The following is a 113474-nucleotide window of genomic DNA, read 5'->3' on the forward strand; positions in this document are numbered from 1 at the left end:
CTGGCCGGCAGCTTCATAGCGCCAAGAGCAGCCGGCCAGCGGCCGGCTCTCCGAGGGACGGTTCAATACAGCTCGCAGTGGGTGCGGCCCTCATCGCGCAGGGTATCCCAATGGCCTTCGCCGCCGATCGCGTCGATGGCTTCGCGCACCGCACCTTCCAGGTGGCTCTTGTTGCCACACAGGTAGATGTGGCCGCCACGGGCCAGCACATCCTGCATCTGCGTGGCCTGCTGCTGCAGCACATGCTGCACATAGACCTTCTGCGCAGCATCGCGCGAGAACGCCGTGTGCAGGCTGGCCAGTACGCCACGCGCCTGCCAGTCCTGCAGCTGCTCGCGGTACAGGAAGTCATGCTCGCGGTGCTTCTCGCCGAACACCAGATGGACCTCCCGCGCATCGCCGCTTGCCTGCAGTTCCTGCATCAGGCCCATCAGCGGCGCGATGCCGGTACCGGTGCCGACCAGCAGCAGGGGCGCGTCGCTGCCTTCGGGCAGGTGGAAGCCCGGATTGGAGCGGCAGTACACGCGCGCCGTGTCGCCGCCGTGCAGCAGGCTGCCGGTGGCGGTGCCGAAGCGTTCGCGGCCACGCAGGGTGTAGCGCACTTCGCGCACGCACAGGCTCAGCTGGTCATCGCGCGGATGCGAGGCAATCGAGTAGGCGCGCGGCAGGCAGGGTGAGAGCAGCTCGCGCAATCGCGCCAGCGGAACCGACTGCGGGGTGGCGTGGTCCTGCAGCACGTCCAGCAGGTCCAGGCCATGCAGGTAGGCGTCCAGTTCGCGTTTCTGGCTGATCTTCAGCAGGCTTTTCAGTACGTCGCTACCCCCCAGCCTGGCCAGTTCGCGCAGTACGCCCTTGCTGAGCAGGCGCAGTTCGCGGTCGCGCAGCGCGTCAACGGCGCTGGAATCGCCATACCAGCTGGCCAGGGCCTGCAGCAACGCAGGATCGTTTTCCGGAACCAGATGCAGGGTATCGCCGGCCCGGTAGGCCATGCCGCTGCCCGCGATGTCCAGCTGCAGGTGCCAGGCGGCGGGGGTGCTGTGATTCAGTCGGCGTCGTTCGACAATGCCGGCGGCGAACGCGTTGTCTTCGCCGTAGGCCGTCACCTGCAGGCGCAGATCCTGGCCGGCGGTCGCATCACCGTCCAGTACCTGGCCCAGCACAGGCCGCCACTGCTGGAAGAACTGTTCGTAGCCGAGGTCGGCGTCGACACGGTGCAGTAGTGGCTGCGCCTGACGATCACTCAACGCTGCATCCAGCGCCTTGGTGAAACCGCAGAAGCTGGGGTAGCCGGTATCCCCCAGGCCGAACACCGCGTAGCGCAGTCCTGGCAGGGCGGGCGCCTGTCGCAGCGACTCGAAGAAGCGCTCGCCATTGGCCGGTGGCTCGCCGTCGCCGAACGAGCTGGAGATGGCCAGCAGCACATCGCCGTGGCCCAGGCCGGCCACATCGATGTCATTGAACGGCAGGACCTGCGGTCCATGCGGCTGCAGGCCCGGGTCCGCGCCCAGGCGCTGGGCCAGGGCGCGGGCGTTGCCCGACTCGGAGGCGAAACCGACCAGCAGCCGGCTGATGGGCCTGCGTGTGGGGATTGCGTTCACGCAGCCTCGTAGAAGTCGTCGAACTTTTCCTTGCTGAACTCGACCAGGTCGTAGTTCTGCATCAGGTCGTTCACCACGCGGCGGATGCTGATGTAGGAGGTGATGTTGCCATCGGCGTCGAACAGCGGCTGCACGGTGGTGTCGACCACGTAGAGCACGCCGCCCTTGCCAAGGTTGGGGACGATGCCGGTCCAGGTCTTGCCGGCCTTGATGGTGTCCCACATGTCCTTGTAGACGGCCTTGGGTACGTCCGGATGGCGGACGATGCTGTGCGGCTGGCCGATCAGTTCCTCGCGCGCGAACCCGGTGAGCGTGCAGAACAGGTCGTTGGCATAGGTGATGTTGCCCTGCAGGTCGGTGGTGGAGATCACCATCACGTTCTGCATGGCATTGAGCAGCTGGGCGTTGTCGGGGGTGTAGCTCATCGCAGGTCCTTTGGATGCCGGTGACGCCGGCGTATTGGGTTCCTGCATAGAGATACGCGACCGTGGCGTGGGGCGGATTGATATAGGTCAAGCGTGTACCGGGAGGGGCCTGCGACCGGCTGTCGCAGCAGGGCCTGCATGTGCTGATCGGCCGGGCTGGTGCACCCCGAGGGGCGGCTGGAAGTCGACCTCGCGTACTTTGCTCATGACGTGTTGTCACAAAGAAATCGCCGTGGCTTCACGGTTGATTGATCGCATGCAGGGCTATTGTCCTCCTGAGCCTCTCGCTGACGTCCCCCACGTCCCGCGTCGACTTCCTTCCCAGCATCAGCGCCCACGCGGGCGCCGCTGGCGTCTGCCTGCCTGAATTAACGAGAGATTCCCCATGGCCCGCGCAGCCCAGTCCGCTTCAATCGTTGCGGCACCGCCCACCACTGCAGCACCGTCCACCACATTGGTGCCGATCGGCACCCGCCGCGGCCACTCGCAGCCGCTGCAACTTCCCGGACTGGTGCAGCGTGTGCTGTTCGTGGCCACCGAGATGGCGGACTTCGTCAAAGCTGGCGGGCTGGGCGATGTCGCTGCGGCGCTGCCTCGTGCGGTGCGCGGCGCGTGCGATTCGCGGGTGTTGCTGCCAGGCTACCAGGAGGTGCTGCAGCGCCTGCCCCAGCTGCAGGAGGTGGGGCGTATCGCACCGCGGGCCGGCTTGCCCGCCTGCCGTATCGGAATGGCTGTACAGGCTGACGGGCTGCCGATCTACGTGCTGCTTTCTCCAGCGCTATACGAGCGCGAGGGTTCGCCCTACGTGGATGGGCAGGGTCAGGAGTGGAAGGACAACGCGGTGCGCTTCGCTACGCTGTCACACGCGGCTGCGGAAATCGCGGCCGGGCGTGCCGGTCTGGACTGGTCACCGCAGCTGCTGCACCTGAATGATTGGCCCGTAGCGCTGGCGGCGGCTTACGTGCGCTGGGACCGCACTGCTGTACCGACCCTGCTGACGATCCACAATCTGGCGTACCAGGGCCTGTTCCCGTACGCGCTTGCGCCTGTGCTGGGCATACCGGCCGAGCACCTCGATGAGCTGCACTTCCACGGGCAGATGTCGTTCCTGCAGGGCGGCATCACCAATGCCTCGAGGCTGAATACGGTCAGCCTGCGCTACGCACAGCAGATCACTGCCCCCGACGATGGGTGCGGCCTGCATGACCTGTTGGCCCGTCGTGCAGCCGGCGGTCACCTGAGCGGCATCGTCAACGGCATCGATGCCAGTTGGGACCCGCGACGGGACATCCACCTCAAGGCCCACTTCAGCGTTGGCGAATGGACGGGGCGCGCCACCAATACCCATGCGGTGCGCAAGGCGTTCGGTCTGGCGCCCTCGGCCGGCCCGCTGTTTGCAGTGGTCTCGCGCTTGGTGCACCAGAAGGGCCTGGACATCACCTGCGATGTGGCGCCACAGATCGTGGCCGCCGGTGGGCAGCTTGTCATCATCGGCGGTGGCGAGCCGCAGGTCGAAGCACAGGTGCAGGAGCTGGCGCGGCGCTATCCCGGGCGGGTGGGCGCATTCATCGGCTTTGAGGAGGCACTTGCACGCCAGATGTTTGCCGGTGCCGACTTCCTGCTGATGCCTTCACGATTCGAACCCTGCGGGTTGAGCCAGATGTACGCGCAGCGTTTCGGCTGCCTGCCGATCGCACATGCGACCGGCGGGCTGGTGGATACCGTCGAGGACGGTGTGACCGGCTTCCTGTTCCACGGTGCGAATGCAGATGGCCTGCGTCGTTGCGTGGAACGGGCCATGCGCACGTTCCGCCTGCCGGGCCTGCTGCAGGCGATGCGCCGCGCGGCCATGCTGCGGCCGGGCGGCTGGGACGCAGCGGGTCGTGCGTATCTGGCGTTGTACCAGCAGACCTGCCAGGTGGCCGCATGAATCACGAGAGCCTGCATCTGTCCGCCCTCCAGGATGAAACCCTGGCCGATACCGGACTGGATGACCGCATCGTGCCGGCGCTGGTTGACCTCGTTCATGCGCGCCCGGCCGATGCATTCGCCTGGTTGGGCCCGCATCGCCAGGCCAATGGTGAACGCAGGCTGCGCGTGCTGGCCCCGCATGCACAGAGGGTGGAGGTGATTGGAGACGGCGGGCGACGCTGGGAGCTGCAACCGGGCCCCTTGCCCGGCCTGTTCGAGGGCGCAGCTGGCGAAGCACCGGTGCCGCTGCTGGCCCTGCATTCCGAGCAGGGGGTGGAGCAGATGCATGATGCCTATGCCTTTGGCCCGTTGCTGGAGGAAGCGGTTCTGCAGCGTTTCCATGCCGGTGATGCAGACGCGGCGCGCCAGCTCGGGGCGATACCGATGCAGGTGCAGGGCGTAGCCGGTGTGCGCTTTGCGGTGTGGGCGCCCAATGCCCGGCGCGTCGCCGTAGTGGGCGATTTCAATGGTTGGGATGGCCGTCGCCACCCGATGCGACTGCGCCATGACGCTGGCGTCTGGGAGCTGTTCCTGCCTGGGGTGCAGGCCGGTGCCCGCTACAAGTTCCGCATTGTCGGGGCCGATGGCCGGGTAATGCCCGACAAGTGCGACCCTATGGCGCGCTGGGCCGAGCTGCCCCCGGCCACCGCATCGCGGGTGCCGGAGGCGGACCCGATGCGGTGGCACGATGAGGAGTGGTTGGCGGCCCGGCGCCGGGCCGGAACCTCCACACCACTGTCCATCTACGAGGTGCACGCGGCCTCATGGCAGCGTCGCGACGACGGTGCGCCGCTGGACTGGGACGCACTGGCCGATCGGCTGATTCCGTATGTGGCCAGGCTCGGCTTCACCCATATCGAGCTGTTGCCGGTCAGCGAACATCCGTTCGGCGGTTCCTGGGGCTATCAGCCGCTGGGGATCTACGCGCCGACAGCGCGGCATGGGACGCCGCCCGCGTTCGCCCGCTTCGTGGACCGCTGCCATCAGGCCGGTGTAGGGGTGATCGTGGACTGGGTCAGCGCACACTTCCCGAATGATGCCCATGGCCTGGCGGGCTTTGACGGTACCTCGCTGTACGAACACGCCGATCCCCGCGAAGGGGTTCACGCCGACTGGGACACGTTGATCTACAACTACGGCCGCAACGAGGTGGCCGCCTACCTGATCGGTAGTGCCCTGGAGTGGGTGGAGCGGTTCCATATCGATGGACTGCGCGTAGACGCGGTGGCGTCGATGCTGTACCGGGATTACAGCCGCGCCGAGGGTGAGTGGATTCCCAACGAACAGGGCGGGCGCGAGAACCTGCAGGCAGTGGCTTTCCTGCGGCGCATGAACCAGACGCTGCGTGAGCGTTTGCCGGACGTGCTGGTGATCGCCGAAGAATCCACTGCCTGGCCGGGTGTGACCGCGCCGGTGGAGGAGGGCGGGCTCGGCTTCACCCATAAATGGAACATGGGCTGGATGCATGACACCCTGCAATACCTGGGGCGTGATCCGGTCCATCGCCAGCACCACCACAGCGAGATCAGCTTCGGTCTGGTCTATGCATTCTCCGAACGGTACGTGCTGCCCCTGTCGCATGACGAGGTGGTGCACGGCAAAGGGTCGCTGTTGGCGAAAATGGCGGGCAGCCCAGCACAGCGGGTGGCCCATCTACGCGCGTATTACGGCTTCATGTGGGCACACCCGGGTGGCAAGCTGCTGTTCATGGGCGGCGAGTTCGGCCAGGAACATGAGTGGTCGCACGATGCAGCCTTGGATTGGCAGCAGGCCGCGAGCAATGACGGGCAGGGCCTGTCGCGCCTGCTGGGCGATCTCAACGCAGTGCTTCGTTCCGAGCCTGCCCTGCATCGCGACGAACATGATGAGCGCAGCTTCGACTGGAGCGTCGCCGATGACAGCCGCAACAGCGTCTATGCCTTCATTCGCAGGGACCCTGCCGGCAGCGGGCGAACCCTGCTGGTGGTGAGCAACTTCACTCCGGTGCTGCGTGAAGACTACCGGGTGGGGGTGCCGCACGCCGGGCGCTGGGTCGAGCGTCTCAATACCGACAGCGTTCACTACGGCGGCGGTAATGCCGGCAACCTGGGGGCGGTGCATGCCGAGCCGAATGCAATGCACGGGCACGCGCAGTCCCTTCGGCTGACGGTGCCTCCGCTGTCCACACTGTATCTGCAGGTCGACGCATGACCACAGGGGGCCCGCGCCTGGGCGCATGGCCGGCGGCCGGAGAAGGGGTTGAATTCCGTGTGTGGGCGCCGGACGCAGCCACGGTGGCGCTGTGCCTGCAAGGCGTGCTGCTGCCCATGCAGCGTGACGCAGACGGTTGCCATTGGGTGCGGACACAGGCTTCGCATGGTGACCGTTACAGATTCCGCTTGGCCTCCGGCCAGGACGTGCCCGATCCGGCCTCCCGTTGGCAGCCTGACGGTGTGGACGGCGACAGTGCGGTAGTGCTCGGCATGGCTGCAGGGCATGCCGGATGGCCAGGGCATGCCTGGCAGGACCTGGTGATCTGCGAAGTGCACATCGAGGCCAGTGGCGGATTGGCGGCGCTGACGGCGCAGCTGCCGATGCTTGCTGCGACCGGAATCACCGCCATCGAGCTGATGCCGGTCGCGCAGTTTCCCGGCCAACGCAACTGGGGCTACGACGGTGTCTTTGCATATGCACCGGCCAACGCCTATGGCGGGCCGTCAGCACTGAAGGCCTTCGTCGACGCGGCACATGATGCGGGGCTTTCCGTGCTGCTGGATGTGGTCTACAACCACTTCGGGCCGCAGGGCAACCATCTGCGCGACTACGCGCGCGGATTCTTCCGTGACGATCACAGCACCCCCTGGGGCGAGGCCATCGATTTCCGCCAGCCTTGGGTACGGCGGTTCTTCATCGACAATGCACTGATGTGGTTGCGTGACTACGGCTTCGACGGGCTGCGCCTGGATGCGGTGCACGCCATCGACGATGACCGGTTCCTGCAACAGCTGGCCGACGAGGTGCACGCAGCGGTGCCGCAGGCGCACCTCATACTGGAGAACGAGCGCAACCAGGCCCGGTGGCTGCGCGGTGCCTACCAGGGACAGTGGAACGATGACTTCCACAATGCGCTGCATGTGATGCTGACCGGCGAGCAGGAAGGCTACTACGCCGCCTATGCCGGGCGCGCCGAAACGTTGCTCGCGCGCTGCCTGGCCGAAGGATTCGCCTGGCAGGGCGAGCCGGATCTGCATGGTCAACCCCGCGGCGAGCCGAGCGGCGACCTGTCGCCTGCGCGCTTCGTGGTGTTTGCGCAGAACCACGACCAGGTAGGGAACCGTGCCTTCGGCGAGCGCCTGTCGATGCTGGTGGATCCGGTGTCACTGCGTGCGGCGCTGGCGCTGACGCTGCTGACGCCGATGGTCCCGCTGCTGTTCATGGGCGAACCTTGGCAGGCGCGGTCTCCATTTCTGTTCTTCACCGACTATGCGCCCCCTCTGGACGAGGCAGTGCGCGAAGGACGTCGCCGCGAATTCTCAGGCTTCGCCGCTTTTGCCGACCCGGCGTCACGGGCCCGCATCCCCGACCCGAACGATCCGGCCACGCTGCAGGCCTCGTACGTGCCTCCGCCCCGCGATGATCCCTGGTCGCAGCGATGGCTGCGCTCCACGCGCGAAATTCTGGCGCTGCGCAGCCGCTATCTGCAGCCGGGCCTGCTGCAGGCACGGTCCTTGGGCGCACGCGTGCTCGGCAAGGGAGCGGTGCAGGCCGGCTGGCAACTGCCTGCGGGCCAATGGTGGATTGCGATCAACGTGGGCCCGGCGGCCGTGCCCCACGCCTTGCCGGCCGGCGACGACCTGCTGGGAACAGACACCGGCGAGATGCTGCCGGAAGGTGGCGGCGTGCGTGTGTGCTGGGTGGCGGCATGATTACCGATGCATCAGTGCGGGAGGCGGCACGGCGCGCGGGTCTGCTCGTCCGCTGGACCGACGTGGCCGGTGTCGAGCGTGAGGTTGGGCCGGACGTGCTTCGCGCGGTAGTGGAGGGGCTGCAGTGCGATGGTGCGCCGGTGCATCCGCCCTTGCTCACCGCCTGCTGCGGCCAAGCGCTGGCAATGCCGGAGGCAACGGGCGCGGCGTGCTGGGTGGACGAACAGGGGCGCGAGCAGGCCGCACGAGCCGACGCGCACGGGCAGTGGCGAGTGCCGGATCGGCCGGGCTATTGGCAGTGGCGGCAGGGCGGCCGGCAGCAGGCCGTTGCAGTAGCGCCCCAGCAGGCTTGGTGGCCACGGGACGTGCTGCGTGGTTGGGGCCTGTCGGCGCAGATCTACAGCCTGCGCGCCGGCGGAGATGCGGGTATCGGAGACAGTGCCGGATGCGCGGGATGGGCCGACCTGCTGCGCCGGCACGGTGGCGACGCGCTTGGGTTGAGCCCAATGCACGCAGGCATGCCACCGGGACCGGGGCACAGCCCCTATTCGCCCAGCCACCGGGGCTGGCTCGACCCGCTGCAGGCGTCCCTGCCGCAAGTAATCCCGCAGGCGGCCAACGCCGTACTGCGCCAGGACGACAAGTTGACGACGGCGATTGCTGCGGCCACTGCGCAACGCCGTATCGACTGGCCGCACTCGGCCGCATTGAAGTGGCGCTGGCTGCGGCAGGTACGTCAATGGCTGCGCACGGAGACGCCGTCACAGCACGAGCGGGTCCAAGCCTGGTGCGCTGCACAGGGCGAGCCGCTGCAGCGCTATTGCCAGCATGCTGCCGATGCGTCCACAGGAAGCGCCGAGGACCATGCGTTTGCGCAGTGGCTGGCGCAGCAGGCATGGGCCCAGGTACAGGACAGGCTGTCCAACGATGGCGCAAAGATAGGGTTGATCGCGGATCTGGCCGTGGGTTGTGCGCCGCAGGGAGTGGAAGCCCGCACCGGCGGCGCGCATCTGCTGCAGGGGCTTGAGCTGGGTGCGCCCCCGGACGCGTTCAATCCGCTGGGCCAGGCCTGGGGCATCACTACCTGGTCACCGTTGGCACTGCAGCGCGAGGGCTTCGATCCGTACATTCGTGTGCTTCGCGCGGTGATGGCCGGCCGGGGCGGACTGCGCATCGACCACATTCTTGGCCTGCAGCGCCTGTGGGTACTACCCCGCGACGCGAGCGCCGGACAGGGCGTCTACCTGCGCTATCCGTTCGACGATCTGATCAACCTGCTGGTGCTTGAATCGTGGCGGCACCGCTGCGTGCTGATCGGAGAAGACCTCGGCGTGGTGCCGCCAGGCATCCGCCAGCGGCTGGCGGCTCGCGGCGTCCTGGGGATCGAGGTTCTACCGTTCGCACGCGATGGCGAGCACTTCCAGCCGGCGCCCAGGTGGCGCCGCGATGCGGTGGCCATGCCCTCCACTCATGACCTGCCGCCGCTTGCCGGCTGGCTGCGTGGACGCGACCTTCGCTGGCGCGCCCGTATGGGTGAGCTGACCGAGCTGCCAGCGGCATTGCGCGCGCGTGCCCGCGACGTCCAGGCGCTGTCTGCAGTCGCCGGTGGCGAGGAAACGACACTGGAAGCGCGCGCGCTGTCACTGGTCGCGCAAACACCTTCACGGCTGGCGCTGCTCCCGCTGGAAGATGCGCTGGGGAGCCGTGCGCAGGTGAACCTGCCGGGCACGGTCAACGGCCATCCGAACTGGCGCCGCCGGTTGCCGCTGGTGTGGGACCGCGGTACCACCGACGCGCGTGTTGCCCGATTCAGCGCCACCCGGCGCAAGGCGATGCGATGAGCCGATTACGTGCCACCGCGCGCCTGCAGTTGCATGCGGGCTTCAACCTCCAGGCCGCTGCGGCGCAAGTGCCTTACTACGCCGCCCTGGGTATCAGCCACCTTTACCTGTCGCCGATCGCTGCTGCGGTGCCCGGATCCACGCACGGCTACGACGGCACCGATCCGGCCAGCATCAACCCGGAACTGGGCGGCGAAGCGGCCTTCCGGCAACTGGCGACAGAAGCGCGCTCGCACGGCATGGGCCTGATCCTGGACATCGTGCCCAATCACCTGGCGGCATCCCCGCACAGCCATTGGTGGCGCGATGTGCTGATGCATGGGCGTCGAAGCCCCCACGCCGGGTGGTTCGACATTGACTGGGAGGCGCCGGGCTGCGAAGGCCGGCTCTGGCTGCCTGTGCTGGACCGGCCACTGCACGACGCCGTGCGCGACGGCGTCGTGCGTGTGGTGGTGGACGATGCGCGACCCGGGCTGCGCCATCATGGACTTGTACTGCCGTTGTCGCCACGCAGCCATCCGGCGGCTGCGGCGCACTGGCCGGACTGGGCCGAACGCTGCAACCGGAGCGTCGAACGGTTGCAGGCACTGCTGCAGCGGCAGCACTTCCGGCTGGCGTGGTGGCGCAGCGCAGGCGACCAGGTGAATTATCGGCGCTTCTTCGACATCAACGAGCTGGCCGCATTGCGGGTGGAGCGCGATGACGTGTTCGAGGCGGTCCATGCGCTGCCGCTGCGACTGGTGCGCGAGGGATGGGTGGATGGACTGCGTATCGACCACATCGATGGCCTGTCGTCGCCGGGGACATATCTATCGCGCCTGCGCAAGTCGATCGATGCTGCGTGCGTGTCCGGCGGCCGGGAGCCGGATTCGGTCAGCCTGCATGTGGAGAAGATACTGGCCGAGGGCGAACACCTGCCCGATGGGTGGGCCTGCGACGGCACGACCGGCTATGACTTCATGGACCAGGTTGGCGCGTGGCTGCATGATCCGGCAGCTGCACCGGCGCTCTCCCGCGCGTGGCAAGCGGCCAGCGGCGACGCACGTGACTTTGACGCAGTACAGCGGGATGCCCGCAGCACCGTGCTGCGCCAGTCCCTCAACACCGATTTCCAGCGGCTGCTGCGGACCGCGCAGAGGGTATTGCAGCAACGGCTGGCCGAGGCCGACCTCGGTATGGCTGCATTGGCGCGCGCGCTGGCCGCACTGCTGCAGCGGTACCGCACCTATCGGCCCTATTCGCTGCGTGGCGCGGATGAACGGAGGGCACTGGCGGAGGCCGTTGCCGCAGCGCGCAGCGCGCTGGACGGTACCGGACGTGCCGCGCTGGACCTGCTGCTGCAGGCACTTCCCGGCCATGCGCAGGCCGAAAGCGAGCTGCGCGCGCGGTTCGGGCAGCTGGCGGCGCCGTTGAACGCCAAGTCGGTGGAGGATACCGCCTTCTATCGTTACTTCAGGCTGCTGTCACGCAACGAAGTCGGCAGTGACCCGCAGCGGCTGGGCATGACGGGGCGAGAGCTGCTGCAGCATGCAGCCCGGCGCCTGCAGCATCATCCTGACGCGTTGCTTGCGCTGGCCACTCACGATCACAAGCGTGGCGCCGACAGCCGGGCGCGGCTGGCGGTGCTCAGTACCTGCACGCTGGAGTGGCGGGGCGCGGTAGAGCGCTGGAGCCGGATGGCGACCCAAGCCGGCATGCCGCTGCCGTTGCCGGGCGCCGAGGCGTACGCGCTGTGGCAGGCGCTCGTGGCCGCGTGGCCGATGCAGGGCGTGCCCGGTGCTGATTTTGCATCGAGGATGGCGGAATGGATGACCAAAGCGTTGCGCGAGGGCAAACGGCTCAGCAACTGGTCTGATCCAGACCTGGCGATGGAGGGCGCGGCCGCCCATTGGCTGCACGCACTGCTGGACGGCACGCCATTGCAGCCGTTGCGGGAGGCGCTGGGGACCTTCGTAGCGCGCATCGCGCCGGCAGGCGCCTGCAATGGACTGGCCCAGGTCTGCCTGCAGCTTTGCCTGCCCGGCGTGCCCGATCTCTACCAGGGCGGCGACGGTTGGGACCTGAGCATGGTGGACCCGGACAACCGGCGTCCGGTGGACTACCCGACGCGGCAGCGATGGCTTGCTGACACGCGTTCCTGGTCCGTACTGCTGGAAGACTGGCGCGACGGTGACGTCAAGGCGTTTCTGGTGCATAAGCTGCTGGACCTCCGGCGAAGGTATCCGGACCTGTTCCGGCATGGCCAGTTGCAACCGCTGTCCGCGCCTGCCCGCTCACCTTGGCTGGCCTTCATGCGCAGGCATCAGCGGCAGGCGCTGCTGGTGGTGGTGCGGCGGGGATCGCCCGCCACTTCCCCGGGCCCCAGCCTGCGCGTTGCGCCACACCTTGCCTCCAGTCTGGCGCTGCGGGGCCTGCCGGCCGGGCCCATGCGCAACCTCCTGGATGGGCGCATCGAACATTTCAACGGAACCGCTGACGCGGCGCTGCTTCTGGCTGGCGCCCCCTTGGCGGTATGGATCAATGAGGAGACGGAAAGGGATGGACAGCAGGGAACAACGGCAGCGGATTGAGGCATTGGCCCACCAGATCTGGGAGGCGGAAGGGCGCCCGGACGACCAGCAGCAGCGGCACTGGCACATGGCCGAGCGGCTGGTGGAAGCCGAGATTGCTGCGGCGCGCGGCGAGGAGGGAACCGATGGCCAGCCGTAAGTGGACGCAGACCTCGCGCGTGCGCGAAGGACGGCCTTTCCCGCTGGGAGCGACCTGGGATGGATTGGGCGTGAACTTCGCACTGTACTCGCGGCACGCCACCCGGGTGGAGTTGTGCCTGTTCGACACGCGTAACCGCGAGGTGGAGCGCATCGCGCTGCCGGAGTACACCAACGAGATCTGGCACGGCTACCTGCCGGATGTGCGGCCCGGGCAGCGTTATGGCTATCGGGTGCATGGTCCGTATGCGCCGGAGGAAGGCCATCGCTTCAATCCCAACAAACTGCTGCTGGACCCGTATGCCAAGCAGATCGTCGGCGAGCTGAAGTGGGCGCCGCACCTGTTCGGCTACACCCTGGGCCACCGCGATGGCGATCTCAGCTTCGACCGCCGCGACAGCGCCAGCTACATGCCGCGCTGCGCCGTGATCGATCCCGCCTTCAGCTGGGGTGTCGAACGTGCACCGGCAACGCCCTGGGACCGTACCGTGATCTACGAAGCGCACGTGCGTGGGCTGACCATGCAGCACCCCGACGTGCCGCAGGCCGAGCGTGGCACCTTCTCTGCGTTGCGGCACGATGCGGTGGTCGATCACCTCAGCCATCTGGGCGTGACCGCCATCGAGCTGCTTCCCGTGCATGCCTACGTGGACGATCAGCAGTTGCTTGAGCGCGGACTGCGCAACTACTGGGGGTACAACACCATCGGCTTCTTCGCGCCGCAGCCGCGCTACCTGTCGCTGGGTATAGTGGCCGAGTTCAAGCAGATGGTCGCGCGGCTGCACAATGCCGGCATCGAAGTCATCCTGGACGTGGTCTACAACCACACCGCAGAAGGCAACGAGCTGGGTCCCACGCTGTCGTTCAAGGGCATCGACAATGCCAGTTACTACCGGCTGGCCGATGATCGTCGCTATTACATCAACGACACCGGTACCGGCAATACGTTCGACCTGACCAACGCCGGCGCGCTGCGCATGGTGATGGACTCTCTGCGCTACTGGGTGACCGAGATGCGGGTGGACGGGTTCCGCTTCGATCTGGCAACCATCCTCGGCCGTGAACGGCATGGCTTCGACGCCTCCGGCAGCTTTCTCGATGCGGTGCGCCAGGATCCGATCCTGAGCCAGGTGAAGCTGATTGCCGAGCCTTGGGATATCGGTCCGGGAGGCTACCAGCTTGGCCAGTTCCCGCCGGGATGGGCGGAGTGGAACGACCGCTTCCGCGATACGGTGCGCGCGCTGTGGCGCGGCGACGGGGGGCAGCTGCCGGAATTTGCCACCCGTTTCACCGGGTCGGCCGACCTGTTCGAACACCACGGCAGGCGGCCGTCGGCCAGCATCAACCTGGTGACGGCACACGATGGATTCACCCTGCACGATCTGGTCAGCTACAACGATCGCCACAACGAGTCCAACGGCGAAGACAACCGGGACGGCCATTCGCACAACCTTTCCAGCAATCACGGCGTCGAGGGTGACACCGACGACCCGGCGATCCTTTCGCTGCGCGGGCGCCAGATGCGCAACCTGCTGGCCACGCTGCTGCTGGCACAGGGCACACCGATGCTGCTGGCCGGCGACGAGTTCGGTCATTCGCAGCAGGGCAACAACAATGCCTACTGCCAGGACAACCCGTTGAGCTGGATTGACTGGGAGCGTGCCGCACAGCCGGCGGCGCAGGCGCAGGTTGCATTCGTGCGGCGCGCACTATCGTTGCGCCGGCGCTATGGCTTGCTGCGCCGGAACCGGTTCCTGCGCGGCGAATACAATGAAGCGCTGGGCCTGCGCGATATTGACTGGCGGCATCCTGATGGCCGCTCCATGGAGGAGGCGGACTGGCACGATGTGGCGCTGCGTGCGCTGCTGATCGTGCTGGACGGTCGTAGCCCTGACAGCGGCCTGCCTGAGCCCGGACGGCATGTCAGCCTCGCTCTGCTGTTGAATGCCGGAGACGAGCCGCAGCAGTTCCGCGTATCGGATGACGCGCTGTCATTCCGGCGCGTACTGCTGCAGACCGACGAAACGCCGTTGGAACCGGACGAATCGGGAGTCTGGACCTTGCCCGCCCGCAGCCTGTGCTTGCTCGCGGCGAGCAGCAGCGCCTGATTGCAGGGCCCGTCAATGCAGCGTGGGGGCTGATGGAACGCCAGGGTTGCCTGGCGTTTCGAGGGTCATCGGTCAACCTGCGCCTGCCCGGGGTGCTGTGACGCGGCCCGACGCCTGCAACCATCCACGCTCGCCGCCGAGCATGGGCTCGGCTCTGCAGTCGATCCACGCCATGCGTGGATGCGCTTATGCTGCTGCCCCGCGCTCGCTGGTGATCCGTGCGCCTTCGCGCATCACCAGCGTCACCGGGGTCTTTTCCACCACCTCCAGCAACCGCTGCCACTGCGCATCGCTCAGCTCGGCGGTGGCATGCAGCACGCGGTGCACATGGAAGCGTCCATCCGCATCACGTTCGGAACGCAGCTCGGCGTGGAACTCGCCCAGCTCCCAGCCCTTGCGCTGCGCGTACATGCGCAGGGTGATGGCGGTACACGCGGCCAGCGAGGCCAGGTACAGGTCGAACGGGGCGAAGCCCTTGCCCTGGCCACCGAGCGAAGCGGGTTCATCGGCCGCGACATCGAAATGGCCGTTGCTGATGTGGTGCAGGTAGTTGTCGGCGGTCGAAACAATGCGTGCGTAGGCCATGGAAATCCCCGGTGGTAGGGCCGAGCCATGCTCGGTTGCAGTAAGAGGCGGCGCCAGCCGGAGGCGGAGCCGCCAAGGAATCACTCTGTGCGATCGTACGAGAACTGGATGCCGGCCGTACCATCGGTTTCGATGAAGAGATTGATGGTGCCGATCCTGCCGCAGTGGCAGCCCAGACACGGCATCGTGCATGCCGTGTTCCCGCCGCGGCGCGGTCTGCTGCCGGCGGTGCGCGCGTTGATCGACCATCTGGCCGAGCGTTTCGAGGCGCTGGACGAGCCGTAGATCCAGGCCGGTGGAGGGCAGGCAGCCCAAGAGGGTCCATTAATCCCCAATTTGGCCAAATTGGGTATAGTGGCCGCATATCCTTCCGCTGGAGCCGTGCCATGACTCTCCCGCTCGACCTGCCCGGCCTCGACAAGGCCCCGGCATCCTCGGTCAAGACCCGTGGCTGGCCCAGCCTGATGCGCACCGTGCGCGAGAAGCAGGCGCTGGTCATCACCAACCACAATCACCCCGAGGCGGTGATCGTGGACATCAAGACCTACCAGGAGCTGTTGGCCAAGGCCAGCGGCAGCGACACTGAAGAGCGCAGCGACGTGCTGTCGCGCCTGCGCAGCGAGTTCGACCAGGCGCTGGCCGGGCTGCAGCAGGGTGAGGGGCTGGGCAAGGTAATGGGCAAGCCGATCCGCCGCGGCCACAAGGTCGCGCTCGGCCGTCCGCTCTGAATCATGGGGCGGATCCTGGCGTTGGCCGGCGTCAATGGCGCCGGCAAGAGTTCGCTGCTCGGCACCTGGCTGGAGGCCGACGGCCTGGGCTGGTACAACCCGGACAGCTTCACCCGGCGCCTGGTGGAGGCGGGCTGGCCGTTGGCCGACGCCAACGCTGAAGCGTGGCAGGAGGGTGCACGACGGCTGCGCCAGGCGATCGCCGACGGCAGTGACTTCGCCTTTGAAACCACCCTGGGTGGCAACACCATTCCGCGCCTGTTGCGCGAGGCCTGCAGCCAGCATGACGTGGCGATCTGGTTCTGCGGGTTGGCCACCGTCGAACTGCATGTTGCTCGCGTGGCGGCCCGCGTTGCTGGCGGTGGCCACGACATCCCGCAGGACAAGATCCGCGCACGCTTCGATTCCGCACGCGAGAACCTGTTGGCATTGATGCCGCACTTGGCCGAACTGCATGTGTATGACAACAGCGCGCCGGCCGATCGCTATGGGCGTGTTGCCCCCTTGCCGGTGCTGGCGCTGGATCGCCATGGCCTGCAGTATCCGGTGTCGGTGGTGGAGCTGCTGCACACCCCGGACTGGGCAAAGCCCATCGTCATGCGCGCGATGGAACTGCATGCCGACAGTACGCCGCTTGCCGGCCCGCCTGTGCGATGATCCGAGCCCGCAGATTCATTGATCGAGGAACACGGATGTACGAGCGGAAGCACTGGCAGGCCACTGGCCTGCGCGCGCTGGTGGCGGCCATGGCATTGACGGTGGCGGCACCGCTGCTGGCCCAGGATGCAACGCCGGCCGATGCCAAGGTCGAGGCGCCGAACGAGCCGATGAGCTACGACAAGGCACGCCGCACCGCCGAGGCATCGCTGCGCCTGCACCCGGGCACCGACAGCCAGTACGACTACCGCCCGCTGTGGGCCGGCAATGCCGACCTCGATGGCGACGGCCGCCCGGAGATCATCTATCTCTATACCGCGACCCAGACCGGCAGCGCGATGCAGCTCAACGAGCTGGTGGTGATGACCCCGCTGGCCGAAGGTGATGTGCGGGGCCAGGCTACGTCACCCGGCAAATCCGCCTATGACGACGAAACCTACGCGTTGATCCGCGCCTCGGGCTACGCCGATGACGCCAGCGTGCATATCCCCGGCGAAATGGAAACGATCACCATGGACGGTGACCGCATCCGCGTGACCTTCAACAGCACCCGCAGTTCAAAGCTGTGCGTGCGTGGCAAGGTGGCCTGCCCGCCGGAAGGTCAGCATGTCTGGGTGTACCGCTGGAGCCCGGGCAAGCTGACCCGCGCCGACTAGTCCGCATCAACGGCAGCGCCAGGCCATGCCATGCCAGGTGTATGCACGCAACGAATCACCAAGGAGAACACCATGCACGGACCTGCATTTTTTCATCCCGTCCTGCTGCCTTCCGCATTGGCGCTTTGCGCGATGGTGGGCGGTGGCCCGGCATCTGCGGCATCTGCGGCATCGCAGACATCGCCGCCGAGCCTGGTACAGGCGTTCCACGCAGCCGAAGCTTCGCTGCGGCGTATCCCAGGCGATGACATCGAGAGTGATTTCCGTCCCGTGTGGACCGCCGTTGCCGATCTGGACGGTGATGGCCGCGCAGAGGTCATCCATCTCTACACATCGACCTATACCGGTGGCTCGTTCGCGCAGAGCAATGTCGTGGCGGTGATGACCGCGTTGAGCAGGAACGACCCGCGTGGCCAGGAGAACCCGAAGAGTCTGTCGCCGGTGGAGGCAGAGGATTTCGCCGCCATCCGCGCTTCAGGCTACGGCGATGACGCGGGTGAGCAGATTCCTGGTGCGGTGCACTCCATCAGGATCGAAGGTGACCGCATCATCGTCGCGTTCAAGGTCGCTGCCGGTGCACGCACGTGCGATGTCGTGGATTACAAGCATGTCTGCCCGCCGGATGGCGACTATGTCTGGACCCTGCGCTGGACCCCGGGCAAGCTGGCCCGCGTCGACTAGCGCTGGGCACCCGGCAGCGCCAGGCAATGCCTGGCGCCACCCCGGCCAGTCAGGCCGGGGTCACCTGTTCCGGTTCGGCCACGTCCGGCAACGACGGCAGGGCGCGGTCCACCGTGACCGGTGCATCGCTCTTCAACAGCGCGGCCGCCTCCTTGTCGCAGCCCACGGCCGGCGGCGAACCACGCAGCGGCAGGCCGGCGGTTTCCTTCACGAAAATCATCGTGATCAGGCCGATTACTGCTGCGGCCATCAGGTAGTAGGCCGGTACCAGCGGATCGCCGGTGCGCTCCACCAGCCAGGCGGTCACCAGCGGCGTAGTGCCACCAAACAGCGACACCGATACGTTGAACGCAATGGACAGCGCGCTGTAGCGCACCGGCGTATAGAACAGTGCCGGCAGCGTGGATGGCATCGAACTGGTGAAGCACACCAGCGCCAGGCCCAGCAGCATCAGGCCGAGAAAGATCAGCCAGTCGTTGCCGCTGCCCACCAGCAGCAGGCTCGGCACAGCCAGCACCAGCAGCGCGATGCAGGCGCCGATGATCATCGGCCGCCGGCCCAGCTTGTCGCTGAAAAGGCCACCCACGATGTTCAACGGCATCATGACCAGCATCACGATGATGATCAGCAGCAGGCCCTTGCTCTCCGCATATCCCATGGTCACGCTCAGATAGCTGGGCATGTAGGTCAGCAGCATGTAGTCGGTTACGTTGAACACCAGCACCAGCCCCATGCAGACGATCAGCTGGCGGCCGTGCACGCGGAACAGGTCGACCAGGCCGGGGCGCTCATGGTCGCGCTTCTCGGCCTCTTCGGCGAACGCGCGGAACGCTGGCGTTTCCTCCAGCCGCATGCGCATGTACAGGCCCAGCAGGCCGAGTGGGCCGGCCACCAGGAACGGAATGCGCCAGCCCCAGTCCAGCATCTGCCCGCTGCTCAACAGCATGTGCAGCGCAGTCACCGTACCGGCACCGGCGATGTAGCCGCCCAGCGTGCCGAACTCCAGCCAGCTGCCCATCAGGCCGCGGTTGCGGTCGGTGGAGTACTCGGCAATGAACGTTGCCGCGCCGCCGTACTCGCCGCCGGTGGAAAAGCCCTGCACCACGCGCGCGAGCAGCAACAGCACCGGCGCCCAGATGCCGATGCGTTCATAGGAGGGAATCAGGCCGATGGCGAACGTACCCAGTGCCATCATGATCATGGTGAAGGCCAGTACCTTCTGGCGCCCGTAGCGGTCGCCCAGGGGCCCGAAGACCATGCCGCCCAGCGGGCGGACCAGGAAGGCCACCGTGAACGTGGCGAACGCGGCGATCACCTGCGCGGTGGGATTGCTGGAGGGGAAGAACACCTGGCCGATGGTGACGGCAAGATAGCCATAGACACCGAAGTCGAACCATTCCATCGCATTGCCCAGTGCAGCGGCGCCGACGGCGCGCTTGAGCATGGGTTTGTCGACAACGGTGATCTCGTCGACCTTCAGATGGCGGCGGCGTTTGAACCAGCCGAAATGGGCATGGGCATCGGAGTTGTCCTGCATGGGGACTCCCTTGGAAGAATGGAAATGGCGTTGGAATGGGCGGTACGAATGTCCCGGAATTCGGAAACGGCGATGCTGGCGCAGCAGGCGCAGGGGCATCGGATGGAAGGCCCGGAAGGGGGCGAAAGGTGTGTGCGATGAAACGCCGCGCACGCAACACGCATTGCCCGCTGCCAGAACGCAGAGCGACATGCAGGACGAACGGATGGGTCCGATTACGTGTCAGCGCACGCGCGGGTCGGGCAGGCGCAGGAACAGGCGGGGCAGGGCCCGCAGGCGTCATCCGCCGGGATCCAGCGCGAGGCGATGGAAAGGCGAGGGAGAGGCAATGATGGAAAGCGAAGCGCCGGTCGGCAGTGCTTCCCGCAGGCCAGCAACAGGTGCTGGCATGCAGTGGGTCGTGTCGATCATGCGTTCATGATAACGATTACAGTGTGAGCGTGCCGAGAATCGCGCCAGTACGAACGCAGCGTTCCATGATGCCTGTTCATGCACATGACCCACGCACATCGAATGAACATGTTGTGCTCGCCTCGCTCACGCCACGGCTTTTACGGTGGTCACGAACCAACGCAAGGAGTAACGCATGACCCGTCGCATTCCCGAAGGCACCCTGGTTATCGTCGCCGATGGTGGCTCGGCCCGCGTGTTCACCAACGTCGGCAACGAGCACAAGCTCACCCTGAAACAGGAAGGCGAGCTGCGCCTGCAGGACATCAGCGAACAGGGTGTGTCCGGTCAGGGGCCATCCGGTGCGGTGCCCAAGGACATGTCGATCTCGCAGCTCAACGAGGCGACCTTCGCCAAGCAGGTGGCCGAGCAGCTCAATGAAGACGCGCTGAACAACCGTTATGCGCATCTGGTGCTGATTGCCGATCCCACCACGCTGGGCCGCATCCGTCCGTTGCTGCACAAGGAGACGCAGTCTCGCTTGCTGGCCGACATCGCCAAGGATCTTACCAACGCGCCGCTGGAGGACATCCAGCGCACGCTGCAGGCGTAACCGGCATGCCCTTCATGCGTGACCATGTGGCAGCCGAGCCGGCCCGCGCGGAGGTGGATGCGCAGGCCGGTTGGCTGTTGCTGGAATTCGGTGCACCGTGGTGTGGCCACTGCCAGGCTGCGCAACCGGCACTGCAGGCTTTCGTCGAGGCACATGATCTGCCGCACTGGAAGGTCGAAGACGGCAAGGGCAAGCCACTGGGCCGCTCGTTCCAGGTGAAGCTGTGGCCGACCGTGATCCTGTTGCGTGATGGCACGGAAGTGGCGCGCGTGGTGCGGCCGGTGGATGCGGCAGATCTCTCCACACTGCAGAGCGCGCTGCCTGATTGAGTGGCCTCTTCAGTGGCCTTCATGGAGCCGAGCCACGCTCGGCTTATTTCCCCGGCGATGTCCGCTTCAATGCAGCGTCACCCGCACATGCTGCTCGCGCAGTTCATGCAGCAATCGCCGGCCATGCTGGCTCAACGCCATCATCGCAACAGTGATCTTCTGCAGGCTGTAGCCCGGGCGCAGATGCGCCTGCGGGTCGGCCGGTTCGTTCTCGCCGATCATCATCGCCATGCCTCGGCGGTGTTCAGGGCGTGTTCGATGCGGAAGAACAGGGATTCCATTTCCGGGGTCAGGATGGGCGGTTCATGCGACATGCGATGGCTCCTTGAGGGGACGTGGCCACCGCAAGGGTGGCGGGCGGTGCGGGGTTGGAACTTCGGCTGAGCTACGAGAAAAGCCGGAGGGCCATGCGGCCGCCGCGCACCGCCCGCCGCAGTCACGGCAAGCAGCTCTCGTAGCTCATTCCGGGGTTCCACACCCGGCAGCGGTGTTCGCGCTGCGCGGATATCCTGCACACGCATTGGCGGTCTGTTCCACCAAGCATTGCATCTGAAAGTCTCCAATTACGGGCTGATTTTTTCTCGGTAGTGCCCATTCCGACAACCGCTTGCGCGTTCGCATCGAAATGGGCCTGCCAGCCTTGGCAGCATCCCTTCAATTCCAGTGTCGATCCATCCAATCGGTTGCAGACGCATGCGTTGAAGGCGGCATCCGCACTGCAGCATGCGACACCGTCACCCCGGTGCTAGGATCTGACCACCACCTAAATCGATCCAAATGCCGATGCCCACGCTGGACCGTCGTCTCCTGATCGCTGTCGCCGCCGCGGCGATGTTCGCCTCCGGCCTGGCTACGGCCGCCCCGGCCAAGACCGCCGCCGACAAGGCCTATGCCTCGGTCGATCCCTTCATTGGCACCGGCGGTGAGGGGCATACCTACCCCGGCGCAACGGTGCCGTTCGGCATGGTCCAGCTCAGCCCGGACACGCGCATCCAGCCGCGCGAGAAGGCCTACGGCTGGGCGGCGGGCTACCGTTACGACGACAGCAGCATCGTCGGTTTCTCGCACACGCACTTTTCCGGCACCGGTCATTCCGACCTGGGCGATATCCTGCTGATGCCGTTCACCGGCAACCCTGGCCTGGAGCGCGGCGACCCCGAAAAGCCACGCAGCGGTTACGCCTCGCGCTTCCGCCACGACGACGAGAAGGCCGAGCCGGGCTACTACGCGGTCACCCTGGACGACTACAAAGTGCGCGCCGAGCTGACCACCAGCGCACGCGTGGGCGTGCATCGCTATGCGTTCCCGAAGGGCACCGAGGCCAAGGTGCTGCTGGACATGCGCACCAGCATGTACGACTACCCGGGCAAGATCCTGTGGTCGCGGGTGCGCGTGCGCGGCGATGGCACTATCACCGGTTTCCGCGAGACCCGCGGTTGGGCCGCCGGTCGCCAGCTGTACTTCGCGATGCGCTTCTCGCGGCCGCTGGCCAGTCACGCGCTGCACAACACCGAACAGGACATCGTCTACAAGGGCTTTGCGCCCCCGGGCGAGAAGGACCCGGCGCAGCGCGCGCAGATCGAGGGGCGGCAGCTGGTGGGCACCTTCGACTTCGGCAAGCTGGATGCACCGCTGGTGGTGAAGGTGGCCATTTCGCCGGTCAGCGAGGCGGGCGCCATCGCCAATCTCGATGCCGAAGTGGCCGACTTCGATTTCGACCGTGTGCGCGCGCAGGCGCGGCAGGAATGGACGCAGGCGCTGTCGGTGCTGGATATCGATGCACCCGAACACGCGCGTCGCAGCGCGTACACCGCGCTGTACCACACGCTGCTGGGGCCGACGCTGTTCATGGATACCGACGGCCAGTACCGCGGCTCCGACAATGCCGTGCACCAGGCCAAGGGCTATACGAATTATTCGACGTTCTCGCTGTGGGATACCTACCGTGCGCTGCATCCGCTGCTGACCCTGGTGCAGCCGGAGAAGCGCAACAGCGATTTCGTCAATTCGATGCTGGCCCATCATGAGCACAGCCCTTACGGCATGCTGCCGGTGTGGTCGTTCCACGGTCTGGAAGACTGGTGCATGATCGGCTACCACGCGGTGCCGGTGATCGCCGATGCCTACGTGAAGGGCATCCGTGGCTTCGATGCCGACAAGGCGCTGAAGGCGATGGTGCAGACCGCCAACTACGGCCCGTACGATGGCATCGCGCAGTACCGTGAGCTGGGCTACGTGCCGATCGACGAAGAAGGTGAAGCGGCCAGCAAGACGCTGGAATACGCATTCGATGACTGGACCATCGCGCGCATGGCGCAGGCGATGGGCAAGACCGATGTGGCCGCAACCTTCGACAAACGCGCGGGCAACTGGCGCAACGCCTTCGACAAGGACACCGGCTTCATGCGGGCGCGCAAGCGCGATGGCAGCTTCCGTACGCCGTTCGACCCCAGCGCCAGTGGCTACGGCACCGACTACACCGAAGGCAACGCGTGGCAGTACTCATGGTACGTGCCGCAGGATGTGGCCGGCCTTGCCGCAGCGCATGGTGGCAGTGACAAGCTGCTGGCGCGCCTGGATGAAGTGTTCAACGCGAAGGTCGATCCGGCCGTCTTCGAGCACATGGAAGACATCACCGGCCTGATCGGCTGGTATGCGCATGGCAACGAGCCCAGCCACCATGTGGCCTACCTGTACGCGCATGCCGGCCAGCCGTGGCGCACCCAGGCACGCCTGAAGCAGATCATGGACACACAGTATGCCGATCGGCCCGATGGCCTGGCCGGCAACGATGACGTGGGCCAGATGTCGGCGTGGTACGTGTTCACCGCGCTGGGTTTCTACCCGGTAGCGCCGGGCTCGGGCGAGTACATCCTCGGCCGCCCGTTCCTGCCGAAGACCGCAATGCGGCTGCCCAACGGCAAGACCTTCACCATCGTGGCCGAAGGACTGGACGACAAGCACACCTATGTCGGCAGCGTGACCCTCAACGGCACGCCGTTGCAGCGCACGTTCCTGCGCCATGATGAGATCCTGGCCGGTGGCGAGCTGCACTTCACCATGCAGGCCGAACCGAACAAGGACTGGCCGGGGCAGGGCGCGCAGGCACCGTATTCGATGACCCGGTAACACCCACGGTAGCGCCGGGCCATGCCCGGCGGTTGAGGGGCGGCGCCAACCAAGGTTGGCGTCTACCGGAACCGCGCACACCGCATTGCAGCGCCCTTGGTAGATGCCAACCTTGGTTGGCACGCTGCTACACCATCCCACCATTGGCACGCAGCACCTGGCCATTGATCCAGCCGCCATCGGCACCGGCCAGGAACGCCACCGCGCCGGCGATGTCTTCCGGCGTACCCAGCCGCTCCAACGGATTCATCTTCGCCAGCCGATCGATCAGTTCCGGCGACTTCCCGTCCAGGAACAGATCGGTGGCGGTCGGCCCGGGCGCCACTGCGTTCACGGTGATGCCGCGCCCACGCAGTTCCTTGCTGAGAATCGCGCCCATGGTCTCCACCGCGGCCTTGCTGGCGGCATACACGCTGTAGTTTTCCAGCTTGATGCCAACCACGCTGGTGGACAGGGTGACGATGCGGCCACCGTCGCGCACGCGCCGCGCGGCCTCGCGCAGCACGTTGAATGCACCCTTGAGGTTGATGCCGATCACGCGGTCGAACAGGGCATCATCGCTGTCGGCCAGGGCGGCCAGCTGCAGCACGCCTGCACTGTTGACCACCACATCGAGGCCACCGAAGCTTGCCTCGATGGCGTCGAACAGCGCGTGCACCGCCTGCGGGTCGGCGACATCGGCCTGCAGGGCGATGGCATGCCCTCCGCTGGCGGTCAATTCGGCAGCCAGTGCTTCGGCCTCAGCACGGCGGCCGGCGTAGTTGATCACCACGGCATGGCCGTCGGCGGCCAGACGGCGCGAGATGGCAGCGCCGATGCCACGGGAGCCCCCGGTGACCAGGGCGACAGAGCGGGAAGCAGAGGAAGTCATGGCGGATTCCAGAAGGGCGCGCCGGCACGGCGCACGGCCATCTTCGTCTCTCCGCCGTCGCGGATAATCATGGATAATCCGGAAATATCATCCGGCTGCCCGAACAATGGACAGATTCACCGCCCTGCGTGCGTTCGTGCGGATCGTCGAGCGCCGCAGCTTCAGCCGTGCCGCCGAAGACCTGGGGCTGCCGCGGGCTACGGTGACCGACGCGATCAAAGCACTGGAGCAGCGTCTGGGCGTGCGCCTGCTGCACCGGACCACGCGCGTGGTGGTGCCGACGCTGGAAGGCGAGGCCTTCTACGGCCGCTGTCTGCGCCTGATCGCGGACATGGACGATGCCGAAGCTGCATTCCGTGACGTGCCGCCACGCGGGCCGCTGCGCATCGAGGTGCACGGTACGCTGGGGCGCCACCTGTTGTTTCCGCATCTGCCGGATTTCCTGCAGCGATACCCGGACATCGAATTGGAGGTCAGCGAGGGCGACCGCTATGTCGACCTGCTGCGCGAGGGGGTGGATGGGGCCATCCGCGTGGGCGCCCTGGCCGACAGCGATCTGGCCGCACGGCGCCTGGCGTTGCTGCGCGAGGTCACGGTGGCGTCGCCCGCTTACGTACAGGCACACGGGCGGCCGGAGAACATCGCATCGCTGGCGGCGGGACACCAGATGGTCGGCTACCGTTCCAGCGCCACCGGCCAGCTCATTCCGCTGGAGTTTCAGCAGGGTGGGCAGGTTCGCCAAGTGCCACTGCCGGCACGCGTGCGGGTGTCCGGTGCCGACGCCTTCCTCGGTGCCGCGTTGGCCGGGTTGGGCATCATCCAGGCACCGCGTTACCGGATGGACCCTTACATCGCGTGCGGGCAGTTGCTGGAGCTGTTGCCCGGGATGCCACCCACACCGAGCCCGGTCAGCCTGGTCTATCTGCGCAACCGCACGCCATCGCCGCGGCTGCGGGTGTTCATCGACTGGGTGGCGGCTGTGTTCGAGCAGAGCGGCTAGTCCCCAGCGCCCGCCGGTTGCGCAGATGTGCGGTGGCCAGCATCCCCCCGCAGGCGGTGGCAGCGCCGTGCCAGAGCAGCGATTGCTTCAATGGCAGGTACAGCGAAGCGGACAGCAGCAGGATCGCGCCCGCCAGGGCCACGCACAGCGGCAGGGCGCGTCGATGGCGGCGCTGAACGCTGAGGGCACCATCAAGCAGGCGGATGCCCGTGCAGGCCATCCCCCTGCAGCCGCTCCGGGTGGGTATACACGTTGAATCCCCCTTCGCGGGCGAAGCCTACCAGGCACAGGCCGGCACTGCGGGCCAGGTCGATTGCCAGCGCAGTGGGGGCCGAGACGGCGGCCAGTACGCTGGCACCGGCGCGCGCCGCCTTGCTGACCATTTCGTAGCTGGCACGGCTGGACACCACCAGCAGGCCGCCAGCGATGCTGTGTTCGTTGTGGTGCAGTGCACCGATCAGCTTGTCCAGCGCATTGTGGCGGCCGACGTCTTCGCGCACCCAGCCGATGCGGCCGCTGGCATCGGCCCAGGCCGCTGCATGGGTCGAACCACTGGCAGCATTCATCGGCTGGCGCAGGGCCAGCCCAGCCAATGCCCGCTGCAGTGCGGCCGTCTGATAGGAGCGGCGGTCTTTTACCGGAGGCAGCAAACGCAGCACGTCCTCCAGCTGGCGTGCACCGCACAACCCGCAGCCGCCGCGACCCGGCAGCAGGCGTCCGTTGTCCGGATCCAGTGCAGCGCCGGGTGCGTCGGCAGAAACGCTCATATTCAGTTCGATGCCCTCCAGTTGTGGCTGCAGCTGGATGGACAGCAACTGATCAGGACGCTCGATCAACCCTTCGCTGAGCGAGAAGCCCAGCGCGAAATCCTCCAGGTCGCACGGCGTGGCCATCATCACCGCAAAGGCCGCGCCGTTGTAACGCATCGCCACCGGCACTTCTTCAGCGATCGTATCCACCCGTTGCTCCTGCCCCGTACTGCGCCAGCGCTGCAGCGTGCGCAGGGCCGTGCCGGCGGGCGGGGGCGAAGGCAACGTCGATCCGGGCATGCGGCACATCCTGGGCAAAGCAGAAGGGCAGGCTACGCCCGGAGGATAGCGCAGCCATCCAGTGAAGACGCGGCGGTAACCGTTGCCATGGCAGGCTGCTGTACCCGAGCCGGGCTATGGCGCCGAGGTGGCCGGCGTGCTTGACTGGCCACGGCAGCCGGGCGTGGTCCCGGCACTGCAGGCAGGCACTCCACCAACGCAGGTTCCCGACCATGTCCGAACAGAAGCCGCCGCGTTACAAGCCCTACAACCAACCGGCAGGCGGCTGGGGGGCCGCCGGTGCGACCGCCAAGGTGCTGCTGCAGCAGAGCGTGATCGGCAAAGGATCCAAGGCGCTGCTGGCGATGAACCAGCCGGGCGGATTCAAGTGCCCCAGCTGCGCGTTCCCCGATGCCGACCACCGCAAAAAGCTGGAATTCTGCGAGGACGGTGCCAAGGCCCTGGCCTGGGAAGCGACCCAGCACCGGGTGACCCGTGAGCTGTTCGCTCAGTACACCGTCACCGAGCTGATGGCGCAGACCGACTACTGGTTGGAGCAGCAGGGCCGGCTGACCGAGCCGATGCGCTACGACGCCGCCACCGATCACTACGTGCCGTGCGAATGGGACGAGGCGTTCGCGCTGATCGGCCGTCATCTGCAGGCGCTGGACAACCCCGACCAGGCCGAGTTCTACACCTCCGGCCGCACGCCCAACGAGGCGGCGTTCCTGTATTCGATCTTCGTGCGCGAGTTCGGCACCAACAATTTCCCGGACTGCTCGAACATGTGCCACGAGCCGACCAGCCGTGGCCTGCCACCGGCGATAGGCGTGGGCAAGGGCACCATCGTGCTGGACGACTTCGAACACGCCGAGGCGATCTTCGTGATGGGCCAGAACACCGGCACCAACTCGCCGCGGATGATGAGCAACCTGGTGGAAGCGCGCAAGCGCGGCGTGCCGATCGTGGCGGTCAACCCGATGCCGGAGCGTGCCCTGATCCGCTTCACCGAACCGCAGGACGTGGTGCAGATGGCCACGTTTGGTTCCACCGAGATCACCAGCGAGTTCGTGCACGTCCGCATCGGCGGCGACCTGGCGCTGATCAAGGGCATGATGAAGGTGATGTTCGAGCGCGAGGCACAGGGTGAGTCAGTACTGGATCATGCCTTCCTGGCTGAACACACCGTTGGCCTGGAGGCGCTGCGCGAGGACGTGCTGGCGCAGGACTGGGATGAGATCGTGCGGGTGTCGGGCATCGCGCAGGAACAGATCCGGCGCTGCGCGGAGATCTACATCCGTTCGCAGGCGACGGTCATCTGCTATGGCATGGGCCTGACCCAGCACCAGCAGGGGTCGCGGCTGCTGCAGCAGGTGGCCAACCTGTTGTTGCTGCGCGGTAATTTCGGCAAGCCGGGCGCGGGTATCGGTCCGATCCGTGGCCATTCCAACGTGCAGGGCGACCGCACCGTCGGCATCGACGAGAAGCCCACGGCGCGCTACCTGGATCGCGTGCAGCAGGTGTTTGGTTTCGATCCGCCGCGCGAGCACGGCCACCATGTGGTCGAGTCGATCGCGGCGATGCTCGATGGCAGTGCCAAGGTGTTCATCGGCATGGGCGGCAACTTCATCCATGCCGTGCCCGATACCGAGCGCGCCTACCAGGCCATGCGCAGACTGGAACTGACCGTGGGCATCGCCACCAAGCTCAACCGGGGGCATCTTGTGCACGGTCGCGACGCGCTGATCCTGCCGGTGGTGGCGCGCTCGGAGTGGATCCGCACGCCGAAGGGCGAGCAGTTCGTCACCATCGAAGATGCGATGTCCAACGTGACGGCGTCGCGCGGCGTGCTGGAGCCGGCCAGCGACCACGTGCTGCCGGAGGTGGAGATCGTCTGCCGGATGGCGATGGCAACGTTGCCGGACAGCAAGGTGGACTGGGCCGCGTACATGCACGACTACGGCCCGATCCGTGACCTGATCGCCGCCGTCTATCCGGACATCTATGCCGGCTTCAACGAGCGCATCCAGGCACTGCATGGCTTCCATCTGGATATTCCACCGCGCCGACGCGTGTGGCCGACCCCGAACGGCAAGGCGAACATCCTCGTCATGCCGGGCCTGGAAGTGAACACGGTAGTCGATGACCCGGAGATGCTGCGGCTGGCCACGGTGCGTTCGCACGATCAGTACAACACCACCATCTACAGCTACAACGACCGCTACCGGGGCGTGTACAACGACCGCATGGTGGTGTTCATGAACATCGAAGACCGTCTGGCGCGCGGGCTCGGCAAGGAAGCCCTGGTGAGCCTGGAAACGATCAGCGACGATGGCGTGACGCGGCGCATCGAAGGCCTGACCGTGCTTGACTATCCGATGCCGCGCGGTGCTTTGGCGGGCTACTACCCGGAGTTGAACCCGCTACTGCCGCTGGACTACCACGATCGGATCAGCGGCACGCCCGCGGCGAAATCCATTCCGGTACGGATGCGCGCGCAGGTCGAGGTGCCCGCGTAGGCGCCGATCCTACAATTGCTCGTTGTCGCTCAGCACGATGCTGCCATCCAGCAGCACCGGCACCATCCGGGTCCAGCCCTTGGCGTTGTAGGGTGGCCATCCGAGGAACTGCATCCGGTCAAGCAGCGCCTCGGCGTACCGGCCGGCAAGGCGTCCTGCCATACCGCCGAGATCGGTGGCTATGTGGTGGAAGGCCATATTCCGGCCAACGGCGGGTCAACGCCGCGCCTGGTCAACGCTGCTTTTCGCGTTGCTTCTTCAACTGCGCGTCGAAATTGCGTTCGGCCGTGTCGGCGTAGTCCTGGCAGGTCATTGCCTTGGCTCCTGCCGATGTGCCCGCTGCGTAGTTCCAGCCGCTGGCGCCGGGATGCGGAGTCAGCAGGACGTCGCAGGGCAGGGCGCGCACCGTGGTGAAGCTGCGGCGATAGTCCTCGATCAGGTGCGGGTAGCGCGGGTTGGCCTGCAGCTGATAGCCCGGCGCACTCAGGCTGTCGGCATAGACCATGCGCACTGGTTTGCCGCCCCGGGTGTCGGTCCAGGTCCAGGCGGTGCTGCCCGGGGTATGGCCGGGCACGAAGTGCGCGGTGAAGTCGACGCCACCGAGCGAGACCACCTCGCCGTCCATGATGATCCTGTCCGCCGTTGCCGGCGGATAGGTGATGTCGTCGCCGAAGTGCAGGTCGTTGCTGCCGCCACGTGCCAGCAGCACCGCAGATTCGGCATTTGCGACGATCTGCGCACCGGTACTGCGCTTTAGCGCAGCAACCGGGCCGGCGTGATCGGCGTGGGCATGGCTGAGCAGGATCAGGCGCAGATCCTGCGGCGCAACGCCGCGCGCTTTCATGTTGCGCAGCAAGTGGTCGGCCATCTGCGGCATGCCGCCGTCGAGCAGTACCGCGCCCTGCGGCGTCTGCACCAGCAGCGCGGTCAGGTCTTCGGTGCCGATCTGCCAGGTGTGGTCGGCAATCTGCAGCGGCGCCATCGGCTGCAGCCAGGAGGCATCCACGGTGTAGGCACGCAGCTGTGGAAGCGTCGGCTCGGCGGCAGAAGCCGCAGCGGGAAGCAGGGCAGCGAGCGTGATGGCGAGGGTCTGCAAGCGCATGGGAGGACACCGATGAAGGAGGCCCAGAAACTAGCATGGGCCTTCTTCGTCGCGTCACGCATAGAATTCATGGCACCCATAAGGCGCCATGTCTCAGTAGCGGTACTGCTATCCCAGCGTAGGCGCCCGCCGGCTCCCGGCGGCGGTCAATGGCATTGTTCGCCGCCCCGGGAAGGTGATTCCATGATCACCCTCTGCAGCGCATACTCCGCCGCAGATAGGATGCACTGCACAATCGGGGAGAGTGACCATGCACGTGCTTCTGGTGATCGTCGCTGGGTTCCTGCTGCTGGCCGTCTTCGCGCTGTTCGGCAGGCTCTGGAGCACAGGTGGTTCGCAGCTGCCAACGGCGCTGTTGGCCTTCATCGGCACCTGGCTGCTGGTATCGGTGGCCAACATGTGGGTGGGGGTCGGCCTTCATCGGCACCTGGCTGCTGGTATCGGTGGCCAACATGTGGGTGGGGGTCCCGGGCGGGTTATACGGTGCGTGAGGAGTTGCCGATCCTGCTGCTGGTGTTTGCCGTGCCGGCGCTGGTGGCCGGTGTCATCTTCTGGCGGCTGGGCCGCTGAACCGAGGATCCGTGATGCCGGCAACGCCCCGTCTTCCTGCCCTGCGTCGTCGCGACGGCCATCATGCACGGGTGACCTACGAAGAACTGTTCTTCGACCTGGTCTATGTGTTCGCCGTCACCCAGCTCAGCCACCACCTGCTGCACCACCTGGGCCTGCTGGACGTGCTGCAGACGCTGGTGCTGTGGTTTGCGGTCTGGCTTGGCTGGCAGTACGCGTGCTGGGTCAGCAACTGGTTCGACCCGGAGGCGCCGCGTATCCGTGGCCTGTTGTTCGTCACGATGCTGCTGGCGCTGCTGATGTCTTCGTCCATCCCGGAAGCCTTTGCCGGTCGCGCCTGGATATTCGCCGGTGCCTACGCCACGATGCAGGTGGGGCGGACGCTGTTCGTGCTGCTGGAAGTGGGGCGCGCGCACCCGCTGGCCGCCAACTTCAGGCGCATGCTGGCCTGGGTCAGCGTTTCGGCCTGCTTCTGGCTGGCCGGTGCAGCGGTCGAGGGCAATGCGCGGCTGGTACTGTGGGCGGTGGCGGTCGCCTGCGAGTACATCTCGCCGATGTTCGGCTTCGCGTTTCCGGGCCTCGGCCGTTCGCGTACCCGCGAGTGGACCATCGAAGGTGGGCACCTGGCCGAGCGCTGCCAGTTGTTCGTGATCGTCGCGTTGGGTGAGACGTTGCTGGCAACCGGCGGCGTGCTGAGCGAGGTGGAGCACTGGAGTGGCGAGGTGGTGTCGGCGGTGCTGGCGACCTTCGCCGGCACGATCGCGATGTGGTGGCTGTACTTCGGCATCTCCAGCCGCGACGCCACCGACACCATCACCCGTTCCGACGACCCGGGCCGCATCGGCGCCTACTTCCACTACGTGCACGCGCTGCTGATCGCCGGCATCATCGCCACCGCCGTCGGCAACGACCTGGTGATGGACGAACCGGAGGCGAGGGTGACCCTGCCGTATGCCGCGATGCTGGCAGCGGGGCCGTTGATCTACCTGCTGGGCAGCGCACTGTACAAGCGGGCGGTCTACGGCCGCGTGCCGCGCTCGCACCTGGTGGGGGCAGGGGCTCTGGTCGTGCTCGGCTTCGTGCTGCCATGGATGCACCTGCTGGCCGCTGGGTGGCTGACCAGCATCGTGCTGCTGGCGGTGGGGCTGGCCGATACACGGTTGAAACGCAAGCACCTGGAGTGATCAGCCACAGAACTCAGCCCGGTCCTATGGGGAGGATCCCAGGGCGCCGATAGCCTCGTGATCCCATCACAGGCCGTTACCCAGGAGGCCGCCGGCGTCGTTCTGAGCCGGTGTCGCTGCCTGCCCCCCACATGCACTGGTTCCCCTTCCTCCCACTTACGTTGCGTGGACGCAAGCCCCCTGGCGACGAGGACTGCGACGTCAGCGCGCTGCGGCTCTATCAGCACCGCGTGCTGCTGTGGGGTGGCTGCCTGCTCAGTCTTGCCATTCTTGCCGGGATGGTCGCGCTGGTCCTGCTGCAGGCCAGCGGCTTCCAGACCCGTCGACTGGAAGCCCTGCAGCGCACCCATGCCGCAGTGGAGGCGCATCTGGTCGCGGCCGACGCTGCCCACCAGCGCATGCTGAACATGGCCGAGTACGCCTGGCGGCATCGTCCGGACAGCGATGCCGCGACTCGGTTGGCAGAACGGCAGCGCTACCTTGCCGGCGGCCAGCGGATGATCGTCAACGCTGGGCCGGAGAGCGCGCCACAGATGGTACTGGGTGTAGGCACCGACCATTGGCCTTTGGCGCGCCTGGATCGCTATCTCACGTTGGCCCATTCGTTGTCGGTGATACGCCGGCTGAGCGCCTCGGACACGGAAGCGGAAACGGCCGCCAGTGGCTTCTTCTTCGACCCCAGCCATCAGTTTCTTGTGCTGGGCGACGGGCTGACCGAACAACGCCTGCTGGCTGCGACCAACGCGGGGCATCGCGCGCAGTTGTTCCGGCATCTGCAGCAGCTGTCGGAGCCGGCGGTGCGGAGCGGGCACGCCCCGCACGCGCTGCAGACGCTTGAAAGCCCGATGCAGATCGCCCTTGTACGCCATCCAGTGACTGGGGCAGCCGCCATTGCGGTGCGGCTCCTGGCCCATGACAGAAAGGGCGCGATCGGGACGTTCGTGACCTTGGAGCCAACCCACCGCTTGGCGCGGGTGATGGCCGTAGCGGACAGAGGTGCCTCGTTCGTGGTAACCGCCGATGGTGGCGTGGTTGCCGGAACGGCCGATGCCGAGGACTTGCCTCTGGCATCCGTCGCGCGCGCACTGCGCAGTAGCCAGCAGCGCGGCGATTCGGTGATGGCGGTGCGACAGGGCCCGCGCTTCTACCAAGCGCTGCCCATTGCCGGTACCGATTGGTTGCTCATCAATACGTACTGCCTGATGGACATCGCCCGCGATGGCTGGCGCCTCTACCTGGCGGCTGCGCTGTCAGGTGGCGGGTTGATGCTCGGCCTGTGGGTGCTGCTTGCGTGGCTGCACTGGCGCATATTCGGCCCGGCGCTGGCACGTGCGGCGCGCGTCTACCAGGGTGAGCAGCTCAGCCGCTCGCTTATCCAGTTGTCGCCCGTCGGGCTGTGCCTGATCGACCGCCGGGAGGCCAGCGCCGTCCTGCAGAACGAGTTGATGCGCCACTATGCAGCGGCGGCAGAGCGCAGCGGCATACCGCTGTATCTGCAGCTGGTACAGATGGCCACCGAGTGCGAATCCGCCGCCGCAGCGTCCCTCGAACCAGTGGAGTTCGAACTGCCGATCCCAGCAAACAACAAGACATCTGCCCGGCAGTTGCTGGTCGGCGCCGTGGGCGCTACCTACCAGGGTCGCGATGTATTACTGTGCGCGTTGCGTGACCTGAGCGCGCGGGTGGAACTGGAGCAGCAGCAGGCCCAGGCGCGCGAAGCTGCCGAAGCGGCAAGCCGCGCCAAGGGGACATTCCTGGCGACGATGAGCCACGAGATCCGCACGCCCCTGCATGGCATCCTCGGGCACCTCGAACTGCTTGGGCGATCCTCGCTTGACGAGGACCAGCGGGCCCGCCTTCGCCGCATCAACCAGTCGGCCGACTCGCTGCTGCAGATCATCAACGACGTGCTCGACTTCTCCCGTGCCGAATCGGGGCAGCTTGAACTGCAGGCAGAAGTGTTCGAGCCGATCGTGCTGCTGGAGCGTGTCGCCGTGCTGTTCTCGCCGCTGGCCGAGGCCAAGGGGCTGGTGCTCGATCTGTCGGTGGATGGGGCCGTTCCGGGGCAGGTAAAGGGTCCGCAGGCCCGCGTCGAGCAGGTACTGCGCAATCTGGTCAGCAACGCGGTCAAGTTCACGCTGTCCGGTCGTATCGACCTGCGGGTACGGGTGAATGGCGAGGGAGAGGCGCTTTCGCTGCAGGTGGAGGTGGCCGATTCGGGCATCGGCTTGAGTCCGACACAGCTGGAGCGGCTGTTCCAGCCCTACGTCCAGGCCGATGCCAGCATCATCACCCGTTTCGGAGGCTCCGGGCTTGGCCTGTCCCTGTGCCGGGAGCTGTGCCAGCGGATGGGGGGTGAGATCCACGCGCGCAGCACGCCGGCGGTCGGCAGTGTGTTCGCGTTTTCCGTGCCGGTGGAACGCATTGCCGGGGTTTCGCCGCTGCCCTTGACCGGGCGCAGCGTGATCCTCGCATCGGCCGCACCGGGGTGGCGCGACGAGTTGAGCCGACGCCTGCGGGCCTGGGGTGCGCAGGTACAGGTGATCGCCGATGTTGCCCAGCTTGCCTACGACGACTGCGACATGGATGCCGCGCTGGTGGTATTCGAACGTGGGCCCACGCCCGGACTGCAGCGCTGGTGTGAAGGACGGTGCCTGGTGCGGGTGAGCGCCGATGGACCACTGCGTGCCCAGCGACGGGGAGGCACCTGGCGCGTATCCTGCTACTCCGGGGAGTCCCTGCTGCAGGCGCTGCTGGCGCCAGTCCACGCCACGCCGCGAATGCTGGCGGGCGGGCAGGGCTTGGACTAGATTCATGCACGGGCGCCAGCGCACGACATCACCAGGGGAACATGCCATGCAACCGGTCGCACCTGCCGCACCCGCCAACCAGATCCAGGCCCTGCGCAGGCTGCAGCGACGGCTGCTGTTCGGTGGAGGTGGACTGATCAGCATCTTGATCGTGCTGACCGCCGTGGCGAGTCTGGTCGGTGGCATCGGTGCGTTCCACTCGCGCGAGCGGCAGACCTTCCAGGAAGCGCAGTCCGCGCTGGACTACTTCCTGTTCCAGCGTGACCGCGCCTATGCCAGCAGCATCAACGCCAACGACGCGCTGTGGACCGATCAACAGGATGAACTGCGGCGATTGGGTGCTCCGCTGCTGGGAGCTTTCCAGAGCGGAGGGCAGCAGTTGCTGGTACGCGCCGAAGGTCGTGCTTCGGTGCCGTGGCTGGTGCTGGGCAATCCGTCGCAGCCGTTGCCGCGGGCCGAACTCGAGGCCTACCTTGGCATGCTGCACGAATATTCGGCGTATACCGCCGCAACCGTCACCGCCCTGCAGAGCCAGAGGCCGGTCACGATGTTCGCGTATGAGCCCAAGGGGCGGCTGCTGGCGGTGGCCGGCGTGGTCGACGAAGCACAGCTGCTGCAGACGCTGCAGGTGCCGACCCGCGCACAGGCGTTCGAACGACTGATGCGGACCGAGTCGGCCGTGCGCGGGCAGGTGCCGACGCCCGGACCGGTGGTGAGCGCGGCGCAGGGGCGCCGCCTGGTGTCCTTCCTTGGTGACAATCCGCTCAACGGGCAGACCTCGTTGATCGGTGTGATGACCATGGCCCGTTCAGATGCGCCGTACTTCCGTCGCGTTGTATTCGAATCGATCGACAATATCAAGAGCCGGCTGGAAGCGGCCGATCCTGGCAGCTACGTGGTGAGCACCGGTGAAGGGCGCGTGGTGCTGGCCGGCGGGCCACTTGCGCAGTTGCCTGGCTCACTGGCTTCCGTGCTGGTGAACGTGCGTGCCGATGCTGGACAGCGTCAGTACCATGACGGCCGTTTCCTGGTCAGTGGTTCGCTGCGAGGCGTCGACTGGCGGCTGACCCATCTTTACAGCTGGTCAGATCTCTGGCGCGAGCAGCACGTGGCCATTCTGCTGCGGATATTTACCGCTGTGCTGATCCTGGCGGCGCTGTGGATGCTGTTGTGGCGCATGGATCGCCGCGTCTTCGCGCCAGCATTGGCGGATGCCTCGCGGGTGTACGAGAGCGAAGCGCTGAGCCAGGCGATCATAGGCACCGCGCCGGTGGGCCTGGCCCTGCTGCGCCGGGGCGACGGCGCGCCATTGCTGCAGAATCAGGTGGCACGGGCGTTGGCTGGCGGTGACGCTGACGACGACGGAGACGTTCCCGAGCTCTACGCCCAGCTCATCGCCAACGCGCGTGGCCTTCCCGCCCGCGGGGGAGAGTTCGACTGGGCGCTGGACGCAGGTACCGAGCATGCCCGCCAGCTGCAGATTGCCTTGGCCGCCGCGCAGTACCACGATCAGGCGGTCTGGGTATGTGCGCTGCGCGATGCAACCGCGCAGGTGGAACTCCAGCATACGCTGCAGCAGGCACGCCAGGATTCAGAGCGTGCGCGCGAGGCGGCTGAGGCCGCCAGTCGTGCCAAGACCGCATTCGTGGCGACGATGAGCCATGAAATCCGCACGCCGCTCAATGGCGTGCTGGGCCACCTTGAGCTGCTGGCACGCTCACCGCTGCAGCCTGACCAGCACGAGCGGCTGCAGCGGATCCGGATGTCGGCTGATTCGCTGATGGCCATCATCAGCGACGTACTGGATTTTTCGAAGATCGAAGCCGGGCAGCTGGACATCGATCCACTGCCATTCGCGCTGAGGCCGCTGATCGAGCAGGCGGCATTGCTGTATGCCCCGGAAGCCCAGCGCAAGGATGTGAAGCTCTACTACGCCATCGATCCGGCGTTGGAAGAAACCTTCATCGGTGATGTTCATCGCATCCGCCAGATCCTCAACAACCTGCTGAGCAACGCGGTGAAGTTCACGGCCTCTGGCCGCATTACCGTGCGCGCCGACGTTGGCGGCGGGACTGCGCAACAGCGGCTTCTGCGCCTGCAGGTCGTTGATTCGGGCATTGGAATGTCCGAAGACCACGTGGCCACCCTGTTCCGGCCCTTCCAGCAGGGCGATGCCAGCGTGTCGCGGCGCTACGGGGGCAGTGGACTTGGCCTTGCGCTGTGCCAGCAGCTGGCGCAGCTGCTGGGTGGCCGGATCCAGGTACAGAGCACGCTGGGCGTTGGCAGCGTGTTCACCCTCGAGGTGCCAGTGAGGCCAGGTGAGGCCGCGCCAACGCTGGACAAGCCGTTGTCCGGTCACCGGATCACGTTGCTTTCTTCGGCGCAGGAGTGGCGGCAGGAGATCGGTCAGCTGCTGCAGCGCTGGGGGGCAGAAGCAACGGTGATCGAACGGCCCGCGGCCGGTCCGGTCTGCGAAGCCGGGTCCACACTGGTGATCTTCGGCGAGCGCCGTGCGTGGACTGAAAACGAGGAGCAGGAAATGCTCCAGGGGCACGCGTGCGTGGTGCGTGCCTATCCGAGGGGGCCGCTGTCCCCCGAGCAGCGTGAGGATGCGGTGCATGTCTCCTGTTATGTCAGTCCGGCGCTGCTGCAGGCCCTGCGCGGAGACCGCCTGCCTGTGCCGCAGATGCAGGATGTTCCGCCGAAGGCCCATCTCCGCCAGACCCGCGGGCGGGTCCTGCTCGTCGAGGACAATCCGGTCAATCGCGAGCTGATCCAACAGCAGCTGGAAGAACTGGATTGCCTGGTGGACGCGGTGGAGAACGGCCAGGTCGCCTTGGCGGGTTGGCAGTCAGGGAACTGGGACATCGTGATGACCGACATCAACATGCCGATCATCGATGGCTACCAGTTGGCACGCGCATTGCGCGGCCTTGGTGAGACGCTGCCGATTCTTGCAGTGACTGCCACTGCCCTGGCCAGCGAGCGGGAACGCTGCCGTGCCGCCGGCATTGATGACCTGTTGCTGAAGCCGCTGGATCTGGCCCGGCTGCTGGCGATGCTTGATCGCTACCTGCAGCCGCTGCCGTCCCTGCCAAAGGCGCCGTCGCCAGCGGGACAGGACAAACCGCTCAAGCTGCGCGCGCTGTTCGTGGAAAGCAGTACGCGCGACCTGGAGCGGATGCGGTCTGCAGGCGAGAACCACGAGGATGCGGTCCTGCTGGAACAGCTGCATGCACTGAAGGGTGTGTTGTTGATGATGGGGGAAAAGCAGCTGGGTGCGCGCTTCGGCGACGCTGAGCGACTGCTGCGTGAGAAACAAGTCCTGCCTGAGGCCGAGAGGAACGCGTTGCTGGCCGACCTCGGTCTGTTGATCGAGGCCTATCGTGCGGGCCTGGAGAAGAACGGATGAGGCGGGTGTGGCTAGCCCGCGTCCGGTCTGACGGTACGCAGCCCCAGCTCGCTTGCGAACTTGAACAGATCCCCGTCCCTTTCGATGCCGAGCTTGGCCATGCCGGTCGTCTTCTGCGTACTGATGGTCTGCTTGCGGCGATCCAGCCGCGTTGCAATCTCATTGATGCTCAACCCAGAGACGAACAGCACCAGAACCTCATGCTCACGAGGGGACAGTGCGGCGACGGCGCGGGCGGGTCCGCGAGCAGCAAACAATTGGGCGATGGACGGCGACAGGTAGCGGCGGTTGGCCCAGGCAGCAGCGATTGCCGCCGGAACGTGGCTGGTGTCATCGGCCTTGCTCAGGATGTGGTTGATCCCGCTGGCGTGCAACGACTGGATCATGGCCGGTTGATCAAGTCCGGTCATGACGATCAAGCGCAGGTCGGGAAAATGTGTGCGCAGATGGGAAAGCAATTGCAACCCATCGCCGTAGGCGCCGCCAGGCATCGCATAGTCGGTCACCACTACATCGCATGCAGAGTGTTCCAGCAGCGCGATCAGCGCAGAAGAGTCGCCCACCGCGCCGATGCAGGACAGGGTCGGGATTTCGTCGATGGCAGCTTCGATGCCCATGCGGATGACCGGATGGTCGTCGGCAACGGCAACGCGGATGATCGGATGGGACATGGGATGACCCTGATGGTGTTAGGAACGGCAGATATTGCCGCAGATCATGCAGGCCACTATAAGCCAGCCGGCCGCTATCCGGCCGCTTTTGTGCTGCACCATTACCGGAGGAAGCGAGCATGCCTTTGAACATCGTCGTGGCCGACGACCACCCGGTCCTGCTGGCCGGCATGGAGCATCTGCTGCAGGCCGTCCCCGACATGGTCGTCGCCGGGCTGGTGCGTGATTCCACCGAGCTGGTCGATCTGCTCAGCCGCACGCCGGTGGACGTGGCCGTTTGCGATTTCTCCATGCCCAATGGTCGCTACGGGGATGGCGTGACGTTGCTGAGGTTCCTGCAGCGCCGCTTTCCGGCCTTGCGCCTGGTGGTGCTGACCGGGATGGAAAGCCCGCTCGTTCTGCGCTCGATCCAGCAGGCGGGGGTGTCCTGCATCGTCAGCAAGAGCGACCCCCTGGAGCAGCTGGTGCCCGCAGTGCTGGCCGCCAGTCTCGGCCAATCGTTCATCTCGGCAGAAATCGCGCGCCTGATCGTCGAGGGCGGCGAGCATGGCGAAGCGCGGGATGTCGAGGCTCTGTCGAAGCGGGAGTCGGAAGTGCTGCGCATGTTTGCTGAAGGCCTGAGCGTGATGCAGATTGCCGATCGCGTGGGGCGTAGCCGGAAAACGATCAGCACACAGAAAATAGCAGCGATGCGCAAGCTGGGATTGCAGCGTGACGCGGACATTTTCGAGTATGCGCTGGCGCATGGTCTTGTGCAGGCGTCACAGAATGCGCGTGCGGGGGTGGCTGGAGAGGGATCTTCGGAGTGATTGCGGACCGGTCCGATGGACCGGCCCGCCTGTGCACCTAGGCTCGGTGATGACTCCCTTGCCCCGGTGATGACGTGCCCGTTCGAGACGACCCCCGTTTGACTGCCCTGCTGCTGCACTTCACCCGGCTGCCCGCGGCCGCGCAGGCACATTTTCTCGAACTGCTGAATCACTACCTGTTCGCTTCACCGCGACGCCGCAGCCAGCTGCGTCGACACTGGCACCTGCATGCCCCCGCCGACGACGAACGGGATGGTGTGTAAGGCGGTACCGCGCAGGCCGCGAGCGGCCACGCCGGAAAACTCGGCCCGGTCCGATGGAGACCAGCGCCCCCGATTCCTAGCATTCCTCCCGCAGGCCAGGGAACTGGCCTGCCGGGTAGGACGCTTCTCCCCAGGTGTCCCCCCGTTCCCGGCCCCGCCGTCCTCCCCGACGGCGGGGCCTCTCAGCCGCCTCGGGCGGACCACACCTGCGAAGAAGAATTCAACATCATGAAGCTCATCCCGATTGCTTCCGCTGCAACCCTGTTGCTGGCCGCTGCGGCCGCCAATGCCCAGTCCTATGGTTCGGGTGTCATCGAGTTCACCGGCGAGGTCACCGATCTGACCTGCACCATTTCAGGCGGCGCCGGCGCCATTGGCACCACCAACATCACGGTGCCGATGGACCCGGTCCAGGCCAATCAGCTTGCTGTGGCCGGCGACACCGCCGGCCTGCACCCGTTCCAGCTGGTCATCGGCGGCCCGGGCCAGGGTACCTGCCAGAACGGCAAGATCGCCGAGCTCTACTTCGATCCAACCGCCGGGCAGGTGGATGCGGGCAACGGCAACCTGCGCAACCAGGAGGCCAATGCGCCGGCCGTAAATACCCAGATCCAGGTGCTGTACAAGAACGCCGTGGTCGACCTGCGTGATCCGGCGTTCAAGACCGATCCGGTGACCATCGCCAACAACACCGCGGTAATCGACATGGCCAGCCAGTACGTCGCCGTCAACGGTGCCGCTGCCCCCGGCTTCGTGCAGTCGTACGTCAACTACAAGGTTGTCTACAACTGATGCCACTCAGGGACGCCGGCCTGTGCCGGCGTCCCTGTGAACCACCCTCCTGGAGGTGACCCATGCTTTCCGTCAACCACATGCTCTGTGTCGGCGTCCTCGCGCTCGGCGCACTGTTCGCCCTGCCCGCCGACGCGTCGGTGGTGATCGGTGGCACCCGCGTGGTCTACCCCGCGCAGGACAAGGAAGTCACCCTCAAATTCATGAACGAAGGCGAGCGCGCGGCACTGGTCCAGGTATGGCTGGATGATGGCGACGACCAGTCGACGCCGGACACCGCCAAAGCGCCGTTCGCGGTCGCGCCCCCAGTGTTCCGCCTGGACCCGAAGAAGCAGCAGACCGCCCGTATCCTGTTCACCGGCGCCTCGCTTCCCGACGATCGCGAAACGCTGTACTGGCTGAACATGCTGGAGATTCCGCCGAAGTCCGGTGGCAGCACTGCCAACATCCTGCAGTTCGCCTTCCGGACCCGCATCAAGGTGTTCTACCGCCCGTCGAATCTGGCTGGCGAGCCGGTACTGGCGCACCAGAAGGTGCGCTGGTCGCTGAAGTCCGCGCCGGGCCGGCTGCTGCTGCGCGCAGACAATCCCACGCCCTATCACGTCAACTTCGCCAGTGTCGGATTGTGGGCCAATGGCAAGGAGGAGGGCACGCAGGGCGGCGGCATGGTCGCACCCTTCTCGCAGGCCGAGTTCGCGCTGGAGGGAGTCAGCGTGCGCCCACCAGGTGAGTTGAAGGCTGCAATCACCGTCATCAACGACTTCGGTGCGTTGGTGCCGACCCAGGTTTCCCTGGTGCCCTGACCCAGGCGCGCAGGCACTGCGCGACTTCCCCCGTCCCTGCGGAGAGACTTCGATGATCGCCCCCACCAGGGCGCCGGGCAACGGCGCCTGTCGCCTGCTGCGTGCCCGGTTGCCGATGGTGGTGGCGGCAATCCTGCTTGCGCGGGTCGCCTCTGCAGCCGGTTCCGGCATCGACGACGAGGTCGTGTTCGACGCGGCCTTCTTGCCTGCCGGTGCATCGTCACGACTGGACCTGGAGCGCTTCGCGCAGGCGGACTATGTTGCGCCTGGCACCTATCGGGGCGACATCCGCCTCAACGGACAGTGGCAGGCACGCACCGACATCCTCTACCGCGAAGTGGATGGCGTCTCACGCCTGTGCCTGGATCCTGCCAGCCTGCAGGCCTACGGCGTTGCGCCCGATCGCCTGCGCTCCGACCCGACGCGGCTGCCGGAACTGTCCTGGCCGCAAGAGGAGTTCTGCGGGCTGCTCGGCGACATCGTGCCTGGTGCGTCGGCGACGTTCGATGCCGGCAGCCAGACCCTGGACCTGCAGGTGCCCCAGCTGTACCTTCGCAGCGAGGCGCGGGGCCATGTCGATCCCAGCCAGTGGGATGCCGGCGTGCGTGCGTTCGCGCTGAGCTACAACGCAAATGCATACCACTATGACAATGGCGGCGCATCCCGCTATTCGGGTTTCGTCGGCCTCAACGCTACCGGCCGTCTGGCCGGATGGCAGCTGGTGCACCAGGGCGCGATGACGCTCGGTGGCAGCCAATCACAGCGCTATCGTTCCACCGCAGCCTATCTGCAGCATGACATCGTGCCGTGGAAAGCGCAGCTGGTGCTGGGGGATACCTCAACGCCCGGTGACCTGTTCGAGAGCGTCCGCCTGCAAGGCCTGCGCGTGGGCAGCGACGATCGCATGCTGCCGCAGTCGCAGCGCGGGTTCGCACCGGTCATCCGCGGCGTCGCCGAGACCAACGCACGGGTGATCGTGCGCCAGCGCGGTGCCGTGCTGCATGAGGCCAGCGTCGCACCGGGCCCGTTCGAACTGGATGACCTCTATCCCACCGGCTATGCCGGCGATCTCGAGGTGGAAGTGCGGGAGGCCGATGGCCGCGCCCGACGTTTCACGGTGCCGTATTCGGCGGTGCCGCAGCTGTTGAGGCCTGGCCAGTCGCGCTGGAGCGTTTCCGCCGGACGGGTCGACGAGAGCACGTTGCGTGCTGCGCCGGACATGCTGCAGTTGCAGTACCAGCGCGGTCTGTCCAATACGCTCAGCACCTACGCCGGCGTGGTGGCAGGCCAGGATTATCATGCAGGGCTGGCGGGGGCAGCGATCAATACCTCCTTCGGCGCGCTGGCGGCTGACGTATCGCTGGCCCGAACAGCCGTGCAGGGGCTGCCGACGATGAGCGGCAGCAGCTTCCGCCTGGCCTACAACCGCAACGTGGTGCGGACCGGCACGTCCTTCGCCGTTGCTGCCTATCGTTACGCCACCCGCGACTACGTGGGCCTGCGCGATTGGGCGTCGCTGCGTGATGCGCGTGCACGTGATCTGGATATCGACACCGTTGCACGCCAGCGCAATCGCATGGACCTGAGCATGAACCAGCAGCTTGGCAAGCGCGGCGGACAGTTGTTCGTGATCGGCACACGCCGCGATTTCTGGAACGCGCCGGGCCGCCAGCTCGACCTGAGCATCGGCTACAGCAACCAGTGGAAGGCCTTGAGCTACAGCCTGAACTTCCAACGTACCCGCGACTCCATCGACTTCGGTCGAAATCAGTTGCAGGACAGCATCCCCGGCGCAACCATGCCGGAGCTGCGCGCGCAACAGGCGCGCGTGGACAATCGGCTGATGCTCATGGTCTCGCTGCCGCTGGGTCGCTCGCCACGTGCGCCACTGGGCAACCTGATGCACAACCGCAGCCGCAATGGTGAGCCGGCGACACAGTTGTCGACCAACGGCCTGTATGCGCGGGACGACCGATTCAGCTACGGCGCCACCTTGTCACGCATCGCCGGCAGCAACAGTGTCGACCTCAACGGCGGCTATCGCGGCTCGCGCGGGCAGTGGTCGGCAAGTGTCAGCAGGGGCAACCGCTACAGCCAGCTGGGCATGGGTGCGACCGGTGGCATGGTGCTGCACGGTGATGGACTGACCTTTGCGCCGCCGCTGGGCGACACCATCGCCCTGGTGCATGCGGCCGGCGCCGCAGGTGCACGCATCGAGAACGGTGGTGGTGCACGGCTGGACAAGCGCGGCTACGCGGTGGTTCCGTTCCTGACGCCCTATCAGCTCAATACCATTTCGATCGACCCCAAGGGCACCGGCTTCGACGTGGAACTGCAGGAAACCGCGCGCAGCGTCGCTCCGCGTGCGGGCTCCCTGGTGCGACTTGGCTTCAGCACGCGTGCCAGCCATGGACTGATGGTCGACGCACGCACCAATGACGATCGACCGCTACCCTTCGGCGCCGAGGCCACTGATGCCGAAGGCACCCCCATCGGCGTGGTGGGGCAGGGAAGCCGCCTGCTGCTGTCGGGCCTGCAGGCGTCCGGGCCGGTGCAGGTGCAGTGGGGCCCTGGCAGCGATGAGCATTGCGTGATGCAGGTGGACGTACCCTCCGCGCGTTCCAGCGGGGAGTACACCGTGCTGGAAGCGCGCTGCGAAATGAGCGCCGCTGCGGCCGATTCCCTCCCTGCCGCGCGCCCTCGCGTGGCCACCTTGGAGCAGGCTCCATGAACCTGATCACTTTCGTGACCCGCTTTTCCCTGCTCGGTCTGCTGCTGGCCTGCGCGCCGGTGTGGGCGCAGAACTGTCGGATGTCCGTTGGTTACGCTCCGCTCGTCAATCTCGCCAACCTCAATGGTTCGATCACCGTGGGCCCCGACGTGCCCGTGGGAACCGAGATATTCCGGGCGACCTACTATGCCGGTCCGACCAACCAGATAACGTGCACGGCAGGGCGGATCGACCGCATCCACCAGTACACCTCGCTTCCGCATCGCGCATCGAGCTATGTCCATCCCAGTTATGGCACGGTCTATGAGACCAATGTGCCGGGCGTAGGAGTGGCGGTCTGGTACAACGGCAGTGGATTTCCCCGGCTCACCGAAGGGGAGACGAACGTGCAACCGCCCACGGTATTCCTGCTCTGGCCGGTCCAGTCCTACGACGTGAGCCTGATCAAGATCGGCCCGATCAGTGCGGGTACGGTGACCGGTGCCAGTTTGCCGCAGTTCGAATACCGGATGACGGGAGCGAACCGCAATGTGCTGATCTGGAGTGGGCGCGTGCAGGGCAGCCTGAACATCGTCTCGCGCACCTGCAGCACCAGTGACGTGCCTGTCGACCTGGGCACGCACCAGATGAGTGACATTCCTGCCGTGGGATCCGCTACGGGTTGGGTGAATGTACCCGTGGTGCTCCGCAACTGCCCCGCGTTCTTCGGGCGCTACCGCGGACACCTGACCACGGGCACGGTGCAGAGTGCCAACGGGCGGGTGGACAACCGTATCCGCTACCGCGTCGATCCGGTCACTGCCGTTGCCGATCGCACGCGCTCGGTGATGGCGCTGCAGGATGATGGGGTGAACATGACGGCGACCGGAATCGGCATCCAGATCGGCACGCAGACGCAGGATTCGGTCGGCTTCAATACGATGCGCGATTCGGGCCTGACGCTGACCGAGACCAATAACGCGCTATACACGATCATGCTGCGCGCACGCTATTACCGCCTTGCGGCGGCGGCCTCCTCCGGCCAGGCCAATGGCGCGGCGACCATCACGCTGGAGTACAACTGACATGCGCGCCATGCTGCGGTTGGCCATGCTGGCCCTGCTGATGCCGCCGCCATCGCACGCGGCCGACCTGACCCTCCGGTTCACCGGTCGTTTCCAGCCCGGCACCTGCCAGTTCAGCGTCGCCGACGTCGATGTGGGCACCTTCGAAGCGCCGTACTTCGCGACCAATGCGCAGTCACCGGCGGTCAGCTTCGTGCTTTCGCGCAGCAGCTGCGCCAGCGACCTTCGGGTGCTGCACGTGCGCATGGCGGGAACGGCTGACGGTGGTGATCCACGCTACTTCGCCGTTCCCTCCAGTGGCGGCGTGCGTGGACTTGCGGTGTGGCTCTACACCCCGTCGCAGCAGACATTGGCCCCCAACCAGGCAGGCTTCGACTGGGTGACCAGTGGAACGCCGGCTGCAGGGTACTTGCTGTATGCCCGCCTGGTACGTACCGGTGCCGTGTCGGCCGGCACGCTGCGAACGCCCGTGACCGTGCAGGTCACCTACAACTGAGGTCAACGATGGATCGCATCGCACTCTTGCTGGTGCTGGCCGCGGCGTCAGCCGCCGCACATGCCCAGGACACCCAGCCTTTCACGGTCTCGGGCGAAATCCTGCCCGGCGCCTGTCGGATCTCCTTCCCCGATGTGGATCTGGGCTCGCATGCCGCCACGCTGTTCACCGGAAGCTATGCCACGGCCTACGTCGATTTCAGCGGTACCGTCAGCGACTGTGATCCACTGGTGCGGCGTGTGGCGATGTCGTTCGATGGCAGTGCTGATCCGGACAACGGCCAGCTGTTCCAGGGCGTGCAGGGCGTTGGACTTGAGCTCGTGCGGGTGGTGTCGTCCCTGAATGTGCCGATCCCACCGGGTGGTCGAACGCAGTACACGACGACCGAGGGCACCTACCCGTATCGCGCACGCCTGCTGCAATCGGCGGCGGTGGTCGCGGCTGGACGTATCCAACGACCCATCACGGTCTCCCTGACCTACAACTGAGAACCCTCATGCGCCGATCGATTCAATACGTGTGCCTTGCTGGTCTGTTCGCGCTCTCCGGCGCTGTGTGCGCGCAGACCGCGACCACCACCAACTTCAACGTCACCGGCACCATCCTGCCCGGCGTGTGCCGTATTGCCGTGGCTGATGTCGACCTTGGAACCTATCAGGCCACGCAGTTCACCGGTGCGTTCAATACGCCGTTCCAGGCAGTCAACGTGGTGGTCAGCCAGTGCGATCCGTTGGTGACCCGGGTCGGCCTGCGCTTCACCGGCAGTGCCGATGGCAACGATGCCACGCTCTTCCAGGGTGTTGCCGGCATCGGCATCGAATTGCAGCGCACCAGCACCGGCACCCGGCTGCCCCCCGGCGGCCTGACCCAGATGAGCACTGCCGCCGGCACCCACGTGTTCCGCGCGCGGTTCATGCAGAGCGCGGCGACGGTAGCAGCGGGAACGGTCAGCCGGCCGATCACGGTATCGATGACCTACAACTGAGACCCGGTACGCGTGACGCGCAGTCAATGTTCGGTTTTCCGGCATGGCATCCAGGCCCGGTCCAACCCGGGTCCAACGAGCACACGCATGGACGTTCCGAGCAGGCTGTTGAAGGCCAGTGACCATCGTCGCCAGCGTATCCACTGTACTGAGATTGCGCACCGTGCCGTGGGCCACGCAGGCAGTCATGGCGCAGCGGCCTGCAGCCTGTCGTACATGCGCACCAGATCGACCAGCGTGCGTGCTTCCATCTTGCGCATGACCTGCGCGCGACGCACCTTCACGGTGATCTCGCTGACCCCCAGGTCGGCGGCGATCTGTTTGTTCAGGCGACCGCGCACCACGCCGGCTACCACCTCGCGCTCGCCGGCGTTCAAGGTGCCCCAGCGCAGCTGCAACGCGCCCAGCGCATCACCCTCGCGGCGCCGCTGGCGATCGATCCCGATGCCCCTGTGGATCGCGTCCAGCAGTTCCTGGTCGCGGAACGGCTTGGTCAGGAATTCGATGGCGCCGTCCTTGATCGCATTGACGCCCATGGCGATGTCGCCGTGGCCGGTGATGAACACTACCGGCAAGTGCAGATCGTGGCTGGCCATGCTGCGATGGAAATCCAGTCCGCTCTGCCCAGGCATGCGCACGTCCAGCACCAGGCACGACGGAGCGTCGTCCCGCGGGTGGGCAAGGAATTCCCCGGTGGAGGCGAAGGCCCGCACCTGCAGGCCCATCGAGGCCAGCAGGTCCTCCAGTGCGGCGCGCACCGAGGCGTCGTCGTCGATCACATAGACGATCGGTGCCGGTTCTACAGGTGTTGAGGTGGGTTTACGCATGCGCAGCCTCCGTGGCCGTGGGCAGCTCGAAGATGAAGCAGGCGCCGCCACCGGGCGGTCGTTCGGCGCGGATATGGCCGCCGTTGCCCTCGATCATCGAGCGGCTCAGGCTGAGGCCCAGGCCGAGGCCGTTCGCCTTGGTTGTCCAGAATGCATCGAATACGCGGTCAGTCTGCTCCGAGGGCAGGCCGACACCACGATCGCGCACGCTCAGGCTGACGTGGCCACGGCCATCGCACGCTGTCAGCAGCGACAGCCTGCGCTCGCTTATGGGCGTGTCCGACATCGCATCGACGGCGTTGAGGATGAGGTTGCCGATCACCTGCTGCACCTGCACGCGATCGGCGTGGGCGGGTGGCAGGTCGCTGCCCAGCACCAGCGCCACCATCACACCATGCTGCTCCAGTTCGCTGCGCGAGAGTGCCAGCATTTCCTCCACGGCCAGGTTGAGGTCGAAGGCCTGGCGCTCCGGCGCGGCGCCTTGGGTCAGGCCGCGGATGCGGGCAATCACGTCACTGGCGCGATGGGCGTCAGCGACGATGCGGGCGATGGTCTGGCGCGCCTTGTCCAGGTTCGGCGGTTCCTGGGCCAACCAGCGCTGGCTGGCTTCGGCGCTGCTGGCGATGGCCGCCAGCGGCTGGTTCACTTCATGTGCGATGGAGGTGGTCAGCTCGCCGACGGTGGAGGCGCGGGCCACCCGCAGCAGTCGCGCCTGTGCATCCTGCACCGCGGCCTTGGCCGCTTCCATCTTCAATGCCAGGTAGGTGGTGATGCCGATCACCAGCATGCCGATCGCTGAATTGACCAGGCCGATACGGTAGGTGCCGAAGCGGGTCAGGAAGAAGCTGAGGCCGGTCAACCCGATGCAGACTGCCGCAAGCGCGATGAGGCCGCGGGCGGGCAGCCGCCGCGACGCTGCGAGGATCACCGCCGCGTAGAAGCAGGCGGCGGCAACGGCGTAGTCGGTAACCGTATCGACCAGGAAGATGGCCGCCATCACGATGATCAGGGCCAGCACGACCAGGGGGCGGCGGGGCGACAGCGATGGCATCGGGATGGCTCCCTGGCGTGGGTGGAAAGGATAGCAAAGCCGCCTTCGGTGGATCCCGGGCAAGGTCGGCAGGCGCTGTCCGCGGTCATGGCGCCTGACGGGCTGTGCCGACCAAGCCGGTGCACGGTAGCGCCGGGCCATGCCCGGCGGAATGCATCCATCAGCGGCCGGCACTACTCCTCCAGGCTGGCGTTCCAGAATCCCTGCAGCACGCCCGGCGTGGCGGCCAGCGTTGCCAGCACCGCATCCAGTTCAGCGCCATCGACCGTGGTGGCGAACAGCACCGCTTCGATCTCGACATCGCGCTCGCCGAACGGCCGCTGGTCGACTGCGCGCACCGGGTACTGCGCCTGCTCCAGCAACAGCAGCAGCCGGTCCAGCACCTCGGCCTGCTGCTCGCGCTGACAGACCACGTTGATGGCATACGTGGCTTCGCTGAAGGCTTCCGGCAACGGTTGCCGCTGTATGCGGTTCACCACCGGCCGCAGCAGGGTATTGGCGGCCAGCACGAAGACCGCAGCCAGCACGGCTTCCGGCAGCAGCTTGATGCCGGCACAGGCGCCGACCGCCGCCGAGCCCCACAGCGTGGCGGCGGTGTTCAGGCCCGACACCTGGGCGCCATCCTTCATGATCGCACCGGCACCGAGGAAGCCGACGCCGGAGATCACGTAGGCCACCACATGCAGTGGTGACGGCGGCCCGCCGTACAGGTCGTGGAAGCGCACGGCCAGGTCGACGAACACCGCTGCACCCACCGCGACCAGCGTATTGGTGCGCAGGCCGGCAGTGCGCTGGCGGAACTGCCGCTCCAGGCCGATCAGCGCACCCAGCACGAAGGCGACAGACAGGCTGATCAGTGAGCTGAGGGTGGCGCCCGCGTTGAACGCGGGCAGGTGGGGGTTGAAGTCCATGATGCGTCTCCCTGCGCCGGCGCGCTTACTGCCAGCCGTAGCGGCGGATGTAGAGCTTCTTCAGCGCGGTGGTCAGCACCGCATAGCCGAACAGGATCGCCACCAGGAACGGCCAGTAACCAGCCGGCAGTGCCTGCAGCTTGAAGTAGCCGGCCAACGGGCTCATGGGCAGGATCACGCCGATGGCCATGATCGCCCCGGTCATCAGCAGCAGCGGCGGCGCGGCGATGCTCTGCAGGAACGGCACCTTCGGCGTGCGGATCATGTGCACGATCAGCGTCTGGGTCAGCAGCCCGACCACGAACCAGCCGGACTGGAACAGGCTCTGGTCGGCGGGCGTGCGCGCATCGAACACGTACCACATCAGGGCGAAGCAGCTGAGGTCGAAGATCGAGCTGATCGGACCGAAGAACACCATGAAGCGGCCGATGTCCGCCGGGTTCCACTTCAGCGGCCTGCGCACCAGCTCCTCATCCACGTTGTCGAAGGGAATGGCGATCTGCGAGATGTCATACAGCAGGTTCTGCACCAGCAGCTGCAACGGCAGCATCGGCAGGAAGGGCAGGAACGCCGAGGCCACCAGCACCGAGAACACGTTGCCGAAATTGGAACTGGCGGTCATGCGGATGTACTTGAGCATGTTGCTGAAGGTGCGCCGCCCCTGGATGACACCTTCCTCCAGCACCATCAGGTTCTTTTCCAGCAGGATGATGTCGGCGGCCTCCTTGGCGATGTCCACCGCACTGTCCACGCTGATGCCGATATCGGCGGCGCGCAGTGCGGGAGCATCGTTGATGCCATCGCCGAGAAAGCCGACCACCTTGCCCTGCGCGCGCAGCTCGCGCACCAGCCGTTCCTTGTGCAGGGGCGTGAGGCGGGCGAACACGCGATGCTGCTGCAGCGCACGCGCCACGGCAGCGTCGTCCATGCGCTCGATCTGCGGGCCGGTCACGATCGTGTCGGCGTCCAGGCCGACCTGGGCGCAGACCCGGGCGGTGACCAGTTCGTTGTCGCCGGTGAACACCTTCACTTCCACGCCATGCGCGGCCAGCGCCTGCAGTGCTTGAGCAGCGGATTCCTTCGGCGGATCGAGGAAGGCCACATAGCCCACCAGGGTCAGATCCCGCTCGTCGGCCTGCGAGTAGACCGTCTGGCTGGCGGCGGTCTCCTTCATCGCCACCGCCACCACGCGCAGGCCCTGTTCGTTCAGTTCCTCGGTGGTCTGCCGCACCCGGGCCAGGCGCTGCTCATCCAGCGGCATGTCCCGGCCGTTCTCGCGCACGGTGCTGCACACCGCCAGCATTTCCTCCACCGCGCCCTTGCAGATCAATTCGTGATGGTCCTCGCGCTCGGAGACCACCACCGACATGCGACGGCGCTCGAAGTCGAACGGGATCTCATCGACCTTTCGGTAATCCTGCGACAGGCGCAGCGAGCTCTGCAGCTCCACATGCTCCAGCACCGCACGATCCAGCAGGTTGATCAGGCCGGTCTGGAAGTGGCTGTTGAGGTAGGCGAAGGTCAGCACATCCTCCGAATCCTGCCCGAACACATCGGTGTGCCGCTCCAGCGCGATCTTGTCCTGGGTGAGGGTGCCGGTCTTGTCGGTGCACAGCACTTCCATCGCGCCGAAGTTCTGGATCGCGTCCAGGCGCTTGACGATCACCTTGCGCCGCGACAGCAGGACCGCGCCCTTGGCCAGGGTGGAGGTGACGATCATCGGCAGCATTTCCGGGGTCAGGCCGACCGCCACCGACAACGCGAACAGGAACGCTTCGGTCCAGTCGCCCTTGGTCCAGCCATTGACCAGCAGCACGAACGGCACCATCACCAGGGCAAAGCGGATCAGCAGCCAGCTGACACTGTTGACCCCGGCCTGGAACGCCGTCGGCGCGCGATCGCTGGCACTGCTGCGCTGGGCGAGGGTGCCGAAGTAGCTGGCGTTGCCGGTGGCCAGCACCAGCGCTGTTGCCGTGCCGGACACCACATTGGTACCCATGAACAACAGGTTGGCCTGTTCCATCAGGCCGGCGTCGGCGGTGCCCGGCTGCACGAACTTCTCCACCGGCAGCGATTCGCCGGTCATCGCCGCCTGTGCGACAAACAGATCCTTGGCGGCGAGCACGCGGCAGTCGGCCGGGATCATGTCGCCGGCCGAGAGCACGATATGGTCACCCGGTACCAGGTCGCGGATCGGCAGGTCCAGCAGCCGTGCCGGCCGCCGGCTGTGCAGCTGTGCGCCGAAATACTGATCGGCCACCTCCGCCGCCTCGGTGCCAGCAGCGCGGCGCAGCACGCGGGCGGAGTTGCCTACCAGCGCCTTCAGCCGTTCGGCAGCGCGGTTGGAACGCCCCTCCTGCACGAAGCGGATCAGGGTGGACAGCACCACCATCGCACCGATCACCACCGTCGCCTTGGCGTCTTCGGTCAGCCAGGACACGGCCGCCAGCACCGTCAGCAGCAGGTTGAACGGGTTGCGATAGCACTGCCACAGATGGCGCCACCACGGCAGTGGCTTCTCGTGATCGACCTCGTTGGGGCCGAAGCGCAGCAGGCGCTCTTCGGCCTCGTGCGGACTGAGACCATCGACATGTGACTGCAGGGTGGCCAGCGCATCGGCTTCGCTGCCCTGTGCAAGCGCGAGCAGTCCAGCAGTGAGCGCGGTGGGCGCGGCCTGCGTGCTGCCACGGCCGTACCCGGCTTCGGGCATCGCGCGACGACCGAACAGGTTGCCCGCGCGACGGCTGCGCAGGAAGGCGTTGAACCAGGCGTTGAGCAGGCTCATGGGAAGGTCCTCTTGGAGCGGCGCCGGGCGCAGCCGGCGCGTGGAGCGGAAGGGGTGGTATCAGGCGTGGCGCATGGCCAGCACCGACGGCGACCACGGCTGCATGCGCAAGCGTTGGCTGCCGCCGATGCACAGCGGCTTCATCGCATCGCGCAGCGGGTAGGGCAGGTGGCGCAGCACGTTGATGCGCTCGCTGATCGGCAGCAGCGACAGTGCGTCGGCCACCACCCGTGGCGAGCCGAGGGCCAGCGAACGGGCGAACAGGACAGGGCCGTGCTGCAGCAGCAGGCTGCGCAGGCCGGAAGCATCGCGCTCACCGATCAGGCGGCGGACGGTGATGTAGAGAATCTTGTAGGACATGGGATTCCTCCGGGCAGGCGCTGCCCGGGGCTCCCATCGCTTACACGGACAGGAACCGGCCGTCAGTCGCCAGCAGTGAACAAGTAGGCAGGCAGGGGCGCGCGTTGCGCCCGGCAGGGTCGGGATCCATCTGCGTCTCCGCGTGGGGCGGCCAGTCGCTGGCCAGTGGCGCTATTGTCCGCGCTGGTATTCAGCAGGCCTAGAGGCCCGTGGGTTAGCCCGGCTATACCTTGGTATAGAAAAAGGGGCCGTTGGCCCCTTCTGTTCAGCTGCGGTCCGCGAAAGCGTCGGTGGCCCGCACCAGGGCATCGGTGGTGGCCGCTTCGTTGGCACTGTGGCCGGCGATGACCATCTCCAGTCGGGCTTCCGGCCACGCCTGTGCCAGGTCCCAGGCACTGCGCGGCGGACAGATGATGTCGTAGCGCCCCTGCACGATGACCCCCGGCAGATGGCGGATGCGATCGATGTCGCGCAGCAGCTGGCCGTGCTCGAGGAAAGTGTTGTGGCGGAAGTAGTGGGCCTCGATGCGTGCCTTGGCCAACGTATCGAGCGGATCGGCAGCGGGCTCCGCGTCGACGTCGTGCAGCAGCGTAGCGGCATTGTCTTCCCAGCCCAGCCACGCCTGTGCTGCGGCGATGCGGATGGCTTCGTCGGCGTGATCCAGGCGTTTCCAGTACGCGTCGAGCATGTTGCCGCGCTCGCTCTCCGGAATGTGCGCCTGGTAGCGATCCCAGCGTTCCGGGAAGATCCAGCGCGCACCGCCGTCGAGCTCGGCGAACCAGCGGTTCTCTTCCTCGCGCCCCAGGAACACGCCGCGCACGATCAGCCCGGTGGCGCGGTCGGGATGCGCCTGTGCATAGGCCAGCGACAGCGTTGAGCCCCAGGAACCGCCGTAGACCAGCCAGCGCTCGATGCCCAGGTGTTGGCGCACCTTCTCGATGTCGGACACCAGATGCTGCGTGGTGTTGTCGCGCAGCTCGCCGAAGGGCGTGGAGCGGCCGCTGCCGCGCTGGTCGATCAGCACGATGCGGTAGCGCCTGGGGTCGAAGAAGCGGCGGTGGGTGGGCGAGATGCCCGCGCCCGGGCCGCCATGCAGGTACACCACCGGAATGCCATCGGGCGTGCCGCACTCCTCGACATGCAGGGTGTGCAGTGCATCCACGGGCAGCGTGTGTTCGCGGTACGGGGTAATCGGCGGGTACAGCGTGCGCATGGCGGTGCCTCACAAGCAGGGAGTACAAGGATAGCGGGGCACATCGACCAGCGTCATCCGCCTTAGGTTCAAGTATTCTTTGCGTTCAAGGGGTGATGCCGTCGATTTCTGGCGATATCGACCCTGCAGGACGCAGAGGATGGATGGCATGAGCGCGCAGGACGTCGCTGCACGATACCCCCCGGCGCGCAGCGCCCTCGGCAGCGGCGCCCGCGAGCTGCTGAAGTGGCTCGCGCTGCTGTCGATGACCGGCGATCATGTCGCCAAAGTGGTTTTCGGCGGCTATGTACCGGTGGTCAGCGAGCTGGGGCGCATCGCCTTCCCGCTGTTCGCACTGGTGATGGCCTGCAACCTCGCGCAACCGGATGCGGACCTGCGCAAGTCGATCCGCCGGCTCGGGATGTGGGGGCTGGTCGCGCAACCCTTCCATGTGCTGGCCTTCGGCTACTGGCTGCCGTTGAACATCCTGTTGACGTTCTGCCTGGCCGCTGTGGCCGTGCATGCGCTGGCCAACAACCGGCAGCTGTTGCTGCTGGTGGCGGGAGGCCTGCTGCCGTTCTTCGTCGACTATCAATGGGCCGGGGTTGCATTGGTGATGCTGGGCTGGATTGCGTTCCGCCACCGGGCCTACTGGCTGCTGGCGTTCGGATTCGGCGGGCTGTGCTGGGTCAATGGCAATGGATGGGCATTGCTGGCCATCCCGCTGGCGTTGGCGGCCGCGCGCGTGCAGTGGCGGCTGCCACGATGGCGCTGGGCGTTCTACGTCTACTACGTGGTGCATCTGGCGGTGCTGGCCGCCTATGCGCACTGGCTGCGCTGACGCAGGGCGCTCATCGCGGCGGCGAAGTGCTCCCGTCGACGTCGCTGGTGTACTGCAGAACCTTGTCTTCGCGCTGCAGCGCAACGACATCCACCGGCTGTCCTCGCAACACCGCGCGCAGGCAGCGGATCGCCTCGGCGGAGTAGCCCAGCTCTGCAGGTGGCAACGACAAGGCAACGCGGCCATCGCTGTGCTGATGCACCACGTATCGTGACAACGGCAGCGCAGCCAGCGCATGGGTCAGGTCGATGTTGTTGATCCACTGCTGGTCGGCGGTCAGATAGCGTACCGGGCGTCGCCCCTGCAGGCCGACGATCATCGGCGTATCGCCGGCCATGGCCAGCGCGCCGCGGTCGCCGGTGCGGTAGCGCAGCAGCGGCAGGCAGAAGTTGAATCCGCCGCTGAGCGTGATCTCACCGGTCTCCCCGGGCGGCAACGGCGCCCCGTCGGGCCCGAGAATCTCCACATACATGCGCGGCTGCAGCAGTATGTGGCCGCCGGCAGCATCGTCATGCACGGCCAGCGGGCCCGCTTCGTTCATCGAATACAGATCGAGCACCGCGCAGCCAAAGCGCGCGGCCAGGGCCTGGCGCAGGCCCGCAGACAGCGCCATCGAAACCGAAAGCAGCGCCCGCGGCCGGTGTCGTACGGGCAATTCCAGCAGCGCTGCGAAGGAAATCGGATCGCCGGCAATCACTTCCGGCTGCATCTGGTCGATGTAGCGTGCGCGGTCCTCAGGATGGCGCCAGTCATCGGGATGCAGGTTGATCTTGGCCAGGCCGGATTCGTCCATCGTCGGTGTCACCGAAACATAGGTGAAGCACCGCTGCTGCATGCCCAGCAACATCACCCCCATCTGGCCGCGGCCATGCGCCAGGGTGATGCCGAAGCGCTGCAGGGCGCGCTTGTGATGGGCCAGATAGCGTGCCGCCACCACCGGATGCGATGGCAGTACCAGTGGATGGCCGGTGGTGCCGGTGGTGCGGAAATTGATCATCCGCTCCAGCGGTACCGGGTCTGGTACGAATCGGGCGATGTCCGCTGCGAGGTCGCCACGGTGGACCGGTGCAATGTCGGTGAAGGTGGTTGGCATCGCCTGCGCGCGGTAGTGCGGTACCTGCGCAAACACCTCGGCCACATGCGCCTGCAGCCACGGTGGTGGTTGGTCTGGCGTCCATTCGAAGCGCGCGCAGGCGATCTCCCTTTCGTAGCCACGCAATGCCGTCACCTCATCGGCAAGCAGGCGGTTGCCGCTGGCATTGCGGAAGATCGGCGCCGCGGGGTGCTCGCGCATCTGCTGCAGCATCGCCAGGCCCGCCGCGCTCAGCGTGGGATAGCGATCGGCATCGGTCGGCTCGCGGCTCACTCGCGGGTCCACTTGTCCGCAGACTCTTCGGCCGCCTTGCGCGCCAAGGCCTCGCGGATGGCACGCGCGCGCGCTTCAGCGGCGCGGCTGGCATCGAGCAGGCGCTGCCGTTCCACGCCGCTGACCCGGGCCAGGCGATCGGTCGCCTGGGCCGCTGTTTCACCCTGCGGCAGCAGGCCCAGCCGGGCCACCACGGTGCGTACCAGTTCTTCGCGGCGTTCCGGATCGAACACGAACCGGTCTGCGCTGGTACTGGCCGCCAGTGCCGGCACTGCTTCGGCGAACAGAGGCATCCACGCCTCGGGAGCAATATCCAGTTCATTCCAGTACGCATCTGCCATCAGCCATGCGGTCACCGCTGACAGCGAGAGCTGGTTTGCATCCACGCCGGCCAGATCACCCGACAGCGTTGCCCGCAGTGCAGGGGGCAGGTGCAGCGAGCGTGCGGCAAACACATCGCCCACCACCGCCGCGACGTGCAGCCGACCGCNGCCGGCGCGGCGCGGTGGCTCGAGGAAATCGGGCGGCATGTCCAGCAGGCGCCGCAGCAGAACATCAAGGGAGGGGCCGGAGAGCATGGTCAGGTTCCAGACTTGGCAGATACCTGGGCGGAAGGGCGATGGCCCGCGGACGCAGTGCGGTGCACCATCATCACTGCACCCGCATGCCGACAGGACCGTAGTGCTGCTGGCTGAAGGCGCGCGCGAACTGCAGCAGGTCGGCCATGTCGCGCACCACATGGATGTTCCATCCCGCGTCGCGTGCGCGCAGCAGATCGCCGGTCCATCCTGCGTTGCCGGCATCGGCGATGCGGGACGGCAGCGGGCTGAACAGGTTCAGCGCCATGGTGCCGCCGCCACCGGCCACACGCAGCGCTTTGGCGGCCACGTCCCAGCCGCCGTTGCCGCGCTCATCCTTGTCGAACATGGTGGTGATGCCGTCGTCGGAGATATGCAGGATATGCACCGCCCGTGCATGCGGTGGACGCTCGGCGTAGGTGTCACGCAACCGGTGGATGGGAAACGCGGTGGCGCCACCGAAGTAGCCGGTAAGCACCTTGAGGATGTCGTCTTCCGAACGCACGAAGCCGTCGGTGTGCAGGTGCTGCCCGGTGCCGCTCCACAGCGTGGCCTGTACGCGTGCACCCACGCGCAGCGCCGACAGCGCGATGATGGCGCCGGCCAGGGTCAGGAACGAGGTCCATGCCTGCGGGTTGGGCATCGAACCGGAACTGTCCACGTACAGATCCAGGTCCACCGGTTCGGCAGCGGGTTCACGGCCGGGTGCCAGCCCGTGCACACGCTGTACCGTGGTCAGCCCGGGAATCACATGGGGCGACTGCAGCACCGACTGCAGCCAGTCCACTGCGTCCAGTGCATCGCCGGCTTCCCAGGGCTGCAGCCCCTCCGGCAGCGGCTCCAGGGCCTGCGGCTGCGGCCGCGACGGATAGCGGATCAGATGTGGCAGCGCGCGCTCGCGGTAGTAGCGCATGGCGATCTGATGGTCATCCAGGTCCAGGCCGGCCGCGCGCAGGATCTGCCCGTACTCGAACGGCTCGCGCATCTGTCCTGGCGAATGCGCGGGGCCCCCAGCGAGCGCATCCGCAGGCAGATCGCTCTTCTGCTGTGCGTCGCCGCCGCGCTCATCGCCGGTGATGCGTGGGTCGGATGCAGGGTGCGGCGCCGGCGCCAGCTCGTCGTCCTCCAGTTGCCCAAGGCCGACCGGTTGGCTTCCCTGGCCGGCGTGCCGGGTATCCATCAGCGCATCCACCCGCGCATCCTGCTGTGATTCCAGCAGCCAGGGCAGCAGCAGCGTGGCGAAGCGGCCAGCGCCGGTCATCCAGTCGCTGGCGTAGACGCGCACGACGCGTGCGCCGAGCCAGGCATCGCCCTGCAATGCGCTGTCGTCGGTCGAGCCGCCCAGCGTGCCGCGTGGCTGCTGCCACAGTTCCTCGTAGATGCCCATGTACAGCTGCCAGACCGGCGAGCTGGCCTGCGCCGGTTGTCCGGCCAGGCGTCGATAGACCGCATCCATGCGCAGCCCGCTCTGGCGCTGCAGGCGATCGTTGATGAGCAGGTCGGTGTAGAGGTTGGCGACCATGGGTGCATGCGCTTCCAGCGTCGGCAGCGCACGGCGGATGCGCGCCAGCAGCCGCGCATGGTCGCTGGCGGTGGCAGGCGCCAGCACATGGTGGCCGATCTCGTGGGCGAGGATCTCCAGCGCGTAGGGTTGCAGCTGCAGGCGCTGTACTTCTTCCAGGTCGATGACGATGCGCTGGTCGGCGAGGCGGATGGCCGCGAAGCTGCCGGTCAGGCCCTCGGCGGCCGCCTGCATGCGCGAATGGCACAGCTTCGGGTCCTGCAACCGGGTGAAACGGCTCCATGTGGCCAGTGCCTGTGGCCAGGCTTCGCGCCAGGGCTGCAGCGGATCAGCGACCGTGGCACTCATTGCGGTGGCAACACATGCACATGGTGCGACCACGGCGAGAACAGGGCGATGCCCGACGCGCCGGAGACGGCACACAGGTCGTCCTTGGACAACGCCGGCGCCATCCACTGCACGCCCAACCGGGCGGTCACATCCGGCGCTGGTCCACTGCTGCTGCCCGCTGCGTACTCGGCGGCGCTGGCAGGCAGCAGGACAGCACCGAAGGCATCGGCGAGCAGCAGGAAGTACCCGCCTGCACTTTCGACCACGAAGCCCTCGGTCGCTGCACGAACCTGTGGCGGTGCCGGGAACGCGCCGTCCAAGCCGCTGAAGCCGCCGACACGATGCCCGCGCAGGTCAACGCTACCCTGCCGCGGATTCCACCAGCGGTCCTGCTCAAGCTGGACCCGGACGGAGGCCAGATCACCCGCATCGATGCCCAGCACGGCGGCCACCGTATTCGCGGGCAGGGCATCGATACGGGCAAGGGCAGGGCGGCGCAGCTGCACCATCCCCGCCTGCCAGGCACAGAGGGCTCCGATGTCGCGCAGTTCCGGCAAGGATGTACACCGGCCTGCATGCGCGGCCATCGCATCGATCCATTGCGCGACGCGAATGCCCGGACTGGCGCCCAGCCGCACCATCGCATTGCTGATGATGCCGAGGGTCTCGCGCGGAGCGTGGGCCAGCAACGGGGCGAGGGCCGGGGCCAGCGAGCGCCAGGCCTGCTCGACCCACGGAAGACGCGCCTTCGGGCCGGCATGGCCCTGCGCCACCAGCTCCAGGCCGATCTCGAAGGCGGCCTCGCAGGCGCTCTGCGTTGCCGCCGGGTGGTGGCGCTGGATGGCCTGGCAGAGCGGGTCGATGGTCTGGGTGACGAACGCGCTGAAGGCGGCCATGTCCAGGCCGGGCCAGCGGTGGCGGGCATCGGCCACGGCCTGGTTCAGCACGGAACGGCGCCCGGCCAGCAACTCGGCGAGAACGGCGGAAACCACGATCAGCGTGCCCGCAGCCAATGCAGGTAGTTGGTGTAGCGCTGGTGCAGGTACTTCAGCTTCAGCAGGTCGTCGTACAGATGGCCGTACAGCTTGCGTCCCTTCACCCGTTCCTCCACCAGACGCTCGATGCGGATCAGGCGCTTGCGCGTTTCCGTCTCGGTCACCCCATCCAGGCCCCGCTGGAACTGTGCCGACAGCTCGCCCACCGGATCGTCGCGATCCAGATCCAGCCGGTCATATTCGGCATTGGAGGCATCGAGCAGCCAGCGCAGCCAGCTGAGCCGATCGCTGCGATAGGGCGCATTCTCCGGCAGGGCGAAGAAGGGAGCATCAAGGTCCGGCTGCAGCTTGTCGTTCAGCACGAAAGGCAGTACCTGGCGTACATCCTCCAGGGCAACGGCAGGGCTGCCGCGGAAGTACGCCATGGCCTTGGCGAACATCAGCAGGGTCATCAGGTTGCGCACTGACAGGCCGTTGCGGGTCTGGCAACCCAGGTCCTTCATGCGATCGCGGCCGCTGTCGGCAGCGGTTGCCTGCGCCCACTCGATGCCGGCCAGGCGCACGGTGTCCTTGGTCAGGTACTCGAACTGGGCACCGGCGGTTTCCATCAGCTCGAACTGGCTGCTGAAGAATTCGATGCGGCGGCGCACGTCCTGCGGTACGTCGACCGCGCGGATCTCCTGCAGCAGCTGGTCGCCCTCGGCCTCGCTGAAGATGATGTCACGCGGCACGACCTCTTCCGGGCGGATGTCCTGCTCGATGCGCAGCAGCATCTCTTCCAGGAACCGCGGGTTGAATGCCAGTGCCTGCACCACCACGTCGATGCGGTCGCGCAGGGCTTCGATCACCTGGTAGGTACCGCCGCCGCGATCATCGTTGGCGGTCAGGTACCACGCCGATTCCGGGCATTCGTAGACGTGGTTGAGGATCTCGGCGTAGTTGTCGCCCATCACCGTCAGCAGCGCGCTCTGGGTGCGCGTGGGAATGCGGTTGTATTCGTCGATGATCTTCACCCGCATGCCCAGCCACGACCGCCAGGCAATGCGGATGTCCGCCATGTCCTGCGCGGCCACCAGGTCGGCGGGCAGGGGGTTGCCGAGCAGATCGGCGATGGTCATCTGCGGGTGCCCGTGCTGCATCGCCCGGCGCACCTCGCGGACCGGATAGCCGGCCAGGACGCCCATCAGGATTGCGCTGGCGGTCTTGCCGCGCCCCGGCCCACCCACGAACAAGCACTTGCGGCGGGTGGCGAAGGTCAGCAGCGGCAGCAGCACGTAACTGGAATAGCTCTGCGCCGACGGCAGGGTCAGCGGCCGCCGTGTGTCACCCACAGCGAACGAGGCGGAGGGGCCGTCGTGGTACTCGATGTCGTAGTGCGGGCTGATGATCGCATTGTTGACGATCCAGAAGTAGGCCTGGCGCAGTTTCTCGTCCAGCCGCAGCGGCGCTGCGGCTGCATCGTCCTGCAGGCGCACCGGCCCTTCGTACAGCTCGGCCACATCGAATGTGCGCGGTGCAGTGTCGGCGCGCGGGTTGGTCGGCGCCTGCGACAGGCGCTGGAACAGGTTGAACGGTGGCACGCGATTCCCTTGGCTGTGGCCTGCTGGAGAGATTGTAAGCGGCGGGCCGGCGGATCCGGTGCACCTTGCGCGGATGACGTCCTGCAGCGGGGCGGCCGGCAGTCCTACAATCGGCCCATGCCGACCTCGCCGACCCTCAATGATCTGCGCCGCTACGCGGTAGCCCGCACGCTGTTCACGCCTACCACGTTGCTGACAGCGATCCGTCGGCTGGGCTTCGTGCAGGCCGACCCCATCCGTGCGCCCGCGCGCGCCCAGGACCTGACCCTGCGGCACCGGGTGAAGGGCTACCGGGCCGGGGACCTGGAGCGCCGCTACAGCCGACTGCCGATCGAGGAGGACTTCCTGGTCAACTACGGCTTCCTGCCGCGCGAACACCTGTCCCTGATGCATCCCCGGGTGTCCCGCAGGCCGTGGGACGCGAGCACGCGGCGCAAGGCGGCCGAGGTGCTGGCGTTCGTGCAGGAGCGGGGTGCGGTGCATCCGCGCGAAGTCGACCAGGCGTTCGCGCATGGCCGGGTGACCAACTACTGGGGTGGCACCAGCAATGCCAGTACCCACCTGCTGGATGGCATGCACTATCGCGGCATGCTGCGCATCCATCGTCGTGACAGCGGTACCCGCATCTATGCTGTTGCGGCACATGCACCGGCCGATGGCGGCAAGGCTGCACGCCTGCAGCGCGCCACGGCACTGATCGATCTGGTGGTACGCAAGTATGCGCCGTTGCCTTCGGCGAGCCTCACCTATCTGGCGAGGCTGCTGGGCTATGGCGCACCGCATCTGGCGGAGGAGATCCAGCAGGCATTGCGTTTGGCGCGCGGGCAGCTGGCGGGCTGCAGCATCGATGGAACCACCTGGTACTGGCCGGCCGGCGAGAACCCCCGTTCGCGGCGCTACCAGGCCGATGAACAGGTGCGGCTGCTTGCACCATTCGATCCGGTGGCCTGGGATCGGCGACGGTTCGAACTGCTCTGGGGCTGGGTCTATCGGTTCGAGGCCTACACCCCGGCGGCCAAGCGTCGCTTCGGCTACTACGCGCTGCCGCTGTTGTGGCGCGATCAGGTGATCGGCTGGGCCAATGTCGGGGCGAAGGATGGGCAGCTGCAGCCAAGCTTCGGTTATGTCGATGGCAGCGCACCACGTGACGTGGCATTCAGCAATGCGCTGGAGGACGAGCTGGAGCGGATGGCGAACTTCCTGCCAGGGACGGGCTCGGTAACGCCGTGAACCTGCGTGGGGCGTCCTCCACACCGCCTGCATGTTGCCTCGCCAATACTGCAGGTCCGCCGCTCGGGTACTTCCGCAATGGCTCGCCGCAAGACACTGCGCATTGCCACGTTCAACGTCAATGGTATCGGCACGCGCTTGCCGCATCTGCTGTCCTGGTTGCAGCGTGAAGCACCGGACGTGGTGGCATTGCAGGAGCTGAAGGCGGTCGATGCCGCCTTCCCGGTCGACGCGCTGGAGCGGGCAGGGTATGGCGCACTGTGGCTGGGCGAGGCGCGCTGGAACGGGGTGGCGATACTGGCCCGCGATGCCATGCCCATCGAAAGCCGGCGCCGCCTGCCCGGCGAGCCGGCCGATACGCAGAGCCGATACCTGGAAGCGGCCGTGCATGGCGTTGTGGTTGCGGCGCTGTACCTGCCCAACGGCAATCCGCAGCCGGGGCCGAAGTTCGACTACAAGCTGCGATGGATGCAGCGGCTGATCCGGCATGCGCGCACCCTGGTCGATCTTCCGCACCCGGCACTGCTGCTGGGGGACTTCAATGTCATCCCAGACGACGAGGATGTGTACGACCCGGCGTCGTGGCGGCGCGATGCCCTCATCCAGCCAGAGGTCCGCGATGCCTTCCAGCGGCTGCTGGCGCAGGGGTGGACCGACGCCCTGCGCGCGGTGCATGGCGACCAGCGCATCTACACCTTCTGGGACTATTTCCGCCAGCACGCCGAACGTGATCGCGGCCTGCGCATCGATCATCTGCTGCTGAACCCGGTATTGGCCAAGGGGCTTCAGGACGCGGGAGTCGATCGCTGGGTGCGGCTGCAGGAAAAGGCCAGCGATCACGCGCCTGCGTGGGTCACCGTTACCCGCTAGTCCGCGCTGCCCTGCGGACGCATCTGGCGACGTACCCGGGCCCGTGTGCGATATAGCCGGCTGTCAGCCTTGTGGATGGTTTCGGCCACCGGTTCGCCGGGGACATTGACGGCGGCGCCCATCGAGAACGCGGTGGGCGCGCGCGCGGCGTTGCCTGCATACCAGGCTTCCAGCTCAGCCAGCCGCCCGGCCGGCGGTTCGATCAGCGCCACCAGGAACTCGTCGCCGCCCAACCGCACTGCCGCCTCATCGGCCTGCAGCGGCGCGCGCAGGAAGTCGGCAAACTCGACCAGCACCGTATCGCCGCGGCGGTGGCCCAGGGTGTCGTTGACCTGCTTGAAGTGATCCAGGTCGAACACCAGGCAGGCCCACGATCGTGAGGCGACGTCGTCGAGCCGATGCAGGTACCGGCGGTTGTGGCATTGGGTCAGCGGATCCTTCAGCGACAGTTCGCGCAGGCGCTCTTCCTGCAGGCGCAACGCGGTCACGTCCTGGGCGTGGCCGAGCACGAACGGGGGATCGGTCTCGGTGTCCAGTACATTGTTGTAGGCCCAGTAGCGGCGGGTGCCATCGGCGGCGAGCAGCTCGATCACGCCTGCGTCGGTATGGTTGGCTTCGATGCGCCGCAGGTAGGCCTTGAACGCCTCGCGCTTTTCCAGCGGCATCAGGTCGCACAGGCTGCGGCCCACCATCTCGCTTTCCGGGTAGCCCAGCGACTGCACGGCGGCCGGATTCACCGATGTCACGGTGCCGTCCAGCGTGTGCGTGCAGATCAGGCCCAGGCTGTAGTGGAAGAGACGGCGATAACGCACTTCGCTGGCTTCCAGCGCGTCCACCACCGCGCGTTCTTCGGTGATGTCCTGGATGGCACCGACCAGCCGTGGCAGGCCCTCCACCTGCTGACGGGTGCCCACCACGCGGGTCCAGATGCTGCGGCCATCGGCGGTGGACATCGGCAGCTGCACTTCCCAGGGCGTCCCGTCTTCGGTGCAGCGCTGCACCGCTGCCTGGATGATGCTGCGGCTGTCCGGACGATAGAACGACAAGGCCGATTCGAATGTTGGCTGGTAGCTGGAACGCACGCCGTGGATCTGCTTGGTCTCGCGCGTCCAGCGCACTTCGCGGGTGGCCAGCTCCAGCTCCCAGCCGCCGACCTTGGCGGCGGTGTTGGTGCGTTCCAGGAAGTCCTCGCTGCGCTTGAGATCGCGATGCAGCGCCTGTGCCTGGTCGATCTGCCGCAGCAGCGCGCTGCGCTGCTCCAGCACCTGGGTCGTGACCCGGCCAAGATGGACCATCAGTTCACGCTGCGACGGCGACAGCACGCCGGGCAAGGTGTCGAGCAGGCACAGCGTGCCGACGCGTGCGCCATGGGCAGTGGTCAGAGGGATACCGGCGTAGTGGCGCACCCTGGGCCCGGCGGTGACCAGCGGGTTGTAGGCGAAGCGCGCATCCTGCCGCGCATCCGGAATCTCCAGCAGCGCGTCCTGTTCGATGGCGTACGTACAGAACGAGATGGACCGCGGCGTTTCGCTGACATCGCCCAGGCCGATGCTGGATTTGAACCATTGCCGGTGTTCGGCAACGATGGAGACCAGGCCGATGGGCATGCCGGTGGCGGCGCGCGCGGCGGCGACGATGGCATCGAACACCGGCTCGGGCGGTGTATCGAGCACCCCCAGTCGTTCGATTTCGCGAAGTCGGGTGGCTTCATCCATGGCTGTCCACGCTAGTATCCGGTTTGTTAGTACCCTGCGTACGGCAGTGATGCCGTCGTGATGCGCCTGCTCATGGCTGTTGCAGGGACGCCTGCAGGGCGCTGGCCAACGCGGCGTCACCGGAGACGAGGTCTTCCCAGCGCAGTTCCAGGCCCTTCCGCCGCCCCTTCTCGACCAGCTTCAGTCCGCTCGGGTCCAGGGTCAGCGTATAGGCCTGGCCGGCGATGGTCAGTTCACGGCGCAGCGGTTTGTCGAGAGGGGTCATCGGGAGCTCCTTCGCGTTGAGGCGCGGGCAGGGCGCACTGAAACGTGACGATGATCACGCACATGCCAGCGCCAGGGAAAATCCACTGCCCGGGTGATGCCGATGCGTGGGCCTACCACCGGATCATCGGGAGGCCGCGTGCCGTCATCCACGAGGGTGAGGCCGTGGCTGGCGGTGACCAGATCGGCGCCATCAAAGCTGCGGTCCAGGCCGAACGCCTGCGACAGTTTGCCGGGGCCGCTGGCGAGATCGTGATCGCGGCGGGCAGCTGGCCGCAGCGGGTACATCCGTTCCTGCCCGGCAACCGGCTCTGCCGCACGCAGCAGTACCGCCACACCCTCGCCGACCTCGCCGCAGACCACATTGCTGCCCCAGTGCATGCCGTAGGTGAAGTACACATACAGGTGCCCGCCCTCGCCAAACATGCTGGCGTTGCGTGCGGTCCTGCCGCGATACGAATGCGCAGCCGGATCCTCACTGCCGGCGTAGGCTTCGACTTCGACGATGCGCGCTGCACGGCCGTCGCTGCGCACCAGCAGCTTGTTGAGCAGGTCCGGTGCAACCACCGTCGACGGGCGCCGGTAGAAGGCACGGGGTATCGGTATCCAGGTATCCGGCAGCCAATCCTTCATATTGCGGCAGTGCTCGCTTCCCAAGCCTGCTTCAGTGTGGCGTGCAGCGGGTGAAGCCGCCGCCATCGATTCACTCCGGGTCAGCCAGCGCCGCGCGCCGCCTGGCGAAGACTTCCGGCGTCTGCGGTTTCACGAACAGCGCCACCAGTTCCGGGAACTCCTGCTTCACCGCACCCTCGATGCGGGTGATGCAGGCTTCGATCTGCGGGGTGGTGCGGTCGTCCTCGAATTCGGCGCTGAGCATGGCCACCACCTGTTCCGGGCCCATCTGCATGGTGGTCACGCCATTGGCACGCCGCAGGTCCGGATCGGTCACGGCCACCGCCATGATGCGTTGGGCAACGGCCGGGTGCGCAGGCTCGCCCACCAGCAGGCCCTTGGTTTCCCGCGCCAGCAGGAACGCGGTCAGCGCCAGCACGCCGGCAATGCACAACGAGGCGACCCCATCCAGTACCGGCATCTCCAGCAACTGCGCGGCCAGCAGCCCGGCCAGGGCAAAGCCGAGGCCGAGCAGGGCGGCACTGTCCTCCAGCAACACGGTGAAGGTGGACGGGTCCTTGCTGCGGCGGAACGCTTCGAAATAGCCCAGCGTGCCCTTGCTGCGCCGGAACTCGCGCAGTGCAATCCACCAGGAGGCGCCTTCGAACACGATGGAGATGCCCAGCACGCTGTAGCTGATGGCGTGGTTGGTGGCCGGTTCCGGCTGGCGGATATGCTGGATGCCCTCATAGGCCGACACCCCGGCGCCGGCGGCAAAGACCAGCAGGGCGACGATGAAGCTCCAGAAGTACAGCTCGCGGCCGTAGCCGAACGGGTGCAGGGTGTCGGGAGCCTTCTCGGCACGGCGCAGACCGTACAGCAGCAACACCTCGTTGAGGGTATCGACCAGCGAATGCACGCCTTCGCTGAGCATCGCCGAACTGCCGGACAAGCCGGCGGCGATGAATTTGGCAACGGCGATGGCGAGGTTGCCGGCCAGTGCAGCGTAGATGACAAGGCGGGAGCCTGAGGGTGCGGCCATGTGCGGGAGGGCTGGCAGGTAGCGGGCGCTCCATCCTGCGCGGCGGAGCGTCCGCGCAGCGTGTATGCCGAGCGCGCGCGCAGCGCGGTCTGGTCAGTTCAACTGTCGCCGGCGCCCTCAGGCGGAGGCAGGATCCAGCCAGCCGAGCGCGCGCGCGCGGCGCAGGTCCTCGGGCGTATCGATATCGCAGTCCAGCCCGGGGCCAGCGCAGCGCGCAATGCCTTCGGCCTGCCGCAGCCGCCGGCCAAATCCCCCGTCTGCGGGTTGCAGTCCTGTTCCGGCAAACCAGCTGCCCGGCACCACCGCCGGCACGCCGATGGTGTCGCCCAGTACCGTGGCCGCGCAGCCGGACGGTGCAGCGGCTGCTCCGCCCAGCAGCGCGTGCAGGTGCTCCACGCGCAGCATCGGTTGATCGCAGATCACCACCAGCACCCTGGCGGCGCTGTGCACATGGGTAGCGGCCAGCGACAGGCTGCCGCCGATGCCGAGCCCAGGGTTGGGATTGCGCAGCCGCTGTGCCGGCAGGCCGTGCAGTTCTTCCTCGAAGCGGGGGTGCTGGGGCAGTACCACTACCAGCGTGTCTGGCAAGGTTTCCAGCGCCAGCCGCACGCTGCGTCGCAACAGCGTCTCTCCGCCCACGCGCAACAGTTGCTTGGGCTGCCCCAGGCGCTGGCTGCAACCGGCTGCGAGCACCACGGCCGCATGTCCGCTCATGGCGCGGCCAGGGGCGTTCCGTGCCGCCATGCCTGCAGCTGTGCGGCGATGCTCAAGGCAATCGCTTCGGGACCACGACCGCCAAGCGGCAGGCCGATCGGTGAGCGCAGGCGCGGTTCCAGCGCGCGGCGCGTGTGGCTATCCAGCACGCTGAAAAGGTCGTCCTTGCGACGGCGTGGTCCCAACAGCCCGATGAAGGGCACGCGCGAGCCTGCCAGCCGTTCGAGCGCATCACGGTCGAGCTCGAAATTGTGATGCATCACGAGTGCGGCATCGGCCACGCCCGTGGTAGCGGAAGAACAGCACGAACCAGCGGCAAGGGGCAGGTGCTCGCGCCAGCGGGGTCGCGGTTCTTCAACATGCGCGCACCAGCCCAGATGGTCCAGCAGGGGCAGCAGAAGCGTCGCCTCCGGGCCTGCTCCGTGCACGTGCACGACAGGCGACCGGTGCCACTGCAGCCGCCAGCGGTGGCTGCCGTCCAGCGGCTGCGGGGCGGCCGGGGGCAGCGTGCGGGTGAAGGTGAAGCCGGCGCAGCGGGCGTCCAACCGTCCGTCGGCCTGCAGTGCCAGGTGCAGCGTGTGCGGCCCGTGCAGCCACGCATCGAGAAGCTGTTCGATGCCGCCGAGCTGCGGCAACGGAAGCAGTGCCAGCCACTGGCGACCCCGGCATCCGGTGGCATTGCCGGAGAACAGCGCAGCGTCGTCGCGGTTGTCGATCTCCCTCCATGCGATGCGCCCGGCATCCACCGCGTTGGCGGCCTGTCGCGCCAGCTCCGGTTCCAGGCAACCGCCGCTCAGCCAGCCCACCTGTCGACCCGGTTCGAACAGTGCACAGGTGCCTGCGCGGCTGTAGCTGGACCCTTCCGTCTGCAGCACCACTGCCAACGCAGCCGCGCGGCCGGCGCGCGCCGCGTCGGCGGCGGCCTGCAGCACTGGGCGCGGGTTGCCACCGTCCAGATCCAACGGGGCAGGGTGGAGCGCACTGGTCATGCGATGTCCGGCAGGCCGGCGAGCAGCTTGTCCAGGGTCAGTGGATAGTCGCGCACGCGGATTCCGGTCGCGTTGTACACCGCGTTGGCCACTGCCGCGCTTACGCCGCACAGGCCCAGCTCGCCAACGCCCTTGGCCTTCATCGGCGACGACACCGCATCGCTTTCATCAAGGAACACCACCTCCTGGTGCGGCACGTCGGCATGTACGGGTACTTCGTAGCCGGCCAGGTCGTGATTGACGAAGAACCCCAGCCGCCGATCCACCACCAGTTCCTCCGACAGCGCTGCGCCGATGCCCATCGTCATCGCGCCGATCACCTGGCTGCGCGCGGTCTTCGGGTTGAGGATGCGGCCGGCTGCGCACACGGCCAGCATGCGGCGGATCCGGCTTTCGCCCGAGGCCACATCCACGCCCACCTCGACGAAATGCGCGGCGAAGGTGGACTGCTGGTACTTCTCCTGCAGCGTGTCGAACTCGATGCTGTCTTCGGCCACCAGCTCGCCGGCCTGAGCGGCATCGGCAAGCGCGCGGCTGCGGCCCCCTGCGGTCACCTTGCCGGCTTCGAACTGCGCTGCCGCCGGGTCCATTCCCAGCGCCTGCGCGACCTTCGTACGCAGTGCCATGCATGCGGCGTAGACGCCCGCGGTGGAGCTGTTGGCGCCCCACTGGCCACCGGAACCGGCAGCCACGGGATAACGGGAATCGCCCAGCTTGACCGTGACCTGCTGCAACGGAACGCCGAGCATTTCCGCGGCGGTCTGACCGATGATGGTGTAGCTGCCGGTGCCGATGTCGGTCATGTCGGTTTCCACGGTGACCTGGCCATCGGTGGCCAGGCGCACGCGTGCGCCGGATTTCATCACCAGATTGTTGCGGAAGCCTGCCGCCACGCCCATGCCGACCAGCCACCGTCCATCGCGCACGGCGCCCGGGGTGGCGCTGCGCCGCTGCCAGCCGAACCGTTCGGCGCCCGTGCGCAGGCACTGCACCAGCTGCCGCTGTGAAAAGGGGCGCTCGGGATTGGACGGGTCGACCTGGGTGTCGTTGCGGATACGGAATTCGATCGGGTCCAGGCCGAGCTTGATGGCCATTTCGTCCATGGCGATTTCCAGCGCCATCAATCCCGGCGTTTCGCCCGGCGCGCGCATGGCATTGCCTTCGGGCAGGTCGAGGGTGGCCAGGCGCAGTGCGGCCAAGCGGTTGGGCCCCGCATACAGCAAGCGGGTCTGCTGCACCGCTTCCTCCGGCGAGCCCCCTGGCAGGTTGCCCGACCACGATTCGTGACCGATGGCGGTCAGGCTTCCTTGCGGCGTTGCGCCCAGCCGGATGCGCTGCAGCGTGGCCGGGCGGTGCGTGGTGTTGTTGGCGATCAGCGGCCGCTGCAGGGCCACTTTCACCGGCCGCTTGGCAGCGCGTGCGGCGAGCGCGGCCAGCAGCGCATCGGAGCGCAGGAACAGCTTTCCGCCAAAGCCGCCGCCGATGTAGGGCGACACCAGCCGCACCTTGTCCTTGGCGATGCCCAAGGTGCGGGCCAGATCGGTGCGGCCCCAGTCGATCATCTGGTTGGAGGTCCACACCGTCAGCTGGTCGCCTTCCCAGGCGGCCATCGTCGCGTGCGGCTCCATCATTGCGTGCGACTGGTCCGGGGTGTGGTAGGTCGCGTCGAGCGTAACCGCCGCCTGGCTGAAGGCCTTCTCGAAATCGCCGACGCGCGCATCGGGCTCCGGTGTCTGCAGGGAAGCGCCTGCCTGCTTGGCGTCGGCCAGATCGAAGTGGCCGCGCTGCGGGGCATAGCGGATGCGGATCTGTCCGGCTGCAGCGCGGGCCTGTTCGAACGTTTCGGCCACCACCACCGCCAGTGCCTGGTGATAGTGGTGCACCTTCGGACCACCCAGCAGCGGCGCGGCGTTGCGCTTGACCGGATGCAGCGGCCCGGCGGTGTCGGCGGTGACGATGGCCAGAACGCCGGGCGAGCGCCGCGCCGCCTCCAGCTCCATGCGGGTCACGGTGCCGGTTGCAATCCCCGCGCCGACCACCACGCCATAGGCGGGGGCGGACGGGGTGGCGTCATGCCATTCGTGTGCGTAGGTGGCCTTGCCGGTGACCTTCAACGGGCCGTCGATGCGATCGTGCGGCTTGCCGACGACGGTCTGCGCATCGATCGGATTGCGGCCTGCGGGGGTGTCGAATTTCATGCCTCGGCCCTCACGTCCTGCAGGATGGACGCCAATGTGCGTTCGGCCAGCGCCAGTTTGAAGGCGTTCTGTGCGGTGGGGGCAGCACCCTGCAGCAGCACCGACATCACGGCGGCGGCGCCCTTTGGCAGGGCCGCATCGGCCGTAGCGCTGTGCCACGGCTTGTGGGCGACACCGCCAAGGGCGATCCGGCCGCTGCCGTCGGGCCGCAGGATCGCCGCTACCGACACCAGGGCGAACGCATACGATGCGCGGTCGCGCACCTTCCGGTATACGTGCACGCCACCCGGTGGCGGCGGCAGGACCACGGCGGCGATCAGCTCGCCCTTGTCCAGCACGGTGTCGATATGCGGCGTACGGCCAGGAGCGCGATACAGGGCGTCCAGCGCGATGTTCCGGCGCGATCCGTCGGCGCGGACGGTCTCCACCGATGCATCCAGCGCCATCATCGCCACCGCCATGTCGCTGGGATGGGTGGCGATGCAGTGCTCGCTGGCGCCGATCACGGCCAATTGCCGGCTGAAACCATCGCGCGCGCCGCAGCCACTGCCGGGCAACCGCTTGTTGCAGGGCTGTGCGGTGTCGTAGAAATAGGGGCAGCGGGTGCGTTGCAGCAAGTTGCCGGCGGTGGTGGCCTTGTTGCGCAGTTGACCCGATGCGCCGGACACCAGTGCGCGGGTCAGCACCGCATAGTCGCGCCGGATGCGCCGGTCGGCCGCCAGATCGGTATTGCGTACCAGCGCGCCGACGCGCAGGCCTCCCTGGCTGGTGGGCTCGATGGTGTCCAGGTCCAGCCCGTTGACGTCGATCAGGTGGGCGGGCGTCTCGATCTCCAGTTTCATCAGGTCCAGCAGGTTGGTGCCGCCGGCAATGAACCGAGCGCCCTGGGTACGCGCCGCTGCCGCTGCCGCCTCGGCGGGAGAGCGGGCGCGCTCGTAGCTGAACGCTCTCATGCGCTGGCCTCCCCGACGTCCTGGATGGCCTCGATGATGTTGGAATAGGCGCCGCACCGGCAGATGTTGCCGCTCATGCGCTCGCGCAGTTCTTCGGCGGTGAAGGCGCTGGGCGCGTCCAACGCGGCGCTGACGTGGCTCGGTATGCCCGCCTTGATTTCCTGCAGCACGGCGACGGCCGAGCAGATCTGCCCCGGGGTGCAGTAGCCGCACTGGAAACCGTCATGCTTGACGAAGGCCGCCTGCATCGCGTGCAGCCGGTCTGGCGTGCCGAGGCCTTCGATGGTGGTGATCTTCGCGCCCTGGTGCATCACCGCCAGGGTCAGGCAGGCATTGATGCGTCGGCCGTCCACCAGCACGGTGCAGGCACCGCACTGGCCGTGGTCGCAGCCCTTCTTGCTGCCGGTCAGGTGCAGGTGCTCACGCAGGGCGTCGAGCAGGGTGACGCGGGTGTCCAGCCGCAGCGATCGCGCTGTTCCGTTGACCTCGAAGTCCACCTGCATCAGTTCCGGTGCCCGTGCACCGGTCCGGTCCGGCTCCGCCGCAGCGACCACGGCAGGCAAGGCCATGGTGGTGGCCGACCCCGCGCTCAACTTCAGCAGTTCGCGGCGCGAAAGGGGAAGGTGTGACGGTGGGCTCATCGTGGCTCCTCGCTGGCTGCGGCAGGCTGGCTGGCGGTTTCAATGCCGGGACAGCATGGCGGTGCCGCGGTAGGCATGCGGTGAAGCATGACCCGGTCGCGCATTCATCCGCTGCCGGCGGCGGCGCAACCTGCGTGGCGGCCTTCAGCCATCGCCGGCCAGCGCGATCCTTACCCGCGAGGCCAGTTCGCCGATGGTGAACGGCTTGCCGATCAGGTGAACCTGCGCATCCAGCACGTTGTTGTCGACCAGTGCGTTGCGGCTGTTGCCGGTGGCGAACAGCACCTTCAGCTGCGGATGGCGCGCGCGCGCCTGCTCGGCCAGCTGCCGCCCATTGACCTCGGGCATCACCACGTCGGTAAACAGCAGCGCGACCTCTGGATGGGCCTGCAGCTGCGCCAAGGCGCTGGCGGCGCCATCTGCGGCCAGTACCCGATAGCCGAGTTCAGTGAGGGCATCGACCGAGAACGCGCGAACGGCCGCATCATCGTCCACGACCAGAATGTGCTCGCGCCCACCGTGCAGGGTCGGCGCATCGTCATCCGACGCGGCAGCGGGCATCTCGACGTCGGCCAGCAGCCGCGGCAGGTAGACCTGTACCCGCGTGCCTTTGCCGGGCGCGGAATCGAGTTTCACATGCCCGGCCGATTGCTGGACGAAGCCATACACCTGCGACAGCCCGAGCCCGGTGCCCTGGCCGACCTGCTTGGTAGTGAAGAACGGATCGAACGCGCGCGCCATCACCTCCGGCGTCATCCCGTTGCCGTCGTCGGTCACCGCGATCACAACGTAATCGCCTGCAGGCACGCCGACGTGCGCCGATGCGGTGTCGAGGTCGACGCGCTGGTTGCGGGTCTCGATCTTCAATCGGCCGCCGGAGGGCATCGCATCGCGCGCGTTGACCGCCAGGTTCAGGATCACGTTCTCCAGCTGGTTGGCGTCGGCATGGGTCCACCACAGGCCCGCGCCGAGTGCGGTTTCAAGGATGATGCTGCTGCCAAGGGAATGCACCAGCAGGTCGGTCATGCCGGCCACCAGGCGGTTGGCATCCATCGCCACGGGCTGCAGCGGTTGCTGGCGCGAGAACGCAAGCAGGCGCTGGGTCAGCTGGGCGGCGCGCTGCGCGCCATCAAGGGCCATTTCAATGTACCGGCTGGCGCGCGCGTCGCTGTCGCCCAGGCGCAGCGCCAGCAGGTCGAGCGGCCCGATCACCGTCGCCAGCATGTTGTTGAAGTCGTGGGCGATACCACCGGTCAGCTGGCCGACCGCCTCCATCTTGCGGCTCTGCCGAAGCGCCTCTTCCACCCGCAGGCGCTCGGCGACTTCGGCCCGCACACGTGCCTCCAGCTGCCCGTTCAGCTCCTGCAGGCGCGCGTCGGCGGCCTTCCGCGCGGTGATGTCGATGGCCACGCCCAGCACACGCACGCATCTGCCGAACTCGAAGATGCCGCGGCCCTTGGCGGCGACCCAGCGGACGATGCCATCCTCCTTGCCGACGGTGCGGTATTCCACGTCATAGGTCTCGCGCCGCTCGGGATCGCAGGCGGCGGCGAACGCGGCCAGGGTTGCCGCGCGGTCGTCCGGGTGCAGCCCGGCACGGAAGTCGTCCATGGTCACCGATGCACCGGCGGAGATGCCGAACATGGCCTTGGTGCGCGCCGGCCAGATCAGCACGTCCTGCACCATGTCCACGTCCCAGAACCCTTGCTCGCCTGCTTCGGTGGCCAGCCGCAGGCGCTCTTCGCTGTCGGCCAGCGCCGCTTCGGCCGCCTTCCGCCCGGAGAGATCCAGCATGGCCCCGATCATCCGCAGCGGGGTGCCAACAGCGTCGCGCAGGACCGTTCCGCGATCCAGCACCGACGCATAACTGCCATCCGCGCGCTGGAAACGGTACTCGTCCGTCCAGCCGCTGCCGTTCCCCTCGATCACGGCGTGGATGCCGTGATCGATGCGCGCGCGGTCATCGGGGTGGATGCGCTGCAGCCACCATTGCGCGGTCGTGTTCTTTTCCGTGTGGCCGAACAGGCTGGCCAGCGCTTCGTTCCAGATCACCTGGCCATCGGCGATGCGCCAATCCCAGATGGCATCGTTGGTGGCCTGTGCGGCCAGCCGGTAGCGTTCTTCGATATCACGACGCTCGGCTTCGGCGGCCTTGCGGTCGGTGATGTCCAGCGACGTACCGACCAGGCCGATCACGGCGCCATCGGCGTCGCGCAGCGGCGATTTGGTCGACAGCCACCAGGCCCGGCGACCATCGGGGAAGCTCACTTCCTCCTCCAGCTGCTCGCTGTTGCCGCTGGACATGATGCGCTCGTCGGTCGCCATCACCGACGCCGCCTGCGCGGGGTCGCCCAACAGCTCGGCATCGGTGCGCCCGATGTATTCTCCCGGCGGCAGGCCGATCAGCTCGGTGGTGCCGTGGTTGCCGATCAGCAGCCGGCCTTGCCGGTCCTTGGCATACATCACGCCCGGTGCCGCCTCCACGAACGAGCGCAGCAGCGCCTGCGCCTGGTCGCGCTCGGCCTCGACGCGCAGGCGCTCATCGATGTCGATCAGCACGCCCGGGAAACCCAGCGCACGGCCCTGTGCATCCAGATCGACCCTGCCGATGCTTTCCAGCCAGTGATAGCCGCCATCGGTGGTGCGCGCTCGGTACTGGTGGGCAAAGCGCCCGCCCGTCTGCACGGTCTGATCGATCGCCGCCGACAGCGCGGGCAGGTCATCGGGATGCACGGCGCCCAGTACGTCCTGCAGGTGCAGTTTCCGCTGCGCCATTGCCGGGTCCAGGCCGAAGGCGCGGGCCAGGGCTTCATCGACCGTGAGCTGGTCGGCCTGGACGTCCCAGAACCAGGTGCCGACGATGGCCCCGGCGGCCAGTGCCATGTTGACGCTGTCGGTGGCCCGGCTGTCGCGGGTGGCAAATGAAGGCAGGGAGGTCACGTTGATCTCGAGCGGAAAGAGGAGTGCTGCACCAGCGTGGCGGGATCAGCACGGACGAAGGGGCGCAAGTGTAGGCAGCGTCGCGTCACGGCTGCGTGGTGCCGGCGCCCGACGGGGAGCGGCTGCACTGCGGCTCCCATCCCGGCAGGGAACACCGATGTCCGCAGCAGAAGCCGGCGAGGCCTTTCGCCAGAGAGCGCTGCATGAGTGTGCCGCGGCGGTGCGCCGCTGGCGATGACGCGTGTGCAGGCTGCGCATGCAGCTGGATATCGCCTGCGGCCTGCAGCTGCGCGTGTCGCACAGCAGGTCGCTGCACGCCCCGGGGCATCGTTACAAGGCGTTGCATCGGCTCAGCGACGAGCTTGGCCGGCAGCAGAACCTGCGGCTGCTGCGCAACCTGGTGCGGGCGATGCCCGCCAGTGACGGCAAGCGCTCAGTGATGCAGCAGATCAACGGAGAGGTGGCGCCGGGCTGATTCCAGGGGCATCGGGACGTACGGCCACCTGGCGTTCCGGTTTGCTTCGAAGGCCGGGATGGTCCCAGCCCCCGAAGCGCTGGCGGAGCGTTCAATCGTCTCCGCTGCTCACCCGCGCCACCCGCTTTCGATACTCGTACACGTTGTCGCCGCGGATCCGCTTTTCCTGCGTGCCCGAGATCGAATCGATCCGGCGATCGGAGCCGGTCACCGGCTTGGCATCGATCTCGGTCTCGTGCTCGAACGAATGCGATTTGTCGGTATTGCGGTAGAAGCGGTACAGTGCCCAGTACAGCGCAGTTGCGCCGGCCGGGCCTGCGGCCAACAACCAAAGACCACTGTCATCACTCATGTGCTGGCCACCAGGAAGGCAATTGCAAGGGCTTCGATGATCGTACCTGCGGTCAGCGCCGCCAGCAGCATCTTCCACTGCTGCACCGGCACGCTGCCCATGGTTTCACCGGTCCGGCCGTTCACCGCGATGTAGTGCAGCATGCCGCCGTTCCTGCCGGGCTGGTGGTACGAATACAGCCACACCGGCAGGTACATGGCCACCCAGCGGGTGCCGTGCACTTCCAGTTGCTCCTGTTCCCAGCGCACGCCACGGTCGTAACGGCGCACCGTGCCTTCCACCTGCGCGCGGGCGATCGACAGCAGCTGGTCTTCCAGGCGCGGCCGCAGCTTTTCGACGTCCAGGTTGCGCTTTTCCGAAGTGAACCCGGCCAGGTACGAGGCGTTCCACTTCACCGCGTTCTTGGTGTCGAACGGAAGAATCGTGTTGATGATGTTGTTGGTGTTGGCGCGCGTGTCCAGGTTGCCGCGCTCGGCAGAGGATTCCAACGGCAGGTCGTCCACGGTGAAATCGACCTGGCGTTCCACCTGGTAGACATCTGCGTCGTAGTAGGTCTGCTTGTTCTTCTCGGTGCCACGGGTGTACTCGCGGGTCTTGATCTCACCCTTGCCAGCCACCGCTGCGCTGACATTGCCGTCGACGATCATGTAGGGCAGGTACACGCCCACCACGTTTTCCGGGGTGAACTGTTCCTTGAACGCCTTGAGCGCGAACATCCTGCGCTTGTCGACGAACTGGCGGATGCGCGCGACCGCATCCTCCTTCTTGATATGGAACGGCAGTACGGCGTCGGGCACCGCGCCGTTGGCGATCTGTTCGTTCACGCCGAACACATGCCGGCACCAGTGGCAGCGTGCGGTCATCGTGCTTTCGGTGTTGACCGTGACTTCGGCGCCGCAACCGGTGCACTTGAAGGTCATCAGTGCCGAGGTGTCGGCATCGATATCGCGTGCGCCCGATGCGATGACGGTGCCACGCAGCTGGTCGATGGCTTCGCCCAGCCCGAATTCCTCCTCCACCCGCGCGCCATGCCATTGGTGACGGCAGTACAGGCAGACCAGGATGTCGGTGCCCAGCTTGGGCCGTATGTCGGTGGCGCCGCACTTGGGGCAGCGGTTGAGGCCGTCTTTCAGTTCGGCCGCAGCGGTGTCGATGGCGACCGGGTCGGGTGCCTCGACCTCGTTGCGGATGGCCTCAGGCAGCTTGGAGGTATCCAGCGGGAAGCTGCCGGGCAGGGGAGGGACATCCTGCGGCGAACCGGGGCCGTCCAGCACCGCCGCCGGCAGGGGCGGGGGTGCTGAAGCGGAACCGGGCAGCGGCGGAGGCGTGTTTCTGGGATCGGACATGGTGGTTGCGCGTCCTGCGTCTTCTTACAGTCCCAGCGCCTTGGCCTTCAGCGCGTCGTAGTCGGTCTGGGTGATCAGGCCCAGGTCGAGCATTTCCTTGGCCTTCTTCAGCTTGGCCACCGGATCGTCGGCGGCAGCGGCGGCCGGGGTTGCCGGCTGCTGCAGGTTCCCCGCGCCGAACATGCCCGACGCCATGCCCACGCCGACAAGCCCGGCGGCACCGCCGTTCTCACCGGCGGACTGGATGCCTTGGGCGACGCTGGCCTGCAGGTTGGAATTGCCACGCGAGCCGGACAGCGCATCGGCGCGCTGCACGGTCTTCAGCAACTCGCGGGTGTTGGCGTCGTACTCGATCGAGACGATGGCGGTCTTGACGATGGCCAGGCCACGATCAGACTTCCACTGGTAGCCCTGTTCGACGGCGGCCGACAGGCTCTGCGCAAAGCCCAGCGAATCCTGCTGCAGCCTGGTGATGCGGTTGCCCTTGCCCGGATCGTTGGTGTACAGGCTGAACGCCGGCGCCAGCGAACCCACCACTTCATTGAACAGCTGGCTGGCAGCGGCGTTGTCCAGGTCGGTGAAGTCGAAGACCTGGCCCGGTCGCAGGTAGCTGGCCGGCACGAAGTTCTTCACGAACAGGATCGGGTCGACGATCTTCAACGTGTACGAACCACGGGTGACCGCGCCGACCTGGGTGTTGAGGAAACCGTCGTCCCAGTAGATCTCCGACTGGGTGCCGAAGCGGTTGTCCGGCAGTTCCTTCAGCGAAACAAAGAAGGCGGCCTGCTGCGAGCCCGGCTGGCCGCCGAACTTGAAGCGCTCCCAGCTCTGCTTGATGAGGGTGCTGACCAGGCCGTCGCCGGCGAAGATCGATTGCGAGTTCAGATCGTCCGAGCGCCATTCGTAGCCACCCGGCTCGGCCGCGAAGGCAGTGATCGCGCCATCCTGGAACAGCAACAGGCCGTAGCCCTCGGGCACGACGATCTTCGAACCGTTGCTGATGATGTTGGAGGAGCCGCTGGTGTTCGAACCGCGCCCGGCGTTTGTGCCCTGGGGCACCGCCGCGAACAGGGCTGCCGTGGACGGCAGGCCGGTCGGCACGGTGTAGAAGTCCTTCCACTGGTCGGCCAGCACACCGCCGACTGCACCCTTCACCGCTTGTACCAGACCCATGACCCACTCCCTGTAGTTGCCGGACAGGCACCACGCCTGTCGTGCTCGGCTGACTATAGAGGAGCGGGCTGCCCGGCCGCCAGCAGCAACGCCAGCACCCGTTCATCGACCGGCGGTCAACGCACCGACTGCGGCACCCGGCGCAACTTGCCGGTGTCGTATCCCATTGCCTTGATGCGGGCCACCGCCTGCTGGTAATCCGCCTCGCTCACCTGCGGAGTACGCGCCATGTACCAGACGTAGTCCCGCTTGCTGCGGGCCACGATGGTCTGGTTGTAGCCCTCATCCAGCCAGGCAATCAGGTATTCGGCCTGGATGGGCCAGATGAACTGCATGCCCCAGACCGCACCGTTGCCGTGTTTTTCCACACGGCCTACCGGGTGCATCGACTTCTGTGGTGACTGGAAGCTGCCCTTGCGATAGGTGAAAGTGGTCTGGATGCGGCCATCGGCCTGCAGCGCGTAGCTTTCCACGGCGTCGAAGGCCTCGCGCTCGGGCCGGGACGGAATATGGGCGATGACATACCAGTCGCCCATGAAGCGCGGCACGTCCACCTTCGGAGGCAGCGGAATGGGGCGGGTGTCGTGGCTGCTGCAGCCTGCGCCGAACAGGGCAACGGCCAGCAGCGGGAACAGCGATGCGATACGCATGAGGGCGGTCTCCTTCAACGCAGGCGGAACAGGTAGTGGGCGACCAGCCATTGCTGGCCGTCGTCGTAGCCGAACAACTCGGCGCAGGCCATCCAGAACATGCGCCAGCGCTGCCACCAGATGCGGGCGGCCGCCTCGTCGCCGTAGGTCTTCGCCAGCACCGGCAGCAGCTGCTCACGGGCGGCATCCTGGTTGGCCAGCCAATGGTTGGCCGTGCGCTGGTAGTGCGTGCCGTCCAGCAGCCAGCGCTGGTCCAGCACCAGGTCGCGCTGGAAGTGCAGCAGCGTGTCCGCTGCCGGCATCAGGCCGCCGGTGAAGAAGTGCCGGCCCATCCAGTTGTCGTCGCCCTCGGTCTCGAACGGATACATCAGCGTGCGATGGGCGAAAATGTGCACGAACAGCGCACCGTCCGGCTTCAGCCAACGGGCAATGCGGCCCAGCAGACGGTCGTAGTTGCGGACATGCTCGAACATCTCCACCGACACGCAGCGATCAAAGGCAGCGGCGGGCAGGTCCAGCTGGTTGACGTCCCGGGTGAGTACCTCGACGTTGCCGAACCCGCGCGCCTCGCACTGGGCCAGGATATGGCTGCGCTGGCTGTGCGAGTTGGACACGGCAGTGATGCGCGCGTTCGGGTAGCGCTCGGCCATCCACAGTGTCAGCGAGCCCCAGCCGCAGCCCAGCTCAAGAATGTCCTGGCCGTCGGCCAATCCGGCGCGCTGCCCGTACAGCTCCAGCATCGCGTCTTCAGCCTGGTCCAGCGTCTCGCGGCCGGTGCGGTAGTAGCAGCTGCTGTACTTCAGGCGACGCCCCAGGCAGCCCTGGAAGAAGGCGGCAGGCACTTCGTAATGCTGGCGGTTGGCCGCATCCACGTGCAGCGCCAGTGGGCTGCCAGCGAGCTCGGCGATACGGCGGCTGAAGCGCTGGGCCTGCTCCTCGACGCTGCCGCTCGACTCCTCGGCCAGGCGTTGCGCACACAGGCGGCGTATGCCCGCGCGCAGCGCTGCATCGGGCAGCCAGCCACGCTCGGCCCAGCCGGTAAGGCCGGCTTCCGTATCGGCAACCGGAGCAAGGGACGGGGTGCTGTTCATCGGGATCACTCCTTGGGGCTGCGCGGAAACCAGGGGAAGAACATCGGGGTGCTGCGCTGGTAGTCGCGATAGTCATCGCCTCGACTGCGCAGCGCCTGCTTCTCGGTGAAGGGAACGCCACTGAGGTAGCGCAGGAACACGTACATCAGCACCGGCCCGGACCAGGCCAGCCACCACAAGGGCGAGCCGGCTGCCAGCAGTACATAGGTGAACCAGTGCAGCCACTCGAAGAAGTAATTGGGATGGCGCGTGTATCGCCACAGCCCTTGGCGGCAGGTCCGGCCCCTGTTCGCCGGGTCGGCGCGGAAGCGTGCCAGCTGACGGTCGGCCAGTGCTTCGCCGCCCACGCTGAGCAGCCACACGACGACCGCCGCTGCGATCCAGCCAGGCATGTCGCTGTGGGGATTGCCGGCCACGGCCGTGAACGGCAGCGCAAACAGCACCACCAACAGCGCCTGCGCAATGAAGAAGCCGAAGATCCTGCCCTGGTGGCCGCGCCAGTGTTCGCGCAGATAGCGGTAGCGACCGTCTTCTTCCTCGCTGCGTACGCGGCGCCACAGATGCAGGGCGAGACGACTTCCCCACAGGCCACCGAGCACGGCCAGTGCGATGCGTGGCTGCAGCGCGCCATCGCCCAGCCATGCAAGCAGCAGCGCGCCTGCCGCCACGCCCTTTGCCCACAGCACATCGACGATGCCGATGTTGCGGTGCCTGCGCTGCCAGCCCCAACCCCAGGCCATGATCAGCACGGCATACAGCAGTACCCACCACAGAATGTTCATCAGGCGGCTCCGATCAATGGGGTGTCACGGTTGCTGGGCGTCCCGCGACGGGCGACGGCGCACAGCAGCGACAGCGCCACGCACCAGCCCAGCGCCAGTGTTGCCACGCCCAGCCAGGCCGGGGCGGTGAAATGTACGGCCTGGAAACCCCGCGCCGCGGACAGGTACGCCAGCGGCGCCAGCAGGCCCAGGGCCACCGGCAGCATCCAGTGCCGCTGCAGGAACGCCATCGACGCCGTCAGCGTCATCGCAAAGGCCGCCCACAGCGCGAAAATCCACGGTGGCGGCACCCATCCAAGCGGTGCGGCGGCGTACTGCACAGCACCGCTGGCCGCAGCGCTGCCATCCACCAGCCAAGCACACCCCAGCGCGAGCAGCAGCAGGCGCAGCTCCAGGCGTGGCCGCGGCGAGGCAAGCAACTGGCTGCCGACATAGAGCGTGGCCGACAGCAGGGCCGGCCATTGCCAGCCGCGGCCGGCACCGGCAACGGCGCACAGCCATACCAGCTGGTTGCCGATCACGTTGACCCAGGTGCGGCGCATGTCAGCCGGCCCGTTGGCCATGGACGTCCGTCTCGGGACGGTAACCCGGCCGTGCCAGCAGCAGATGGGACACGCCGATCGAGCGCTCCAGGAAGCCGCCCTCGCAGTAGGCCAGATAGAACTCCCACAGCCTGCAGAAGCGGTCATCGAAACCCTGCGCACGTACCGCCGGCAACTGCGCCAGGAAGCGCTGCCGCCAAGCGCGCAGGGTGAGGGCATAGGAGTGGCCGAAATCCTGCTGGGCGATCAGCTGCAGGTCGCAGGCCCGGGTCTTTGCCGCCAGGATGGCGTTGATCGAGGGAATGAAACTGCCGGGAAACACGAAACGCTTGATGTAGTCCACGCTGCGACGCGCTTGCTCGTAGCGCTGGTCCTCGATGGTGATGGCCTGCAGCAGGGCCACGCCATCGGGCTTCAGCAGACGCTGCAGGGTGGCCATGTAGGTGTCCAGATACTCGGCACCGATGGCCTCGATCATCTCGATCGACACCAGCTTGTCGAACTGGCCCTGCAGATCACGGTAGTCCTGCATCAGCAGGGTCACGCGCTCCTGCAGGCCCGCCTCGGCCACGCGCTGGGCGGCAAGCGCGTGCTGTTCGGCGGAGATGGTGGTGGTGGTCACATGGCAGCCGTAGTGCTGGGCGGCATGCAGGGCGAACCCGCCCCAGCCGGTACCGATCTCGACCACGCGATCACCGGGCTGCAGCTGCAGCTGCTGGCAGATGCGGTCCAGCTTGCGGCGCGAGGCGGTTTCCAGCGGGTCGCCGGCATCGCTGAACACTGCCGAGGAGTACATCAGGTCCGGCGACAGGAACAGCGCGAAGAAATCATTGCCCAGATCGTAGTGGGCGGCGATGTTGCGGCGACTGCCTTCGCGGCTGTTGCGCCGCAGGCGGTTCCAGCCGCGCAGCAGCCAGCCACCGATGCGCGCCGGCCCGCGTTCCATGCCGTCGAGCAGGTCGCGGTTGCGTACCAGCAGCCGCACCAGGGCCACCAGGTCATCGCAGTGCCAATCGCCGTGGATGTAGCTCTCACCCGCGCCGACGCTGCCCTGCGCGGCCACCCTGCGGTAGAACGCCATATCGCTGATGGTCACCGTGGCCTGCAGCGCGCCGGCACGATCACCGAGGATGACCTCGCCCAAGGGGTCGCGTACCCGCAGCCCGCCTTCGCGCAGCGGCGCCAGTACCGCCAGCAGCCTCCGGCGCAGGAATGCATCCACCGCGCCGGGGCGGGGCAGGGCAACGGAAGGATTCAGCTCGTTCATCGCGGTTTCTCGGCAAGAGCGGGGTGGTCATGCACGGGATTGCGCTTCAGCCACAGGCGCAGTGCCTGCCAGTGGATGGCGGCGACCACCTGCACGGTCATCAACGGGTAGAACGCCAGGACCCGGGCCAGGCCGCGGCCATCAAGCGGGCGTCGCTGCATGGCCTGGGTGGCATCGAACTGCCGGACACCGTCGCGCCAGACCTGCATATGTACGCGCAGGTCATCGCCGGGCGCGGTGAAGCGCCAGTCGTAGCGGCAATCCATCGGCATGAAAGGGGAAACGTGGAAGGCTTTGTCGAACTGCCAGCGCAGGGCGCGCCCCTGCGGCTGTGCACATTCAACAGGCAGTACGTAGGCGTACCGTTCCTTCCACGGCGTGTTGGTGATGTCGGCGACGATGCAGTCCAGGGTGCTGCCGTCGGCGCGATAGCAGTAATAGAAGCTGACCGGATTGAACACGTGGCCAGCGAAGCGCAGATGCGCCAACAGACGCACCGGGCCGTCCGGACGCCGCCCCAGCACGGTCGCGGCATGGTCGCGCACGGCGTCTGCAAGTGATGTCCTGGGATCGCCGAGGTAGTCGCTGCGGCGGAACTCCGCCAGGTTGCGGCGCCCGACCGACCACAGCCAGCGCCCGGCAAATACCTGGTCCAACTCGTCCAGATCCAGCAGCAGCTGCGCGATGGGGTAGCGGAAGGCATGCGGATGCGGATGGTGCCGGCGGTGCACCACCTGCCCGAAGTACAGGGCGCTGGCGCTCATGCGGCCACCTCCACCTGCAGGGGAGGCGGCGCGCCGGCATTGCGCAGATGCAGCGCATCCACTACGCGGCGGGCACTGCGGATTCCATCTTCGTGGAAGCCCCAGCCCCAATAGGCACCAGCAAACCAGGTGTGCCGCTGGCCCTGCAGTTCGGCCCAGCGCCGCTGCGCGTCCACCGCAGCCGGATCATGCACCGGATGCGCGTAATGCAGACGGCGCAGCACCTTGGCCGGGTCGATGGCCTCGCTGCGGTTGAGGGTCACCACCAGCGGCGTATCACCGGGCAGCCCCTGCAACAGGTTCATGCAGTAGCTGACCGTGCAGGGTGCGGTAGGGTCGCGCGGTACATGCGCGTTCCAGGCCGCCCACGCCTTGCGGTTGGCGGGCAGCAGGGAGGCGTCGGTATGCAGTACGGCCTCGTTGGGTTGGTAGCGGATCGCGCCGAGCACCGCATGCTCGATCGGATCGGCGTCGGCCAGCAAGGCAAGAGCCTGGTCGCTATGGCAGGCCAGGATCACTTCATCGAAGCCTTCAATGCCGGTTGCGGTGTGTACGCGTGCCCCCCAGGGCATGCGCTCGACCGCAAGCACCGGGCATTCCAGCCGCTCGTGCACCCGCCAGCGCGCACGCAGGGCGTCCACGTAGCGCGCCGAGCCGCCCTTGACCACGCGCCAGGGCGCGCGCCCGGTCATCTGCAGCATCTGGTGATTGGCCATGAACTGCACCAGGTAACGGGCCGGGAAGTCCAGCACCTGCGCGGTCGGTGAGGACCACAGCGCCGAGGCCATCGGCAGCAGGTGTTCCTGCACGAACGCTTCGCCATAGCGCTGGCTGTGCAGGTACTGGCCCAGCGTAGGGCCCTGCTCCTGGCCCAGCAGCAGTGGCGCGTCGCGATAGAAGCGCCGCAGGTCGGCCAGCATTCCCCAGAAACGCGGCGATAGCAGGTTGCGGCGCTGGCAGAACAGGCCGTCGAGCGATGTGGCGTTGTACTCCACGCCGCTGCGCTCGCTGTGCATCGAGAAACTCATCGTGGTCGGCTGCGAGTCCACGCCGAGTTCATCAAACAGTGCCGACAGCAGCGGGTAATGCTGCGGATTGAAGACGATGAACCCGGTGTCGACCGCCATCCTGCGGCCGTCCACCGTCACCTCGTGGGTGTGGGTATGGCCGCCCAGGTAGTCGTTGGCCTCGAACAGGGTGACGTCATGCACGCCGTCCAGCCACCACGCGCTGGCCAGACCCGCGATGCCGGAACCGATGACCGCGATACGCATGTCAGTGCCTCGCCTTGGCCAGTACCCAGGCCGGGATGGGCTTGAGCCCCTTCACCAGGCCCAGCGCAGCCATCGCGCGCAGCCCATACCAGCTGATGTCGATCTCCCACCAGCGGAAGCCCTGACGCGCGGTGCCGGGGAAGAAGTGATGATTGTTGTGCCAGCCTTCGCCGAAGGTCAGCAGCGCCAGCCAGAGGTTGTTGCGGCTGTCATCGCGGGTCTCGAAGCGGCGCCGGCCGAAGCGGTGCGCCAGCGAATTGATGGTGACCGTGGCGTGGAACAGCACTACGGTGGAGACGAAGAAGCCCCAGACCAGCAGCTGCGGGCCGGAGGTATGCAGGCCCGGCGCCACACGCTCGAGTACCGCACCCAGGCCATACAGTGCAGCGGCCAGCAACACCGGAACCACGGTGTCGAACCGGTCCAGCCAGCGCAGCTCGGGGTAGCGGGCCAGATCGGGAATGCGCTGCAGATCAGTGGCGAAGGCGCTACGGGTGAGGAACCAACCCATATGGCTGCGCCAGAACCCGCCTTGGCGCGGGGAATGCGGGTCCTGCGGTTGATCGGCGTGGCGGTGGTGGTGGCGGTGGTGCGCCGCCCACCAGAGCGGGCCACGCTGCACGCTGGCGGCGCCGATGACCGCGAACACGAACTGCACGGCGCGCGAGGCCTCGAACGTCCGGTGCGAGAAGTAACGATGATAGAACGCGGTGATGGCGAACATCCTGATCGCGTACAGGAACACGGCGACGGCAACCGCTGTCCAGGACACGCCTACCCAGATCACTGCGAGGCAGGCCACGTGCAGCAGCGCGAAGGGCAGGGCGCGCAGCCAGTCGATGCGGTCGCCCTGGCTGCCGTCGATCGGCGCTTCGCTTCCGGCATCGGTATCGAACCAGCGCTGGAAGGTGCGCAACAGGCGCGAACGTCTGCGGAGTGGGGGCGCTGCGGATGCCATGGACGGAAGCCCGAGGGAGTCGATTGCCTACCTCTACGCGTTGCAGTGCCGGTTGGATGCAGTGGATTGCACCCGGCAGCATGTTCACCTGGTCGTAACGCCGCAGCTCGCTACCAGCGGTCGCTGCAGCTCAGTGCGCCAGCGCTGCTCCGGCTGCTCGCTTGCGGGCGCGGCGAAGCGCACGGTCACCTGCGGATAATCGCCACGTGCATCGCGCAGGTTGCTGGTGCCACGGAACTCCAGCAGGCGGCGATCGGCATCGGCGTAGACCAGCGACAGACGTGGGGCCACCGCGCCGAACCAGGTATCAAGACGGACGTTCACCGCATGGGCAGAAAGCCCCTGCCAGCGCACTGGGCCCTGGTACTGCACCTGTACGGGGTAAAAGCGTTGCCGGCCGGGCACCAGGAAAGGCAGGCTGACCGGGGTTCCGCCCTGCAGCGTCCGCCAGTGGGCCCGCACGGCGGCATCGAAGCCGGCGTCGATCACGGCATCGGGGGGCAGCGGCAGCTGCTTGGTTCGGGAGGGTGAGGACGCGTCTTCCTTCCAGTCGACCCGGACCACGCCGGGATCGACCCTCACATCCGCCGCTTGGCCGCTGCGGGCGTCCTGCAGCACATAGCCCCGCGCCTGCGGCCGGGTGGCGGCGGGCATCTGCTTGCGGGCGAAAGGTTGACCCGCAGGGCAAAGGTATTCCACCCAGCGTTCGCTGCCATCGCTGGCGCCGCGCTGCCAATGCACCTCGCGGTAGGCAATGACTCCATCGGCCAGGGTGGCCACGCCCTCCGAACGCAGCAGTGGCGCGGCGGAAGCGGCGCAGGGCATGCAGAGCAGCAACCAGGCAAGACGCATCGGGGCGATCCATGGGAGGATTGCGGGCCTGTACGCGCGACGGCGCCGGCTGGATGCAGGTGCGCCTCCTTCCCGGGTGCATCCAACAGGCGCCACCGTGCGTAGAGGGAAGGACTCCTCTTCACCCAACGGCAGCCCCCGCCGATGTACCGTCCTCCCGCCAGTCCTTCCCATCCCTTCGACACCGCGCGGATCGTGTCCAGTTCACAGCAGCCCAGCAACGAGCCAACGAACTGGAACGGCGAGATGGAGGGCGTCGCCCGGCTGCGCGATCGTGACTGCTTCATGCGCATCTACGACCATTTCATGCCGCGCCTGTGCATTTATCTGCGTGGCCTTGGCGCGCCCGCAGCGGTGGCCGAAGAGCTGGCCCAGGAATGCCTGCTGCGCCTGTGGCTGCGCGCGGCCGAGTTCGATCCTGCCCAAGGTGCGCTGAGCACCTGGTTGTATCGCATCGGCCGCAACCTGCATATCGACCGCGTGCGTCGCGAACGCAGCTGGATGCAGGTGCAGGAAGCCGTGGAAGACGCCGCTGCCGCTGACGTCGGCGAGCGCAGCAGCGCCGAGCAGTTTGCCGACCATGCCCGCCTGCGCCAGCGCATCAATGAACTGCCGGCCACGCAGGCGCGTCTGGTTCGCATGTCCTACTTCGAGGCCAAGAGCCACAGCGAGATTTCGCAGGCGCTGGGCATGCCGCTGGGCACGGTCAAATCACACCTGCGACGAGCGTTCCTGCAGTTGCAGTCGAAGGTCGGGGGTGCAGCATGAACCCGCACCACCACCTGCATGAGTCGACGCTGATGAGCTACGCCGCCGGTGCGCTGCCGGCACCATTGAGCATCGTCGCCGGCACCCATCTGGAGCAGTGCCCGCACTGCCGCCAGCGGCTGCGCGAAGCGGAGGCCATTGGTGCTGCACTGCTGGAGCAGACCCAGCCCGTGGCGGACGAGGCGCGGCGGGCGGGCCTGCGCGACGCGATGCTTGCGCAGCTGGTCGAGGTCCAGGCCGACGCGGTGCCAGGCCCGCTGCGGTCGATGCCGCGCGAACGCCCCGAGGCGGATCCGGATCATCTGCCGACGTCGCTGCATCCGTACTTCGGCGATTCGCTGGGCCGGCTGCACTGGCGCTGGATGGCGCCGGGAGTGCATTGCATCCGCGCCGAGCAGATGCCGTCGCTGATCATGCTGAAGATCGCGCCGGGCAAATGCCTGCCGATGCACAGCCATGGACGCAGTGAACTGACACAGATCCTGCGGGGTTCCTACAATGATGCGCTGGGTCTGTTCGCGCCCGGCGATGTTGCCGACCTGGACGAGGAGGTCGAGCACCAGCCGGTAACGGCACCGGGCGTACCGTGCATCTGCGTTTCCGCGCTGGATGCGCCGCTGGTATTCAGCGGTTGGCTGGCCCGCCGGATCCAGCGCTTCGTGAAACTCTAGGCTTCCTCAAGGTCAACGCATGTACGAAACACGCCCGCTGCGGATTCTGCTGACCGGCGCGACCGGACTGGTCGGGCAGGGCGTTGCCCGTGCCTGCCTCGCTTCGCCGCAGGTGGCGCGCACCGTTGCCCTGGTCCGCAGCAAGGCCCCCCTTGACGCGCGTATCGAGCAGATCGTGCTGGCCGATTTCCAGCATGCCCGTGGTGTGGGCCCGCAGCTGGCCGGATTCGATGCGTGTTTCTATTGTGCCGGAGCACCGCCGGTCGGCACCGCCGAAGACGAATACAGGAAGGTGACACTCGATGCCACCCTCGCCGTGGCTGCCGCATGGGCCGAGGCGAATCCGGACGGCCGGTTCCTGTATGTCTCCGGCGCCCATGCCAATCCCCACAGCCGGATCATGCCCCTGCGCATCAAGGGCGAGACCGAGGCCGCATTGGCGCAGCTCGCGGTGCGCACCGTCATGCTGCGTCCCGCCGGGGTGCGTCCGGTGGCCGGGACCGGCACCCGTCATGCTGCGTCCCGCCGGGGTGCGTCCGGTGGCCGGGACCGGCACCCGTCATGCGGCGTTGAAGCCGCTGTATCGCGTTGGCGGCCCCCTGATGGCGGCGGCGGGCCGCGTCCTGCCCTCACTGGTGACCAGCAACGAAGCCATCGGCCGCGCGATGATCGTGCTGGCGACGATGCCGGACCCGCCGCCGCTGCTGGAATGTGCGCAGATCAACAAACTGGGTGGCGCTGCTGCAGCCTGATGGCTGCGGTGCACATCTGCTGCACATCGCGCCTACTACAGTCGTTGCTCATCCTTCTGTGACGCATCGACGTGAACCTGCAGCCATCGTCTTCCCTGCTTCGCCCATCGCGCCCAGCGCCTGACAATGGCCGTTTCGATCTGCTGGCTGTCAACGCACTGCAGGATCCCGGCAGCGGCCGCATCGTCCATCTGTACTCGCTGGTGGCGCGCTGCCTGTGCTGCGAGGTCGTGTTCAAGGCGCAGGAGGGCGACGGACTTGTCAGCACGTCCGCCGCGCGTGTACTGCGCTGCCCGACCGGCTGCGGTGAGCAGGCCTTCAGGGGCAGTGCGCTGCGCCAGTGGCGGCCCGCAGCGCAAGGCCCTCAGGCATTGCCCGGTTAAAGCACGGCCGGATTGGCCTGCCACACCGCGTAGTTGAGCGCGCTGGCGAACGTCACCCATGCCAGGTAAGGCAGCAGCAGCCACGCCGCTACCGGGCGCACGCGATTGAAGGCGACGATCGTGGCCACGATCAGCGCCAGCAACAGTGCGATGTCAGCGAACGCCAACGCCCCCTGTTTCCAGCCGAAGAACAGCCAGCTCCACAGCACGTTGAGGGCCAGCTGCAGCAGATACAGCACCAGCGCAGGCGTGGCCGCGCGCCATCCGCCCTGGCGCCAGACCAGCCACGCCGCCAGCGCCATCAGTGCGTACAGCACCGTCCACACCGGGCCGAACACGCTGCCAGGCGGTGCCCATGCCGGCACCGCCAGGCTTGCGTAGAAATCCGCTGCCGAGATAGAGGCACGCGCGCCCAGTGCGGCCGCCAGAAAAGTAACGGTGGCCCAGCCCAGAAGGCCAACTGCTTGCCTGCGGACATTCACGGTGTCTTTCCTCCTGCACTGCCACCGGTTGTGGCAACGCGTTCTACGCAGGCCTGTCGCGACTGGATGCAACCTGCGGCTCAGTCGGCCGTTCCGCCGACGCCAGCCTGAGCCGGGGCCGGCAGCAGAGCGGGTCGACCGTCAAACCATTCCCGCGCACCGGCCAGGTGCCATTGGCGGCGCTGCCCATCCAGCTCGATGCCGGCACCCAGCAGGCCCCAGCGAAGGTAGAGGTCGCCACGCTTGCGCTGGTCCAGCAGATCCAGCCGCGCACGCAGCGAAAGGCGCTCGTTCTCCGCCTGCAGTCCGTCCAGTACCAGATGTCCGGCGCGCCAGCGCAGGCGGGTATGTGCATCCAGCTGGCCGGAGTCGAGCAGCGACAATGCCCAGCGCGGGTAATCGCTGCGCTCGGCAAACAGCGCCAGCAGCGGGCCCGCGTCGCGCATGGCAAGATCCGCGCGTGCGTCCACCTGGAACGGTGACTGCGCATCGATGTCACCGCGGGCGATGGTGACCCGGCCCCACCACGGCTGTGAACGCTGCTGCTCACCCACCTGCACGTCGCGCAGCTCGATCACGCTACCGCCCAGATCGAAGCGGCGCTGGCTGAAATCGCCACGCCGCAGCCTGCCATCAACGCGGGCGTCGCCCTGCAGGCCAAGCCCGGCCACCTGCAGGCGTGCGCGTTGGCTGCGCAGGCGGACGCTGCCATTGCCAACCCGGCCCTGGGTATCGAGTTCAACGTCGCCGCTCACCTGGCCCGCGCCTCCCAGCAGCCGCACCTGGCCGTTGCCCAGATAGCGGTTGTAGGCGGTGAGGTCAGGAATACTTGCGTCATCGAAGCGCAGCTGCGCGCTCACACCCTTGCGCAGTTCGCGCAGGCGACCGTCACCGCTGAGTGTCAGTGCCAGGTCGCGCCCATCGAACAACGTGGCACCCTTGGCGCCGCCTGCACGCGCATTGAACGTGGGAAGCTTCACTGCCAGTACCGCGCGCGCAGGCGTTCCGGCCTGCAGTTGGCCATGGGCGCTGGCCGTTCCCTGCATGTGCACGCCGGCTACTTCGGCCACCGCCCGCGCCGCGGGAATATCGACGCTGCTGCCAGTGGCCAGTTCGCCGTTCTGCAGGCGCAGGTCGGCGCGCAGCAGGCCGCCGCCCTGCAGCTGGAACCAGGGTTTCTGCACGAACAGTGCGGGAATCCAGTTGAGCGAGGTGAAGGTCCATTCGCCCTTGACCGTTCCGGAGGTGCGGCCCAGCATCTCGCTGGGTTCAGCGAATGGAATGTGCCGCCCGGTGATGGTCAGGTCCGCGTCCAGCGCAGCGCCTGTGCCCTCGCGCTGCGGCAACCGCGCCTGCAGCCGGATATCGCGGGCGGCGTCCAGTTGCACGGCCAGCGTTCCGCGATCGGGGGCGCCAGCTCCCATCTGCAGGGGAACCCGCCAGACCGCATGGCTGCCGGGCTGAAGCGCGCCCTGGTCCAGGGTGATCGCGGCCTGCAGCTGCCCCGGCACTGCGGCGCTGGCAATGGAAGGTCGTTGCGTGTCCGTATCCAGGCGCAGGCCCTGGCTGCGCGCCTGCACCTCCAGCACGGCATGCAGCAGCCCCAGCTTTGCCAGCCCGGGTGCCTGATCGCGGTAATGCCGTGGGTAGGAGAACTGCGTCTTCAGCTGCATGTCGCCGAGCAGCTGGGTGCCGTCAAGGCTGACGTCGGCATCAGCGAACGCCACCTCCGAGTCCAGCAGTTCCGAGGGACCGCCCCGCAGCTGCTTCACGAAACCGACCGTGCCGCTGCCCTGGCCAACGATCAACAGCTTGCCCACGCGGACGCTGCGGATGGTTTCGCTATGAATGGCATCGAACCGCAACGTCCAGCCGCGATCGCCGCGTGGTGGTGAGGGAATGGCCTCCTCCACGCGCGCGATCTCGGCGGCCACCCCGGTTGCGTGCAGCGACGGCACGCGCACCTCGCGCTGGAACAGCGGCAGCAATGCCAAGCGTGCACTGGCGCGGTCCGCGCGCAGCACATACACCGTGTGATTGACGTGGCCGCGCATCTGCACATTCCAGGCGATGACATGCCCCGGCAGCAGCGTGATCGCCGGGCCAGTGGTCATCACGAACTTGTGCGGTTTGCGATTGGTGACCTGATCGAACAGCGGCGTATTGAGGAAAACATTGCCTGCCAACAGGTACAGCAGATACAGGCCCAGCAGATACGGCAGCAGCTTGCGGCCGTGACGGCGCCATCGCTGCGGGCGGGCGAGGGAGTGGGGCATGGACCCTCGGCGTGGAATGGGATGGCCATCACTATCGTGGATGCGGCTGCGGCGCGATGTGAACGTGTTGCGCACGCCGCGTCCTATAATCAGCGCGTCACTGTTCAAGGAGGTCACGGCATGAATGCCCAGACCAGCAAGGCAGGCGCAACCCAGGATGCGCCGCGCGATGCCGCATCGGCGTCGTTCGATCCGACCTACACTTCGGCCAACAGCGAGGTGCGGGCCGCCGCCGGTGGTTACTCGGTCACGTTGAACGAGGGCGACGGCGCGTTGAAAGTGGGTACCGAGCACAAGCGCGCAGCGTCCAGTCTCGCAGCGCAGTTCCAGGGGACGTCGCTGAACATGGCCGGCAGCCCGACGCCCGATGGCGGCAGGGATTACCTGCTCACGATGGAGTCGGTGGTCGGGGCACGCGCGAAAGGTGCCGGCTTCCAGGACACCAGCAGCACCGGCGTACGCGGGCGCTACAGGGTCAGCCTGCCCAGCGAGGCGGTGGACGTCGATCCCAGCCGCATCAACCCGTTCGATCCGCAGACCATTCCCAAGGGCGGCAGCGTCACCCTGGATGGCCAGCAGTTCACCGGCACCGCACTGGAAGGCAGCTTCCGCAACATCGCCCTGCAGAGCCAGACGACCGAGGCGAGCGGTGCCAGCTACCGCGTGGATCGCCTGGATGATGGCCGGGTGCGCGTCACCACCGGGCCGAACGAGGCGGTGGAAGCCTTCAACGGCATGGGATTCACTGCAGGCAGGTTCAGCGCGATTGCCGGTCGCCAGGACGCGCTCGGCCACGCTGCCGTCCGCACTGCTACGTTCGACCTGGATCAAGCCGAAGGCCGCCAGGCCTATGAACAGTTCATCGACAACGGCACCCTGAGCGGCCAGAGCCCGGGCGTGCAGGATCTGGCGACGGTCGAGCGGCTGGGCATGAGTTCGCAGACGCGGCTGAAGGTCGGCCATGGCGACACGTTCGGCCTGGACCTGGCGGGGGCACGCAACAGCGGCGACGTGGTGCAGGTCAGTCGTGAGGACGGCAGCCGCACCGAACTGCGCAGCGTGCAGTACAACGGCAACCTGCCGGCAACCCGGGTCAGCGCCTACGGCGCCGACGGCCAGGAAGACAGGGCGCAGCGCCGCTATGAATTCACCTTCGACCTGCGCGGCCATGCGCAGGGTGAGCAGATTGCCGGAATGGCCAACGCGGCTCTGTCCGGCGACCCCAGGGGTGATCGCGGGCCGGTGAAGGCCGGTGAGCTCACGACCCTGAGCTTCAGCGAGGCCCAGATGCGCACGCTGATGGAGCGTACCCAGTCGATGGTCGGGGACAACCCGATGCTGGGGCCATCGTGGCAGGTGCTTGCAGAGGACGGCAACGGCAGGCCGCAGCAGGATGTGGACGCCTTCGCCCTGGGGCTGGCGCGCAACCAGGGGCAATCCACCTATGGCATGGCCGAACGCCTGTTCCATATTGCCGCGGCGGGTGGCAAGGATCTGCAGAAGATCGACGCTACCGTGCAGGGCGAGCACCTGAAGACGCTTGCACCGCCCTCACCGCTGCTGCCCCGGCAGGACCCACGGCACACCGCCAGCCCGGACCACGGCATGTGGCTGCAGAGCCAAGGCGCGGTGAGCAGCCTCGACCAGGCGATGGGGCGCCAGCCTGATGCGATGAGTGAACGGCTGGGCATGGCCCTGCTGGTCGCGGCCAAGGGCAAGGGCATGCAGCGGATCGACGAGGCCGTGCTCAGTGACGACGGCAGGTACGCGTTCGCGGTGCAGGGCCAGCCGCACGCCGCAGATCGTCAGATCGCCCGCACCGATACTGCGCAGGCAGTGGCTACGCCGGTCGAGGACCAGGTGCGCCAGCTGCAGGATGCCCCCGCGCGCACCGGCGCTGCACAGCAGGATGCCCGGCAACAGGAGCAGGCCGTGCAGGAGCTGGCGGTACAGGAGCAGACCGCGCTGGCCATGGCGCGCTGACCCGCGCACGGGCCTGCTGCCTGCCGGGCGCTGTCATCGCGCGAAGGAGCCTGGCGACAGGCACTGGCGCTCGGCCGGATCGACCACCATGCCCAGGTCTGGTTCGCCGATGCCCCGTCCGGCCAGCCACCGGCGCTCCGGCGAAATGCATCCTGCGCATCGTGCTCATCCTTGACGTTGGGGGCCGGCAGCGGCGCAGGTCCGGAAGCGAGGCCGCCTTCTGCGCTACGCTGGGCGCCATGACCCAGAGCCCGGAACTGCTGCGCCGCCTGCTGCGTGCAAAAGACCACATGGACCGGGCCAGCCATGAAGACTGGCCGGTGGCGCGGCTGGCCGGGATCAGTGCGGTTTCCGCGGCCCATTTCGCGCGCTCCTTCAAGGACGCCTTCGGGGTGCCGCCGCACCGCTATCTGCTCAGCCGCCGCATCGAGCGCGCTGTCGCCCTGCTGCACGATACCGACCTGCCGATCACCGAGATCGCACTGCAGACCGGGTGGACCAGCCTGGGCACCTTTGGCCGCATCTTTCGTGACATCACCGGCGACAGCCCCGGTGCCCTCCGCGACCGCGAGCGGACCGATGCCCCGGCGCAGGGTCCGGTGCCGGAGTGCCATGCGCGTGCCGCACGGCGCCCGGACCTGAAGATCGCAGTTTTGGAGAAGCGCCGCCGCACCGGCCTTGTTAGCGTAGATCCCACCTGAGGGAGGATCCTATGACTGGCATGGTGAATGTGGTCGGCCTGTATGTGCACGACCAGGATGCGGCACTCGATTTCTACGTCAACACACTCGGCTTCCAGGTGCATACCGATGTCGGCAACGGCGACTATCGTTGGCTCACGGTGCATTCGGGCGGCGAGGGCGGTTTCCAGCTCGGCTTGTTCAAACCGGGGCCGCCGGTACACGATGCGGCCACTGCGCTGACCCTGCAGCAGATGGTGGCCAAGGGTGCGATGCCGCCGCTGGTGCTGGCGGTGGACGATTGCCGCGCCAGCTACGAGCGGCTGCTGGCACGTGGGGTGGAATTCACCCAGGAGCCGGTGGAGCGCTATGGTGCAGTGGATGCCGGATTCCGTGATCCGTCCGGCAATGGCTGGAAGATGATCGAGCGCCCTGCGAAGACTGTCGCGAGGACGCCGCAGTGAGGGCCGGCAGCTGGGCGCGTCCCGTGCACCGCTGGACGTCTATCGTCTTCACCCTGACAGTGATCGCCAACTTCGTGGCGCGCTGGATGGGGCAGGGCGAACCACCGGCCTGGCTGACCTACTCGCCGCTGCCGCCGTTGTTCCTGCAGCTGTTCACCGGGTTGTATCTGTTTGCGTTGCATTACCGCCGCAGGCCGGATGCCGCGCGCGCCGGCGTCGCCCCTTGACGCGGGGCGTGGAGGCGGAACAGGCAGGATCCTCACTCAGCGCAGGCCCGGCGGAGAAGGCTCTGCCGGGCCATCCGGCGCTCAGCTCAGATCGCATCCGCTCGGCAGCGGCCAGCTGGCATTGGGCAGCATGTTCTTCAGCGACGCCGGCGCGTTGATCGCCACGTAGCTGGCACCCAGCAGCTCTTCCAGATCCGCGATGGTGACCAGATAACTGTCCAGGCCGCCCAGACCCGTTTCATTGGGAATGATCCAGCTGATGGCCTTGGCGGTGCCGGTGTTTGGATCCTTGGTGATGATCGTCTTCCAGAAGAATTCCGGGGTCGGAACGCCATGGCTGGCCAGGAAATGGTCATTGGACGCATCGCCATAGACAACGCCGCCATAGACGTCGACCGGGGCGATGTCCCGGTAGCACTCGGCCACGTTCTCGGCCTTCACCCAGATGCCCTGGTTGAAGCTGGACACCTGCGGCACGATGTTGGTCATGTAGTTGGCGCGGCGGATGTAAGTGGCGTCGTAGTCCATGTGATTGGACGTCACCAGATGTCCCCGGTCATAGCCGGACCGCACGCTGGCATAGGAGGCTGTGCTGGTCTGGCCGAGGCAGCCTGCCGGCAGGTCCGGGTCCTTGTAGAAGCTGGACGGGCGGGCAGCCGAGCCGGTGTCGGCCACCAACGTGTATTCGTACCGGGTTGCGCTGTGGATGCTGCAGTCATAGGTCAATACGAACCCACCCTTGTTGAGGGTCACGACCTGGGCATGTGCGGCCCCGGCAAAAGTACTGAAAACAAGGGCAAGGAAGAACGTGGCAAGGCGCATTGCGGATCTCCACGGATATGGGCAAGGCGCAGCCGTCCACCACGGCAGGCCAGGCCATTCCGTGTGAAGGACGATGCGGTGACAGGTATTGGGGGTGCGACCCGGCCGTAGCCGGTATTGCCTGGCATCTCGACCGCGCACTGGCGTCAGGAAAGCTGGCGCGGTGTCGTTAGCGTCATTTTTTGGCGTCAACAGGTCAACGACCAAAGTGCGAAGGTGTGACTGCGCGCAAGCACTGGACTCCTGTCAGATCAGGGTGCCCATGCATGAAAGGAAGACCTGTTAGTGGCGTGGCCGTTGCCCGGTTGATAGCTGTCCGCAGGGCGCGCGCCGACGATTGACGTGACGCGCATCACGGCCGGGCAACGCGATGCCCGTAGCGGCCGCGTCGCGCTGGCGCTATGCTCGCCGGAAAAAGGGCATACGCAGATGAAATGGACTTCCATCGCGGCCGCAACGCTCTGCGCGCTGCTCACGAACAGCCGCTTGCGCGATATCCCTTCCAACGCCAGTTGGCCGTTCCTGCGCCGGGCGCACCGTCCACCGACGCGCTTGAAGAAGAGCTGAGAACCTGCGGCGAGAACTGCAACGCCTACCTCGCGGCGCCTCTGCAGATGCGGTAGAACCTGCATGTCGCCCGGCATTTCAATGGAACCGGACAGATGAAGCGAACGATTGCAATGGTAGCGCTGTTGATGCTGTCGACAGCGGCGAGCGCGGGCGTGGAAAACATCAAGGAATCGAAGAAACTCAAGCCGGACGAAGGCATCCTGGTCACTTCGGTCACCTGCGCAGATCGGATCAACTTCGTGCAGCTCTACCTGTCCGGAAACGCGTCGACCGGCTTCTGGGGTCCGTACAGGTTCGATTCCGTAGCCACCTGCGCAAAGGGCCTGAAGACCCGCCCCGTCAAGGCTGGCCGCTACTACATAGGCTGGGTTGGCATCGGGCAGCAGGGCGTCGCCATTGCCGAGCCCCAGGCGGTCAGCTTCAAGATCGAGGCAGGCAAGCTCAATTACATCGGTGACATCTACGTCGGCGACGTTTCACCCTTCCACCTGGACAACGAAACACTGTTGCGGACAACCGGCAATCTGGTCAGCGTCGTCGATCAGGAGGCACGGGCGCGAGCTGCCTTGGCAGCCGATCACGCCTGGTTGCTCTCACGCTATGAGTTTGTCAGTGCTCCCGCGGCGCCGCCGCCGAGAGTGGAGGAAGGTAACCAGCATCCGGCCAGGCCTTGAAATCAACCGCTCACGCGGGGAAGCAGGCAGGGATCGACCTGCACGCAACGGCCATCCATTCTTGACGGCGCCTTGGCGCCGGACGTGGATACTTCCGCCGTCATTGGCCGAGGAGGACTGAAAATGGGTAGCACCGAGACCACCCGGGCGCCGCGCATTCTGCGCGTGGAAGTGATGCCGCTGGACTGCGGGGAAACCGCAGTGGTGGTGGAACTGGCATCGCCCCCCGGCAGGGCCTGGGAGAAGGCACTGAAGCGCGTGATTGCTGAAACCGAGGGGCTTGAATCGGCGCAGTCGCGCTGTGATGGCCGCTTCGTCTACGTCATCGGTATCGAGCCCGGTGTCCGTGGCACGCTCCATCGGGTGAACCAGGTCCTGGCCGCCACCCACGAACGCGTTGCACCGCGCAACCGGCATTCCATGCCGATGCCACAGCAGCCGGCAGGCGCCACGGCCAACGCCAGCCTCTGAGCAGCGATCGCCGATACACGGCCACCGCGCGGCGGCACAGGCTTCACGCCGCAGCCTACGGATGTTCACCGTGTTGCTACAGGCCTGTCGCCACCGTAGCGCCATGGCACGTGAACTCCGTCATCCGCGACCGGGCCACCCGGTTGCCGTGGGCTGCGCAGGGTGGTCGCTGCCCACGGACATCGCCCACGCGTTCGCTGCGGGAGACAGTGCGCTGCAGCGCTATGCATCGCGCTTTCCGATCGTGGAGATCAATTCTTCGTTCTATCGGCCACATCAGCCCGCTACGTACGCGCGCTGGGCGGCCAGCGTGCCGCACGGTTTCCGTTTCTCGGTGAAGATGCCGCAGGCCATTTCCCATGACGTGCGCCTGCGCGGTGCTGCGCCGTTGCTCGACACGTTCCTGCACGCGGTGGCGCATCTGGGTGATCGGCTGGGCGCCCTGTTGCTGCAGCTGCCGCCGAGCCTGGCCTACGACGGCCGCACGGCCTCGGCCTTCTTCCGGGCGCTACGCCGGCGCAGCGCCGTCCCGGTCGCCTGCGAACCACGCCACCCGAGCTGGTTCGACGACAAGGCCGACGCGCTGCTGGATGGCCACGGCATTGCCCGGGTCGCGGCTGATCCTGCGCGGGTTGCAGGGGCTGATCAGCCGGGCGGAGCCAGGCACTGGAGCTACTGGCGTTGGCACGGGCAGCCGCGCGTGTACTACAGCGCTTACCAGCAACCGCAGCTCTGCAGTCTGGCGGCCGCCGCACTACAGGCCGCCCAGGCGGGGGAAGCGTGGATCATCCTTGACAACACCGCGCACGGCAACGCCGTGCCCAATGCACTGCAACTGCAGTCGATGCTGGAGCACGCCAATGCCTGAAGGTCCTTCCATCGTGCTGCTGCGCGAGGCCGCCGCCAGGTTCAAGGGAAAGACCGTCCGTGGCGTCAGTGGCAACAGCACGCTCGACCTGGCCTGCCTGGAGGGGCGCCGGGTGCGGGCCGTGCGCAGCTGGGGCAAGCATTTCCTGCTGGAGTTCAGCCACGTCAGTCTGCGCATCCACCTGATGATGTTCGGCAGCTGGCGCATCGACGAACGCAAGGAGACGCCAGCGCGGGTATCGCTGCGCTTTGACAACGGCGAACTGAACTTCTACACCTGCTCGGTGAAGCTGATCGATCAGCCGTTGGACGAGGTCTACGACTGGCGCGCCGACGTGATGAGCGACCTGTGGGACCCCAGGCTTGCCCGCCGTCGCCTGAAGTCGATGCCCGACGTCCTGGTCTGCGACGCTCTGCTGGACCAGACGCTGTTCTCCGGCGTGGGCAACATCATCAAGAACGAGGTGCTGTTCCGCATCCGAGTCCATCCGGCCAATCGCATTGGCGATCTTCCACCGCGCAAACTTGGCGAACTGGTCAAGCAGGCCCGCGAGTACAGTTTTGACTTCCTGCGCTGGAAGCGCGGGTTCGAGCTGAAAAAGCACTGGCAGGTGCACACCCGGCGGACATGTCCCCGTTGTGGTGGTCCCGTCAGCAAGGTCTACATGGGCACCACGCACCGGCGCACCTTCTTCTGCCCGGTATGCCAGGTGGACTATCGTGCCCCGACGGCCCGGCCAGCGGCGAAGAAGCGCATCCTGCCGAAAGGCTCGGCTCGGCGGGGTGGTACCAGGCCCGTGCGTTGACATGCCGGCGGACCGTTGGGCCGAGCGCGACGTGGGGTGCTTCGCTTTCATTCCTCATCCGTTGCACGTCTGCGGCGCCAGGCCAGCAACTGTCCGATCAGCGCGGTTGCCAGCAACAGCAGGTTGGTGACCACGAACACGGTGGCACCCAGCAGGGCGCTGTAGATCGTGAACAGGGTCGACGCCGTCATCTGTCCGATGAAAAGCCACTTCGACACGGTTTCCGGGTGAGGCGAGTGCCATTGCTTGACCATCTGTCGGACCAGCGTGGCCATCAATACGGCGGTGGCGGTCCAACCAAGAAGATCAGCAGGCATAGGTCACCCTCGTGCAGAAGCGCGCCGCCCCCTGGGGAACGGCGCGCAGGCTGATCTCCGGTGTACGTGCCCTCACGCAGCCTGGGCGGCCTTGGCGTTGCCGCCGCTCTTGGCCAGCAGGGTCAGCTTCTCGTCCGTGGCCTTTTCCTCCTCCAGCGTTTCCAGCAACAGCGGCAGGGCGTCCTTGTATCCAAGCTGCTTGGCCAGCGCGGCAATGGTGCCGTAGGACGCAATCTCGTAATGCTCGACCTTCTGCGCGCCACCGATCAGCGCAGCATCGCGCACTGGGCCTTTTTCAATGCTGTCGATGACTTCCTTGCCTTCTTCCACCAGGCCTTCCATCGCCGCGCACTTGATCCGCTTCAGGCGGATGCCCAGCACCTCCACCACCTGGTCGATGCGCTCGATCTGGCCCTGGGTCTCCTCCAGGTGGGTTTCGAATGCAGCGGCAAGCTCGGGGTTTTCTGCGGCCCGGGCAAGGCGCGGCAGGGCCTTGGTCAGCTGCTTCTCGGCACTGTAGATGTCGGACAGTTCGTGGATGAAAAGATCTTCGGCAGTCTTGATGGCCATGATGCGCTCCGGTGGGAATGGAGGGATGAGGCTATCGTGGCCGGTGTTGGGACGCGGAATAGACGCGGTGAACGGCGGATGCGCATTGGATGGGCAGACGTTTGCATGACCCTCACGCCGCCTGTGTCGCGCGAACCGTTGTTACCGTTGGTCGGCCGCCCCTGCGGATCTGCCGGTTGCCGCAAGATGCTCGCCGTCCACCAGGCGCGCATTGCTGACGGCCTGGTGCGATCCGCATTTTCCGCACGTCAACAGCATGCCGCCCGGGATCCGCTTCAGCTCCGCGTCGGCGCGGGACACGTGGTGGCACTGGTTGCAGCGGAAGACGATGGAGGTGACCTGATCGATGCGGCCTCGTGCGTCAGTCGCGTAGTCCAGTGAAAACACGTAGAAGAGTCCGGTGTCAGGCATGAAGTTCATCTCGCAGGAGGAAACCTGTTCATGCCACGAAGAGGCGGTCGGTGGCGTGAATCCTGTTTGGCGCGTTTTCACATCCCGCTGAATCTTCCTGTTTCAGTCTGATTTCACGGAGGTGCGTCAGCGGACCTTGTGGTACGGTTGCGCGCCCACTGAGGGGAGGTCGGACGTGCCCATCAGAGCGGTTGTGTATACCAGCGAAGCGGCGGCAGGTATCGCTGCCAGCAGCCCGGGCCAAGCAGGGCGCAGGCTGTGCGAAATCGTGGATGACGCAGCACGTTTCAACCGGGATGCCGGCGTCACCGGCGTACTGCTGTTCGATGGCGCGCGCTTTGTGCAATACATGGAAGGCCCGGACGATGGGCTGCAGGTGGCCTATTCCCGGGTGCTGGGTGCCAGCAGCCACAGCGGCCTGATTGAACTGCAGCGGGGCAGGGTGGGGCAGAGACGCCTGCCTTTCTGGCCCATGCGTTGGCTGCCGGTGGAACCGTCGGAGCTGAAGCGGGTGGCCAGCGCGGACTGGACCGGTTTCGTCCAGCGCGAGGGCACCGGTGCGTCCACCAGTGCCACGGGCATGGAGCTGCTGCACGCCCTGGCCGAACCCCATGCCGCCTCACCCAGTAAGGAGTCGCCATGACACAAGCAGCTTTCCACAGCGGACACCACCGCCGGCTGGACGTTCTTGCCGGAGCGTGGGAGACCACCCTCATCGCGCTGCAACCCGACGGCAGCACGGGCGGGGTGTCGTTCGCATCGGACGTTTACACGTGGATGCCCAATGGCCACTTCCTGGTGCATGAGGTCGACGCGATGATGGACGGGCAGCGTGTGCGCTCCACGGAAATCATCGGCGTCGATGTTGAATCCGGTGGTTTCTTCAGCCGCAGCTACGACGCTGATGGTGGCACCAGCGATTTCACGTCATGTCTTGATGGCGACAGGTACACCATCCAGGGCCAGTCCCAGCGGTTCGACGGCGTGATCAGCAGCGACCGGCAGTTGCTGACCGGGGAATGGGAGCATCGGGTCGGCGATGACTGGATACCGTTCGTCCGCATCGTGCTTGAAAGGGCCGAGTAGATTCGCTTGTTCGGCGGGCGCCCCCGGATCGGGGGCTTTGCTGTTGGCCGCGCCTAGCGCTTGGGCGGCGGCGGCGCGGCTTCTTTCCCGCGTTCGGCCTCCGGCCCCGAGGCCTGGTCTTCGGAAGCGGCGGTGCCGCTGCCACCGCCGGGCACGTTGCGCGCCGGCGCGCTGGCCGCTGGTGGGGTTTGCCGAACCGCATCGGCATGTTGTGCCTTATCGGTCGGTTCGCCTTGCTTGCATGCCGACAATGCCATCGTCGCCACGGCACACAGCAGCAGTACCCGCATGGCCGCTCTCCACAGTAGGAAACCCTTGTTTTCTAGCGTTGAGGGCGTTGTGCGGGCGTGACGGCGGCGGCAGCGCACCGGCTGGAATCTGCCTAAGCTGGTGCCGCGAAGGAGGGTGCTCCGCCGTGCTGCGGCTCTTCCTGCTCACTCCGCGACGACGTTCAGGTGCGTTAAAGTTGCCCGCGTAGGTGCCCCCCGCGTCGCGGTCAGGGGCAGCCGAAGAAGTGACGCATCAGGAGTCCACATCATGAGTGTTCCCGAGGGATTGGAAGGGAGTGGGCAAGGCCTGACGCGCAGAACCTTCCTGCTGGCCGTTGGCTCTGCTTCGCTGCTGGCTGCCTGCAACGGCAAGGCGCCAGCAACCGATGCCGGTGCCACGCCAGCGAAACGGACGGACGGGCGCTTTCTGCAGCTGTCCCAGGCACTGACCGGCAAGTCCGACCTTGATCCGGCAACTGCCGCGCGCATCGAAGCCGCCTTCGCCAAGCTGTATCCCGACATGCACGCCCAGTTCCCCGCACTCGCGGCGAAGGCGCAACAGGTGCAGGGCCCTGAAGCGCTGCTGGCGGCCGCTGGCGATGTACGGCCGACAGCGCTGGCCATCATCACTGCCTGGTACACCGGCAGCGTAGGCAAGGGGCCGCAGGCCATCACCGTTTCCTATCGCGATGCGCTGATGCAGCGCCCGGTGGACGATGGCCTGTTCCCGCCCACCTACGCACAAGGCGGTCCCGCATGGTGGACGGCCGAACCGCCGGCGGCGGTACGCGCGCACGGCTGAGCCTGCGCTTCCAGCTCTTTTCCCGTAATTGTTATGGATTCCCCTCATGAAAGCTCCGGTTTTCCGTGATGGCGACGCCGATGCCGATGTTGTGATCGTCGGTTCGGGCGTCGTCGGCGCATTGATCGCCCACCAGTTGGTTCGTGCCGGAAAATCGGTTCTTGTGCTGGAGGCGGGCCCCCGCCTGCATCGTTCCGACGTGGTCGAGAACTGGCGCAACGTCAGCTTCGAACGGCGCGTCGGCAGTGATTTCCAAGGGCCGTATCCACAGTCGCCGCTTGCCACCGCGCCGCTGTATTTCCCGGCCAACGACTACGTCGGTTTGACCGGCCCCGACGCCAGCAGCTTCCATCAGGGTTTCATCAAGGCCGTCGGTGGCACCACCTGGCACTGGGCCGCCTCCTGCTGGCGCCACCTGCCGGTGGACTTCAGGATGCAGAGCACCTACGGGGTGGGGCGCGACTGGCCGATCAGCTACGACGACATCGAGCCTTATTACTGCCGCGCCGAGGAGGCGATGGGCGTCTCCGGGCCTAATGATCCGGCCAAGCAGAGCCCCTCCGAGCGATCCAGGCCCTACCTTGCCGACATGATTCCCTGGGGCAACGGTGACAAGGTGTTCGCCGAGGTGGTCAATCCGCACGGCTACAACCTGGTGCCCATTCCGCAGGGCCGCATGATCCAGCCCTGGAACGATCGGCCCGCCTGCTGCGGCAACAACAACTGCCAGCCGATCTGCCCGATCGGCGCGATGTACAACGGCATCCATACCATCGAAGCGGCCGAAAAACTGGGTGCGCAGGTGCTGGCCGAAGCCGTGGCCTACAAGATCGATACCGACGCGCAGAACCGGGTCACGGCCGTCCACTGGTATGACAACAACAAGGTCAGCCACAAGGCCACCGGCCGCAGTTTCGTGATCGCGTGCAACGCACTGGAGACGCCGCGTCTGCTGCTGCTTGCCGCCAACGAGCAGAACCCGAACGGCATCGCCAACAGTTCCGACCAGGTCGGGCGCAACATGCTCGACCATTCCGGTTTCCACTGCTCGTTCATTGCCGACAGGCCGATCTGGCTGGGCCGTGGACCGGCGCAATCCAGCTGCATGGTTGGCCCGCGCGACGGCGCCTTCCGCTCGCAGTACTCGGCCACCAAGATCATCCTCAACAACATCAGCCGGGTGGCGATCGCCACCGACCAGGCGCTGAAGAAAGACCTGGTCGGCGATGCGCTGGATGCGGAGATCCGCCGCCGTGCGGTCTTCGGCGTGGATCTTTCGATCAGCCTGGAACCCTTGCCGGATCCCAGCAATCGCCTGACGCTGTCGAAAACGCGGGTCGATGGCCACGGCCTGGCCTGCCCGGATATCCATTACTCACTGGGCGACTACGCCCGCAAAGGTTACGACGAATCCTGCAAGCAGCTGCGGCATATCGGCTCGCTGTTCAACGCCGAGGAATTCGTCATCACCACGGCGCTCAACGCCAACAACCACATCATGGGCTCGACCATCATGGGCGCGGATCCGCGCGATTCGGTGGTCGACGGCGATTGCCGTGCACACGATCATCCCAACCTGTGGCTACCGGGCGGCGGCCCGATGGTGTCGGCCAGCGTGGTCAACAGCACCCTGACCATGGCCGCACTGGCATTGCGCGCAGCGGACGCCATCGAGCGTGCCGCATGAGGATCTTCTGCGCGGTTCTGCTGATGGTGCTGGCTGCAGCCAGCCAATCCGCGCGTGCGGACGAGGTTGCCGAACGCGGGCGCTACCTGTCTGTCGCTGCGGACTGCGTGGCATGCCACACCAGCCCCAGGCAGGGCAAACCCTATGCAGGCGGCTACGCGATTGCCTCGCCGCTGGGCGAGATATGGGCCAGCAACATCACGCCATCCAGAAGCCATGGCATCGGCCTCTACAGCGAAGATGATTTTGCCAGGGCGGTACGCGAAGGCGTGCGCAAGGACGGCGCCCATCTGTATCCGGCGATGCCCTATACCTCCTATGCCAAGCTGACCGACGAGGACATACACGCGCTGTATGCCTACTTCATGAAGGAGGTGGCGCCGGTCGATGAGGAAGCTCACGCGACCGAGCTGCCGTTCCCCTTCAGCATCCGCCAGTCCATGGCGGTGTGGAACCTGCTGTTCCTGGACAAGGAAACGTTCAAGCCCGATGCGGGCAGGAGCGCGCAGTGGAATCGCGGCGCCTATCTGGTGGAGGGTCTGGCGCACTGCTCCAGCTGCCACAGTCCGCGCGGGCTGATGATGCAGGAGGTGGGCGGCAAGGCCTTCGCCGGCGGATCGCTGGGTGACTGGTACGCGCCCAACATCACCTCCCATCCCATCAGCGGTATCGGTGGCTGGAGCGATGCCGAGCTGGCCCAGTACCTGAAGACCGGCCGCGTCGCCGGCAAGGCGCAGGCCGGCGGCGGCATGGCCGAAGCGGTGAGCAACAGCCTGTCCAAGCTGCAGGACGAGGACATCGCCGCCATCGTCGCCTACCTGCGCACGGTGCCGGCCGTGGCCGATCCTGATGCCACGCGGGCCGCCTTCGCTTGGGGCGACGCCGCCACGGCGCCGGGTGAGCAGCCGGTACGCGGAACGAGTGCTGCACTGGCCTCGGGCGGGGTGCTGTATTCGGGCCTGTGCGCAAGCTGCCACGGATCCCGCGGCGAGGGCAGCAGGGACGGGTACTACCCCTCCCTGGTGCACAACACCACCGTCGGCATGACCCGCCCGCAGAACCTGATCGCCACCATCATCGGCGGCGTTGACCGCGACGTGCACGGCGAACACGCGTTGATGCCGCACTTCTCGAAAGGCTCGTTCGTACAGGACCTGAGTGACGCCGATATCGCAGCGGTGGCGACCTACGTGCGCACGCAGTTCGGGCCGGGCGACCAGGTCACCGAGGCGCAGGTTGCGCTGACCCGTGCCGGCGGCGAGAAGCCACTTCTGGCGAAAATTGCACGCTTGTGGCTGCCGATGCTCATCCTTGCCGTGCTGGCGTTGGTAGGCATCGTGCTGCTGGTGCGACGCGCCTGGAAGACCCGAAAGGCGCGGAGGGCGGTCGCATGAATTCCGTATCCTTGACCGGCATCGGGCTGTTGCTTCTCGCGATCAACGGTACGGTGTCAGCCGCCGGATCAGATTCCAGCACCAAGGGAAAACCGGTAGACAGCGTCGCGCAGACGCCGCTGAGCGCGGATTGGGCAGCGCGCCTCTGGCTGCAGGACCACGGCGTTACCCCCAACGCGCGCATCGTGATCGGCAGCGGCGTCAACAGCGATGGCTACAAGGGCAGTGGCTGGTCCACCGCCGAGCACATCGACCTGGGCGCGACGATCGACACCGGCAAGGCATTCGGCTTCGACGGCACGCTGCGCGTGGTGTTCTCCGATCGCTTCGGCAACGCCATCAACGAACGATCCACCGGCTCCTACATCCAGAACCAGGCCTTCTATGGCCAGGGCCAGAACCTGCGCTTCAACGAGCTCTCCTACGAGCGTTTGCTGCTGGACAAGCGGTTGAGCCTGAAGGGTGGCTTCTACTCGATGGGCAACGACTTCGGTGGCTTGCCTTACACCTGCAACTTCAACAACAACGGCCAGTGCGGGCATCCGCTGGGCCCGATCTACAGTTCTGGCTGGCTGGACAATCCGACAGGCCAATGGGGCCTGCGGGTAAAGTGGAATGATCCTTCAGGCTGGTACGCACAGACCGGCATCTACGACGTCAACCCGACGCGCAAGCAGGCCAACAGTGGCTTCCGTGTTTCGACGAAGGGAAAGACCGGCCTGTTCCTGCCGGTCGAGCTGGGCTACAGCCATGGCAAGTCCGGCGAGGACTATGGCGGTACCTACAAGGTCGGCTACTACCTGGATACCTCCAACGCCGATGACATCGGTGACCCGGCGGCACCTCGCGCTTCGCATCGCAGCGGTTCGTACGTGCAGGCCGCGCAGCGGGTGTGGAAGCCCGAGGGTGACACGGTGCGCGGCATTTCGGTGTTCGGCGTGGCTACCCGTGCCGACGCAAAAACAGGGCTGATGCGCTACTCGTGGGAAGCGGGCGCGAGCTGGCGTGGCGTGATCGCATCGCGCGAGGATGATGTGCTCAGCCTGGCCTGGAACCGGCTGGACATCTCCGACCGGCTCGCCCGCCATCAGCAGCTGACCGGAAAGGATGTGCAGAGCAACGAGCAGTTCGTCGAGCTGAATTACGGCGTGCAGGTTGCTCCGTGGCTGGTGCTGCGGCCGGCGGTGCAGTACGTGGCACGGCCCGGCGCCTATGCCAGCCGACCCGACAGCTGGGTGTTCACCCTGCAGGCGCAGGCAACGCTGTAGGCGCATCAGGGCCCGCAGCATGGGGTGCCGGAACGTGCGCCCCATGCTGCAACGCAAGGTGTAAGCCACCATTCGCACTGGTACGGTCCTGCCCGTTGCACCACCAACGACGGGGAGAGACGACGATGCGCAAGGTAGTGCTGCTGTTGATCCTGCTGACCGGAGTGGCGCCCACCGCCTGGGCTGCCACGGTCAAGACCACCCACCGCACCCTTCCCGGCTGGGACGGCACGCCCCTCGGGGCCTTTGTCATCGAACCCCAGGACGCAGGTGGCGGCAAGTACCCGCTGCTGGTGATGCCCAGCAGCTGGGCCGTTCCCAGCGTGGAGTACGTAGGGGTGGCACAGTCGCTGGCCAAGCGCGGCTACGTGGTCATCAGTTACAGCTCGCGCGGCTTCTGGGAGTCCGGCGGGGCCATCGATATTGCCGGGCCGGCCACGGTCGAGGATGTCAGCGCATTGATCGACTGGGCGCTGGACAACACCCAGGCCGACCCGGCGCGGATCGGCGTCTCGGGCATCTCCTACGGCGCCGGCACCAGCCTGCTGGCGGCGGCACGCGATCCCCGCATCAAGGCGGTGGCCGCCCTCAGCGGATGGGCCGACCTGCAGGCGTCGCTGTACGCCAACGACACCCCCAGCGCACAGGGAATCGCGCTGCTGGTGGCCGCCGGCCTGGTTACCGGCCGACCCGGGGCAGAGCTGGCCACGATCAACCGCAACGTGGTGGTCGGCAACTACCAGGGCGCAGTGGAATCGCTGCTGCCCGTGGCCGCCATCCGCAGCCCAGCTGCGAGCATCAGCGAGATCAACGCCAACCAGCCGGCCGTGTTCCTGGCCAACGCCTTCAATGACAGCCTGTTCCCGCCGGGTCAGCTGGTGGATTTCTTCAACCAGCTGAAAGGCCCCAAGCAGCTGCAACTGCGCCACGGCGACCATGCCCTCAACGAGGCCTTGGGCGCACTGGGCATTCCCAACGAGGTCTACGACTCGGCGGGTGACTGGTTCGACCATTACCTCAAGGGCGTGGCCAATGGCATCGACCGCGAACCGGCGGTGCAGCTGAAGTCACAGAACGGCAGCTGGAGCAGCTACCCGAACTGGCAGGCGACCAGCAGTGGTGCGGTCAGCTACGCGTTGACCGCACCCGGCGGCCTGCTTCTGCCCACCGGGGGGCTGGTTGAAAACGGGCGCAGCAATGGCTGGAACTACCGCATCGGCAGCGGCCTGGGGACCGCCGCCAATTCCGGCGTGGCGATGGTGTCCGGCTCGCTGCAGATGATCAATCTTCCGCCGGGTGCGTACGTGCCTTTCATCGGGCGCAACGCCGCCGGCGTCTGGCAGGGGCCGGTGTACTGGAACGCGCGCCGCCTGGACGGCGCGCCGGAAGTACGGGTGACCGTTACTCCCAGCCGCGCCAACACCACGCTGTATGCCTATCTGTACGCGGAAGATGTGCTGGGCAATGGTCAGCTGATCAGCCACAAGCCCTACACCCTGCGAGGCGTTGCGCCCGGCCAGGCGACCACCCTCGATCTGCGCCTGGAAGCGAGCAGTTGGAACATTCCGGCGGGCAGCCGGCTGACGCTGGTGGTCGATACGGTGGACCTGCGCTATGCAGGCATCAGCCAGTTGGGCGGGGCGGTGACCTTCAGTTCGCCCGCGTCCGCACCATCGGTGCTGAAGGTGCCGTTGCATTGAATCGATCCCGTGCCCGCCGTGGCGGGCACGGGCACTCCCTGTGCGCACCGGGGGCGCCACCACGTGCTGGAGTCAACGCTTGCCGGCCGTCCTGTATCGGGCGCACCTGTCCGCTCAGCGCGCTCCTCAGGCCTGCACGTGCTGTGTCTGCACCATCTGCACCACCACCTTGCCCTTGGCGCGGCCGCCGTCCATGTAGTCCAATGCTCTGCCGGTTTCCTCGAAGGGAAAGACCGTGTCCACCACCGGGCGCAGGGCGCCTGATTCGACCAGTGCCGTGACCTGTTCCAGCTGTTGCCCATCAGCACGCATGAACACGAAGCTGTATCGGATGTTCCTGCGCGCGGCCTTGCGGCGGATGCGAAGGCTCAACAGCCGCAGCACCTGCCGCAGCGGCCAGGCCAATCCTCTTGCCGCACCGAATGCCGGCGTGGGTGGCCCGGAAATGGAAATCAGGTGACCGCCGGGCTTGAGGATGCCGAGGGATCGATCGAGTTCGTCGCTGCCGAGGCTGTGGAGGACCACGTCGTAGTCACGCAGCACGGCAGCAAAGTCCTGCTGTCGGTAATCGATGACGACGTCCGCACCCAGTGCCTTCACCCAGGCAACGTTGGCCGTGCTGGTGGTGGTGGCGACGAAGGCGCCCAGGTGCTTGGCAAGCTGGATCGCAATCGTGCCGACGCCACCGGAGCCGGCCTGGATGAAGACCCGCTGTCCCTTCTTCAGTGCTGCGGTTTCGACCAGCACCTGCCAGGCGGTCAGTGCCACCAGTGGCAGGGCGGCCGCCTCGACCATGCCAAGGTTCTTCGGTATTGGTGCTACCGAAGAGGCCTTGACCGCGATGTACTCGGCAAATCCGCCGATGCGATCATCGTCCGGGCGGGCATACACCTGGTCGCCCGGCTTGAACCGGCCTGCGCGATCGCCGACCCGCACCACCGTCCCGGCCACATCGTTGCCCAGGATCAACGGAAAGCGATAGGGCAGGATCTGCTTGAACTCGCCGTGCCTGATCTTGCTGTCCAGTGCATTCACGCCTGCGGCATGGACCCGGATCAGGACATCCTCGTCGCCCACATGCGGCTCGGGCACGTCGGCGATGCGGCCGACGTCCTTGCTGCTGTAGCGGTCAATGATGAAGGCTTTCATGGCGGACGGTTCCTGCAGTGATGGGGCCGGGTGGATGCAACGGAGGCCGGCCTCAGGCGCCGCTGCGGTAGCGCTCTGCGGCGTGTGCCTGGCGGATGTCGCCGAGCAGGGCCTGGCGTGTGCCATCCAGCGTGTCCCAGCGTTGGGCCACGTGCAGCGGCGGAATGGTCACCGTTTCGCGACGATCGAAGCCGACCAGCGCTGCATCGACCAGTTCGCCCACGTCCATCACTTCAGCAAGCGTGGTGATGTCGATACCGGCGCGTTCCCAGATCTCGGTGCGCGTGGCAGCGGGCAGCACGGCCTGCACATGGACGCCCTTCGGAGCCAGTTCCTGGCTCAGGCCCTGCGACAGGAACAGCACATACGCCTTGCTCGCGCCGTACACGGACATGCCGAACTCCGGTGCAAGGCCAACCACCGATCCGATGTTGACGATCGCGCCGTTGCCGGCACTGACCAGGCGCGGCGCAATGGCGGCGGCCAGGCGCGTGAGCGCGGTGGTGTTCAGGGTGACCAGGCGGTCGATGGCGTCGGCCGACTGTGCGAGGAAGTCGCCCGACTGGGCGATACCGGCATTGTTGATGAGGATGCCGATGCGCGCATCGTCGCGCAGCCGTGCCTCGACCGTGGCCAGCGCGTCGGCCTGGGTGAGATCGGCCGGCAGTAGGTCCACCGCCACGCCGGTCTCTTGGCGCAGTCGCGCGGCGAGTGCTTCCAGTCGGGCGCTGTCACGGGCGACCAGGACGAGGTCATGCCCGCGCCGCGCGAAGCGGTCGGCATAGGTGGCACCGATGCCGCTGGAAGCGCCGGTGATGAGGACGGAAGGGAGGACGGACATGATGGATTCTCTGGACGGGGGACGTGTCGGATGCGGGCGGCCGTGTTACTGCGCGCGCGCTTCAGCCAGGGTGGGGTAGTCGGTGTAGCCTTCGGCGCCACCGCCATACAGCGTGGCCGGGTTCACTGCCGCCAGCGCTGCGCCGCGCTTGAGGCGCTCGACCAGGTCGGGGTTGCTGATGAACGGGCGACCGAAGGCGACCAGATCGGCCTTGCCTTCAGCTATACGGGCGCTGGCCAGCTGCAGGTCGTAGCCGTTGTTGGCCAGGTAGGTGCCGTTGAAGCGACGGCGCAGCCCATCGAAGTCGAACGGTGCCACATCGCGCGGGCCACCCGTGGCGCCCTCGACCACATGCAGGTAGACAATGCCCAGTGCGCTGAGTTGATCGACGATGTAGTCGTACTGGGGCTGCGGATCACTGACGGTGGAAATGGCATTGGCCGGCGACACCGGCGAAATGCGCACGCCGGTGCGGTCAGCGCCGATTTCGCCCGCCACCGCAGCCGTCACTTCAAGCAGGAGGCGGGCGCGGTTCTCGACCGAGCCGCCATACGCGTCGGTGCGCTGGTTGGCTCCGTCCTTGATGAACTGTTCGAGCAGGTAGCCGTTGGCGCCGTGGATCTCCACGCCGTCAAATCCCGCTGCGATGGCGTTGGCAGCCGCCTGGCGGAAATCGTCGACGATGGCGGGCAGCTCTTCGATGTCCAGGGCGCGCGGCTCGGACACATCGACGAAACCATTGTTGACGAAGGTCTTGGTCTGCGCGCGGAGGGCCGAGGAGGAAACCGGCGCGGCGTTGCCGGGCTGCAGGTCGACGTGCGAGATGCGGCCGACGTGCCACAGCTGCACGAAGATGTGCCCGCCGCGTGCGTGCACTGCATCGGTGACGGTGCGCCAGCCGTCGATCTGGTCCTGCGTGTACAGCCCCGGGGTGTCCTGGTAGCCCTGCGCCTGCGCCGAGACCTGGGTGGCTTCGCTGATGATCAGGCCGGCTGATGCGCGCTGGGCGTAGTAGGTGCTGGCCAGCGGACTGGGCACCAGGCCTTCGCCGGCGCGGTTGCGCGTCAGTGGTGCCATCACGATGCGGTTGGCCAGCGTCAGCGCGCCGAGGGGATAGGGCTGGAAAAGCGTGGCGTCGGACATGGGGTGGGGCTCGTCTAGGGGTCTGGAGCAATGATGATGACCATCATCATTGATGTCAATGGTTTGATGATGAATATAATCTATGTGTGTTAAAGTGCCCTCCACACGCGACAGGACTCCCAAGGGCGAAGGCTCATGAAGGTCACCAAGGCACAGGCTCAGGCCAACCGGGCACACATCGTCGAAACCGCCTCCACGCTGTTCCGCGAACGGGGCTACGACGGCGTTGGCGTGGCCGACCTGATGGCCGCCGCTGGCTTCACCCATGGCGGCTTCTACAAGCATTTCGGCTCGAAGGCCGACCTGATGGCCGAAGCAGCCGCCTGCGGCCTGACCAGCTCGGCCGCAGCGGTGGCTGATCTGGATGTGCAGGCATTCGTGAGCGAGTACCTGTCCCGCGCGCACCGCGACGGGCCCGGCCAGGGTTGCACGCTGGCGGCGCTGTGCACCGATGCGGCGCGGCAGACGGACGCGGTCAAGGCTGCCTTTGCGGCCGGCATCGAGGCTCGGCTGGCAACACGTGCCACGCAGGAGGGGCAGGCGCAGCGCGATCCGGACGATGCTGCGCGTGCGCGCAGGATTGCGCTGATGGCTCAAGCGGTCGGCGCGCTGGTGCTGTCGAGGTCCTGCCCGGACGAATCGCCGCTGGCGGATGAAATCCTGAGCGCTTGTCGAGCGGATCTGCTGGCCCGGCTGGTGGACGAGCCTGGTAACTGAACTGCGGCTTTTTCAGTCAGGGGATTCGCGTTTCATCCTGCGGCCGACATCGTACGGCCAGGGTGCGTTCGGATGCTCGCAGGTCCTCTCGAAGGACCCCTCTAATGGTGCACTGTCGGGAGCGTCCTTGCGGTCGGAACAGGCATTCTGTGGCCTTTCCCTCGCTGCACACCGGCATCGCGGCTGGCGCCGGCAGCGTTTGGTCAGATCCCGGGTTTGTG

Annotated in this window: 103 protein-coding genes and 4 pseudogenes; 55 read left to right on the plus strand and 52 right to left on the minus strand. The window is 66.7% G+C overall.

Translation table 11 applies throughout. The features are described 5' to 3' along the window. Positions 1 to 62: 62 nt before the first annotated feature. Complete coding sequence (locus TEP_RS08535; protein ID WP_132824959.1) at positions 63 to 1598, minus strand: sulfite reductase flavoprotein subunit alpha; 1536 nt, start codon at positions 1596 to 1598, stop codon at positions 63 to 65. After that, a complete protein-coding gene (locus TEP_RS08540) occupies positions 1595 to 2023 on the minus strand; it encodes a PAS sensor domain-containing protein (protein WP_005409905.1) in 429 nt (142 codons plus the stop codon). The genes TEP_RS08535 and TEP_RS08540 overlap by 4 nt, the downstream gene beginning before the upstream one ends. A gap of 385 nt (positions 2024 to 2408) precedes the next feature. On the opposite strand from TEP_RS08540, the gene glgA reads away from it, so the two are divergent. Genes glgA through glgX form a run of 7 tightly spaced genes read left to right on the plus strand, consistent with a single transcriptional unit; the run spans position 2409 to position 14556 of the window. After that, positions 2409 to 3953 carry a glycogen synthase GlgA gene (glgA, locus tag TEP_RS08545; protein WP_132824960.1) on the plus strand — a complete coding sequence of 515 codons (1545 nt, stop codon included), beginning with the start codon at positions 2409 to 2411 and terminating at the stop codon, positions 3951 to 3953. Then, a complete protein-coding gene (locus TEP_RS08550) occupies positions 3950 to 6184 on the plus strand; it encodes a 1,4-alpha-glucan branching enzyme (RefSeq protein ID WP_132824961.1) in 2235 nt (744 codons plus the stop codon). Before glgA ends, TEP_RS08550 begins: the two co-directional genes overlap by 4 nt. After that, entirely contained in the window at positions 6181 to 7899 is a 1719-nt protein-coding gene (gene treZ, locus TEP_RS08555; RefSeq protein ID WP_132824962.1) for a malto-oligosyltrehalose trehalohydrolase, read from the plus strand. Before TEP_RS08550 ends, treZ begins: the two co-directional genes overlap by 4 nt. Further along, a complete protein-coding gene (locus tag TEP_RS08560) occupies positions 7896 to 9740 on the plus strand; it encodes a 4-alpha-glucanotransferase (protein WP_132824963.1) in 1845 nt (614 codons plus the stop codon). Before treZ ends, TEP_RS08560 begins: the two co-directional genes overlap by 4 nt. Further along, positions 9737 to 12310: a malto-oligosyltrehalose synthase gene (gene treY, locus TEP_RS08565; RefSeq protein WP_132824964.1), complete on the plus strand. Its 2574-nt coding sequence runs from the start codon at positions 9737 to 9739 to the stop codon at positions 12308 to 12310. The genes TEP_RS08560 and treY overlap by 4 nt, the downstream gene beginning before the upstream one ends. Then, complete coding sequence (locus tag TEP_RS08570; protein ID WP_132824965.1) at positions 12279 to 12449, plus strand: DUF2934 domain-containing protein; 171 nt, start codon at positions 12279 to 12281, stop codon at positions 12447 to 12449. The genes treY and TEP_RS08570 overlap by 32 nt, the downstream gene beginning before the upstream one ends. Beyond that, entirely contained in the window at positions 12436 to 14556 is a 2121-nt protein-coding gene (glgX, locus tag TEP_RS08575) for a glycogen debranching protein GlgX (RefSeq protein ID WP_132824966.1), read from the plus strand. Before TEP_RS08570 ends, glgX begins: the two co-directional genes overlap by 14 nt. Before the next feature lie 186 nt (positions 14557 to 14742). Here the strand turns inward: glgX and TEP_RS08580 are convergent, their stop codons facing one another. Continuing rightward, on the minus strand, positions 14743 to 15141 hold the full coding sequence (locus TEP_RS08580; protein WP_025874386.1) for an OsmC family protein: 399 nt from the start codon (positions 15139 to 15141) through the stop codon (positions 14743 to 14745). A gap of 144 nt (positions 15142 to 15285) precedes the next feature. On the opposite strand from TEP_RS08580, the pseudogene TEP_RS08585 reads away from it, so the two are divergent. The 5 genes and pseudogenes from TEP_RS08585 to TEP_RS08605 all read left to right on the plus strand — a co-directional run. Further along, positions 15286 to 15426, plus strand: a pseudogene (locus tag TEP_RS08585) (LysR family transcriptional regulator); the annotation flags it as partial. A gap of 101 nt (positions 15427 to 15527) precedes the next feature. Continuing rightward, entirely contained in the window at positions 15528 to 15869 is a 342-nt protein-coding gene (locus TEP_RS08590; protein ID WP_132824967.1) for a type II toxin-antitoxin system prevent-host-death family antitoxin, read from the plus strand. A 3-nt stretch (positions 15870 to 15872) separates the two neighbouring features. Next, positions 15873 to 16526 carry a hypothetical protein gene (locus TEP_RS08595; protein ID WP_132824968.1) on the plus strand — a complete coding sequence of 218 codons (654 nt, stop codon included), beginning with the start codon at positions 15873 to 15875 and terminating at the stop codon, positions 16524 to 16526. A gap of 35 nt (positions 16527 to 16561) precedes the next feature. Beyond that, a complete protein-coding gene (locus TEP_RS08600) occupies positions 16562 to 17182 on the plus strand; it encodes a hypothetical protein (RefSeq protein WP_132824969.1) in 621 nt (206 codons plus the stop codon). Positions 17183 to 17254: 72 nt separating this feature from the next. Further along, positions 17255 to 17863: a hypothetical protein gene (locus tag TEP_RS08605; protein WP_132824970.1), complete on the plus strand. Its 609-nt coding sequence runs from the start codon at positions 17255 to 17257 to the stop codon at positions 17861 to 17863. Positions 17864 to 17912: 49 nt separating this feature from the next. Here TEP_RS08605 and proP read toward each other — a convergent pair whose 3' ends face one another. Beyond that, on the minus strand, positions 17913 to 19400 hold the full coding sequence (gene proP, locus TEP_RS08610; RefSeq protein ID WP_132824971.1) for a glycine betaine/L-proline transporter ProP: 1488 nt from the start codon (positions 19398 to 19400) through the stop codon (positions 17913 to 17915). Positions 19401 to 19986: 586 nt separating this feature from the next. Between proP and TEP_RS08615 the strand changes: the two genes are divergently transcribed. Both TEP_RS08615 and TEP_RS08620 read left to right on the plus strand, forming a co-directional pair. Beyond that, positions 19987 to 20403 carry a host attachment family protein gene (locus TEP_RS08615; protein WP_032974590.1) on the plus strand — a complete coding sequence of 139 codons (417 nt, stop codon included), beginning with the start codon at positions 19987 to 19989 and terminating at the stop codon, positions 20401 to 20403. 5 nt (positions 20404 to 20408) lie between these two features. Next, on the plus strand, positions 20409 to 20732 hold the full coding sequence (locus TEP_RS08620; protein WP_132824972.1) for a thioredoxin family protein: 324 nt from the start codon (positions 20409 to 20411) through the stop codon (positions 20730 to 20732). A gap of 66 nt (positions 20733 to 20798) precedes the next feature. On the opposite strand, the gene TEP_RS08625 is transcribed toward TEP_RS08620, so the two are convergent. After that, the gene (locus TEP_RS08625; protein ID WP_240790663.1) at positions 20799 to 20963 is read right to left on the minus strand and encodes a hypothetical protein; all 165 of its coding nucleotides are present in this window, start codon (positions 20961 to 20963) and stop codon (positions 20799 to 20801) included. Between the two features lie 546 nt (positions 20964 to 21509). Here TEP_RS08625 and TEP_RS08630 point away from each other — a divergent pair. Further along, entirely contained in the window at positions 21510 to 23861 is a 2352-nt protein-coding gene (locus TEP_RS08630) for a GH92 family glycosyl hydrolase (RefSeq protein ID WP_132824973.1), read from the plus strand. 127 nt (positions 23862 to 23988) lie between these two features. On the opposite strand, the gene TEP_RS08635 is transcribed toward TEP_RS08630, so the two are convergent. Then, on the minus strand, positions 23989 to 24732 hold the full coding sequence (locus TEP_RS08635) for an SDR family oxidoreductase (RefSeq protein ID WP_132824974.1): 744 nt from the start codon (positions 24730 to 24732) through the stop codon (positions 23989 to 23991). Between the two features lie 106 nt (positions 24733 to 24838). On the opposite strand from TEP_RS08635, the gene TEP_RS08640 reads away from it, so the two are divergent. Continuing rightward, positions 24839 to 25732, plus strand: coding sequence for a LysR family transcriptional regulator (locus TEP_RS08640; protein ID WP_132824975.1), 894 nt, complete (start codon positions 24839 to 24841; stop codon positions 25730 to 25732). On the opposite strand, the pseudogene TEP_RS19900 reads toward TEP_RS08640, so the two are convergent. Together TEP_RS19900 and fdhD are read right to left on the minus strand one after the other, a co-directional pair. After that, a pseudogene (locus TEP_RS19900) lies at positions 25692 to 25901 on the minus strand (hypothetical protein); the annotation flags it as partial. The gene TEP_RS08640 and the pseudogene TEP_RS19900 sit on opposite strands and share 41 nt — an antisense overlap. A gap of 22 nt (positions 25902 to 25923) precedes the next feature. Continuing rightward, the gene (gene fdhD, locus TEP_RS08650; RefSeq protein ID WP_132824976.1) at positions 25924 to 26781 is read right to left on the minus strand and encodes a formate dehydrogenase accessory sulfurtransferase FdhD; all 858 of its coding nucleotides are present in this window, start codon (positions 26779 to 26781) and stop codon (positions 25924 to 25926) included. A gap of 212 nt (positions 26782 to 26993) precedes the next feature. Between fdhD and TEP_RS08655 the strand changes: the two genes are divergently transcribed. Continuing rightward, positions 26994 to 29279, plus strand: coding sequence for an FdhF/YdeP family oxidoreductase (locus tag TEP_RS08655; protein ID WP_132824977.1), 2286 nt, complete (start codon positions 26994 to 26996; stop codon positions 29277 to 29279). 99 nt (positions 29280 to 29378) lie between these two features. Further along, positions 29379 to 29486 (plus strand): annotated as a pseudogene (locus TEP_RS19905) (DUF411 domain-containing protein); the annotation flags it as partial. A gap of 25 nt (positions 29487 to 29511) precedes the next feature. Here TEP_RS19905 and blaL1 read toward each other — a convergent pair. After that, the gene (gene blaL1, locus TEP_RS08665; protein WP_132824978.1) at positions 29512 to 30381 is read right to left on the minus strand and encodes a L1 family subclass B3 metallo-beta-lactamase; all 870 of its coding nucleotides are present in this window, start codon (positions 30379 to 30381) and stop codon (positions 29512 to 29514) included. A 584-nt stretch (positions 30382 to 30965) separates the two neighbouring features. On the opposite strand from blaL1, the gene TEP_RS08670 reads away from it, so the two are divergent. The 3 genes from TEP_RS08670 to TEP_RS08680 all read left to right on the plus strand — a co-directional run bounded on the left by TEP_RS08670 (position 30966) and on the right by TEP_RS08680 (position 38357). Continuing rightward, a complete protein-coding gene (locus TEP_RS08670; protein WP_132824979.1) occupies positions 30966 to 32135 on the plus strand; it encodes a low temperature requirement protein A in 1170 nt (389 codons plus the stop codon). A gap of 131 nt (positions 32136 to 32266) precedes the next feature. Continuing rightward, positions 32267 to 34945: an ATP-binding protein gene (locus TEP_RS08675; RefSeq protein ID WP_132824980.1), complete on the plus strand. Its 2679-nt coding sequence runs from the start codon at positions 32267 to 32269 to the stop codon at positions 34943 to 34945. A 46-nt stretch (positions 34946 to 34991) separates the two neighbouring features. Beyond that, positions 34992 to 38357 carry a hybrid sensor histidine kinase/response regulator gene (locus TEP_RS08680; RefSeq protein WP_132824981.1) on the plus strand — a complete coding sequence of 1122 codons (3366 nt, stop codon included), beginning with the start codon at positions 34992 to 34994 and terminating at the stop codon, positions 38355 to 38357. An 11-nt stretch (positions 38358 to 38368) separates the two neighbouring features. Here the strand turns inward: TEP_RS08680 and TEP_RS08685 are convergent, their stop codons facing one another. Continuing rightward, on the minus strand, positions 38369 to 39028 hold the full coding sequence (locus tag TEP_RS08685; RefSeq protein WP_132824982.1) for a response regulator: 660 nt from the start codon (positions 39026 to 39028) through the stop codon (positions 38369 to 38371). A 119-nt stretch (positions 39029 to 39147) separates the two neighbouring features. On the opposite strand from TEP_RS08685, the gene TEP_RS08690 reads away from it, so the two are divergent. From TEP_RS08690 to TEP_RS08725, 9 genes are all read left to right on the plus strand, one after another. Then, positions 39148 to 39837 carry a response regulator transcription factor gene (locus TEP_RS08690; protein WP_132824983.1) on the plus strand — a complete coding sequence of 230 codons (690 nt, stop codon included), beginning with the start codon at positions 39148 to 39150 and terminating at the stop codon, positions 39835 to 39837. A gap of 98 nt (positions 39838 to 39935) precedes the next feature. Continuing rightward, a complete protein-coding gene (locus TEP_RS19760; protein WP_165933907.1) occupies positions 39936 to 40100 on the plus strand; it encodes a hypothetical protein in 165 nt (54 codons plus the stop codon). 228 nt (positions 40101 to 40328) lie between these two features. After that, the gene (locus TEP_RS08695; protein WP_093818438.1) at positions 40329 to 40892 is read left to right on the plus strand and encodes a fimbrial protein; all 564 of its coding nucleotides are present in this window, start codon (positions 40329 to 40331) and stop codon (positions 40890 to 40892) included. Positions 40893 to 40954: 62 nt separating this feature from the next. After that, positions 40955 to 41695 (plus strand): fimbria/pilus periplasmic chaperone, encoded by a 741-nt coding sequence (locus TEP_RS08700; RefSeq protein WP_132824984.1) that lies wholly within the window; start codon positions 40955 to 40957, stop codon positions 41693 to 41695. Positions 41696 to 41747: 52 nt separating this feature from the next. After that, a complete protein-coding gene (locus tag TEP_RS08705; protein WP_132824985.1) occupies positions 41748 to 44426 on the plus strand; it encodes a fimbria/pilus outer membrane usher protein in 2679 nt (892 codons plus the stop codon). Next, a complete protein-coding gene (locus tag TEP_RS08710; RefSeq protein ID WP_132824986.1) occupies positions 44423 to 45490 on the plus strand; it encodes a fimbrial protein in 1068 nt (355 codons plus the stop codon). The genes TEP_RS08705 and TEP_RS08710 overlap by 4 nt, the downstream gene beginning before the upstream one ends. 1 nt (position 45491) lies before the next feature. Continuing rightward, positions 45492 to 45986 (plus strand): fimbrial protein, encoded by a 495-nt coding sequence (locus tag TEP_RS08715; RefSeq protein ID WP_132824987.1) that lies wholly within the window; start codon positions 45492 to 45494, stop codon positions 45984 to 45986. 8 nt (positions 45987 to 45994) lie between these two features. After that, a complete protein-coding gene (locus TEP_RS08720; RefSeq protein WP_132824988.1) occupies positions 45995 to 46474 on the plus strand; it encodes a fimbrial protein in 480 nt (159 codons plus the stop codon). A gap of 8 nt (positions 46475 to 46482) precedes the next feature. Next, positions 46483 to 46971 carry a fimbrial protein gene (locus TEP_RS08725; protein ID WP_132824989.1) on the plus strand — a complete coding sequence of 163 codons (489 nt, stop codon included), beginning with the start codon at positions 46483 to 46485 and terminating at the stop codon, positions 46969 to 46971. 185 nt (positions 46972 to 47156) lie between these two features. On the opposite strand, the gene TEP_RS08730 is transcribed toward TEP_RS08725, so the two are convergent. From TEP_RS08730 to pip, 6 genes are all read right to left on the minus strand, one after another. Continuing rightward, positions 47157 to 47798, minus strand: coding sequence for a response regulator (locus TEP_RS08730; protein WP_132824990.1), 642 nt, complete (start codon positions 47796 to 47798; stop codon positions 47157 to 47159). Next, a complete protein-coding gene (locus TEP_RS08735) occupies positions 47791 to 48849 on the minus strand; it encodes an ATP-binding protein (protein ID WP_132824991.1) in 1059 nt (352 codons plus the stop codon). The genes TEP_RS08730 and TEP_RS08735 overlap by 8 nt, the downstream gene beginning before the upstream one ends. 173 nt (positions 48850 to 49022) lie before the next feature. Next, positions 49023 to 49760 (minus strand): MgtC/SapB family protein, encoded by a 738-nt coding sequence (locus TEP_RS08740; RefSeq protein WP_132824992.1) that lies wholly within the window; start codon positions 49758 to 49760, stop codon positions 49023 to 49025. Between the two features lie 25 nt (positions 49761 to 49785). Next, the gene (gene mgtA / locus TEP_RS08745) at positions 49786 to 52545 is read right to left on the minus strand and encodes a magnesium-translocating P-type ATPase (RefSeq protein WP_132824993.1); all 2760 of its coding nucleotides are present in this window, start codon (positions 52543 to 52545) and stop codon (positions 49786 to 49788) included. Between the two features lie 60 nt (positions 52546 to 52605). Continuing rightward, on the minus strand, positions 52606 to 52905 hold the full coding sequence (locus TEP_RS08750; RefSeq protein ID WP_132824994.1) for a hypothetical protein: 300 nt from the start codon (positions 52903 to 52905) through the stop codon (positions 52606 to 52608). Positions 52906 to 53170: 265 nt separating this feature from the next. Continuing rightward, positions 53171 to 54118, minus strand: a complete 948-nt coding sequence (gene pip / locus TEP_RS08755) for a prolyl aminopeptidase (protein ID WP_132824995.1) — start codon at positions 54116 to 54118, stop codon at positions 53171 to 53173. A 148-nt stretch (positions 54119 to 54266) separates the two neighbouring features. Between pip and TEP_RS08760 the strand changes: the two genes are divergently transcribed. Beyond that, positions 54267 to 54938, plus strand: a complete 672-nt coding sequence (locus TEP_RS08760; protein ID WP_132824996.1) for a TraX family protein — start codon at positions 54267 to 54269, stop codon at positions 54936 to 54938. A gap of 10 nt (positions 54939 to 54948) precedes the next feature. Here TEP_RS08760 and TEP_RS08765 read toward each other — a convergent pair whose 3' ends face one another. The 4 genes from TEP_RS08765 to TEP_RS08785 form a co-directional block, all read right to left on the minus strand. Continuing rightward, positions 54949 to 56304, minus strand: coding sequence for an AMP-binding protein (locus tag TEP_RS08765; protein ID WP_206140199.1), 1356 nt, complete (start codon positions 56302 to 56304; stop codon positions 54949 to 54951). Positions 56305 to 56955: 651 nt separating this feature from the next. Next, the gene (locus tag TEP_RS08775; protein ID WP_132824998.1) at positions 56956 to 58752 is read right to left on the minus strand and encodes a VWA domain-containing protein; all 1797 of its coding nucleotides are present in this window, start codon (positions 58750 to 58752) and stop codon (positions 56956 to 56958) included. Beyond that, positions 58749 to 59726 carry a hypothetical protein gene (locus TEP_RS08780; RefSeq protein WP_132824999.1) on the minus strand — a complete coding sequence of 326 codons (978 nt, stop codon included), beginning with the start codon at positions 59724 to 59726 and terminating at the stop codon, positions 58749 to 58751. Before TEP_RS08780 ends, TEP_RS08775 begins: the two co-directional genes overlap by 4 nt. Positions 59727 to 59728: 2 nt before the next feature. Then, on the minus strand, positions 59729 to 61309 hold the full coding sequence (locus TEP_RS08785; RefSeq protein ID WP_132825000.1) for an AAA family ATPase: 1581 nt from the start codon (positions 61307 to 61309) through the stop codon (positions 59729 to 59731). 117 nt (positions 61310 to 61426) lie between these two features. On the opposite strand from TEP_RS08785, the gene TEP_RS08790 reads away from it, so the two are divergent. Together TEP_RS08790 and xth are read left to right on the plus strand one after the other, a co-directional pair. After that, positions 61427 to 62539, plus strand: coding sequence for a crosslink repair DNA glycosylase YcaQ family protein (locus TEP_RS08790; protein ID WP_132825001.1), 1113 nt, complete (start codon positions 61427 to 61429; stop codon positions 62537 to 62539). Between the two features lie 78 nt (positions 62540 to 62617). Further along, positions 62618 to 63409 carry an exodeoxyribonuclease III gene (gene xth / locus TEP_RS08795; protein WP_132825002.1) on the plus strand — a complete coding sequence of 264 codons (792 nt, stop codon included), beginning with the start codon at positions 62618 to 62620 and terminating at the stop codon, positions 63407 to 63409. Here the strand turns inward: xth and TEP_RS08800 are convergent. From TEP_RS08800 to TEP_RS08845, 10 genes are all read right to left on the minus strand, one after another. Then, complete coding sequence (locus TEP_RS08800; RefSeq protein WP_132825003.1) at positions 63406 to 65124, minus strand: PAS domain S-box protein; 1719 nt, start codon at positions 65122 to 65124, stop codon at positions 63406 to 63408. The genes xth and TEP_RS08800 overlap by 4 nt on opposite strands. Before the next feature lie 70 nt (positions 65125 to 65194). After that, positions 65195 to 65389, minus strand: a complete 195-nt coding sequence (locus TEP_RS08805) for a hypothetical protein (RefSeq protein WP_025874451.1) — start codon at positions 65387 to 65389, stop codon at positions 65195 to 65197. Then, complete coding sequence (locus tag TEP_RS08810) at positions 65386 to 66021, minus strand: DNA-3-methyladenine glycosylase (RefSeq protein WP_132825004.1); 636 nt, start codon at positions 66019 to 66021, stop codon at positions 65386 to 65388. The genes TEP_RS08805 and TEP_RS08810 overlap by 4 nt, the downstream gene beginning before the upstream one ends. A 70-nt stretch (positions 66022 to 66091) precedes the next feature. Further along, positions 66092 to 67042 (minus strand): cation diffusion facilitator family transporter, encoded by a 951-nt coding sequence (locus tag TEP_RS08815; RefSeq protein WP_132825005.1) that lies wholly within the window; start codon positions 67040 to 67042, stop codon positions 66092 to 66094. A gap of 117 nt (positions 67043 to 67159) precedes the next feature. Then, on the minus strand, positions 67160 to 67756 hold the full coding sequence (locus tag TEP_RS08820) for an NTP transferase domain-containing protein (protein ID WP_132825006.1): 597 nt from the start codon (positions 67754 to 67756) through the stop codon (positions 67160 to 67162). Then, entirely contained in the window at positions 67753 to 68745 is a 993-nt protein-coding gene (locus TEP_RS08825; protein ID WP_132825007.1) for an XdhC/CoxI family protein, read from the minus strand. The genes TEP_RS08820 and TEP_RS08825 overlap by 4 nt, the downstream gene beginning before the upstream one ends. Further along, positions 68742 to 70943, minus strand: coding sequence for an aldehyde oxidoreductase molybdenum-binding subunit PaoC (gene paoC / locus TEP_RS08830; protein WP_132825008.1), 2202 nt, complete (start codon positions 70941 to 70943; stop codon positions 68742 to 68744). Before paoC ends, TEP_RS08825 begins: the two co-directional genes overlap by 4 nt. Then, the gene (locus tag TEP_RS08835; RefSeq protein ID WP_132825009.1) at positions 70940 to 71896 is read right to left on the minus strand and encodes a xanthine dehydrogenase family protein subunit M; all 957 of its coding nucleotides are present in this window, start codon (positions 71894 to 71896) and stop codon (positions 70940 to 70942) included. The genes paoC and TEP_RS08835 overlap by 4 nt, the downstream gene beginning before the upstream one ends. Further along, the gene (gene paoA, locus TEP_RS08840) at positions 71893 to 72537 is read right to left on the minus strand and encodes an aldehyde dehydrogenase iron-sulfur subunit PaoA (RefSeq protein ID WP_032974655.1); all 645 of its coding nucleotides are present in this window, start codon (positions 72535 to 72537) and stop codon (positions 71893 to 71895) included. The genes TEP_RS08835 and paoA overlap by 4 nt, the downstream gene beginning before the upstream one ends. A gap of 144 nt (positions 72538 to 72681) precedes the next feature. Then, the gene (locus TEP_RS08845; protein WP_240790664.1) at positions 72682 to 75477 is read right to left on the minus strand and encodes a PAS domain-containing protein; all 2796 of its coding nucleotides are present in this window, start codon (positions 75475 to 75477) and stop codon (positions 72682 to 72684) included. 256 nt (positions 75478 to 75733) lie between these two features. Between TEP_RS08845 and TEP_RS08850 the strand changes: the two genes are divergently transcribed. Beyond that, complete coding sequence (locus TEP_RS08850) at positions 75734 to 75952, plus strand: hypothetical protein (protein ID WP_132825010.1); 219 nt, start codon at positions 75734 to 75736, stop codon at positions 75950 to 75952. A gap of 91 nt (positions 75953 to 76043) precedes the next feature. On the opposite strand, the gene TEP_RS08855 is transcribed toward TEP_RS08850, so the two are convergent. The 12 genes from TEP_RS08855 to TEP_RS08910 all read right to left on the minus strand — a co-directional run bounded on the left by TEP_RS08855 (position 76044) and on the right by TEP_RS08910 (position 87003). Further along, complete coding sequence (locus TEP_RS08855) at positions 76044 to 76304, minus strand: hypothetical protein (protein ID WP_117310496.1); 261 nt, start codon at positions 76302 to 76304, stop codon at positions 76044 to 76046. Then, positions 76301 to 77650, minus strand: coding sequence for a TFIIB-type zinc ribbon-containing protein (locus TEP_RS08860; protein ID WP_132825011.1), 1350 nt, complete (start codon positions 77648 to 77650; stop codon positions 76301 to 76303). The genes TEP_RS08855 and TEP_RS08860 overlap by 4 nt, the downstream gene beginning before the upstream one ends. 24 nt (positions 77651 to 77674) lie before the next feature. Next, positions 77675 to 78823 carry an SPFH domain-containing protein gene (locus TEP_RS08865; protein WP_132825012.1) on the minus strand — a complete coding sequence of 383 codons (1149 nt, stop codon included), beginning with the start codon at positions 78821 to 78823 and terminating at the stop codon, positions 77675 to 77677. A gap of 116 nt (positions 78824 to 78939) precedes the next feature. Then, complete coding sequence (locus TEP_RS08870) at positions 78940 to 79473, minus strand: lipocalin family protein (RefSeq protein WP_132825013.1); 534 nt, start codon at positions 79471 to 79473, stop codon at positions 78940 to 78942. Between the two features lie 14 nt (positions 79474 to 79487). Beyond that, a complete protein-coding gene (locus tag TEP_RS08875) occupies positions 79488 to 80564 on the minus strand; it encodes a class I SAM-dependent methyltransferase (protein WP_132825014.1) in 1077 nt (358 codons plus the stop codon). 5 nt (positions 80565 to 80569) lie between these two features. After that, the gene (locus TEP_RS08880) at positions 80570 to 81349 is read right to left on the minus strand and encodes a DUF1295 domain-containing protein (RefSeq protein WP_132825015.1); all 780 of its coding nucleotides are present in this window, start codon (positions 81347 to 81349) and stop codon (positions 80570 to 80572) included. Next, entirely contained in the window at positions 81346 to 81888 is a 543-nt protein-coding gene (locus tag TEP_RS08885; protein ID WP_080148898.1) for a DUF2878 domain-containing protein, read from the minus strand. Before TEP_RS08885 ends, TEP_RS08880 begins: the two co-directional genes overlap by 4 nt. A gap of 1 nt (position 81889) precedes the next feature. After that, on the minus strand, positions 81890 to 83155 hold the full coding sequence (locus TEP_RS08890; protein WP_132825016.1) for a cyclopropane-fatty-acyl-phospholipid synthase family protein: 1266 nt from the start codon (positions 83153 to 83155) through the stop codon (positions 81890 to 81892). Then, positions 83152 to 83919, minus strand: a complete 768-nt coding sequence (locus TEP_RS08895) for a DUF1365 domain-containing protein (RefSeq protein WP_132825017.1) — start codon at positions 83917 to 83919, stop codon at positions 83152 to 83154. Before TEP_RS08895 ends, TEP_RS08890 begins: the two co-directional genes overlap by 4 nt. After that, positions 83916 to 85193, minus strand: a complete 1278-nt coding sequence (locus TEP_RS08900) for an FAD-dependent oxidoreductase (RefSeq protein ID WP_132825018.1) — start codon at positions 85191 to 85193, stop codon at positions 83916 to 83918. Before TEP_RS08900 ends, TEP_RS08895 begins: the two co-directional genes overlap by 4 nt. A gap of 1 nt (position 85194) precedes the next feature. Then, positions 85195 to 86151, minus strand: coding sequence for an acyl-CoA desaturase (locus TEP_RS08905; protein ID WP_132825019.1), 957 nt, complete (start codon positions 86149 to 86151; stop codon positions 85195 to 85197). An 84-nt stretch (positions 86152 to 86235) separates the two neighbouring features. After that, positions 86236 to 87003, minus strand: a complete 768-nt coding sequence (locus TEP_RS08910) for a hypothetical protein (protein WP_132825020.1) — start codon at positions 87001 to 87003, stop codon at positions 86236 to 86238. A gap of 144 nt (positions 87004 to 87147) precedes the next feature. Here TEP_RS08910 and TEP_RS08915 point away from each other — a divergent pair, with 144 nt between their 5' ends. The 4 genes and pseudogenes from TEP_RS08915 (at position 87148) to TEP_RS08930 (ending at position 89577) form a co-directional block, all read left to right on the plus strand. After that, the gene (locus TEP_RS08915) at positions 87148 to 87771 is read left to right on the plus strand and encodes a sigma-70 family RNA polymerase sigma factor (RefSeq protein WP_132825021.1); all 624 of its coding nucleotides are present in this window, start codon (positions 87148 to 87150) and stop codon (positions 87769 to 87771) included. Continuing rightward, the gene (locus TEP_RS08920) at positions 87768 to 88442 is read left to right on the plus strand and encodes a ChrR family anti-sigma-E factor (protein WP_132825022.1); all 675 of its coding nucleotides are present in this window, start codon (positions 87768 to 87770) and stop codon (positions 88440 to 88442) included. The genes TEP_RS08915 and TEP_RS08920 overlap by 4 nt, the downstream gene beginning before the upstream one ends. Before the next feature lie 19 nt (positions 88443 to 88461). Further along, positions 88462 to 89194: pseudogene (locus TEP_RS08925) on the plus strand (NAD(P)H-binding protein). 71 nt (positions 89195 to 89265) lie between these two features. Beyond that, positions 89266 to 89577: a hypothetical protein gene (locus tag TEP_RS08930; RefSeq protein WP_132825023.1), complete on the plus strand. Its 312-nt coding sequence runs from the start codon at positions 89266 to 89268 to the stop codon at positions 89575 to 89577. Here TEP_RS08930 and TEP_RS08935 read toward each other — a convergent pair. After that, positions 89574 to 90059, minus strand: a complete 486-nt coding sequence (locus TEP_RS08935) for a TspO/MBR family protein (protein ID WP_132825024.1) — start codon at positions 90057 to 90059, stop codon at positions 89574 to 89576. The genes TEP_RS08930 and TEP_RS08935 overlap by 4 nt on opposite strands. Before the next feature lie 80 nt (positions 90060 to 90139). Then, positions 90140 to 92335, minus strand: coding sequence for a hypothetical protein (locus TEP_RS08940; protein ID WP_132825025.1), 2196 nt, complete (start codon positions 92333 to 92335; stop codon positions 90140 to 90142). A 120-nt stretch (positions 92336 to 92455) separates the two neighbouring features. Between TEP_RS08940 and TEP_RS08945 the strand changes: the two genes are divergently transcribed. The 4 genes from TEP_RS08945 to TEP_RS08960 all read left to right on the plus strand — a co-directional run bounded on the left by TEP_RS08945 (position 92456) and on the right by TEP_RS08960 (position 95689). Beyond that, positions 92456 to 94318, plus strand: a complete 1863-nt coding sequence (locus TEP_RS08945; protein ID WP_132825026.1) for an XVIPCD domain-containing protein — start codon at positions 92456 to 92458, stop codon at positions 94316 to 94318. Positions 94319 to 94557: 239 nt separating this feature from the next. Next, positions 94558 to 95019 carry a helix-turn-helix transcriptional regulator gene (locus TEP_RS08950; protein ID WP_132825027.1) on the plus strand — a complete coding sequence of 154 codons (462 nt, stop codon included), beginning with the start codon at positions 94558 to 94560 and terminating at the stop codon, positions 95017 to 95019. A gap of 11 nt (positions 95020 to 95030) precedes the next feature. Further along, a complete protein-coding gene (locus TEP_RS08955) occupies positions 95031 to 95462 on the plus strand; it encodes a VOC family protein (RefSeq protein WP_132825028.1) in 432 nt (143 codons plus the stop codon). Then, on the plus strand, positions 95459 to 95689 hold the full coding sequence (locus TEP_RS08960; RefSeq protein WP_025874484.1) for a hypothetical protein: 231 nt from the start codon (positions 95459 to 95461) through the stop codon (positions 95687 to 95689). The genes TEP_RS08955 and TEP_RS08960 overlap by 4 nt, the downstream gene beginning before the upstream one ends. Positions 95690 to 95770: 81 nt before the next feature. On the opposite strand, the gene TEP_RS08965 is transcribed toward TEP_RS08960, so the two are convergent. Beyond that, positions 95771 to 96511 carry a DNA/RNA non-specific endonuclease gene (locus tag TEP_RS08965; RefSeq protein ID WP_132825029.1) on the minus strand — a complete coding sequence of 247 codons (741 nt, stop codon included), beginning with the start codon at positions 96509 to 96511 and terminating at the stop codon, positions 95771 to 95773. A 342-nt stretch (positions 96512 to 96853) separates the two neighbouring features. Here TEP_RS08965 and TEP_RS08970 point away from each other — a divergent pair, with 342 nt between their 5' ends. From TEP_RS08970 to TEP_RS08990, 5 genes are all read left to right on the plus strand, one after another. After that, positions 96854 to 97078, plus strand: a complete 225-nt coding sequence (locus tag TEP_RS08970) for a hypothetical protein (RefSeq protein ID WP_132825030.1) — start codon at positions 96854 to 96856, stop codon at positions 97076 to 97078. Positions 97079 to 97173: 95 nt separating this feature from the next. Beyond that, positions 97174 to 97755 carry a hypothetical protein gene (locus tag TEP_RS08975; protein ID WP_132825031.1) on the plus strand — a complete coding sequence of 194 codons (582 nt, stop codon included), beginning with the start codon at positions 97174 to 97176 and terminating at the stop codon, positions 97753 to 97755. Positions 97756 to 97878: 123 nt separating this feature from the next. Continuing rightward, positions 97879 to 98226, plus strand: a complete 348-nt coding sequence (locus tag TEP_RS08980) for a hypothetical protein (RefSeq protein ID WP_132825032.1) — start codon at positions 97879 to 97881, stop codon at positions 98224 to 98226. A gap of 103 nt (positions 98227 to 98329) precedes the next feature. Further along, positions 98330 to 99094, plus strand: coding sequence for a DUF72 domain-containing protein (locus TEP_RS08985; RefSeq protein ID WP_132825033.1), 765 nt, complete (start codon positions 98330 to 98332; stop codon positions 99092 to 99094). Continuing rightward, positions 99087 to 99899: a DNA-formamidopyrimidine glycosylase family protein gene (locus tag TEP_RS08990; RefSeq protein ID WP_132825034.1), complete on the plus strand. Its 813-nt coding sequence runs from the start codon at positions 99087 to 99089 to the stop codon at positions 99897 to 99899. The genes TEP_RS08985 and TEP_RS08990 overlap by 8 nt, the downstream gene beginning before the upstream one ends. Positions 99900 to 99946: 47 nt before the next feature. Here the strand turns inward: TEP_RS08990 and TEP_RS08995 are convergent, their stop codons facing one another. The 3 genes from TEP_RS08995 to TEP_RS09005 all read right to left on the minus strand — a co-directional run bounded on the left by TEP_RS08995 (position 99947) and on the right by TEP_RS09005 (position 101206). Further along, on the minus strand, positions 99947 to 100216 hold the full coding sequence (locus tag TEP_RS08995) for a hypothetical protein (RefSeq protein ID WP_132825035.1): 270 nt from the start codon (positions 100214 to 100216) through the stop codon (positions 99947 to 99949). A gap of 72 nt (positions 100217 to 100288) precedes the next feature. Next, complete coding sequence (locus TEP_RS09000; RefSeq protein ID WP_132825036.1) at positions 100289 to 100786, minus strand: DUF892 family protein; 498 nt, start codon at positions 100784 to 100786, stop codon at positions 100289 to 100291. A 141-nt stretch (positions 100787 to 100927) separates the two neighbouring features. Then, positions 100928 to 101206: a hypothetical protein gene (locus TEP_RS09005; RefSeq protein ID WP_240790665.1), complete on the minus strand. Its 279-nt coding sequence runs from the start codon at positions 101204 to 101206 to the stop codon at positions 100928 to 100930. Between the two features lie 166 nt (positions 101207 to 101372). Between TEP_RS09005 and TEP_RS09010 the strand changes: the two genes are divergently transcribed. Together TEP_RS09010 and TEP_RS09015 are read left to right on the plus strand one after the other, a co-directional pair. After that, a complete protein-coding gene (locus TEP_RS09010; RefSeq protein ID WP_132825037.1) occupies positions 101373 to 101840 on the plus strand; it encodes a BLUF domain-containing protein in 468 nt (155 codons plus the stop codon). Continuing rightward, a complete protein-coding gene (locus TEP_RS09015; protein ID WP_132825038.1) occupies positions 101837 to 102283 on the plus strand; it encodes a DUF1579 family protein in 447 nt (148 codons plus the stop codon). The genes TEP_RS09010 and TEP_RS09015 overlap by 4 nt, the downstream gene beginning before the upstream one ends. A gap of 53 nt (positions 102284 to 102336) precedes the next feature. Here TEP_RS09015 and TEP_RS09020 read toward each other — a convergent pair whose 3' ends face one another. Further along, positions 102337 to 102573, minus strand: a complete 237-nt coding sequence (locus TEP_RS09020; protein WP_132825039.1) for a hypothetical protein — start codon at positions 102571 to 102573, stop codon at positions 102337 to 102339. Positions 102574 to 102820: 247 nt separating this feature from the next. Here TEP_RS09020 and TEP_RS09025 point away from each other — a divergent pair, with 247 nt between their 5' ends. From TEP_RS09025 to TEP_RS09045, 5 genes are all read left to right on the plus strand, one after another. After that, positions 102821 to 103354, plus strand: coding sequence for a sugar dehydrogenase complex small subunit (locus TEP_RS09025; RefSeq protein WP_132825040.1), 534 nt, complete (start codon positions 102821 to 102823; stop codon positions 103352 to 103354). Positions 103355 to 103400: 46 nt separating this feature from the next. Beyond that, positions 103401 to 105041: a GMC family oxidoreductase gene (locus TEP_RS09030; RefSeq protein ID WP_132825041.1), complete on the plus strand. Its 1641-nt coding sequence runs from the start codon at positions 103401 to 103403 to the stop codon at positions 105039 to 105041. Beyond that, entirely contained in the window at positions 105038 to 106435 is a 1398-nt protein-coding gene (locus tag TEP_RS09035) for a cytochrome c (RefSeq protein WP_132825042.1), read from the plus strand. The genes TEP_RS09030 and TEP_RS09035 overlap by 4 nt, the downstream gene beginning before the upstream one ends. Further along, positions 106432 to 107703, plus strand: coding sequence for a carbohydrate porin (locus TEP_RS09040; RefSeq protein ID WP_132825043.1), 1272 nt, complete (start codon positions 106432 to 106434; stop codon positions 107701 to 107703). The genes TEP_RS09035 and TEP_RS09040 overlap by 4 nt, the downstream gene beginning before the upstream one ends. Before the next feature lie 125 nt (positions 107704 to 107828). Beyond that, positions 107829 to 109403 (plus strand): CocE/NonD family hydrolase, encoded by a 1575-nt coding sequence (locus TEP_RS09045; protein ID WP_132825044.1) that lies wholly within the window; start codon positions 107829 to 107831, stop codon positions 109401 to 109403. A gap of 126 nt (positions 109404 to 109529) precedes the next feature. On the opposite strand, the gene TEP_RS09050 is transcribed toward TEP_RS09045, so the two are convergent. The 3 genes from TEP_RS09050 to TEP_RS09060 are packed head-to-tail and all read right to left on the minus strand — an operon-like array spanning position 109530 to position 112536. Then, entirely contained in the window at positions 109530 to 110552 is a 1023-nt protein-coding gene (locus TEP_RS09050) for an NADP-dependent oxidoreductase (protein ID WP_132825045.1), read from the minus strand. Between the two features lie 52 nt (positions 110553 to 110604). Then, a complete protein-coding gene (locus tag TEP_RS09055; RefSeq protein WP_132825046.1) occupies positions 110605 to 111393 on the minus strand; it encodes an SDR family oxidoreductase in 789 nt (262 codons plus the stop codon). Positions 111394 to 111438: 45 nt separating this feature from the next. Continuing rightward, positions 111439 to 112536 (minus strand): alkene reductase, encoded by a 1098-nt coding sequence (locus TEP_RS09060; protein WP_132825047.1) that lies wholly within the window; start codon positions 112534 to 112536, stop codon positions 111439 to 111441. A gap of 135 nt (positions 112537 to 112671) precedes the next feature. Here TEP_RS09060 and TEP_RS09065 point away from each other — a divergent pair, with 135 nt between their 5' ends. Continuing rightward, on the plus strand, positions 112672 to 113253 hold the full coding sequence (locus tag TEP_RS09065) for a TetR family transcriptional regulator (protein WP_132825048.1): 582 nt from the start codon (positions 112672 to 112674) through the stop codon (positions 113251 to 113253). Positions 113254 to 113474 lie beyond the last annotated feature (221 nt).

The sequence above is a fragment of the Stenotrophomonas sp. TEPEL genome (assembly GCF_004348785.1).
Classification (GTDB): domain Bacteria; phylum Pseudomonadota; class Gammaproteobacteria; order Xanthomonadales; family Xanthomonadaceae; genus Stenotrophomonas; species Stenotrophomonas indicatrix.

Excerpts from the sequence above, each read along its gene's own strand:
- TEP_RS09055 (WP_132825046.1), bottom strand. The coding sequence starts at position 111,393 with ATGTCCGTCCTCCCTTCCGTCCTCATCACCGGCGCTTCCAGCGGCATC.
- TEP_RS08885 (WP_080148898.1), bottom strand. The coding sequence starts at position 81,888 with ATGCGCCGCACCTGGGTCAACGTGATCGGCAACCAGCTGGTATGGCTG.
- TEP_RS08965 (WP_132825029.1), bottom strand. The coding sequence starts at position 96,511 with ATGCGCCTTGCCACGTTCTTCCTTGCCCTTGTTTTCAGTACTTTTGCC.
- TEP_RS08790 (WP_132825001.1), top strand. The coding sequence starts at position 61,427 with ATGCCGACCTCGCCGACCCTCAATGATCTGCGCCGCTACGCGGTAGCC.
- TEP_RS08900 (WP_132825018.1), bottom strand. The coding sequence starts at position 85,193 with ATGCGTATCGCGGTCATCGGTTCCGGCATCGCGGGTCTGGCCAGCGCG.
- proP (WP_132824971.1), bottom strand. The coding sequence starts at position 19,400 with ATGCAGGACAACTCCGATGCCCATGCCCATTTCGGCTGGTTCAAACGC.
- TEP_RS08975 (WP_132825031.1), top strand. The coding sequence starts at position 97,174 with ATGAAGCGAACGATTGCAATGGTAGCGCTGTTGATGCTGTCGACAGCG.
- TEP_RS08950 (WP_132825027.1), top strand. The coding sequence starts at position 94,558 with ATGACCCAGAGCCCGGAACTGCTGCGCCGCCTGCTGCGTGCAAAAGAC.
- TEP_RS08540 (WP_005409905.1), bottom strand. The coding sequence starts at position 2,023 with ATGAGCTACACCCCCGACAACGCCCAGCTGCTCAATGCCATGCAGAAC.
- TEP_RS08695 (WP_093818438.1), top strand. The coding sequence starts at position 40,329 with ATGAAGCTCATCCCGATTGCTTCCGCTGCAACCCTGTTGCTGGCCGCT.
- pip (WP_132824995.1), bottom strand. The coding sequence starts at position 54,118 with ATGCGCACGCTGTACCCGCCGATTACCCCGTACCGCGAACACACGCTG.
- TEP_RS08550 (WP_132824961.1), top strand. The coding sequence starts at position 3,950 with ATGAATCACGAGAGCCTGCATCTGTCCGCCCTCCAGGATGAAACCCTG.
- TEP_RS08605 (WP_132824970.1), top strand. The coding sequence starts at position 17,255 with ATGCACGGACCTGCATTTTTTCATCCCGTCCTGCTGCCTTCCGCATTG.
- TEP_RS08705 (WP_132824985.1), top strand. The coding sequence starts at position 41,748 with ATGATCGCCCCCACCAGGGCGCCGGGCAACGGCGCCTGTCGCCTGCTG.
- TEP_RS08590 (WP_132824967.1), top strand. The coding sequence starts at position 15,528 with ATGACTCTCCCGCTCGACCTGCCCGGCCTCGACAAGGCCCCGGCATCC.
- TEP_RS08580 (WP_025874386.1), bottom strand. The coding sequence starts at position 15,141 with ATGGCCTACGCACGCATTGTTTCGACCGCCGACAACTACCTGCACCAC.
- TEP_RS08630 (WP_132824973.1), top strand. The coding sequence starts at position 21,510 with ATGCCGATGCCCACGCTGGACCGTCGTCTCCTGATCGCTGTCGCCGCC.
- TEP_RS08560 (WP_132824963.1), top strand. The coding sequence starts at position 7,896 with ATGATTACCGATGCATCAGTGCGGGAGGCGGCACGGCGCGCGGGTCTG.
- TEP_RS08865 (WP_132825012.1), bottom strand. The coding sequence starts at position 78,823 with ATGGGTCTGGTACAAGCGGTGAAGGGTGCAGTCGGCGGTGTGCTGGCC.
- TEP_RS08600 (WP_132824969.1), top strand. The coding sequence starts at position 16,562 with ATGTACGAGCGGAAGCACTGGCAGGCCACTGGCCTGCGCGCGCTGGTG.
- TEP_RS08710 (WP_132824986.1), top strand. The coding sequence starts at position 44,423 with ATGAACCTGATCACTTTCGTGACCCGCTTTTCCCTGCTCGGTCTGCTG.
- TEP_RS08570 (WP_132824965.1), top strand. The coding sequence starts at position 12,279 with ATGGACAGCAGGGAACAACGGCAGCGGATTGAGGCATTGGCCCACCAG.
- paoA (WP_032974655.1), bottom strand. The coding sequence starts at position 72,537 with ATGAGCCCACCGTCACACCTTCCCCTTTCGCGCCGCGAACTGCTGAAG.
- TEP_RS08855 (WP_117310496.1), bottom strand. The coding sequence starts at position 76,304 with ATGAGTGATGACAGTGGTCTTTGGTTGTTGGCCGCAGGCCCGGCCGGC.
- TEP_RS08850 (WP_132825010.1), top strand. The coding sequence starts at position 75,734 with ATGCAGCTGGATATCGCCTGCGGCCTGCAGCTGCGCGTGTCGCACAGC.
- TEP_RS09015 (WP_132825038.1), top strand. The coding sequence starts at position 101,837 with ATGACACAAGCAGCTTTCCACAGCGGACACCACCGCCGGCTGGACGTT.
- TEP_RS08655 (WP_132824977.1), top strand. The coding sequence starts at position 26,994 with ATGTCCGAACAGAAGCCGCCGCGTTACAAGCCCTACAACCAACCGGCA.
- TEP_RS08620 (WP_132824972.1), top strand. The coding sequence starts at position 20,409 with ATGCCCTTCATGCGTGACCATGTGGCAGCCGAGCCGGCCCGCGCGGAG.
- TEP_RS08775 (WP_132824998.1), bottom strand. The coding sequence starts at position 58,752 with ATGAGTGCCACGGTCGCTGATCCGCTGCAGCCCTGGCGCGAAGCCTGG.
- TEP_RS08910 (WP_132825020.1), bottom strand. The coding sequence starts at position 87,003 with ATGCGTCTTGCCTGGTTGCTGCTCTGCATGCCCTGCGCCGCTTCCGCC.
- TEP_RS09065 (WP_132825048.1), top strand. The coding sequence starts at position 112,672 with ATGAAGGTCACCAAGGCACAGGCTCAGGCCAACCGGGCACACATCGTC.
- TEP_RS08615 (WP_032974590.1), top strand. The coding sequence starts at position 19,987 with ATGACCCGTCGCATTCCCGAAGGCACCCTGGTTATCGTCGCCGATGGT.
- TEP_RS09060 (WP_132825047.1), bottom strand. The coding sequence starts at position 112,536 with ATGTCCGACGCCACGCTTTTCCAGCCCTATCCCCTCGGCGCGCTGACG.
- TEP_RS08720 (WP_132824988.1), top strand. The coding sequence starts at position 45,995 with ATGGATCGCATCGCACTCTTGCTGGTGCTGGCCGCGGCGTCAGCCGCC.
- TEP_RS08955 (WP_132825028.1), top strand. The coding sequence starts at position 95,031 with ATGACTGGCATGGTGAATGTGGTCGGCCTGTATGTGCACGACCAGGAT.
- TEP_RS08870 (WP_132825013.1), bottom strand. The coding sequence starts at position 79,473 with ATGCGTATCGCATCGCTGTTCCCGCTGCTGGCCGTTGCCCTGTTCGGC.
- TEP_RS08725 (WP_132824989.1), top strand. The coding sequence starts at position 46,483 with ATGCGCCGATCGATTCAATACGTGTGCCTTGCTGGTCTGTTCGCGCTC.
- TEP_RS08875 (WP_132825014.1), bottom strand. The coding sequence starts at position 80,564 with ATGAACAGCACCCCGTCCCTTGCTCCGGTTGCCGATACGGAAGCCGGC.
- TEP_RS08730 (WP_132824990.1), bottom strand. The coding sequence starts at position 47,798 with ATGCGTAAACCCACCTCAACACCTGTAGAACCGGCACCGATCGTCTAT.
- TEP_RS08640 (WP_132824975.1), top strand. The coding sequence starts at position 24,839 with ATGGACAGATTCACCGCCCTGCGTGCGTTCGTGCGGATCGTCGAGCGC.
- TEP_RS09030 (WP_132825041.1), top strand. The coding sequence starts at position 103,401 with ATGAAAGCTCCGGTTTTCCGTGATGGCGACGCCGATGCCGATGTTGTG.
- TEP_RS08760 (WP_132824996.1), top strand. The coding sequence starts at position 54,267 with ATGAGCGCGCAGGACGTCGCTGCACGATACCCCCCGGCGCGCAGCGCC.
- TEP_RS09050 (WP_132825045.1), bottom strand. The coding sequence starts at position 110,552 with ATGAAAGCCTTCATCATTGACCGCTACAGCAGCAAGGACGTCGGCCGC.
- TEP_RS08700 (WP_132824984.1), top strand. The coding sequence starts at position 40,955 with ATGCTTTCCGTCAACCACATGCTCTGTGTCGGCGTCCTCGCGCTCGGC.
- TEP_RS09035 (WP_132825042.1), top strand. The coding sequence starts at position 105,038 with ATGAGGATCTTCTGCGCGGTTCTGCTGATGGTGCTGGCTGCAGCCAGC.
- TEP_RS08735 (WP_132824991.1), bottom strand. The coding sequence starts at position 48,849 with ATGCCATCGCTGTCGCCCCGCCGCCCCCTGGTCGTGCTGGCCCTGATC.
- treZ (WP_132824962.1), top strand. The coding sequence starts at position 6,181 with ATGACCACAGGGGGCCCGCGCCTGGGCGCATGGCCGGCGGCCGGAGAA.
- TEP_RS08820 (WP_132825006.1), bottom strand. The coding sequence starts at position 67,756 with ATGAGCGGACATGCGGCCGTGGTGCTCGCAGCCGGTTGCAGCCAGCGC.
- TEP_RS08825 (WP_132825007.1), bottom strand. The coding sequence starts at position 68,745 with ATGACCAGTGCGCTCCACCCTGCCCCGTTGGATCTGGACGGTGGCAAC.
- TEP_RS08940 (WP_132825025.1), bottom strand. The coding sequence starts at position 92,335 with ATGCCCCACTCCCTCGCCCGCCCGCAGCGATGGCGCCGTCACGGCCGC.
- TEP_RS08815 (WP_132825005.1), bottom strand. The coding sequence starts at position 67,042 with ATGGCCGCACCCTCAGGCTCCCGCCTTGTCATCTACGCTGCACTGGCC.
- TEP_RS08920 (WP_132825022.1), top strand. The coding sequence starts at position 87,768 with ATGAACCCGCACCACCACCTGCATGAGTCGACGCTGATGAGCTACGCC.
- TEP_RS08800 (WP_132825003.1), bottom strand. The coding sequence starts at position 65,124 with ATGGATGAAGCCACCCGACTTCGCGAAATCGAACGACTGGGGGTGCTC.
- blaL1 (WP_132824978.1), bottom strand. The coding sequence starts at position 30,381 with ATGCGCTTGCAGACCCTCGCCATCACGCTCGCTGCCCTGCTTCCCGCT.
- TEP_RS08680 (WP_132824981.1), top strand. The coding sequence starts at position 34,992 with ATGCAACCGGTCGCACCTGCCGCACCCGCCAACCAGATCCAGGCCCTG.
- treY (WP_132824964.1), top strand. The coding sequence starts at position 9,737 with ATGAGCCGATTACGTGCCACCGCGCGCCTGCAGTTGCATGCGGGCTTC.
- TEP_RS08625 (WP_240790663.1), bottom strand. The coding sequence starts at position 20,963 with ATGGCGATGATGATCGGCGAGAACGAACCGGCCGACCCGCAGGCGCAT.
- TEP_RS08860 (WP_132825011.1), bottom strand. The coding sequence starts at position 77,650 with ATGTCCGATCCCAGAAACACGCCTCCGCCGCTGCCCGGTTCCGCTTCA.
- glgA (WP_132824960.1), top strand. The coding sequence starts at position 2,409 with ATGGCCCGCGCAGCCCAGTCCGCTTCAATCGTTGCGGCACCGCCCACC.
- TEP_RS09020 (WP_132825039.1), bottom strand. The coding sequence starts at position 102,573 with ATGCGGGTACTGCTGCTGTGTGCCGTGGCGACGATGGCATTGTCGGCA.
- TEP_RS08750 (WP_132824994.1), bottom strand. The coding sequence starts at position 52,905 with ATGTCCTACAAGATTCTCTACATCACCGTCCGCCGCCTGATCGGTGAG.
- TEP_RS08895 (WP_132825017.1), bottom strand. The coding sequence starts at position 83,919 with ATGAGCGCCAGCGCCCTGTACTTCGGGCAGGTGGTGCACCGCCGGCAC.
- TEP_RS08715 (WP_132824987.1), top strand. The coding sequence starts at position 45,492 with ATGCGCGCCATGCTGCGGTTGGCCATGCTGGCCCTGCTGATGCCGCCG.
- TEP_RS08980 (WP_132825032.1), top strand. The coding sequence starts at position 97,879 with ATGGGTAGCACCGAGACCACCCGGGCGCCGCGCATTCTGCGCGTGGAA.
- TEP_RS08985 (WP_132825033.1), top strand. The coding sequence starts at position 98,330 with ATGGCACGTGAACTCCGTCATCCGCGACCGGGCCACCCGGTTGCCGTG.
- TEP_RS09005 (WP_240790665.1), bottom strand. The coding sequence starts at position 101,206 with ATGAACTTCATGCCTGACACCGGACTCTTCTACGTGTTTTCACTGGAC.
- glgX (WP_132824966.1), top strand. The coding sequence starts at position 12,436 with ATGGCCAGCCGTAAGTGGACGCAGACCTCGCGCGTGCGCGAAGGACGG.
- paoC (WP_132825008.1), bottom strand. The coding sequence starts at position 70,943 with ATGAAATTCGACACCCCCGCAGGCCGCAATCCGATCGATGCGCAGACC.
- TEP_RS08945 (WP_132825026.1), top strand. The coding sequence starts at position 92,456 with ATGAATGCCCAGACCAGCAAGGCAGGCGCAACCCAGGATGCGCCGCGC.
- TEP_RS09045 (WP_132825044.1), top strand. The coding sequence starts at position 107,829 with ATGCGCAAGGTAGTGCTGCTGTTGATCCTGCTGACCGGAGTGGCGCCC.
- TEP_RS09000 (WP_132825036.1), bottom strand. The coding sequence starts at position 100,786 with ATGGCCATCAAGACTGCCGAAGATCTTTTCATCCACGAACTGTCCGAC.
- TEP_RS08835 (WP_132825009.1), bottom strand. The coding sequence starts at position 71,896 with ATGAGAGCGTTCAGCTACGAGCGCGCCCGCTCTCCCGCCGAGGCGGCA.
- fdhD (WP_132824976.1), bottom strand. The coding sequence starts at position 26,781 with ATGCCCGGATCGACGTTGCCTTCGCCCCCGCCCGCCGGCACGGCCCTG.
- TEP_RS08890 (WP_132825016.1), bottom strand. The coding sequence starts at position 83,155 with ATGAACGAGCTGAATCCTTCCGTTGCCCTGCCCCGCCCCGGCGCGGTG.
- TEP_RS08690 (WP_132824983.1), top strand. The coding sequence starts at position 39,148 with ATGCCTTTGAACATCGTCGTGGCCGACGACCACCCGGTCCTGCTGGCC.
- TEP_RS08685 (WP_132824982.1), bottom strand. The coding sequence starts at position 39,028 with ATGTCCCATCCGATCATCCGCGTTGCCGTTGCCGACGACCATCCGGTC.
- TEP_RS09025 (WP_132825040.1), top strand. The coding sequence starts at position 102,821 with ATGAGTGTTCCCGAGGGATTGGAAGGGAGTGGGCAAGGCCTGACGCGC.
- TEP_RS08990 (WP_132825034.1), top strand. The coding sequence starts at position 99,087 with ATGCCTGAAGGTCCTTCCATCGTGCTGCTGCGCGAGGCCGCCGCCAGG.
- TEP_RS08915 (WP_132825021.1), top strand. The coding sequence starts at position 87,148 with ATGTACCGTCCTCCCGCCAGTCCTTCCCATCCCTTCGACACCGCGCGG.
- TEP_RS08595 (WP_132824968.1), top strand. The coding sequence starts at position 15,873 with ATGGGGCGGATCCTGGCGTTGGCCGGCGTCAATGGCGCCGGCAAGAGT.
- mgtA (WP_132824993.1), bottom strand. The coding sequence starts at position 52,545 with ATGAGCCTGCTCAACGCCTGGTTCAACGCCTTCCTGCGCAGCCGTCGC.
- xth (WP_132825002.1), top strand. The coding sequence starts at position 62,618 with ATGGCTCGCCGCAAGACACTGCGCATTGCCACGTTCAACGTCAATGGT.
- TEP_RS08805 (WP_025874451.1), bottom strand. The coding sequence starts at position 65,389 with ATGACCCCTCTCGACAAACCGCTGCGCCGTGAACTGACCATCGCCGGC.
- TEP_RS08675 (WP_132824980.1), top strand. The coding sequence starts at position 32,267 with ATGCACTGGTTCCCCTTCCTCCCACTTACGTTGCGTGGACGCAAGCCC.
- TEP_RS08740 (WP_132824992.1), bottom strand. The coding sequence starts at position 49,760 with ATGGACTTCAACCCCCACCTGCCCGCGTTCAACGCGGGCGCCACCCTC.
- TEP_RS08635 (WP_132824974.1), bottom strand. The coding sequence starts at position 24,732 with ATGACTTCCTCTGCTTCCCGCTCTGTCGCCCTGGTCACCGGGGGCTCC.
- TEP_RS09040 (WP_132825043.1), top strand. The coding sequence starts at position 106,432 with ATGAATTCCGTATCCTTGACCGGCATCGGGCTGTTGCTTCTCGCGATC.
- TEP_RS08810 (WP_132825004.1), bottom strand. The coding sequence starts at position 66,021 with ATGAAGGATTGGCTGCCGGATACCTGGATACCGATACCCCGTGCCTTC.
- TEP_RS08670 (WP_132824979.1), top strand. The coding sequence starts at position 30,966 with ATGCCGGCAACGCCCCGTCTTCCTGCCCTGCGTCGTCGCGACGGCCAT.
- TEP_RS08905 (WP_132825019.1), bottom strand. The coding sequence starts at position 86,151 with ATGGCATCCGCAGCGCCCCCACTCCGCAGACGTTCGCGCCTGTTGCGC.
- TEP_RS08995 (WP_132825035.1), bottom strand. The coding sequence starts at position 100,216 with ATGCCTGCTGATCTTCTTGGTTGGACCGCCACCGCCGTATTGATGGCC.